Raw genomic sequence first — 112459 nt, 5'->3', positions numbered from 1 at the left:
CATCGCAGCGGGTGCGGCGACGCGCGGCGCGGGTGCGGCAACTGCCGGCGTCACGGCAGCCGGCGCGGCGGCCGATGGCGCAGCATCCTCTGGCCAACCATCCGCCAACGCCTGCACCGCCGAAACGAACGCATCGCCCTCGGCCTCCGCCGCCCCACTGCGCAATTTCCATTGCACGCCAACCCCCATCTCCTGCAGGAAGGCCGTGCTACGTGCCGAAGACTGACTCATACCTTGAACCGCATCACAATCGCGTCCTCGCGTTGCTGGTGGGCCGCCGGGTAATATCCCTTACGGCGGCCGATTTGTTTAAATCCATAGCGCTCATAAATCTGCAACGCCCGCGTATTCGATGGCCGCACCTCCAGCAACACCGACTCCATGCCCAGCCCGCGCGAACACGCCACCGCCTGGTTCAACAAAAACCGGCCCAGGCCCTGCCCCTGCTTCTCGGCCGACACCGCCACATTCAGCAAATGCGACTCATCCACCACGGCCATCAACAGGAAATAGCCCAGCAGATGACCATCGCGCTCGCGCAGCACCCACGCCTCGTAATTGCTGTTGAGCGAGTCGACAAAATTGGCCATGGTCCACGGATACGGATACACACTCTGCTCCAGCGCGAACACCTCGTCGAGGTCGGACGCCTGCATCGGCTCGTAATTGAGCCGCGCCAGATCCCAGACCGGCGCCGTCATGCGCCGCCTTCCTTCGCAGCGGCCATATCGCGGCGCTCGGCCTGCGTGTAGGCGACCTTGTTCCGCAGATACAGCGGTTGCGCCTCGGCCGCCGTCACCGTGTGACCGGCGGCGAACGCCACCGCCGCCAGCTGCGCGATCTGCGCGGCATGCGGCATCACCTCGGCAAAGCCGCCGGCCGGGAACGCCTCGGCATACGCGGACAAGCCATTGCCGCACATTACCGGCGAACCTTGCGGCTGGACGTCGGCCGGCGCCGACAACACCGGCGGCGATACCGCCACCAGCACGCCATTGTCAAAGCGATACTGCGCCCAGTAGACCTCGCCCATGCGCGCATCCAGCACCGCCAGCACCTCGGCGGCGCCATGCTGCTGATGGCAGGCCAGGGCCATCGCGTCCAGCGTCACCACCGGCACGGCCGGCAGCTTGCCGCCGAACGCCAGCCCCTGCGCCACGCCGCACGCAGTGCGCACGCCGGTAAACGAGCCGGGGCCGGAGCCGAAGGCGATCGCATCGCACTGCGGCAAGCTGATGCCGGCTTCGGCCAGCAACTCCTGAATCATCGGCAACACAGCCTGGGAATGGGTACGCACGCCGCTGGAGACGCGGCTCAGGACGTCATCGCCCCGCAGCAGTGCGACGGAAGCGGTTTCGGACGAGGTTTCAATGGCAAGAATAGTAAGCATGCCGTATTTTAACCCGCCGCGCTGGCAGGCGCGACCCCGCGCGGCCATGTAGAATACCGTTTTTGGGCCGAGCACGCCCTGATCCGACCACGCCAATGCCTAGCCTGACCCTGAATTCCGACAACCGCGAAGAAATCGCCGCCGCCCTGGCCGGCGACCGCTGGATCGTCGCCTGCCTGTGTGCCGCCTGGTGCGGCACCTGCGAATCCTACCGCGCCACGTTCGACGAACTGGCGGCGCGCCATCCGGACAAACTGTTGATCTGGATCGACATCGAAGACCAGGCCGACGTGGTCGGCGATCTGGACGTGGAAAACTTCCCTACCTTGCTGATCCAGCACCACGAACTGGTGGCCTTCTTCGGCACCATGCTGCCGGACGTCGGCGTGGCCCACCGTTTGGTGCAGTCGACCGCCGCCCAGAGCGACGAGGAATTGCAGGAGCTGATTATCAACAACAGCGAGCGCGCCGACTGGCAGCGCAACTGCAACCTGCGCACCCTGCTGCGCAACGTTTTATAAAAGTGTCAGCGGCAGGCTGCGAAGGCGTTTGCCGGTCAGCTTGAAGACGGCGTTGGCGACGGCCGGCGCAATCGGCGGCGTGGCCGGTTCACCCATGCCTTCGGGATGCGCGGTGCTTGGCAGGATGATGGTCTCCACTTCCGGCGCCTGGTTCAGGCGCACCACCGGGTAGTCGTGGAAGTTGCTCTGCTCAACCTTGCCGTCCTTGATGGTGGCGGCGCCAAACAGCGCCGCCGACAAGCCAAAGATCACACCCGATTCGGCCTGCTGCGCGACGATATTAGGATTGACCGCCAGCCCGCAATCGATGGCACAGACCACGCGATGAACGCGGATCTCCGTGCCTTCCACCGACACTTCCGCCACCTGCGCGACGATGGTGCCGAACGACTGGTGCAGCGCCACGCCATGCGCGCGGCCTTGCGGCGCCGTGCCGGCCTTGGCCACCGCCGCATTGAGCACCGCCAGGTGGCGCGGGTGCTGCGCCAGCAGGTCGCGACGGAACGTCACGCTGTCCTTGCCTGCCGCATGCGCCAGTTCGTCGATAAAGCTCTCTTTGAAGAAGGCGTTATGCGAATGGCCGACCGAACGCCAATACCCCAGCGGCACCGCACTATCCACGATCACATGACGAATGCGCTGGTTGGCGAAGTGGTACTGCATATCGAATTCGCCTTCGGCCGTGGTCTTGTCCGGGCCTCCTGCTGGCAGCCCCAGATTGCGCTTGAAGAACTGGTGGCCGATCGAGCCGCTGGCCGACTTGTTATCGTAGCCCAGCACATTGCCCGCCGCGTCCAGCGTGGCGCTGAAGCGCGCCAGCGCCGCCGGGCGATAGACGTCGTGGGTGGTGTCGTCCTCGCGCGACCAGATCATCTGCACCGGGTAGCCGTCCGCCTGCTTGGCGATAGCCACCGCCTGCGCCACCATGTCCACATCCAGCCGCCGGCCAAAGCCGCCGCCTAGCAAGGTCACTTCCAGCACCACGTTATCGGCCGAGACGCCTCCTACCTTGGCCGCCACCTCCACCGCAAAACCCGGCGACTGCGTCGGCGCCCACACACGCACCTTGCCGTCCTTGACCTGCGCGGTGCAGTTGACCGGCTCCATGGCTGCATGTGCCAGATATGGCGCGCGGTATTCCACGTTCAGCGTTTTGGCGACGCCGGCGGCCTTGCCTTCCACCGCATCCATGTCGCCGGCCTGGTAGTAGGCGTGGCCGTCTTCCTTGTCGAGGCGCGTGGCGAAGTCGGCGTAGATGGCGTCACTGGACAGCTTGGCCAGCGGACCGTCATTCCATTGGATCTCCAGCGCCAGCGCGGCCTGCTTGGCTTGCCAGTAGCTTTTGGCGATGACCGCTACGCCGGCGCCGGCGCCGGTCTTTTCCGTCAGCGAGGCGGAGTAATCGACCACCTTGACCACGCCCGGCATCTTCAACGCCGCCGCACTGTTCACGCTGGCGACCGTGCCGCCGATCACCGGCGACATGCGCACCGCCGCATACAGCATGCCGGCCGGCCGCGCATCGATGCCGAAGATGGCCGTGCCATTTACCTTGGAGGGCGTGTCGCGGCGCGGCTGCGGCTTGCCGATCAATTTGAATTCCTGCGGCGTCTTGAGGCGCACTTCGCCAGGCCTGGCGTTGACGGCTTTGGCGGCCAGCGCGCCATACGCCAGCTTGCGGCCATCCGCATGCAGCACGTGGCCGTCCTCGGTGCGGCAGTCCACTACGCTGACCGACCATTCGGTGGCGGCAGCGGCGACCAGCATGGCGCGCGCGGTGGCGCCGGCTTCGCGCATCGGCTCCCACGCGTCCTTGACGCTGGAGGAGCCGCCGGTGATGATCAATCCCAGTTCGCGCGCGACCTTGCCGACCACCCAGCTGACGGTGGACTTCAGGCGTCCCGTATCATCCGGATGGAATGGCAGTCCGTCCTTGAGCATGGCGATATTGCCGAAGATTTTATCGATGGGAGCCTGCACCAGGCGCACTGCGGACAGCGGCACATCCAGTTCCTCGGCCACCAGCATCGGCAGCGCGGTGTACACGCCCTGTCCCATTTCGCTGCGCGGCATGGCGACGGTCACGGTGCCGTCCTTGCCGATGCCCACCCAACCGTTCAAGGCCACGCTGTCGGCATCCAGCGGCAGTGGATGACTGCCATTCAGGCGCTGGCGTGGCGGCGTTAAGCCCCAGCCAACCACCAATGCGCCACCCACCGCCAGGCCGCCCAAGATAAAGCGGCGGCGCGATGGTTTTTTCGCTCCCTGCATAAACGTCTCCTGCTTGGTTTTTATTTTTTCCAGCGCACCAGCATATCATCCGCCAACACCGGGCGGCTGTAGAAGTAGCCCTGCGCCAGATTGCAGCCATGACGCAGCAGGAAGGCCGCCTGCTCTTCGGTCTCCACGCCTTCGGCGATCACCGACAGGTTCATGCTCTTGCCCAGCTGAATAATCGCAATGGCAATCGCTTCGTCATTCACGTCGGTCGAGATGTCCTTGATGAAGGAGCGGTCGATCTTCAGCGTTTGCACCGGCAGCTGCTTCAGGTAGGCCAGCGACGAGTAGCCGGTGCCGAAATCGTCAATCGCCAGCGCCACCCCGATCGAGTGCAGGTCGTTGATGAAGACCATGGCGTCGCCGGTGTTCATGATCACAGACTCGGTCACTTCCAGTTGCAGGCGTTGCGGCTCAAGACCCGTGTCGCGCAGGATGTCGGCCACCATGTTGACAATGGAGCCGCGCTCGAACTGCTTGGCCGACAGGTTGACCGCGATCTTGGGCACATGCAGGCCGGCGTCCTGCCAGCGCACCATCTGGCGACAGGCTTCGTGCAGCACCCACTTGCCCAGCTGGTTGATGAAGCCCGTATCCTCGGCCAGCGGAATGAAGCGGATCGGCGGGATCAGCCCCAACTCCGGATGGTTCCAGCGCACCAGCGCTTCCACCCCCACCAGGCGACCGGTGTCGATTTCCACCTGCGGCTGGTAATTGAGGAAGATTTCTTCCTTCTCGATCGAGCGGCGCAGGAAGGTCTCCAGGCGCAGGCGCTCGACGCCCTCTCCGGTCATCGACGGCGCGTAGAAGCTGAAGCCATTGCGGCCGCGCGCCTTGGCCTGGTACATGGCCACGTCGGCGTTACGGATCAGCATATTCAGGTCGGCCGCGTCGTCCGGGAACAGCGAAATGCCCACGCTGCAGGTGACGAACAATTCGTGGCCGGCCACCATGAACGGCTCCTCGAACATCTGCACCAGCTTCTCGGCCACCTGGCTGGCGCCGTACTGGTTCTCGATATTCTCCAGCAGCACGATGAATTCATCGCCGCCCAGACGCGCCAGCGTATCGCCTTCGCGCAGGCGGTCTTGCAGCGCCTTAGCCACTTGCTTCAGCAGCTCGTCGCCGATGTGGTGACCCAGTGTGTCATTGACGTTCTTGAAGCGATCCAGGTCGATGAACAGCAGCGCCAGTTGTTCGCCGTCGCGCGCGGCGCGCAGCAAGGCGTGCTGCAAGCGGTCGTGGAACAGCAGGCGGTTCGGCAGCGCCGTCAAGGGATCGTGGTGCGCCAGGTGGTCCAGCTTTTCCTGCGACTCCTTGGCCTTGGTGATGTCGCTGAATACGCCGACGTAATGGGTGGCGCGACCGCGCGTGTCGCGCACCGCGCTCACGGTCAGGAATTCGAGGTACATCTCGCCGTTCTTGCGCACGCTCCAAAGCTCGCCGCGCCAGAAGCCTTTGTCCATCTGCTCCTGCCACATATCTTCGTAGAACGACTGTTCGTGGCGGCCGGAGCGCGTCAGCGTGCGGTCGCGGCCCATCGCTTCGGCCTCGGTGTAGCCGGTGATCTGGGTGAAGGCCGGATTGACGGCGACAATGGTGCCCTCAGCATCCAGCACCACCACGCCGTCGGCAATGTGCTCGATGACTGTGGCGGACAGGCGCAGTTTTTCTTCCGCTTCCTTGCGCGCGGTGATGTCGGCATACACCCAGATGCTGCCTTCATTGGCGCGGTTCTGGTCCAGCGCACAGCCGCTGACCATGCACCAGAAGGTGCTGCCATCCTTGCGGCGGTACTGGCGTTCCTCGCTGAAGTAGTCACCTTGCGCCAGCGATGGATACTGGCGCGCGCCGGCAGATTCGTACTCGAACGCGGTCATGAAAACGATCGAGGTCGAGGCGCCGGTCATCGCGCCCGCTTCGTAGCCGAACAGTTCTTCGCAGCGGCGGTTGACCGAGACGATGGTCCGGTGGCGAACGAACATCACGCCGAACATCACGTTGTCCAGAATCGCGCTCTGCTCGGCCAGCAGCGCTTCGATGCGCATTTCATTATGCTTGCGCTGGCTGATGTCGGAGATGATGCCGTCTACCCATGGCGCATCGCGGTCGGCCTCGGAGGGCTGTGGCTGGCCGTTTTCCTGCACCCAGCGCACCGCGCCGGCGGCGTCTTGAATACGGTATTCGATTTCGTACGGCTGTCCGTCGCTAATCGCCTGAGCGATGACGCGGCGCTGTTTCTTGCGGTCTTCCGGCGCAATCAGATTGGTCCAGGAATGCGTAGTGCTGCGCATGAATTGCGCCGCCGAGTAGCCGGAGATGTCGGCGATGGCGTCGGAGACGAAGTCAATCGGGCCGTCCGGACGGAAGCGGAACACGGCGCCCGGCACCTGCGTGACGATGGTGCGGAAGCGTTCCTCGCGCTGGCCGATGTCCTCGAACAGGCGCTTGATCGCCACCCGCATCTGCTCCAGCTGCTGCGCCAGGCGGCCCAGTTCATCGCTGCCGGTGACGTCCAGCCGGGTTTCAAAGTCGCCGTGCGACAGGCGGTCGGAAAAGCGCATCAGCTTGCGCAACGGTTTGATCAGGCGCGCATTCAGGAACAGCACGATCAGCAGCAGCGAGACGGTCAGCTGCGCCGCCAGCACAAACACATAGGACAGCTGCTTCTCGCGCAACTCCTGCTGGCTGCGGGCATCATCCATTTCCACCATGATGCGGCCGATGCGCTCGCCGCGCACCAGGATCTCGCGATCGGCACGATAAACGTTACCACTGGCCACGCGCGGCGAGCGCACGTGCATGAATTGGGTATCGGCCTGGCCGACCACCTGCACTTGCAGCACCGAACGGTCGCGCATCACCGACTCGACCAGCGAGTGGGCCGATTCGGCATTCATATTCCACAGGGATTCCTGCATGCCCAGCGCCAGGATGTCGGCGTTGCGCTGCAACGATTCGTTCAGCGCAACGCGCGCCGACTGCTGCTCGTGCACGCCGATCAGCAGGTAGCTGCCGATAATCGCAGGGATGACCAGGCCGCCGAATACCACCAACAGCAGAGCGCCATAGATGGACAGGCCATACAGCGCACTGAGGCGGGCGCGAAGTCTTTGGTAAATCGTGCTAGTCATGCACCGGCACTGCGTATTGATTAATTTGCATCATCAGTCTAAGGTTGTTACTTAGTAGGAATTATGCACGGAATAGCTACGCAAATATGCAAAAAAAATGCCAGAACCGGCAAAAATCCCACAGGCGCGCTATGATCGCGGCTCTTTTCCCACACATAGGAATTCACCATGACCACGTTCTCGATGTACACCGCTTCCATTCCTGTGTTTAAGCAGATTCTGAACAGCCTGACCGCCATCCTTGACAAGGCTGAAGTGCACGCCGCAGACAAGAAGATCGATCCGAACGCGCTGCTGCAATATCGTTTGTTCCCGGACATGCTGCCGTTCACCCGCCAGATCCAGATCGCTTGCGATTTCGCCAAGGGTGCGGCCGCCCGCCTGGGTGGCCAGGAAGTGCCGTCGTATGAAGACAAGGAAGTAACGTTTGCCGACCTGAAAGCGCGCATCGCCAAAACGCTGGCGTATATCGACAGCGTGCCGCAGGCGCAGATCGAAGGCAGCGAAGACCGCGCCATCACCACCGGCAGCGGCGAGAAGACCAAGCATTTCGTGGGCCAGACCTATCTGTTCCACTACGCGCTGCCGCACTTCTACTTCCACGCCACCACCGCGTACGACATCCTGCGCCATAACGGCCTGGAAATTGGCAAAAAAGACTTTATCGGTTCGTATTAATCTACAGGCTCAGGTATTCCGGCGCGGGTAACCCTGCGCCAGGATGCGCTGCCAGACGATTTCTTTGGCCTCGGGTGTCATCGACACCCAATGCGCCACCTCGACCACCGAGCGGCCGCAGCCGCGGCAGATTTCGTCAAAGGTGGTCGAGCAGACTGCCACGCACGGCGTGTCCGGACGGACCGGCAGGTCGCTCATGGCTTTTCCATCAGCTTGTCCCAGCCGTCGTGACCGAGTTTTTCCAGCGTCTCGATATTCTTGTCGAAAATATCAGATGCTTCGGGGAAGGCTTCAACCGCACGGTCGATGCTGTCTTCGCGCAGCAGGTGCAGGGTCGGATACGGCGAGCGGTTGGTGTAGTTGCTGATGTCGTTGACGTCGGTGCCGTCGAACTGGTACTGCGGGTGGAAACTGGCCACTTGCAGGAAACCGTCGAGCCCCAGGTCTTCCAGCGCGGCGTCGGCCACGTCCAGGAATTCGTTGTAGTCGAAGAAATCGGTCAGTACGTTCGGATGGATCAGCAGCGTGGTGTCGATCTTTTCCGCATCGTTGTCGGCCAGATGCTGTAACTCTTCCATTAACTTTTCCAGCAGCTCTTCCGGCGTTTCCGCCTCGGTGACTACGTAACGCACTTGTTTTTTGACGTGCACGCTCTTGGCGAACGGGCACAGGTTCAGGCCAATGACGGCCTTTTCCAGCCACTGGACGGTATCGGCGATGACCACATCGCGGTCGATGGCGGGGCTGCTCATATTGCTATTCCTCAATCACTACACAAAAGCAGGATTGTACGCACTCTTCGCCACCGCGCCTATGTTCCTCATTTACTTCTGTCAATTTGCCGGCATCTGACGCTTATTTAACGGGAATTGTTGCATATAAGAATTTGTCACAAGGGTGACATATTCCTTGACTGATGGGAGGGACCTTCGTACACTCCACGTTTAATTCATAGTCCACGCGAAGTTTCTTCTCGCTAACTCACGGAAAACTATGCAAGCACGCATTCCCAAAACCGCAGTCCTGGCCACATTGGTGGCGCTACTCGCGCCCGCACTGTCCCACGCCTACGAGCACGCAACAGATCTGCCGACGGTCACCACCGCGCTGTCTCCCCTGCCGAAATTCCCCGTTCCCGATGTCGCTTCCCTGAAAACCAAGTCCGCCAAACTGGTGGACGAAGATGCTTTCCGCGAAAAAGATGTGTGGGGCCGGATTCGCAGCGGTTACGCGATTCCCGATGTCAGCAATGACCTGGTGGCCAAGCATGTTAACTGGTACGCCACCCGTCCCGACTACATCGCCCGCACCACTGCGCGCGCTTCGCTGTACCTGTTCCACGTCGTCTCCGAGCTGGAAAAGCGCGGCATGCCGACCGAACTGGCGCTGCTGCCATTTATCGAATCCGCCTTCAACCCGAACGCCCTGTCGAGCGCCAACGCGGCCGGCATGTGGCAGTTTGTGCCGGGCACCGGCCGCGACTTCAACCTGAAGCAAGACGCCTTCAAGGACGAACGCCGCGGCATCCTGGCTTCGACCGACGCCGCCCTGACCTATCTGCAACGCCTGTACGATATGTTTGGCGACTGGCAACTGGCCCTGGCCGCCTATAACTGGGGCGAAGGCTCGGTGCAGAAAGCCATCAAACGCAATCAAGCCGCCGGCAAGCCGACCGACTTTGAAAGCCTGGCCGACCTGATGCCGGCCGAGACCCGCAATTACGTGCCCAAACTGCAGGCGGTAAAGAACATCGTCGCCAACCCGCAGCAATACGGCCTGAACCTGCCGGTGATCGACAATTCGCCGTACTTCACGGCGGTCGACAAGACCAGCGATATCGACCTGACCGTGGCGGCCCACCTGGCCGAGCTGTCGGTGGACGAATTCAAGGCGCTCAATCCGCAGTTCAAACGCCCGGTCATCACCGGCGACGACCAGACCAAGATTTTGCTGCCGAAGGAAAACGCCGAGAAGTTCCACCTGAATCTGGCCCAATGGACCAAGGAACTGTCCACCTGGTCGACCCACAAGATCACCAGCGCGCGCGAATCGATCCGTACGTTGGCTTCGCGCTTCCACACCTCGCCGGAAGTCATCCGCCAGGCCAACAATATTCCGCAGAACTCGGTGCTGAAAGCCGGCTCCACCATTCTGGTGCCGAAGATTTCGGCGTCGGTGGGCGACATCGCCCCGGACGTGGCCGAAAGCGCCACCGTCTCGTATGAAGCGGAACGCGCCAGCGGCAAGACGGCCAAGGGCTACAAGCTGCCGAAAGCCGGCAAGTCCGACAAGTCGAGCCCTGTTTCGCTGGTGAAAGCCCGCGTCTCGCGCGACAGCAGCAGCAAAAAACACCGCAAAGCCAACTGATGGCCGCCGCCGGACCCCGCGTAGCCGGGGCCGGCGGCCGCGATTCAGAGGTTGCAGTCAAGGCTGACACGTCCTACAATCTTGCTCTTGCGTGTCGGGCAATACTTGCGCACCTCGCACACTAAAAAAACACAACCCCACTGACGTCGCCAGCCAGCTCCGAGAGCGAGCCCGGCACGCAGTTGCAATCGGAGTCCCTATGGCGTTCTTGCAAGGCAAAAAAATCCTCATCACTGGTTTGCTGTCGAACCGTTCCATCGCTTACGGTATCGCCAAGGCTTGCCATCGCGAAGGCGCCGAACTGGCGTTCACCTACGTCGGCGAACGTTTTAAAGACCGCATCACCGAATTCGCCGCTGAATTCGACAGCAAGCTGGTATTCGACTGCGACGTCGGCAGCGACGAGCAGATCGACGCGCTGTTCGCCGACCTGGGCAAGAGCTGGTCGCAGCTGGATGGCCTGGTGCACGCGATCGGCTTTGCGCCGCGCGAAGCCATCGCCGGCGAATTCCTGGACGGCCTGAGCCGCGAGAACTTCCGCATCGCCCACGACATCTCGGCCTACAGCTTCCCGGCCATGGCCAAGGCCGCGCTGCCGCTGCTGAAAAACGGTTCGTCGGTGCTGACCCTGTCGTACCTGGGTGCGGTCCGCGCCATTCCTTACTACAACACCATGGGCCTGGCCAAAGCCTCGCTGGAAGCGTCGGTACGCTACCTGGCGGAAAACCTGGGCAAGCTGGGCATCCGCTCGAACGGCATCTCGGCCGGTCCGATCAAGACCCTGGCTGCGTCGGGCATCAAGGACTTCGGCAAGCTACTGGGCTTTGCCTCGTCGCACGCGCCGCTGCGCCGCAACGTCACCATCGAAGAAGTCGGCAACACCGCCGCCTTCCTGCTGTCGGACCTGGCCTCCGGCATCACCGGTGAAATCACCTACGTCGACGGCGGCTTCTCGCACGTCATGGGCCTGAACGCAGAAGACTACCAATAAGCCTTCCTGCTTCGACCGCATCAGAACGCCCTGCTCGACAGGGCGTTTTTTATATCTGCCGCCATGACACCACGAATCCTGCTTACCGCCTGTCTGCTGCTGAGCGCCACCGCCCAGGCGCAAGACAACTGCCTGGAACAGAACTGGCAGGTCTTCATCGACGACGCGCCCATCCGCATGACTTTCGGCCCCTGGCTGGGCGCAGACAAGCAGCTGGCCGGCCGCTTCCTCCTCAATCAGCATCTGGACGACAACTTCCTGCTCCCCGATCCCGCTGGTGGGTGGCAGGCCGTCAATCCCGACGGCGTGGCGCTCGGCCACCTTAGCCTGGAGTGCGGCGACGACGAAACGCTCACCGGCACCTGGCGCACGGGCGATGGCCGCCTGACCTTCCCGCTGAAAGCCGAGCATTCGCTGGGCTATTACTCTCTCAACGCCAGTCTCATCAAGAATATCGCCAAAGGCCGGAAAGGCGGCCAGCCTTACGATCAGGTGGGCGTGGCAGTGATGCCCGAGGCGCGCAGCATCCGGCTGTATGGCAAGGCGCCGGCGATCGTCGCCATCAATGACGCGCAACACCAGGCCATGCTGAACTATGCGGAGATGGCGCTGAACTGCCGCGCCTACGCCTGGCTGCGCGACCGGACGCAGCAATTCGCCATTCCGCTGTACGAAGACCAGTTGCTACTGCTGACCAGTGACCTCGCCGTGATCGCGCGCCATCATCCGCACGCCTGTGAAGAAGACTATCGATTCGACGATGCGCGGACCGATATCCTGAATCTGCAAACGGGTGCGAAGGTGGAAATCCTCCGCTGGCTGTCCGATCCGGATGCCGTCATTGCCAGCCAATACGAAGTGCAAACCGAAAAGGCAAGCTATGCAGGCACGCTGTCGCAGCTGATCTGGCAAGCCTACCGTCATCCGAATCCTGACTGCGCTGCGCAAGTCACCTTCACACTGGAGCAAGGACTGATCTATCCGGCCGCGCAAGGCCTGACGTTCCTGCCGCGCGCGCGCAGCGGGGCCAAGGAGTGCATCGTACCGACGACCGTTCCCTATCGGCAGTTACAGCCGGTGCTGTCGGTTGCGGGCAAGCAGCAAGTGAAAGCGATATTGGCGGCACCGGCAGATTAAACCGCCAGACATTGCGGCAGTTTGGTGATGCGGCTACACTTGCATGTATGTCAACCGAGCCTTCCGATGAAACCCTGATGCTGCGCTACGCCGATGGCGACCTGGCCGCTTTCCGCGAGCTGTACCAGCGCCATCAGCGTGGGCTGTACCGCTTTGTCGCGTGGCGCTCACCGCGCCGGGATTGGGTGGATGAGGTGGCGCAGGAGGCGTGGATTGGTTTGCATCAGGCGCGCGGGCGGTATGTGCCGAGCGCCAGTTTTCGCACCTTCCTGTATCAGATCGCGCGCAACCGGCTGGTGGATTTGCAGCGCCAGTCGCCGCTGCTGTCCGCCGATGAAGCGCCGGAGCCGCAAGGCCCGGCGGCTGATGCGGAGCTGGAGTCGCAGCAGATGAATTCCGCGCTGCACCAGGCGATTCGGGCGCTGCCGGGCGAGCAAAAGGAGGCGCTGGTGTTGCAGCAGTTCAGTGGTTTGTCGCTGGAGGAGATTGCGACACTGACCGACGCGCCGATTGAAACCGTCAAGAGCAGGCTACGCTACGCCATGCGAAAATTACGCGAACAGCTGTCGGCCGGCATGGCCGCGCAGGAGGAGCAGGCATGAGCAACGGCGATCACAATCTGCAGGATGATGCTGAGCTGGACGAGTTTCTCGCCGGCCGCGACGACCTGTCGCGCCAGCTGGCAGCATTGGCGCAGCCGGAAGCGCCGAAGCAAGTGAATGACGCGATCATGGCGTCGATTGAAGCGCAACTGGCGCAGGAGCGCGCGGCGCAGACGGTGCAACAGGCGCAAGCCGCAGAGACTACACCAGCCACGCAGAATGCGCCGGCTGTACAAGCAGCCCAAGCCGGCAGCGTCACGCAGGTCGCGACGCGGCGGCCGGCGGCCAATATGGCGCGCTGGCGTGCGCCCGCAGCGCTGGCCGCCAGCTTGGTCGGCGTCTTACTGCTGACGCTGGAATGGCAGCGTGGCGACTATGCTCAACAGGCGCAAATGACAGCAGCGGCGCCAGAGCAGAAGCCAGTCGCCAGCACGCCGCAAGCGGCAGAGCCGCCTGCCCTGCCGTCCGCAGCGCCAGAACATGTCACCATCGCGGCCGCGTCGCCGAGCGGCTACATTGCGCCGTCACCGAGCGCTGCGCGACCGGCGCCGGCGCCATCCACACTGCGCGCTGAGTCGGCCGGCAAGTCGGCGCCATCATTGCTGGCCGATGCCGACAAAGTGCCAGAGCCGATTGCCATCACGCCACCCGCGGAACACTTCGTGCGCGCCCGCTCGGCCCCGATCGCCAATCTGGCAGCCGCCATTCCGCCGCCGGTGGCAAGCGCACCGATTTCGGCACCGCTGTCATATGCGGCACCACCTGCGCCACCGCCAGCACCCGCGCCTGCGACCTCGGCTACGACCGTCGTTGCGGCTGCGACGGCGCCGACCTTGGTCACTGTCACCGGCTCCGCGCGCAAGGCCATGTCGCCCGCCGATACTGCCCGCGCCGCCGAGTGGCTGCACGTCATCGACGAAATGCTGAAAGCCGACCTGCGCCAGGACGCGCGCGAAGAATGGCGCAAATTCAACCTGGCCTATCCCGACTATCCAGTGCCGGAACAGCTGGCCAAGCGAATCGACGCCATCAACTGATTACTTCACCTCAAACTCACCCACCAGCACCGTCTCCCCGCGTCCGCTCAACCGCACCGTCACCATCTGATCGCGTGCGCCGGCGCGGCCAAAGCCGCTGGTCAATTTCAGTTGCAAGGTCGTGGCACCGGCCACCACCTGCTGGCGGCTGCCGAAGAAGTTGGCCTCGACCTTGTACTTGCCCGGCATCGCATGCCGCAGCGAAAACTCCTCCGGCCCATAACCGCCAGTAAAGTCCACCGACAACCGTCCGCCCTGCTCCGTGAAGCGATGGCCGTAGTAGCAGCGTTCGCCAGTCGGATCGGTGACCCACAAATCCATATCGGAATTATCGGCATCCCAGCTCAGCACTACGCGCATATCCAGCGGCATGTTTTTTAACAGACGCGGATCGATGCGGCTGGTGTCCAGCTTCACCTTGCCGGGCGACGCGATAATCGCATTCATATCCGCCAGCGCAATCAGCTCGATTTCGGCAAAGCGGCCGTCCCACGGCCGTATCGCCACCTCGTACAACTGGTCAATCGCCTGCTGCAAATGGCCAGCAGCAGCGTAGGCCAGGCCCAGATCGCGGAACGATTGCGGCTCTTCTTCGGCCAGCTCGCGGATTTTCTCGAATACCGGAATCGCCAGCTCAGGCTGCCCGGCCTGCAACAAGCGATAGCCCAGAATGCGCAGCACCTGGCGGTTTTCCAGATCCATCTCCGCCAGATTGGACAGCACGCGCAACGCCAGATCGCGCTGACCACGCGCAAACAGCTGGTCCGCCACATCGATGTAGAACGCGCTGCTGTTCAGGTACGAGGGCCGCTCGTCCAGATAAATCGCATACAGCTGGTCTGGCCGCGCCGCCTTCATGCGGGCGATGTAACTCGAATTTGCATCCCAGCGCTTGAGGCTGACCGTGATCTCGCCGGATGGCTGCATAGGTTCAGCACCCGGCCGCATGTGCCGAGTAGTTGCACCGGCAATCACCACCGGACTCGGCGTGCGCTGGAACACGCCGGATGCATACGACAGCGGCTCCGGTGCCGGCGCAGGTGGAGCAGGAGGAGCAGGCGACGCTGGTGGCGGTGCAAGTGGTGCAGATAATGCAGACGGTGCCGGCGGCGGTGAGCGCATCGCCAGCTCATTGGTGGTCGCCTTGTCCGCACCGTTCGCCCTCCCCGTCACCTCAACCCGCGTCAACTTATTCTCACGGTACGCCGGGTATGGCATCGGCTTCGGATGATTGCCTTCCCACCACGCCAGCTTGTGCTGGAATTGCTGCACTACCCGCTCCAGCTGGTTAGTCCGGCGCAGCGTCAGCTCGCCGCCGCGCATCCGCTTCAGCGCGTCGAACGCTGCCTGTAATTCGGCCGGCGGCTGCACGTCGTAGCGCACATAATCCTCCAGCCGATCCAGGACCAGCAGCGAGGTCTCGCGTGTCGGCATGCTGAACTGGGTACCCAGCCGGCGAATCGCGGCACGATGCAATTCGTAATCCGCTTCCAGCTGATGCAGCTTGTAGCCCGCCCAGGTACGCGCCGCCAATGGATGCGACGGCGCACTCGCCGCTACCTCGACTAGCAGCGGCGTCGCCCTGTCCTGCTTCAACAACTCCAGCTTCAGCTCCGCCGTCGGCGCAATCAGCTTGCCGGACACGCGCAGCATGCCCAGCGGCGCATCGTCGTCGTGAATCAACACATCGGTCGCGCCGCGCGCGCTCACCAGCCGCACTTGCAGGCCGTCGGTCAATAACATCTCGGCGGCCGCGCCCGGACGATCGGCTTGCACCGTCAGCAGCTTGCCGCCGTTGCGCTCGGCCAGCGCCGACAAGCGCGCAGTATCAGCTGACACCGCCGAGTTCATCACATACAAGCGCTGGCGCGGCGACAACTGCGGGAATTGCTTGCCGCCATAATTCATCAAGCCGTCGCTGACCAGCAGGTACTCGTTGACCTCTGCCTGTGGCTGCCAATCGGCCAGCGCGCTAGCGCCGTCATATACCGTGTCTTGCAGCGCCTTGCGCAAGGTCTGCCAGTCGCCATTGACGATGCGGAATCGCTGCACCGCTTCAGGCCGGTCACGCAGCCGGGTCAGCCGCACCTCGCCATTGCCCACCGCTTTGAAATAGCGATCCAGCTCGACCAATTCGGCATCGTGCTGACGCTGCGCGCCGGAGCCGGAACTGTCCCACAGCAAGCCCACCACCTTGGGCAGCGCACGCGGCGTCCGCTGCGTGCTGGCCGGCATCTCGGCCAGGAAATACGTTTCGCCGCCAATCTGCTGCACATAGGTTTGCGGCGCTGCCGCCGACGGCACCAGCAGCTTGAGCACGCCGCTGGCCGAATATGTCGCGCGCGTCAGCTGAGCCTGGTAGCCATCGCCAATGCGCTCGAAGACGATGTCGCCGATGTTGCCGCTGGCTTGCGGCGGCGCCTCGCCGGCCACGGACACGTGCAACGCCACGCCCTGCTCCAGCTCGCCATACGCCAGTGGCAAGCGATAGGCCCAGTTCGCGCCTTCGCGGTCGAGCGTCTCGATGTATGTCAACTCCACCGTGCGCGTGCCCTGCGCAGGAATCGGAAACACCCGCAACTGGAAATTGTTGCCCTGGGTTTGCTCCAGCAAGGCCGGGTCAATGCGGGTGCGCTCCACCGCCTCCAGGATCTGCCGGCCACGCGCCTTCTCGACCGGCACCGCCGCCCGCATCTTGCCTTCCAGGTCCAGCGCGAAGGCGCTGATCCGCTGTCCCGGCAACAACGGGAACTGCAACTTGCCTTCCAGCGGACGCTGGTTCGGATTGAAGAACACCATGCGCAGCGTGGTCTGCGCCATGCTGCCGCTGAGCGCGGCGTCCACCTTCAGGCTTTGCAGCCGCACCGGCTGCTCGGCGCCCTGCACCACCATCAGCGGCGGCACCATCGGCGGCCGCGCGCGCAATGTCATTGGTGCACTAGCGCGTTGCTCCTGCGCCTGCGCCAGCCCCGCCACCACCAGCAAGCCGGCCACGATTATTTTGTTCCACATAACGATCCCCTTTGCGCCAGCTGATGCCGGCATTGCAGGGTGTATCGTGATGGCGGCTAAAACGGGGTTACGGGATTACAAATAGATACAAATCACGGTAAGCCGGCCAGGCTGCTGTAGAACTTGTCGCAATCGGCCATTGTCGGCGCGCCCTGCTGCGAAATGCCCAGCTTGCCGGTCTGCCACGACTGCAAGCTGCGCTTCTCTTCCTCGGCCAGCGGACGCATGGCCAGCGCGTCGGCACGACTGCTGCGGGTGAGCATCAGCACATCAGCCTGCTTCAGCCCGGCCTCGTTGGCGGAGCGCCAGCTTTGCACGGCGCCATCGTAGTTAGCCTTGTGCGCCGGGAACAGACGGCCGCAAGCGCTGCTGACGGCGGTGAGGAAATCGCGCCGGATGCCCAGCTTGACGCTGGCGCGTTCGGTATCGCTGAGCGGCTGCACCGGCTGGTCGGCCACCGGCTCCTGCTTCGGCCGCAGGAATGGCGGATCGGCGATCACCTGATCGACTTGCGTCAACAGCCCGGCGGCGCTGGCCGGACGTCCGCCAGTACCGCCCAGCGCTTTGCCGTTGCGGAACACATACTGCTCCGGCACCCCGTACACCCGCACCAGCGGGCCGAAGTCGGGTATTTCGCGCCATGGCTTCCACTGGACCCGTGCATAGACCAGCTTGGGCTCATGGGGCAAGGCGGCCGCCCGGTCGAAGGTGTCGTCGGCGCCCTTGCAATAGCCGCAGCTCAAATCGGGCGAGGTCATCTGCACCACCACATAGTCATGTTTGGCCACGAAGGCGGCGAGCTCCTGCGGTTTCAATTCCGTCACCGGCGCCGCCACGCAGATCTGCGCCAGCAGACAACCCATTCCAACAGTGCTCCACCGCATACGTCCCCCGTCGCTGATAAAAGCAATAAATTATCTTAAAGACAATGAACCGCGCGCACGATAGGAGCGCTTCCTTAGGCACGCTGTACAAACAAGGCAAAACAAGGCATAATAGCTGTCTAGCCTGCAATGCGCGTGCCGATAACAAAGCGACACCGATTGTTCAGCCAGTAGTAAGTTAAGCAGCATCGCAGCCTCAGCGCATCATTCCTGGTGCCCTTATAAAGCCCTCCCGCCTCTGGTGTCGTTACATGACACCGTCCCGGCGCAAAGCTTTTGTGCCGAAATTTCTTTCGATTCTGATTGAGTCATTTCGTTTTGGTAGGCGTTGCTATTTCGCGTTCCGCTATGACAGCGGGGACGCTTGGTTTTTACGAAAGAACAGCATGACATTTGAAGCACTTGGTCTCAACACGTCCATCATTAAAGCCCTGACCGACGCCGGCTACACCGCGCCGACTCCAGTTCAGCAGCAGGCCATCCCTGCCGCGATCGCAGGCAAGGACTTGTTAGTTTCCTCGCAAACTGGTTCCGGCAAGACTGCAGCCTTTATGCTGCCGTCGCTGCACCGTTTGTCCGAGATCGATCCGGCCACCGCCGGCAAGACTCCTAATCAAGAAATGCAAGCCGCCCGTGCCCGTGGCGAGCGTCCACGTTTCAAAGCTGCACAGCCAAAAATGCTGGTGTTGACCCCGACCCGCGAACTGGCCCTGCAGGTAACCACCAATACCGACAAATACAGCGTCAACCTGCGCCGCATTAAGGCCGTGTCGATCCTGGGCGGTATGCCTTACCCTAAGCAGATGCAACTGCTGGCCAAGAATCCTGAAATCCTGGTGGCCACCCCAGGCCGTCTGATCGACCACATGGAATCGGGCAAGATCGACTTCTCGCAACTGGAAATCCTGGTGCTGGACGAAGCCGACCGCATGCTGGACATGGGTTTCATCGACGACATCGAGAAAATCGTTGCCGCCACCCCGGCCAACCGTCAAACCATGCTGTTCTCGGCCACGCTGGACGGCGTGGTCGGCAACATGGCGCGCCGCATCACCAAGGATCCGCAAGTGATCCAGATCCTGAGCGCCGCCAACAAGCACGAAAACATTACCCAGCGCGTGCACTTCGTCGACGATCTGTCGCACAAGAATCGCCTGCTGGATCACCTGCTGCGCGACGAAACGCTGGATCAGGCTGTGGTGTTCACTGCCACCAAGCGTGACGCCGACACCATCGCCGACCGTCTGAACATCGCCGGTTTCTCGGCTGCCGCACTGCACGGCGACATGCACCAGGGCGCGCGTAACCGCACCCTGGACAGCCTGCGTCGCGGTTCGGTCAAGATCCTGATCGCCACCGACGTCGCGGCACGCGGTATCGACGTCCCATCGATCACCCACGTGTTCAACTACGATCTGCCGAAGTTCCCGGAAGATTACGTCCACCGCATCGGTCGTACCGGCCGCGCTGGCCGTAACGGTCACGCAATCTCGCTGGTCAACCACGCAGAAGGCATGAACGTCAAACGCATCGAACGCTTCACCAAGCAACTGATTCCGGTGAATGTGGTCGAAGGCTACGAGCCGAAGAAAACCGCTTCGGCGCCACGCTCGTCGGCACGTCCAGGCGGCTGGAAACCAGGCGACAACCGTGGCGGCGCCAAGCCAGGCCAGCGTTCGTTCAGCAAGCCAGGCAGCAGCGCCGGCGCGCCACGCCGCGAAGGCAGCGCTACCGGCGAAGGCTACAAGGGCGGCGGCTACAAAGGCAGCAACCCACGCAGCAACGACGGCCAACGCCGCACCTACGGCGACCGTTAATCCCGGTTAGCCGATAAAAAAAGGCCGCCAGAGCATTCTGGCGGCCTTTTTCATTGGGATATCAGCTTAGTGCGATGGCGCGCTGGCTTCCGAGGTCGACTTGATGTCGGTCGCGTTGTTGCGTTCGAAGATTTCCTTGACCAGTTTGACCTGGTCGGATTTATCCGTGTGCACCGAAATCAGCACATTGCCGTCACGGACTTTGCCGTCGTACAGCTTGGCTTCGTACTCCGGGATGCCCATGCCCACCAGGCCGCCGATCAGGCCGCCGGCTGCGCCGCCGACTGCCGCGCCGCCCAGGGCCGCCATGATCGGGCCGGCAGCGATGAATGGGCCGATGCCCGGAATCGCCAGCGTGCCGATGCCGGCCAGCCAGCCCAGCACCGCGCCGGTGCCCATGCCGGCGATGCCGCCGGTGGCCGCGCCTTCGGGCATCTTGGTGTTTTGTTCGTGGGCGAAATCGCGGGTGCCGGATTTATCCGGGAACAGCACCGAGATCTCGTTGGCTGAGAAGCCCGACTCTTTCAGGTTGTTGACGATGTTCTCGGCGTGGGCGTGGTCCTGGGCGATGCAATAGACAGCAGTACTCATAATGGTTTCTCCGAATTAGTTGGTTTTGATGTCGACTTTGTTGTCGACGCTGGTCACGCCGGCCACCGATTTGGCGAGCGACTCGACCTTGGATTTCTCTTCATCGCTTTTCACCGGGCCGCGCAGCGTGACGACGCCGTTTTCGACCAGGATCTTGATGTTGTGAGCGGACGTGGACAGCGACTTGTCTTTGACGATGGTCCGGCGCACCGAGGCCAGCAGGTCGCGGTCGGCCTTGGCGTTCGACTGCGTTTGCGGCGTTTGTGCGGGATCGCCTTTGTCGCGATTATTCATCTTCGTGTTATCCGCAGCAGGCGTGGCCTGGCCTTGCGGAGCGGTTTGGGCCAATGCCCAGCTAGAACCGAGCGCAGCCACCAGTGCTACGGCCAGCACTTTCTTCGACATCTGTTTCATATTCGCCTTTCGGGGTTGCTTTCGCGGACCACCATCATGGTGCGCGCGAAAGCCACCGTCTGTTATGGCGATAACGCAGATGCGATTCAGGCATTAAATAAAATGCTATGCTGTCGAAATGAAAACATCCCTCACTTCTCTCCTGCTCGCGCTGATTCTCGGCACCGCCCTGCATCAGACCGTCGCCGCCCAGAATATCAATCTGGAGCCCAAGTACGGCCTGGTGGCCAAAACCGAGCAGCAGCAAGCTGCCGATCAAAGTTTTCTCGATGAGGTCGACCGGCAGACCGGCGGCGACCGCGCCAAGGCGGCGGAGCAGGTAGCACTGCTCGGCTGGAGCTTGGTGCGCAAAAATGCGCCGCAAGACGCCATGCGGCGCTTCAACCAGGCATGGCTGTTGGATCACTCAAATGGACCGGCGTTATGGGGCATGGCGGTGCTGGAAAGCGCCAAGGGCAAGCGTCCCGAGGCGCTCAAGCTAATGGCCGAGGCCGAGCCTCAATTGCGGGGCAATGTGGATTTCGAGGTGGACTATGCCAAGGCCGTGTCGGTAGTCGGCCTGCAAACCAAGGACAAAGCACTGCTGGCCGACGCGGCCAAACGCTTCGACGCCATCTACCAGCAGCACCCTGATCACGCCGCCAATTTGCAAAACTGGGCCATTCTGCTGTACTACACGGGTGACTATCGCGGCGCCTGGAGCAAGATCCAGCTGGCTGAAAATGCGCCCGGCAGCATGCCGATGGACGCGAAATTCATCGCGGCACTGGAAGCCAAAATGGCCCGGCCGGGCGCGGACGCGATCAGCGGTAAGTAACTTCGCGGCCGTCGCTGTCGGTAAAATGGCCCAGCGCCACCAGGATGAAGTCGATAAACGCCCAAATGCCCAATCCGCCGAAGGTGAACAGTTGCAGCAAGCCGGTGCCGATCTTGCCGACATAAAAGCGATGCACGCCCAGGAAGCCGACGAAGAAGCACAGCAGCAGTGTGACGGCGAAGTCCTTGTCCGAGCGATTCGGGTTGTGTGCAGCGGCAGCAAACTGCGGTGCGCCGCATTGCGGGCACGTCGGCGCCGTTTCGTGAATCTCCTTGGCGCAGCCGCGGCAATAAACCATCCCCATGCAATATTCCTTTTTGGAAATTATAAAATTGACATATTAAAGCATGTGATGGTATTTTTTGCATCTTACAAATTGGAAAACAGATGAAACGGATTCTTGCCCTGCTTTGCGCAGCGCTGCTGCCCCTGCCGGTTCGAGCGCACCGGCGCGCCGCACCGATGGTGTCGATGACGGCAAGCCGGGGCCGCGCACGCTCATCGGCTTCCCGCTCCACGCCAGAATGGACGGCGACACACTGGTGCTGCACCCTTTTCTTCCTGAAGGCGTACCGGGCATGAAAGCAGAATTCGACATTAACTGCCGCCACGCGCAGGCTGACCAGACGCTGACCTGCACCTGGCCAGACAACAAATCCATTCTGCTGAAGCGACGCGGCGACACCGTACCGGCGGAAGTGATGCGCATGCTCGACCAGGTCGAGCCTAAAAACAAGCGCTAGGCGCGCCATCGGCCTGTCACATTCGCCCGCTATGATCGGCGCTTCAGCTATTTCTCCTCTGCCAGCATGTCGATCAACCGCCGTCAATTTCTCCGCTACGCCGCTGGTGCGGGCGGTGCCGCCACCCTGTTCCCCGACCTGATCCGTGACGCGCTGGCGGTGCCCGCCAACCATGTCACCGGCACGCTGGCGGACATTGAGCACGTGGTGATCTTCATGCAGGAAAACCGTTCCTTCGACCACTACTTCGGCACACTGTCCGGCGTACGCGGCTTTGACGATCCGCGCGCCATCAAACTGCCTGATGGCCGTCCGGTCTGGTACCAGCCGGATGCTGCCGGCGGCCATGTGCTGCCGTTCCACTTCGACGCCAAAAACACCAGCGCGCTCTCGCTCGGCACCGACCACACGTGGAAAGGCGCGCAAGCCAGCTGGCAAGGCTGGGACGCATGGGTCAAACGCAAAACGCCGCAATCGATGGGCTACTTCGACCGTGGCGACCTGCCCTTCTACTATGCGCTGGCCGACGCCTTCACCATCTGCGACGCCTACCACTGCTCGATCTTCGGCGCCACCGACCCGAACCGCATGTACGCGCTGACCGGCACCAGCCAGGGCTGGATCGGCACCATGGGCAAGCTGTACAACGTCAATGCGGCGGGCTACTTCAACGGCGATCCGGCGCTGGACAACATCACGCCGGAGGTCATCAACGGCGCACCCAACTGGCGCACTTATGCCGAGGTGCTGGAAGCCAATCAGGTCAGCTGGAAGGTGTATCAGGAATGGGATAACTACGGCGATAACTACCTAGCCTATTTCCGCAATTTCCGCGTCAACGCCGACGGCAGCCGTCTGGCGGAGGATGCGCCGCTGTACCAGAAAGGCCGCGCGCTGGCGCCGGGCTCAACCGCCACCAACGCCACCGGCACCACGGCCGACTGGCTGGTGAACAGCTTCGCCGATGACGTCCGCCACAACCGCCTGCCGCAGGTGTCGTGGATCTGCTCGCCGAACGATTACACCGAACACTCGCCCAACTCGCCCAACGCCGGCGAACAGATCACCGCGCGTCTGCTGGCGGCGCTGGTGGCCAATCCGGATGTCTGGTCCAAGACCGTGTTCCTGCTGATGTACGACGAGAACGACGGCTTCTTCGACCAAGTGCCGTCAAACCTGGCGCCGCTCAATCCGTCCATGGGCAAGACCACGCTGGCCGAGATCGGCGTCCACGAAACCTATCAGGGCGAACCGGTCGGCCTCGGACCGCGTGTGCCGATGCTGGTGATTTCGCCATGGAGCCGCGGTGGCCGCGTGTGCTCGCAGCTATTCGATCACACCTCGCAGCTACGCTTCCTGGAAGAGTGGCTGGTGGCCAAAGGCAAGCAGCGTTCAGCCGTGCAATGCGAGCACATCTCGCCATGGCGTCGCGCCGTATGCGGCGACCTGACCTCGGTCTTCGATTTCACCACGCCCAACCGCGACTGGCCGGCCAGCGTGCCGCCGACTGCGGCCTATGCGCGCGTCTCCGGCAAACCGTATCCGCAACCACCCGTCAACCAGACGTTGCCGAAGCAGGAGCCGCAGCCGGCCAGCGGTCCGCGTCGCGCCTGCGCGCTGCCGTACGAGTTGGCGGTGCACGGCCAGTCGACTGGTCCGCAGCAGTTTGCACTGAGTTTCGCCAACGATGGCGCCGCCGGTGCCGCCTTCATCGTCTACTCCAGCCTGCACGTGAACGGCCCGTGGTACTACACGGTCGAAGCGGGCAAAAAGATTGATAGCGAACCGTGGCATGTCGACGGCGCTTACGAATTGCGCGTGCATGGCGCCAACGGCTTCCTGCGCCAATTCCAGGGTATAGCCAGCGCCGGCCCGGAACTGCAAGCCCGCCACCAGCGCGCCGACGGCAGCATCAGCCTGCTGCTGTCCAACCAGCACGGCCGGCAAGCTTGCCACTTTCTCATCAACGACAACGCCTACGGCGCCGCGCCGGTCAGACACACCGTGGCCGCCGGCCAGACCGGCACCGTGATCTGCAAGCTGGACGCCAGCCACGGCTGGTACGACCTCAGCATCACCACGAACGCCGATCCGCACTGGTTGCGCCGCCTCGCCGGCCACGTCGAAACCGGTCAGGCCAGCCGCACCGATCCGGTTATTGGTTTACATCTTTCCGCGCCGGGACGGATTTAGGCAGCGAGGCTGCCAGCGCCAGCAACGCTGGTTTTTTCTTTTCCAGGATGACGTTAGCGTCCAGCCACAGCTCATAGCTACGCTGGTGCTCAACCCAGCTGATGATCGACATGGCCTTGCCATTCGGCGCTTGCAGGGTCACCAGGCGCGCGGGGAAACCATTGATGCGCTCAGGCTCGTCTTTCGGGTCCCGATACATCCGCAACCCGTCCGCCGAGAGATCGTCTTCAAACAAGGTCACGGTGTGCCCATCAGGCATCCGGAAGCTGCGATACAGCCGCGATTTCACCCCCGATACTTCCTCGGCGAGCGCGCCGATACTTGAAAAAGCGTTGAAGGGTGTGCCGGTCAAATCAACCGGTTGAAAATCCAACTTCGAAACCACCGCTGCCAGCGGGCGCAGGTCCGAACCGATGTCGAACCGTGCCAGGTTCGCCTCGCACACCGTTTCATAGCCAACCCGCCGCACTTCTGCCGCCTGGCGTGCTTCAAACGTGGCAAAGTCACTGGAGCCTGGCGGCGGCCCCAGACCACACGTGATATCGCCGGAGGCCTTGGCCGGTGATGGCGCGACATACCCGCACGCCACTGCCGCAACCAAGCCAAATACCAGTAGCCGAACTTTTTGCATTGTTGTATCCGTCTCTGAATTTAGAGGAAATGTTATCAATACTATCTTAATAAATTGTTTCCGCCAAAGATCATCCTGAGCATTACAATATTCCTGGCCTTGGACCGTCTTTCTGTCTATGACCGCACCACCAACAATAACCGAGCAAGATCAGGCCATCACCGCGACCGTGTTGCGCGAGCGTTCGCGCTTGTGGCACTTCATCCGCCGCCGCGTGGCCGACCAGACCGACGCCGACGATATCCTGCAAGACGTGTTCTACGAGTTTACCCAGGCTTACCACCTGCCGGAACCAATCGAACAGGTCAGCGCCTGGCTGTTCCGGGTGGCGCGCAACCGCATCATCGACCGCTTTCGCAAGAAAAAGGAAGTCGCCCTGGACGACCTGGGCAACGGCGACGAGGACGAGGACTGCCGCCTCGACCTGATGCTGCCCTCCCCTGACGGCGGCCCGGAAGCGGCCTACACCCGCGCCATGCTGCTGGAAGAACTGCAGCGCGCGCTGGAAGCCTTGCCCGTCAACCAGCGCGATGTGTTCATCGCCCACGAGCTGGACGGCATCAGTTTCAAGGAGATGGCGGCGGAGACCGGCGTCTCGATCAACACTTTATTGGCCCGCAAGCGCTACGCCGTGCTGTACCTGCGCCAGCGCCTGCAAGCCCTGTACGACGAATGAAAGGAGTACCACCAAATGCGTCACGAAAATATGAGCTACAAGAAATTCAAACTGATTAAAGGCCTGTGGATACTGGCCGGCGCCGCTGCGCTGGGCGCCATTGTCATGTGGTTGTGGAATTGCCTGATCCCGACCATCTTCCCCGGCGCCAATGCCGTCAACTATTGGCAGGCCTTGGGATTGCTGCTACTCTGCCGCATCCTGTTTGGCGGCTTTCGCGGCCATCACCGCGACTGGCATGAAAAGCGCGAACACTGGCAGCGCTGGCAAGCCATGACGCCGGAAGAACGCAGCCAGTTCTTCCAGCAGCGCGAACAGTTCTTCAAGCACCGCGCGCCGTTCTGCCGCCCATCCGAAAAGAAAGATAACGAATGAAGAAAACGCCTGCGCCGCCGTTCAGCGGCTACCAGAAAATCGTCGTGGCCATGCTGGCCTTCCTGCAATTCGCGGTGATCCTCGACTTCATGATCATGTCGCCGCTGGGCGCGCTGATCATGCCGGACCTGCACATCAGCCCGGCGCAATTTGGCCTGGTGGTGTCGGCCTACGCCTTCTCCGCCGGCCTGTCCGGCCTGCTGACGGCCGGTTTCGCCGACCGCTACGACCGCAAGAAACTGCTGCTGTTCTTCTATTCCGGCTTCATTATCGGCACCGTCTGGTGCGGCCTGGCGCCGACCTACGAGAGCCTGCTGGCGGCGCGCATCTTCACCGGCCTGTTCGGCGGCGTGATCGGCTCCATCGTGCTGGCCATTTCGACCGACCTGTTCCCGCCGCAAATGCGCGGTCGCGTCATGGGCCTGATCCAGACCGCGTTTGCCGCCAGCCAGGTGCTGGGCATCCCGGTCGGCATCTACCTGTCCAACCAGTGGAACTGGCATGTGCCGTTCATCGCCATGGCAGCGTTCGGGCTGGCCGGCGGTCTGGTGGTGGCGTGGAAAATGCAGCCGGTCAACGCCCACCTCGGCAAACCGCAGGAGCACAGCGCTTTCATGCACCTGTTCCACACGGTGACGGAAAAGCGCTACCTGCTGGCATTCGCCATCACCGCCCTGCTGACCACCGGCGGCTTCATGCTGATGCCGTTCAGCAGCGCCTATATTGTCAACAATATGGGCATCGATCTGCATCACCTGCCGACCGTGTACCTGATCACCGGCGTGTGCACCATCTTCATCGGCCCGATGATCGGCCGCGCCGCGGACGCCTTTGGCAAGTTCCGCGTGTTCCTGTTCGGCACCGGGTTGTCGATCGCCATGGTGCTGATCTACACCCATCTGGGCCGGGTGCCGCTGTGGATGCTGGTGGTGGTCAACACCATGATGTTCGTCGGTATCTTCTCGCGCATGATTCCGTTCCAGGCGCTGTCGTCAACGGTGCCGGTGCAGACCCAGCGCGGTTCGTACAACGCCATCAGCGCATCGATCCAGCAACTGGCCGGCGGCCTGGCGTCGGTGGTGTCCGGCCACATCGTCACCCAAGGGGCGGACGGCCGCTTGCAGCACTTCGACACGGTCGGTTACGTGGTGGTCGGCACGTCGCTGGTCGCCGGCGCCCTGCTGTGGCGACTGAACCGCAACCTGGCGGCGCCGGCCGCACCAGTCGCTCCCGCCGCTATTTGACAGGCGTTACGCCATACTTGTCGGCGCTCTGCCGCATGGCGTCGCTGTTGCGCAGTTGGACAAACGCCTGCCGCAAGCGCTGCACCGTGGCGACCGGCGTTCCCAGGCTGGCCGCCACATAGTAGCCACTGATCTCGGGCATCTGCATGCCGCGCTCCAGCAGCGCGCATGACACATTGGCCCGCTGGCACACGCCTTCGATCGACAACTCCGTCGCCACCATCAAGTCGACCCGTCCGGCGATCAGCTTTTGCAAGCTGAACACATCCTTGGCCGACAGGTCGGCCGTCAGACCCAGCTGGTGCAGCTGCTCCTCGACCACATCGCCGCGATTAGCGGCAATGCGATACGGTTTCAAATCGGCCAGTGCGTGAATCTGAATGTCCTGACGCGCCGCCAGTTTGTACAGGTAGACATTGCGTGGTGCAATCGCCGCGATCCACTGGAACTGGTTTTCCCGTTGCGGCGTACGGACGATGCTGTAAATCAGCACATTGGGACGCGCCGTGGCCATTTGCAACGCCCGCGCCCAGGGATAGATCTGGATGCTGTAGTCGATGCCCGCGCGCGCCAGCGCGGCACGCACGACTTCGGTCGAATAGCCGCTGACCTCGCCGCTTTCCACATAGCTGTACGGGGCAAATTCTTCGGTCACCACGGTCAACGGCGTCCCAGCGACGGCGCACGTCGCCACGCCACCGACGATCATCGTCGCCAGGCCGCGTAGCCATTTGTCCAAAATGTTAATAAAAACCATTTTTATTTCCACATGGAATCATTTTCTATTATAATATTTTCAGTAGGCAACTATCGTACCACCCACCAACCTTATCAGATTCAAAAGGGAGAAAGTGCATGAATTCCAGAAATATGGATGCCGCCTGTCTGCGCGCCCTGCGCCGCCGCGGTCACTCCGACGCCAGTATCGCTGCGATGACGCCGGAGGAGGCATTTTGTGAGTACTGCGCGTATCACGGAATCATGAACCTGGTGCCGGCCACGCTGCAAATGCTGGACAAGCTGCGCGGCAACCCGGCGACCCACTAAGCCGCCTCGCGCCACCAGCGTCAAGGGCCGAGTCCTGTCTCGCACAGGCCTCGGCCCTTTGTTTTGGCGCGTCAGCCGCGATAAGCCACTCTTATCGCGCAGATAATTATTTCTAATTGGAAAGCGCAATCTATTCTGCGTAGAATCCGCGCGATCCAACTGAGTAAGCATCGCATGCGCAATCGCAAGGTCTTCATGACGCCGGACAAGCTCACGGAACTGATGTTCAGCGAGCGGCAACGCGAACGCAATCGCATCGCCCGCATTCTGCATGACGACTTCCTCCAGCAGTGTCACATGATCGTGCTGGCCTTGCAAAGCCCTGCGGCCGATCTGCAGGCGATCGCCGAGAAAACCGGCGCGGCCATGAGCCTGGGCAGGGATTTGATTTATGAACTACGCCAGGCCAATACATCCGCGTCATTGAAAATGCGGATCGACGCCCTGGCGCTCGCGGTCTGCGAACCGGCCGGCCTGCGCTTTCAGTCGCGTCTATCGGCCGCGCTGTCGTCCCAGGCCAACGGCTTTGCCGACGAACTGTTCATGTGCCTCGCCGAAGCGATCCGCAACGCCGTGCGGCATGCCGGCGCCAGCCGCATTTCCATCACCGAAGAATGGCAGGCGGCGCAGGCCATTATCCGCGTCACCGACGACGGCTGCGGCATTCCGGCCAACGTGTTGCGCCAGCCACAGTTGCGTACACACTTCGGCCTGCACGGCATGCGCGAACGCGCCGCCGGCCTCGGCGCCCGCTTCAGCATCAGCAGCGACAGCGGTTCCGGCACCACCGTGGCGTTTCGCTTCGGCGCGCCGTGGTGGCGACCCCAAGCAGCCTCTGCGCCAGATTCATCGCGTAGAATGGGTAGCTACGCTCAGCGCAAAGGTTTAAAAAAATGAAGGCCTCAGAACTGAGAATGTATCAAAACTTTTTAATCCTGAGCCAGGAGCTGCACTTCGGCCGGGCGGCGGACCTGGCGTCGATTACGCAGCCGGCGCTGAGCCAGCAAATTGCGCGGCTGGAGGAAAACCTCGGCGTCAAACTGTTTATCCGCGACCAGCGCCAGCTGGCGCTGACGCCGGCGGGCATCGTCTTCCGCGACGGCATCGCCAAAATCATCAGCAATCTCGACCAGCTGGCGCAGCGCACCGCCGCCGCCGGTGGCGAGGAGAACATGGCGATTGCCATTGGCATCACCGAATACGCCAGCCTGCCGGTGCTGGCGGGGGCGATGAGCCAGCTTCAACATGCCTATCCCAGCGCGCGGCTGCAGCGCCAGGAGATCCTCAACCAGCAGCAAGGCACCGCCCTGATGCGCGCGCAAATCGATGTCGGGATTGGCGTGGTGCTGCGCGGCGCGGACGCCGCCCTGCCCCATTGCGCCGAGGTCAGCAGCCGCCTGGTGGCGGCATCGCCATGGGCCTTGCTGCTGCCCGAGACGCACCGCTGGGCCGGCATGCAGCAGCTCCCGCTCAGCAGCCTGGCGGAAGAAAACATCATCGTGTTCGCCCGCGAAGTCAATCCACCCGTGTACGACGGCCTGGTCGAGACATGCCGGGTGGCCGGCGTGACACCGAATTTCGTGTTCGCGGCCACGCAGTCGCTGTTCGGCATCCAGCTGGCCAAAGACGGCATGGGCCTGATGCTGGGCACCTCGTTTGTGCTGGGCGCGCCGCCGGCCGGCATGCGCGCGGTGCGGCTGGAGGGACTGCCGCCGCTGGCCATGATGCTGAACTGGCGCAGCGACGAATGCCGGCCGGTCGTCAAAGTGTTCCTGGAACTGCTGCTGGCGTCGGCCAGCCGCTACGACGAGCCGCAAGCCACAATGTAAAAAGCCGCCGTGGCGAACCAGGCGGCTTTTCTGACGCAGGCCGGTGCTTAGCGGTAGAACGCTTCGACCGTGCCTTTCAGCTTGATCAGCATCGGGTTGCCGAAACGGTCCAGCGACTTACCTGCTGGAACCTTGATCCAGCCTTCGCTGATGCAGTATTCATCGACATCCATGCGTTCTTTGCCGTTGAACCTGATGCCAACATCGTGTTCAAACACGGCGGCGACGTGGAATTTGCTGCGAGGATCAATCGACAGACGATCCGGCAGTGGAGGGAGTTGAGTAGTATCGTTCATCCCCATATTATATCAGCTGGTTTTGAAGATCAGCTGCGCCACGCGCTGCAATTTTGGATAGACCATCGGCACCGTCAGCATGGTGCTGCCGATCGCCATCAACAGCAGCGCGGTGAAGGTCTCGCTGGTGATGATCTGTTTGTCCAGCAGAATATTGACGAAAATGATCATAATCAGCGCTTTCGTTTGCAGCAGCCAGCCGATGATCGACGCCTCGCCCGGTCCCCACTTGAGGATCTTGCCGGCCAGGTGGATGCCAGCCAGCTTGCCCGACACCGACGCCACCAGCAGCACCAGCGCCACCAGGAACACCGCCGAGCCGCCCATCGCCCAGTTGGTGCGCAGGCCAGTACTGAGGAAGAACACCGGCATCACCGCCATCAGCACATTAGCGCGCAGGAAGTCCATCTTTTCCTGGTTAAACCACTCGGCATCCATCACCGCACCGGCCAGGAAGGCGCCGACCATGAAATGCAAACCGGCCCAGTCCGCCGCCAGCGCGCACACCGCCAGCCAGATGAACGAAATGTACCAGCGGTCGCGCTCCGGAATGCGCACCATCAGCATACGGAACAGTTTGGTTGCCACCGCGAACACTAGCAGGAAGCCAGCCTGGCGGCCGACCCGGTCCCAGTCCAGCAGGATCACCGCCAGCACGCCCCAGATGGCGATGTCGTCCAGACTGGCGTAGCGCAAAATCCGCTGGCCGATCGGCTGGCGCAGGATCTCCAGTTTTTCCATCAGCAGGATCAGGATCGGCAGCGCGGTCACGGCGCAGGCCATGCCGACGCCCAGCACGAACTGCCAGTCATGCGCCTTCGGCCCCATCCAGCCGGCGTAGCCGACCAGTCCCAGCGCGGCGACGCAGCCGAACAGCAGCGGCGTGCCCAGCGCCAGGCCGGCGGTAATGGTGCTTTCGCGGCGGTGCTCCCAGGCTTTTTTCAGATCCAGCTCGATGCCCGCGATCATCACGAAAATCATCACCGCCCACCAGGCGATGCCGTTGAGCGACTGCACCACTTGCGGATTGAACACGAAAGAATAGTACTCGGGAAAGGCGCGTCCCATCACGCCAGGCCCCAGCAGGATGCCGGCAATAATCTGCACCACCACCAGCGGCGCATAGTAGTCCGTGCCGCCCAGGCGCCAGATCAGATAAGGCACGCTGAAAATAATTGTCATCGCGATCAGGAAGATCTCGGTGGTACCCATGTGCATTGCTGTCCCCAGTTGGTGTAATTTTCTTACAGTTTAACGACTCCGGAATAAAAACTATACAATACTTGCTTACTCAAGTATTATTCAAGCATAACTCAACAAGGAAGCAACTATGGATACGCCAATCAGCCCCAGCCTGGAATTCACTTTGCGCCTGGCCCGCGCCCAAGCCACCCTGGTCCGCCGCCTCGACCAGGTGCTGGGCGGCTACCACGGCATCAGCTTCAGCGACTTCATGCTGCTGCATTATCTGAGCCGCGCACCCGGTGGCCGCCTGCGCCGCGTCGACCTGGCCGAGCGCCAGGGCCTGACCGCGTCCGGTGTCACCCGCACCCTGCTGCCGCTGGAGAAAATCGGCCTGGTCGAACGCCAGCAAGACCCGCGGGACGCCCGCGTGGCCTACGCCGCCATCACCGACACCGGCCGCGAACTGCTGAACAACGCCGTCACCGTGGTCGACCAGATCAGCAAAGACCTGCTGCGCAGCTGCCCGCCGTCGCAGTTTGGTGACTTGAGCAACGCGCTGGCCTTGATCGCCGGCATGAACGCCTCCAACTCATGAACGCGCTCAAGCAAAACACCAACTTCAAGTGGCTGATGCGCGGCGGCGTAATCTCCGCGCTGGGCGACCAGTTGACCATGATCGCCCTGCCCTGGCTGGTGCTCAAGCTGACCGGCGACACGCTGGCACTGGGACTGGTGATCGCGCTGATGAGCATTCCGCGCGCAGTCTTCATTCTGGTGGGCGGCGCACTGGTGGACCGTTACTCGCCCAAGCGCGTGCTGATGCTGACCAAGTACGTCAACGCCGTGCTGCTTGCGCTGCTGACGCTACTGGTGATGAATATCGCCTCGGCGCCGACCGTGGCGCTAAGTTCATCACTGTCGCTGACGGTCGCCATCTCGCCGCACCTGGCGCTGCAGCTGATTTACGCGCTGGCTTTGGGACTGGGTCTGGCGCAGGCGTTCGCCATGCCATCCGGGATGTCGATCCTGCCGCTGGCCATCCCCGCCGACCATCTGCAAGCCGCCAACGGGATGATGATGGGCATCCGCCAGGTCACCATGCTGATCGGCCCCTTGCTGGCGGCCGGCCTGCTGGCCTTTGCCGGCGATGGCAACGGCGGCGTAAGCAACGCGCGCGGCCTCTCGCTGGCATTCGGCTTCGACTGCCTGAGCTACCTGGTGTCAGCATGGACGCTGGCCAAGGTGACGCTGCAGCCAGCCGTCGCAACGTCGTCAACCGCCGATGCCAAGCCGCAGTCGGTCCTGCGCTCGGTCGGTGAAGGCTTGCGCATGGTGTGGGACGATGAGCCGATGCGCCTGTGCTTCATCTACTGGGGCACGGTGTCGCTGTTCATCGGCGGCGCGATGCAGGTGGCGCTGCCGGTGCTGGCCAGCCAGCTGCAGGGCGCCTCCGCCCTGGGCCTGATCATGGGCGCGCACGGCGCCGGCACGCTACTCGGCATGGGCGCCTCGGCCAAGCTTGGTGCGCGGCTGCGCTTCGCTAGCTTCGGCGCGATGATACTGACGGCCGACGCCATCGCCGGCGTGCTACTGGCGCCACTCGGCATGGTGCATGCGGTGTGGCAGGCGGCCTTGCTGATGCTGACCCTCGGCCTGCTGACCGGCTATATGCAGATCAAGGTCTTCACCTGGATCCAGCAACGCGTACCCCAGCAGATGATGGGCCGCGCCATGAGCATCTTCATGTTCATCTTTATGGGACTGGCGCCGCTGTCGGCCGCTGCCACCGGATGGATACTGACGCTGGTCTCGCTGTCGCAATTGTTCCTCGGCGGTGGCATCATACTGGTGCTGTTCGCGGCCGGCGCTTATTTGTTCACGCCGATCCGCAGCATCGCATCGACGACACCGTAAAGGACTTTGCATGGAAACCAAATGGCTGGAAGACTTCATCTCGCTGGTCGAGACCAATAACTTCAGCCGCTCGGCGGCGCTGCGCCACGTAACGCAGCCCGCCTTCTCCCGCCGCATCCAGTCGCTGGAAAACTGGTTGGGCACAGACCTGATCGACCGCACTTCCTACCCGACGCGTTTGACGCCGGCAGGCGTGGTGTTCTACGAGCAGGCGCTGGAGATGCTATCCAAGATCAACGGCGCGCGCGAGCTACTGCGCTCCAAGCGCGCCGCCGCGCAGACCAGCATCGATCTGGCGGTGCCGCACACGCTGTCGCTGACCTTCGTGCCGAAGTGGCTGACCGGTTTGGAGCAGGATTTCGCGCCGATCCGCAGCCGCCTGATGGCGCTCAACGTCCACGACGCGGTGCTGCAACTGGTGGAAGGCGGCTGCGATCTGCTGCTGTGCTATCACCATCCGCGCCAGCCGGTGCAGCTGGACCCCGGCCGCTACGACATGCTGGTGCTGGGCCGCGAATCGCTGCGCGCCTACGCCCGCTGCGACAAGAACAAGGTGCCGGAATTTACGCTGCCCGGCACCAAGCGCGCGCCGCTGCCCTTCCTCTCCTACACCAACAACGCTTATCTGGGACGCATGGTGGAGCTGATCCTCAACGACGCCAAGACGCCGCTGCACCTTGAGCCGCATTACGAAACCGACATGGCCGAAGGCCTGAAGATGATGGCGCTGGAAGGCCGCGGCGTCGCCTTCCTACCGGAATCCGCTGTCACGCGTGAGCTCAAACAAAAGCAGCTGGCGCGCGCCGACGGTGACACCTCGGACTGGGAAATCGAAATGGAAATCCGCCTGTACCGCGAACGCGCATCCGCGCAGCGGCGCGGCAAACCGATCGTCGACCGACTGTGGGAATTCCTCGAAATGCGGCAGAACGGCGGCCGCAAAAAACCCCGTACACCAGTATCCGAAAGATAACTATGCATCTTTTGCATAGCTAAATGCGCATACAGCATTGGCCGCCTCAAAAGCCCAGGCGTAGGATTCGTGCCACTTGAGCACCGCCACAAGCGGCGCTCAGCAAACGAATTCATTGGGAGCCTTGAGCATGACCTCTGTACCAGCACAACACGCACTGCCTTCGTACCTCAACGCCGAAGATCTCGGTCCATGGGGTGTCTATCTGCAGCAAATCGACCGCGTTACCCCGCACCTCGGTAGCCTGTCGCGTTGGGTCGAAACCCTCAAGCGCCCCAAGCGCATTCTGACCGTCGACGTGCCGATCGAGCGCGATGACGGCAGCATTGCGCACTACGAAGGCTATCGCGTGCAGCACAATATGTCGCGTGGTCCAGGCAAGGGCGGCGTGCGCTTCCACCAGGACGTGACCCTGTCCGAAGTGATGGCCCTGTCGGCGTGGATGACCGTGAAAAACGCGGCCGTCAACGTGCCATACGGCGGCGCCAAAGGCGGCATCCGTGTCGATCCTAAAACCCTGTCGCGTGGTGAACTGCAGCGCCTGACCCGCCGCTACACCAGCGAAATCAGCCTGATTATCGGCCCTAACAAAGACATCCCGGCGCCCGACGTCAACACCAACGAACAAGTGATGGCGTGGATGATGGACTCCTACGCCATGATCGAAGGCAACCTGTCGACCGGCGTCGTGACCGGCAAGCCAATCTCGCTGGGCGGCTCGCTGGGTCGCCGCGAAGCGACCGGCCGCGGCGTGTTCGTGGTGGGCCGTGAAGCCGCCGTCAAACGTGGCGTGGCGATTGCCGGCGCCCGTGTCGCCGTGCAGGGCTTCGGCAATGTCGGCGGTGTAGCCGCGACCATGTTTGCGGAAGCCGGCGCCAAAGTCATCGCCGTGCAGGATCACACCGCGACAGTGGTGCATCAAGGCGGCCTGGATATCGCCCGTCTGCACCACCACGTGGCCGAAACCGGCGGCGTCGCCGGCTTCCCTGGCGCCGAAGCGCAGCTGACGCGTGACGCTTTCTGGGACGTGGAATCGGACATCCTGATTCCAGCCGCACTGGAACAGCAGATTACTGCCGCTAACGCGCCGCGTATTCGCACCAAAATCATTCTGGAAGGCGCCAACGGCCCGACCACGCCGGAAGCGGACGACATCCTGACCGACAAAGATGTGCTGATCGTTCCAGACGTGCTGGCCAACGCCGGCGGCGTAACCGTGTCATACTTCGAATGGGTGCAGGATTTCTCCAGCTTCTTCTGGAGCGAAGATGAAATTAATGCACGCCTTACCCGCATCATGCAGGATGCATTCAATGCAGTATGGGCCGTTGCGCAGGACAAGAAAGTCACGCTGCGAACCGCCACCTTCATCCTCGCTTGCACCCGAGTGCTGCAAGCCCGTGAAGTTCGTGGCCTCTACCCATAAACACTGAATCCCCAGCAGTTTGCGCCTGTACCTGCCCTTAGGCTCGTACGGGCGTTTTTCGCTTTACAAGGACTACAAAACAATATGACCACGATAGAACAAAAGGCACTCGCCTATCACCGTGCCGGCAGCGCTGGCAAAATCGCCATCGAAATCACCAAAAGCGTCAGCACCCAGGAAGACCTGGCGCTGGCTTACTCGCCCGGCGTGGCCGCGCCATGCGTCGAGATCAAGCGCGATCCGACCAAGGCTTACGAATACACCGCCAAGGGCAATCTGGTCGGCGTCATCACCAACGGCAGCGCGGTGCTTGGCCTGGGTAACATCGGCGCACTGGCCGGCAAGCCGGTGATGGAAGGTAAAGTCGTGCTGTTCAAGAAGTTCGCCGGCATCGACGCCTTCGACATCGAAATCGACGAAAGCGATCCGGATAAGCTGGTGGACATCATCGCCGCCCTGCATCCGACCTTCGGCGGCATCAACCTGGAAGACATCAAGGCGCCTGAGTGCTTCTACATCGAGCGCAAGCTGCGTGAGCGCTTGTCGATTCCAGTCTTCCACGACGACCAGCATGGCACCGCCATCGTGGTTGGCGCCGGCATGCTGAACGCGATCGAAATGACCGGCCGCGATATCGCTACCGTGAAAATCGTCTGCTCCGGCGCTGGCGCCGCAGCCGTGGCCTGCCTGGAGCTGCTGGTGGACCTGGGTGCGCAACGCAAGAACATCTTCGTCTGCGACAGCAAAGGCGTGCTGACCACCGCGCGCAATCTGGACGGCGAAAAAGCCGCTTGGGCGCAGGACACCAGCGCCACCACGCTGTCGGACGTGATGCACGACGCCGACGTATTCCTCGGCGTATCCGGTCCTGGCGTGCTGTCGCAGGCCGACATCCAGAACATGAAGGCACATCCTATCGTCTTCACGCTGGCCAATCCGGAGCCGGAATTGCGTCCGGAACTGGTGCGCGAAGTGGCGCCGGATGCGATCATCGCCACCGGCCGTTCCGACTATCCGAACCAGATCAACAACGCGCTGTGCTTCCCTTACCTTTTCCGCGCCGCGCTGGATTCAGGCGCCACCACCATCAACCAGGAAATGAAGCGTGCCTGCGTTGTGGCGCTGGCCGACATGGCACGCAGCGATGCGCGCTTCAGCAAGGACTACATCGTTCCAGGCCTGCTGGACCCGCGCCTGCTGATCGGCGTCACGCCGAAGATCGCCACCGCCGCCTGGCGCAGCGGCGTCGCCCGCAAGCAGCTGGTTGAGCTGGAATATGCGGACGACCTGAAAGACCTGGCGGAATCGCTGCTGTAATCAGTTTTTGGGCGGGCGGATGCCAGTGTACTGCGCTGACACCAGCAGCCACTTACCGTCCTTGAGCTGCGCCACATAACCGGCGCGCATCGCAAAGGTGCGCGCCGTTTCGCCCGCGCCCATGGTGTAGGATAGCCGTGTGTAGATCACAGCGCTGTCGCCGAACACGCGCACCAACGGTTCATCGATTTTCAGTTGCGGGCTGGGACGCTTCTGCTCCGGCGCATAGAACGACAACATCTTCTCGCGCGGATCGACCTCGCCGACCGGCGAAATCTCCACATAATTTTCGGCGGTGATCGCCTTCAGCGTGGCCACATCGAAGCTGCCTTGCGCCTCCGCGTGACGCTTGACCAGCGCCGTCAACTCGTCGTCCACCGGCGCGGCAATCGCAGTACCGGAAGCCATTACCAGCAAACACTTCAAAACAAATCGAGACATCATGAGGTCATCCTTTTCTCAACGTTGAAATAATTACTGCGACGGCTGTAGTGCAATTACCGTCATGCCCACCAAAGCCAGCACCGCGCCGGCGATATCGAAGCGCGTCAGCGCCACGCCATCCACCAAGCGAAGCCACAGCAGCGCGACGCAAATATATGCGCCGCCATATGCCGCATAGGTGCGGCCAGCCGCCGTTGGATGCAGCGTCAGCAGCCATGCAAACAGCGCCAGCGACACCACGGCCGGCGCCAATAGCCACACCGATTTACCCTGCTTCAGCACCAGCCATGGCAGATAGCAGCCGACGATTTCCGCCAGTGCGGTGACGAAAAACAGCGATGCGATTTTAAGAAATTCCATTCACCGGGTTCCAGATAGTGCGTTGATCAGTCGGACCGCCGCCGCGACGCCGTTCTCTTGCGCCATCGCGCGCGCTACCAGCGGCGCCTTGGCCTGCATTGCCGGATTGATTGCGCGGATACGCCCCGCCAGCTGTTTTGCGGTCACACTGCGGCGGTGCAAAGGCTTGCCTGCGATGCCGATGCGGCGCAGCTCCTTACCCCAATGTTCCTGCTCGCTGATGTGTGCGACGACAACAGACGGCTTGCCCGCCAGCGTGACCGATTGCGTGGTGCCGGCGCCGCCGTGATGCACCACCGCAGCGCAGCGCGGGAAGATTAAATGGTGAGGTGAGGCCGAAACGTACAGTACCCGCTCGTCCGAATGGAAACCGCAGGCCGCAGCGTCATCACTTTGAATGATGGCACGGCGGCCTGCCAGTGTGGCGGCATCGGTGAAAAGCTTGAGGTGATCGGTCTGATTGGGAATATCGCGCGGCGTCCAGCTGCCGAAGGTCATGTAGACCGGCGCATCGCCAGCAGCGAGGAAGGCTTCGACCGCATCGGTCAGGCGCCCTTCGATCTGCATATTCGGCATGTCGAGGAAGCCGCACAACCGAATCGATGACGGCCAATCCGGCTGCCACTCGCATAGCTGCAGGCTAACCGCAACCAGCGTCAGAAGGTCCGACAGCCACACTTCATTAACGAAGTCCTTCGTCAATGGCATGTTCAAACGCGCCCGTAGGCGGTTGGGATAACGCCCCGCCGTTTTCTGCAAAGCCCAGCAACTCAACCACCACAGGAAGCTCTGCCCGAACGGCAGCCCGATCGGATGGCTGTGCGCACTCGGAATCGCCACATGCGACAGCAGCACGCTGACATACGGCTTGCCGGCCTGCTCGGCGGCGATCTGCAAGGGATACATGAAGTAGTGGCCGACCAGCAGGTCCGACTCCGCCGCCAATTCCAGCGCGGCGGCAAACATCGCTTCTTCCGCCGGCAGGAACGCAGCTTCCATCAGCATCGTCATCTGCTTCAGCGGATTGCGCATTCCGATGGCCGCCTCGCCGATGCGCGCCGCTTCCGACAGCGGAATCACCGGCGATGCAATCACTCGCAGCTTCACGCCGGACGGCGACACCATACCGGCATACGCACCGCTGTCAACGCAGGTGATCAGCAGCGTCACCTCATGGCCGGCCTGCTGCAAGCCTTCCGCCAGCGCCACGAATGGCCTGATATCGCCATGACTTCCCCACGTTTGCAAACCTATCTTCATGCACACCCCATAATTATTTATCAATTATGGAATGCGCAACTCCGACATGCAAGCGATTAATCAGGCGATGCGGCGTACGTCCTCTTCCAGTGATGGTACAGCCACCGGCGGCGACGCCTTGCGCGTACGGCCACGCAAGCCGCTCACACTGGCGGTGTGCGACTCCAGCTTGAACACATCCACCACATGCGCCAGGCTGGTGGCCTGGTCTTGCAGCTCCTGCGCGGCGGCCGATGCCTGCTCCACCAGCGCGGTATTCTGCTGCGTCATGCTATCCATCTCGCTGATGGCGTTGTTGACCTGCTCAATGCCGGCCGTCTGCTCCATGCTGGCGCCACTGATTTCGCCCATGATCTCTGTCACGCGCTTCACGCTGGTCACCACTTCGTGCATGGTCTCGGCGGCCTTGTGCACCTGCTCGGAACCGGCGCCCACCTTCACCACCGAATCATCGATCAGCGCTTTGATCTCCTTGGCTGCTGCGGCCGAGCGTTGCGCCAGATTGCGCACCTCGGTCGCCACCACCGCGAAGCCGCGGCCCTGCTCACCGGCGCGCGCCGCTTCCACCGCTGCATTCAGTGCCAGGATATTGGTCTGGAAAGCGATACCGTCGATGACCGAAATGATGTCCACGATCTTCTTCGACGAATCGTTAATCGACGCCATGGTCACGGTCACCTGCTCCATCACCTGGCCGCCCTGCTCCGAGACGTCGGACGCCGACACCGCCAGCGTATTGGCCTGCATGGCGTTGTGCGCATTCTGGCGCACGGTGCCGGTCAGTTCTTCCATCGCGGTGGCGACCTTCTCCAGCGATTCCGACTGATGCTCGGTACGCACCGACAGATCGCGATTGCCGCTGGCGATCTCGGAAGATGCCGTGGCAATCAGGTTAGTGCCCTGACGCACCTGGCCAACGATGGACGACAGGTTGTCGCGCATGGCTGCAATCGCGTGCAGCAAGCTGGTTTTATCATTGGCTTTGACCTGCACCGTCACCGACAGATCACCCTCGGCGATCCGGTTGGCGATGTCGGTCGCGTAGGTCGGCTCGCCGCCCAATTGTTTGAGCAGCAGCTGGGTATTCACCCACGCAATCAACACGCTCACCAGCAGCGACAACACGGCTTGCAGCACGATCCACAGGAAGGCGTCACTGGCATGCGCATCCACGCCGGCGCTGGCGGCGCGCGTCTCATCCTGTGACGCTTTCAGCACCGCCGCGATATCGGCCACGATCTGCTTGCGCAGCGGGCTGCATTCATTGGTCAGAAAGGCCGCAAAACCTTCCAGGTCGCCGGCCTCGCGCAGCTGGCGCGGACGCTTGAGCGCATCGGCCATCTTCAGCAGACCTTCGCGCACCTTGGCGAAATTGGCGTCGCCTTTATACGATGGCGTCATCTGCTCCAGGGCGGCCAGATAGACGGCTTTCTGCTCATCGACAACCGTCAGCTCTTTTGCTGCCGCTGCGGCATCGGCAAACACATACGCATTGCGCGCCGCGATGCCGGTTTGGTCCAGCGCTTCACGCGCCACGTACAGCGGTTCCAGCTTCTCGCTCATCACGCGCTGCTCGTCGTGGAACGCATTGGTAATCGACGACATGCGCACAATCGCAAACGTCGCCATGATCAGCATCAGCGCAGTCAGCGTGCCAAAGCTCAGTGCCAGCTGCGACCCTATTTTTAGTTTTTTAAACGCTTCCATCAACTTCCTATTTGTAAAGGACGAACGCAAAAAAACGGCGCGGTGGCGCCGTTAGGTGAGCAATTATCCATTAAAGTATGGATTTGTCTATGACAAATAGGTAATTCTGCTACATTTTCCTCACTTTAGAGAGGCGACTAAGGGATACGCTTAGTGTAGAAAGCCTTCAAACCGGCTTCATCACCGGCCAGTAGCAACGCGTGGTCGGCGAACAGCATCTGGCGGAACACGGGCGACGGTCCTAGCGCCGCGCCGCCGGGCAGGGTAAATCGCAGCATCAACGGCGCTTGCGCCGACAACGGCGCCGCGTTGACGGCATAATCGGCGAGCACCAGCACGTCGCCAACCGGGTCGCCGGCTTTGAAAGAGCCGACCACGCTGCCGGCGATGGCGACACCACCGCTGAAGGCATGCGCATCGATATCCGCCACGCGCACATTGCCGGCCCAGTTGGCGGACAGCGTCTCTAGCGTCAGGTCGGTGCGACCGGTGGGCAGCACCGGCGCGCCGCTGGTGTCGAGAGCCACACCCATTACACCGCCGGCAGCGGTGGTCGTGGCTTTGCCGTTCCACAGCACACCCATCTTGCCGGCGCCATTGAGCGCAAGCGGATATGGCTGCGCGCCGCCAGTGCCAAGGGAGCGTACGGTCGGTGCGCCGGCGCCGTTGGGCCACATGCCCAGCATCGCGCCGCCGCCTTCCATCCAGCCCGCCAGCACTGTGCCGCCGGCCGCCGCCACGCGCGGATGCAGGGATGAAGTGGACAGCGTGAACGGCGGCGTAAGCTGCTTGCCATTGAAATCGAACTTGCACAACTTGAGCAGATACTGCGTCTTGTCGGTGACCGGCAGCAGCGAGAAGGTGGTGGCCAGCCAGAAGCCGTTGCCGTCGGCCGCACCGCCGTTTTCGGCCGGCGCGTAATCGCCTGCGGGATAAAGGTCGCTGGCAGTGCCGATCAACCGCGCCTGTGCATCGAAGTGCAGTAGCCGCGTGCCGGCGCTGGCCTGCACCATGACGAAACCATCCGGCGATAGCATCATCTGCCACTCGCCGGTGTAGCCGGCGGCCAGCGTAAAACCGTAATCAATAGAGGACAGCAGCTTGCCCTGGCTATCCACCACGCTCAGTCGCGTGGCCGCATACACAGGCTTGCCGTTGACAGTGACGAAGGAATCGGAGCGCGAGCGCACCACAATATGGTCGCCCACCACCAGCGCATCGGCCATGGCCGGCAGCGCAGCAACGGTAATGGGATCGGAGACGGAGATGGAGGGAGAGGCCACCGAACTGCCCGCGGTGACGGTGCCGCTGGAGGAACCGCCACCACCACCGCAGGCGCTCAGCAACGCCACAACAAGAAGGAGAAAAACACGCATGCGGCCAGTATAAAAAGAAAAACAACTTCTCCCTACGCTGCCCGCATGGCCTGGCAAGCCAGTGTCATGCCCTGGCAGGCCAGGCGCGATGACCTTACTGACGAATGACCGCCCCGCCCTTCATCACGAACGACACCTTGGTCAGCTCCGTCGCATCGTCGGCCGCATTGCCCTTGACGGCGATGATGTCGGCGTACTTCCCGACGCTGATCGAACCCACGCGGTCCTTCCAGCCCAGCAGATCGGCGGCGTTGATGGTGGCGGCCTGGATCGCCTGCATCGACGTCATGCCGTATTTGACCATGTAGTAGAACTGCCTGGCATTGTCGCCGTGCGGGTAGACGCCGGCGTCGGTGCCAAAGGCCATCTTGGCGCCAGCCTGGAAAGCCTTGCGGAAGTTATCGCGCTGGATTTGGCCGACCTTCTTCTCTTTCTCGATCGACTCCGGCAGCATGCCGGCCTTGGCGCCTTCCTGCAGGATGAAGTCATCGTCGTAGATGTCCATCACCAGATAAGTGCCGTGCTCCTTGGCCAGCTTGATGCCGGCATCGTCAATCAGGCTGGCGTGTTCGATCGAATCGACGCCGGCGACGATCGCATCGTGGATCGCGCTGGCGCCGTGTGCATGCGCGGCCACCTTGCGGCCCAGCTTGTGCGCTTCGCTGACGATGGCCTGCATCTCTTCCAGCGTGTACTGCTGCGCGCCCGGCTCGTCGCCTTTCGACAGCACGCCGCCCGAGGCGCAGATCTTGATCACGTCGGCGCCGTACTTGGCCATCTCGCGCACCTTGGCGCGCGCCTCCCATGGGCCGTCCGCCACGCCACGGCCGGTGAAGTTGACGTCCGGCGGCAGCAGGTTCTCGTCGCAATGGCCGCCCTTGATGCCGATGGCGTAACCGGCAGTGCGCATGCGCGGTCCGATGAAATCGCCTTCGTTGATGGCGTCGCGCAGCGCTACATCGCCAAAGCCGCCGGCGCCGACGTTGCGCACCGTGGTAAAGCCGGCTTCCAGTGTCTTGCGCGCGGTGCGCACGCCATACAGCGCGGCGCGGGTGTCGGACACGCCCAGCGCGTTGTAGCCGCTCAGGTAAGGATCGGCCGTGAGGTGGGTGTGGGCGTCGATCAGGCCTGGCAGCACGGTCTGCGCCGACAGGTCGATCACCTTGGCGCCGGCCGGCGTCTGCGCCGAGGCGCTCGGGCCCACCGAGGTAATGCGCTCGCCGGTAACGATGATGGTCTGGTCCTTCAGCACCGTGCCGGTGACCACGTCGACCAGTTTGCCGGCGCGGATCACGGTCACTTCGTCAGCGGCGCTGACTTGTGCGGCGACGCCGAGGACGGTGGCGGAAATAAGGAGGTGCTTCAGTTTCATGGACGGCGCCTTTGGCTGGAAAATCAAAAAGCATAGCAGAGCATCGGCCAAATGAGAAACTATCCCGGCCAGGCGCAGGTGCGGAAACCTGCAAAGAGATCGTCGCGTTCCGGGGCATAGAAATTCCGGAATTTGGCCGAACCAAAACGCGACGGCGTGGCGAACGACGCGCCGCGCAGCACTTGATGCGTGTGGAACCAAGGCTCGGAATATTCCAGGTACCGGTCAGGCTGGAAGTCCGGATACGGCTCGAACGGCGACGCTGTCCATTCCCACAGCTGCCCCCAGCGAAACGCGGGATGGCCCGACAAGGCCGCATACTCCCATTCCGCCTCGGTCGGCAAGCGGCGACCGGCCCAGGCGCAATAAGCCTGCGCCTCGAACAGGCTGATGTGCCGCACCGGTTCCGCGCCGGACAGCGTGCACAGCCTGCCGAAGCGCATGGTGCGCCATTGCGCGCCGTCGCGCTGCCAGTATCGCGGCGCCGAACGCTCCTGCCGCATCAGCCAGGCGGCGCCGGCGTCGCTCCAGAACTGGCGCTGGTCGTAACCGCCATCGGTGACGAAATCTGCATACTGGGCGTTGCTGACCAGTGTGCTATCCATGCGAAACGGCGCCACATGGAACCGGTGCGCCTGGCGCTCGTTATCGAACACGAAGCCATCGCCCTCCTGGCTCCCAAGTTCGATGGTCCCGCCGGGAAAGCCGATTTCGGACGGCGCAAACATCGGTTGCGCTTCGGCTGCGGTGCGCACCGGCGCCGGCAGGCCCAGGGTCTGCAAGGTGTACAGGAAGGCTTCGCCGTGCATGTCCTCGTGCGCCAGCGCCAGGCGATAAGGATAGAGCGCTTGGTCGGTGTTCGGTTCGCGCGTCAGCTTGTCCAGCACCCGGTCCAGCACCTCGTGACAATAGGTCTTGACGCCGCCGGTGCTGGGCAAGTCCAGCGTCCAGCGGCTGCGGTGCGGCACGCGCGCCGAGTCGAACCAGTCGTCGCCCTTGGTCAGCAGGCAATTGCCGTTGGCATCGGCCGGATGACTGGACGCCGCTTCGCGCAGGATGAACCATTCGGCAAACCAGGCGATATGGCCCAATTCCCACAACGGTGGATTGATGATGCGCAGTTGCGGCACGCGCGCCGACGCGTCCATCCCGGCGACGGCAAAACAATCGAACAGCGACAGCGTATAATCCCGGGCATGCTGGAGAGCTTCGGCCAACTGCTGCGATGTGGCATTCCTGAATGTAGAGGTCATGCGCCGATTGTAATCACTTTCAAGCAAAACACCAGTGACCAAAACGCATATCTGGATCGTCAGCCCGGCCGCCGCCGACGCCAACAACGGCAACTGGCAGAGCGCCAGCCGCTGGGCGCGATACCTGCGCGCGCGCCACCGCGTGACGATATCGGGCGATTGGCCCGTCCGCACCACTGCACAACAAGCCGGCGCCGCCGCGCCGCCCGACCTGCTGATCGCGCTGCACGCTCGACGCACGGCGGCGTCGCTCGACGCCTGGCACCGCACCCATCCCGGCCGGCCGGCGATCCTGCTGCTGACCGGCACCGACCTGTATCGCGATATCCACAGCGACGCCAGCGCCCAGCGCTCTTTGCAGCAGGCCACTGCGCTGGTGGTGTTGCAGACGGACGGCGTCAACGCCCTGCCGCCGCCGCTGCGCGCCAAGACCAGCGTGATCTACCAGTCCGCCGCCACGCTGCGGCCCATGCGTTCTTCCGCTCGCCGGCATGCCGACATTTGCATGATCGGTCACCTGCGGCCTGAAAAAGATCCGCTCACCTTCATGCGCGCCGCCGCGCTGGTGCGCGCACCGTCGGCGCGCCTGGTCCATATCGGCGGCGCGCTGGACGCTGTGCTGGCGCAGGCCGCACAGGCGACCGCCGCCACCCAGCCGCGCTACCAGTGGCTGGGCGCCATGCCGCATGCCGCCACCCGCCAGCGCCTCAAGCGCAGCCGCGCCACGGCGCTGACCTCCACCATGGAAGGCGGCGCCAACGTCATCATCGAATCGGTTTGCGCCGGCGTGCCGGTGCTGGCCAGCGACATCGGTGGCAACCGCGGCATGCTGGGCGAGGACTACCAGGGCTACTTCCCGTGCGGCGACGCCGCCGCGCTGGCGCACCTGATTGACCGCGTGATAGAGGACGAACGCTTCCACGCCACACTGAGCGCGCAATGCGACGCCCGCGCGCCGCTGTTCGCGCCGGCCGTGGAGCAAGCGGCTTTGCTGGAGTTAGTGGATAATCTGCTGCATAGGACTTAACCAGGGAATTCACACCATGAGCAACGACGCAATCAAACTGACTTCTTTCTCCCACGGCGGCGGCTGCGGCTGCAAAATCGCGCCCGGCGTGCTGTCCGAGATCCTGAAGAACTCCAATGGCTTCCCGGTGCCGAAGGAACTGCTGGTCGGGATCGAAACGGCCGACGATGCGGCAGTCTACAAGCTCAATGAGGAGCAGGCGCTGATCGCCACCACCGACTTCTTCATGCCGATCGTCGACGACCCGTACGACTTTGGCCGCATCGCCGCCACCAACGCCATCTCCGACGTGTATGCGATGGGCGGCACGCCGATCATGGCGCTGGCACTGGTGGGCATGCCGATCAACAAACTGCCGGTGGAGACCATCGGCAAGATCATCAAGGGCGGCGAATCGATCTGCGCGGAAGCCGGCATTCCCATCGCCGGCGGCCACACCATCGATTCGGTCGAGCCGATCTACGGCCTGGTGGTCATGGGCCTGATCCATCCGTCGAAAGTGAAGCGCAATGCCGACGCCAAGGCCGGCGACGTGCTGGTGCTGGGCAAACCGCTGGGCGTCGGCGTGCTGTCGGCCGCGCTCAAAAAAGGCAAGCTGGATGACGAAGGTTACCAAGCCATGATCGCCAACACCACCAAACTGAATAAACCCGGCAAGGCCTTGTCCGAACTGGCCGGCGTGCACGCGATGACCGACGTCACCGGCTTCGGCCTGCTGGGCCACCTGCTGGAACTGGCGCGCGGCGCCAAGCTGGAAGCGCATCTGGACATGACCGCCATCCCGCTGCTGCCTGGCGTCGAGCAACTGGCGCAGGACGGCTACTTCACCGGCGCCTCGGGCCGCAACTGGGAAGCCTATGGCAAGGACGTCCAGCTTGCCGAAACCATCACGCCGGCGCAGCACTCGCTGCTGACCGACCCGCAAACCTCGGGCGGCCTGCTGGTGTCGTGCGACGCCGGCAGCGCGGAGGAAGTGCTGGCCCTGTTCCGCGACCAGGGGTTCGGCGAGGCCGCCGTCATCGGCCGCATGACCGCAGGCAAAGCGGGCGTGATCGTCAGCTGATTTATTGGGGACGCAGCCGCCAGGTGCTCCAGGCGATCAGCCAGAGCAAGGCGGCCTGGATCGGCAACCGCAGCCACAATGCCCACAGCGGCACCGGGAACAACTCGGGCCGCTGCAGCATGTAGATATGCGCCGGCGTTACCGCCAATGTGAGCAGGAACAGGCCGACGCCGGCCGCCCTGCGCGTGCGGCCGATCAGGATGCCGGCGGCGCCCAGCAGCTCAAACACGCCGCTGACCAGCACCGCTGCCACCGGCCACGGAATGTACGGCGGCACAATGCGCGCTTCCGTGTCGGTGGCGACGAAGTGCATGATGCCGCCGACAAAAAACCAGATGAAGACGAAGGCCAGACCGGCAATTTGTCCCTTGCGCATCTCATTAATCCGGGAAGTGCGTCGACCAAACCACCGAGAAGATCTTCCACTGGCCGCCGCGCTTGACCATCTGCCAGGTCTCGATGCCGTAGTTTTCCACCTTGCCGTCGCCGACAAATTCGTAATCGAACATCACCCAGGCCAGATCGGCGTCCTGGGTGATCTTGACGTTGTAGAAGCGCTCTTCGATCGGCAGCTTGGAGTTCTTCACGAACTGCGCAAAGCCGCTATAGCCGCCAGCGTTCACGCCGTCGAAATTGACATCGGTCTCCGCGCGCATCTTCGCCGCCTGCTTGTCGGACGCGGGTGACGTCCACAGGATATTCGAATGCAGCAGCAGCGACGACAGTGCCTTCACATCCTTGGCCTTGAGCGCGGCCTGGAACTGCTCGGTCACCGCAGTAATCGCCGCCACATCCTCCGGCGTCGTCACCGGCTTTGCCGGCGCGGCAAACGCGGCGCCGGCAAACAACATCCACACCACAGCAGAAATCCAGCGCATCGATATCCTCCTCTATGAAAAGAGCCTTGATGGTAGGGCCACATTGATAAAAAATCAAATCAAACAAATAAACATTCGCTTGACGGGCGCGGCGCGGATCGCTTACATTTAAGGAATGATCTCGCATCTGCACCTATCCGCTTTCCTGCTATCGCCTGCCAGCGCCCTATCGCTAGCAGCGCGTCTACTAGCACGCGTTTAATCCGCGTCTCAGTTGTACCCCGTGCCGGCCATAAGCCGCACCGTCTTCACAAAATCCAGGAAAGTTGTACCGATGCTCCCAGCCTTGTCGCTACTGCTAAAACTACCGATCGGTTGCCGCGCCTAGTATCCCGTGGCCGCGCCGCAGCCCTTCGCCACAGCGTTTAGCCAGTCCCCTATATTCCCGATCCAGGAGCATTACCATGATGTTGCAGAACCCAGCGAGCAAATACCGTCCTTTCCCAGCCGTCCAATTGTCCGACCGCAGCTGGCCGAACGCCGTGATCAGCAAACCGCCGATCTGGATGAGCACCGACCTGCGCGACGGTAACCAGGCGCTGATCGAGCCGATGAGCATCGAGAAAAAACTGCGCTTCTTCGACCTGCTGATCAAGATCGGCATCAAGGAAATTGAAGTGGGCTTTCCTTCGGCTTCGCAGACCGACTTCGATTTCGTGCGTAAGCTGATTGACGAGCACCGCATCCCGGACGACGTCACCATCATCGTGCTGACCCAGTCGCGCGAAGAGCTGATCCGCCGCACCGTGGACTCCTGCGTCGGCGCCAAACGCGCCATCGTCCACCTGTATAACTCGGTGGCGCCAGTGTTCCGCAAGGTGGTGTTCGGCATGTCGCGCGAAGAGATCACCAACATCGCCACCACCGGCGCCAAGTTGGTTAAGGAGCTGACCAAGCAGCATCCGCAAACCGACTGGGGCTACGAGTACACGCCGGAGTCGTTCTCCACGACGGAACTGGACTTCTCCAAGCATATCTGCGACGCCGTCAGCGCCATCTTCGAGCCGACCCCGAACAAAAAACTGATCATCAACCTGCCGTCCACCGTGGAATGCAGCACGCCGAATATCTACGCCGACCAGATCGAATGGATGTCGCGCAAGCTGGCGCGCCGCGATTCGCTGATTATCTCGGTCCACCCGCACAACGACCGCGGCACCGCCGTCGCTTCGGCGGAACTGGCGGTAATGGCCGGCGCCGACCGCGTCGAGGGCTGCCTGTTTGGTAACGGCGAACGCACCGGCAACGTCGACCTGGTGACGCTGGCGCTCAACCTGTACACGCAGGGCGTCAATCCCGGCCTGGACTTCTCCGACATCGACGAAGTGCGCAAAGTGGTTGAAGAATGCAACCAATTGCCGGTGCACCCGCGTCACCCCTATGTGGGCGACCTGGTATTCACCGCCTTCTCCGGTTCGCACCAGGACGCGATCAAGAAGGGCTTCGCCAAACAACAGGAAGGCGCGATCTGGGAAATCCCTTACCTGCCGATCGACCCGCAAGACCTGGGCCGCAGCTACGACGCCGTGATCCGCGTCAACAGCCAGTCCGGCAAAGGCGGCATGGCCTACTTGCTGGAACAGGACTTCGGCCTGGTGCTGCCGCGCCGCCTGCAGATTGAGTTCAGCCGCGCAGTGCAAGCCGTGGCCGACCAGACCGGCCTGGAAATCACCGCCGAAGGGATCTACAACATCTTCAGCAAAGAGTACTTCGAGCAGAACGCGCCGTACGCCTACCAGTCGCACAAAATGGTGGAAGACACCAGCAGCGACGAGCCGGTGCAGATCGATATCGCCATGCTGCACCGTGGCGCGCCACTGGCGCTGCAAGGCGGCGGCAATGGCCCGATCGACGCCTTCGTCGATGCGCTCGGCCTGGACATCAAACTGATGGACTACCACGAGCACTCGATCGGCTCCGGCGCCAACGCCAAGGCGGCGTGCTATGTCGAACTGCGCCTGGCCAATGGCCCGACCTTGTTTGGCGCGGCCACCGACAGCAACATCCTGACCGCCTCCTTCAAGGCGGTGCTGAGCGCCGTCAATCGCCAGCTGGTGCGTTCGGAAGAGGATCAGGCCAAAGGCGCCATCTCGGCCTAAGGCTAGGGCAATCCGTTGCGCGGAGGCGTCCCCTCCGTGCAACCTTTATCATCACCCTCCCCGCTATACTGCTTCCATGTCCACCATATGGAGCAGCCGAATGAATATCTCGAATCTGAAAATCGGCGCGCGCCTCGGCGTGGCCTTTGGCGCGGTCCTGGTATTGATGGCGATACTGATCGGGATCGGTCTGCAAAGGCTGAGCAGCATCGGTACCATCAACGACACCATCATCGACAATGACTGGGTCAAGGCCGAAGCAGCGGCCACCGTCAGCACCACCACCCGCGCCAACTCCGCCCTGACTCTGGAACTCTTCACCACCGACGACGCCACGCGTGTGGCCGCCATCAAGAGCGAGATGGACGCCAACAAGAAGACCATCACCGTCGCGCTGGAAACGCTCAACCGCCTGGTTGCGCGCGACGACGGCAAGGCGCTGCTGGCGCGCATCGGCGATGAACGCAAGGCGTACGTGGCCTCGTTCACGCAAGTGGGCAAGCTGCTGGCGGACGGCCAGCGCGATGCTGCCCTCAACCTCCTGCGTAGCAACATGCAGCCCAAACTGGGCAGGCTGCAGGACAGCATCCGCAAGCTGAACGACTTGCAGAAATCCGTGGTGGAAGAAAACGGCGCCGCCGTCAAGCACGACATCGCGATGGCGCGCCAGATGATGGCGTGGCTTGGACTGGTGGCGCTGGCGCTCGGACTGGCGTTTGCGTGGCGCGTCACGCGCTCCATCACCGATCCAATCGGCGAGGCGCTGCGGGTGGCGCGTGCGGTTGCCGCCGGCGACCTGACGCACAACATCAGCAGCACCCAGCGCGATGAAATGGGTCAGCTGCTGGAAGCGATGGCGCAGATGAGCGCCAACCTGTCGAACATCGTCGGTCGCGTGCGCAGCGGCACCGGTGCGATCAACACCGCATCGGCGGAAATCGCCAGCGGCAATATGGACCTGTCGTCGCGCACCGAGCAGCAAGCCAGCTCGCTGGAAGAAACGGCGGCCTCGATGGAGGAAATGACCAGCACCGTCAAGCAGAACGCCGCCAATGCGCAGCAGGCCAATCAGCTGGCCAAGAGCGCCACCGAAGTCGCGCAGCGCGGCGGCGCGGTGGTGGCGCAGGTGGTCGACACCATGAACGCCATCAACGACTCGTCGCGCAAGATCGTCGATATCACCAGCGTGATCGACGGCATCGCCTTCCAGACCAATATCCTGGCCTTGAACGCGGCAGTGGAAGCGGCGCGGGCCGGCGAACAAGGTCGCGGCTTCGCCGTGGTGGCGTCGGAAGTGCGCACGCTGGCGCAGCGATCGGCCAGCGCCGCCAAGGAAATCAAACAGCTGATCGACGACTCGGTGGACAAGGTAGCCGCCGGCGCGCAGCTGGTCGACCTGGCCGGTAACACCATGAGCGAAGTGCAGGACAGCGTGCGCAGGGTGACCGCGATTGTCGAGGAAATGACGCTGGCGAACCACGAACAAAGCAGCGGCATCGAGCAGATCAACATCGCCATCAGCCAGATGGACCAGGTGACCCAGCAGAATGCCGCCCTGGTCGAACAGGCGGCCGCCGCGGCCGCCGCCATGCAAGACCAAGCTAGCGAACTGAACCAAGTGGTCAGCAGCTTCCGCCTGTAGGACGCCCGCCTTGACGGAGTAGCTTGCTTATAGCATCATCTGCAACGTGGCACCATTACCTCAACAAAAGAATTAAGGAAGAGCATGCCCGCCGTACTCAGTCGCCTCCCTGCCCATCCTGCCGCGGCCCTGGCCGCCCAGGCCGATCGCGCGTGATCAGGCAACGCTAACATGGACATGCGCCCGAACCACCCCGTGCAACGGCTGCTGGTGATCTCCGAAAACTCGGAGCTGTCGCTGCATTTGCGCGCAGAGCTCGAAAAACACGATTTCGGCCAGCCGCTGGCGGTCGATTTCTGCTACACCGTGCGCAATCGCGCGCCGCAAGCGATGCTGGATATCGGTGCAGCGAGCATCGACATTAAGGACCCCGCCACCGTGGCGCGCGTGCTGCGCGATTACGACCTGGTATTCAGCCTGCACTGCAAGCAGATCTTTCCGCGGCAACTGGTGGAGCAAGTCTGCTGCATCAATTTTCACCCCGGCCTGAACCCGTACAACCGCGGCTGGTTCCCGCAAGCGTTCTCGCTACTGAACGGGTTGCCGATCGGCGCCACCATCCACGTGATGGACGCCGAAGTCGACCACGGCGGCATCATCGCCCAGCAGGCGGTGCAGATCGCGCCGGCCGACACCTCGCTGGAGGTCTACCGCAAAGTCATTGCGGCTGAAAAGCACCTGATTGCGCAGCACATCGCCAGCATCATCCGCGGCCGCTTCCACACCGTGCCGCCGCCGACCGACGGCAATTACAATAGCATCCAGGACTACCGGCAGCTGTGCGAACTGGATCTGGCTGCGGTGGGCACCTTGGGGCAACACCTGCAATTGCTGCGCGCCACCACGCATGGCAGCTTCCGCAACGCCTATTTCACCGCCGAGAACGGCAAACGCTATTACGTCAAGATCCAGATCGAGGAAGACGACGCCGTCACCTCCTGATCTGCCCACTCACTATAAGGACAGCGCCCTACGGCGCCGATATCCCCCATGAAATATTGCGTAGTCTGCCGGCAGAACGTGCAACAATTTTTGCCCTACCACCAGGGTTATGCTGCGTTGAGTCCGCTGCAAAAGGCAGTCCAGCTGGTCGGCTCGGATCTCGATAATTTCGGCTGCCCCCACTGCGGCAGCACCGACCGCGAGCGTCACCTGTTCATCTACCTGAGCCAGCCAGGCCTGCTGCAGCGCATTGCCGGCGGCAAGGTGCTGCATTTCGCGCCAGAGCGCTATCTGCGCCTGCTGGTACAGCAGCAGCAGCCGCAAGAGCACATACTTGCCGACATGTATCCGAACTCGGCGGAGATTCAGAAAATCGACATGCTGGACATCGGCTTCCCCGACAACCATTTCGACCTGGTGATCGCCAACCATGTCCTGGAGCATGTGCACGACTATCAGCAAGCGGTCCGCGAATTGACCCGCGTACTGAAGCCAGGCGGCCGGGCCATCCTGCAAACGCCGTACTCGTCCATTCTGCCCAGCACCATCGTGGAGGAATCGACGTCGTCGGTGGTGACGCGCGAGATGCTGTTCGGCCAGTCCGACCATGTGCGCCTGTACGGCACCGATATTTTCACCATCATCGCGTCCGCCGGCCTGAAATACATCGGCGGCAACCACCAGACGCTGGGCATCGAGGTTGATGCCGGCCAGCTCGGCATCAATCCGGCAGAACCCTTCTTCCTCTACGAAAAATGACAGCAACGCAAACCGTCTCGGTGGTGGTCATGGCGTACAACCACGCGAATTATCTCGGCAAGGCCCTGGCCGGCATCGAGGCCCAACAGCTGAACCGGCCGATCGAGATCGTGATCCACGACGATGCCTCGACCGATGGTTCTGAAGCCATCTACCGGCAATTTGCCGCCACCTCGCGCCATACGGTCAAGATCATCCGCCAGCCGCAAAACATCTATAGCCGCCAGATTTCCATGTGGCCGTACATCATGGCCGAATGCACCGGCGAGCTGCTGGCGATCTGCGAAGGCGACGATTTCTGGACCTCGCCAGACAAGCTGGCCTTGCAGTGCACCGCACTGGAGCTGCTGCCCCATGTCGACCTGTGCTTCCATCGCGCCACCCGGGTGCGCTGGAACGATGACCAGGTCACGGGCAATTATGCCGATCACGGCGATCAACCGCGGCTGATCGCGCCCGGCGAGGTGATCGAAGGCGACGGCGGCTTCATGCCGACCGCGGCGCTGCTGGTGCGGCGCAGCGTGATCGACACCATGCCTGCGTGGTTTTTCCAGCAGCCGCCGGTCATCGATTATTTTATCCAGGTGTGGGGCTCGATGCGCGGCGGCGCCCTGTATCTGCCCCTGCTGGGCGCCGCCTACCGTGAAGGCGACCCGACCGCCTGGAACCAGCGGGTCAAGGTCGATATGGCCACGGTCAACAAATTCGAGCTCGATTTCATCGAGTATCTGTTCTACCTGCGCGGCTCGCTGCCTGCGGATTTTGCGGCCAGCGTCGACAAGATCATCCGGAACCACTACCTCACGCTCTGCAATATCTGCTTTGCCCACCGGCGCATGGAAGATGTCGACAAGGTCGCCAGGCTGATCGAACGCTTCAGCTGAGTTTTCTCTTAATGCCCGATCAACAAGAGAATATGGCACAAGTCACAGTACTGATCCCCGCCCACAACGCTGCGGCAACATTGGCGCAAACGCTCGATAGCCTGACGCAGCAGCATTTCCGCGATTTTGCGGTGCTGGTGGCAAACGACGCTTCTACCGACCATCCCGCCGCCATCGCGCACAGCTATGCCGACCGCTTGCAGATCGACGTGCTGCCCCTGGAGCAGAATGTTGGCGTGGCGGGCGCTGAACGCCGGACTGGCACGTATAGACAGTCCCCAACAGCATCGCGCGCCACCTGGCCTAGCCCCGCCTCCGTCTGGCACTATCGCGCCAGGCGGATGCCGCTGAACTGCCAGCGCGCGCCGGCCGGGAAGAAGTTGCGGTAGCTGGCGCGCGCATGGCCTTCCGGCGTGGCGGACGACGAACCACGCAGCACGTACTGGTTCAGCATGAATTTGCCGTTGTATTCGCCCAGCGCACCTTCCGCTGCCGCAAAGCCGGGATACGCGGCATAGCTGCTGCTGGTCCACTGCCAGCAGTGGCCGAACATCTGCTGCAAGCCTGCGCCGGCACCGGCGCCGGACGGATGCAGCGAACCGGTTTCCAGCGGCGCCAGCGTGCCGGCATATTCCCACTCGAACTCGGTCGGCAAACGGGCGCCGGCCCAATGGGCGTAAGCGTCTGCTTCAAACAGCGAGATGTGCGTGACGGGCCGGTTCAGGTCCAGCGGCTGCGGGCCGTGCAGCGTGAATTCCTGCCAAGCGCCCTGCTCGTCCTGGAACCAGTAGATCGGCGCTTTCAGGTTTTGCGTGCGCGCCCAGTCCCAGCCCTCGGCCAGCCACAGCGCGGCATTGAAGTAGCCGCCGGCGTTGATGAAGTCGAGATATTCACCATTGGTCACCAGCCGCGAAGCCAGCGCGAACGGCGCCACGTATTGTTTATGGCGCGGCAGCTCGTTGTCGAAGCTGAAGCCCCCGCCGTTGTGACCAATCTCGGTCAGGCCGCCGTCGAAGGCAATCCAGGCCAGTGGCGCCACTGGTGCGGCAGCCGGCAACGGTATGTCCATGTAAGCAGGACGCAGCAGGCTTTGCGCCAGCAGGTGCTTGACGTCGGTAAGCATCAGCTCCTGGTGCTGCTGCTCGTGCTGCAGGCCGAGCGTCAGCAGCATGTCCAGTTCCGCGGACGGCGCGCTGTCGATCAGGCGGGCGATGCGTGCATCAACGTCGGCGCGGTAAGCGCGTACCTGCGCCATCGCGGGCCGCGTCAGCAGGCCACGCTGCGCGCGCGGATGCTTCTCGCCGATGCCGTTGTAATAGGAGTTGAACAGGATGCGAAACGCCGGATGGAACGGCGCAAAGTCGCGCTCCATGCGCTCCAGGATAAACGTCTCGAAGAACCAGGTGGTGTGCGCCAGATGCCATTTGATCGGGCTTGCATCGGGCATCGATTGCGCGCCGCAGTCTTCATCGGACAGCGGCTCCGCCAGCGCCAGGGTGTGCTTGCGCACCGCTGCATAGCGCGCGAGAAGTCGTTCCATGTCAGCTGGCCCGGGCATGAATCACCGCGAACCAGGTGTCGGTGTCGGTCCACATACGCGTAGTGGCAAAGCCGGCGCGCTCCAGCAGCGTGACGAAGGACTGGCGCGTGTATTTGTAGCTGTCTTCCGTGTGAATCCGTTCACCGCGCGCGAAATCGCGTTCGCCGCCGCGCCAGGTCACGGTCAGCGGGCAACGCGCTTCCAGGTGCATTTCGATCCGGCTCAACGCAGGATTGAAGAACGCCACATGCTTCCACTGGTCGATTTCAAAGTCCGCGCCGATCAGGTGATTCAGGTGGCGCAGCATGTTCAGGTTGAAGGCGCCGGTGACGCCCAAAGCGTCGTCGTAGGCGGCGTCCAGCACCGCATGGTCCTTGATCAGGTCCACGCCGATCAGCAGGCCACCGTCGGCGCCGGCATTGGCGCGCAGGCCGCGCAGGAAAGTCACCGCCTGCTCCGGCGAGAAATTGCCGATCGATGAACCGGGATAGAAGAACACCCGGCGCTCGGTGCGCACACTGTCCGGCAGTTCAAAGCCGCTGGAAAAATCCAGTCCCAGCGCCGTCATCTCGATCTGCGGAAAGCGCTGCTGCAACTGCGCCACCGCGCCAAGCAGGAAGTCGCGCGAGATATCGACCGGCACGTACTGCGCTGGCTTCAGCAGCGGGAACAGCGCTGCCGCCTTGGCGCAATTACCCGCACCCAGATCGATCAGCGATGCGCCATCGCCCACCGCTTGCGCCATGTCGGCGCCATAGGCGGCAAAGATGCTCGCTTCGGTACGGGTTGGATAATATTCGGGCAGTTCGCAAATCGCCTCGAACAGCTTGGAACCCAGGCTGTCGTACAGGAACTTGGGGGAAGTATGCGCATCGCGCGCCAGCAAGCCGGCGGTGATTTCTTCGATAACCGCGGCACTGCCGTGCGCGGGCCGCTGAGGCGCGGTGTTGCTGGCGAGAGGCGAAACAACACGGATCGCCGAGGAGCGGGATACTTGCATAAATGCCCTACCTATCTAATTGGGGTGGCAATCCCTTGGGGGGATTTTTGCTATGATAGCTGAATATCCATTTTGTAGCGCTGTACCAAAAGTTCCGTGCGACTTCTCACATAAAAGGGCAATACTGATGAAATTCTCCCTCAAATCCCTGCTGGCAACGAGCCTGATGCTGGCCGCTTCGTGGTCGCAAGCCCAATCGGCTGATCACGTGTTCCGCGTCTCCGCCATCCCGGACGAAGCGCCGACCGAGCTGCAACGCAAGTTCAAGCCACTGGGTGAATATCTGGAGAAGAAAATCGGCATGAAGGTCGAGTTCACCCCGGTGACCGACTACGCCGCCTCGGTGGAAGCCCTGATCAACAAAAAGGTCGACATGGTCTGGTTTGGTGGCTTTACCTTCGTGCAGGCCAATGAACGCAGCAAGGGCGCCATCACGCCGCTGGTGCAGCGCGCCGAAGATGAAAAATTCCGTTCGGTGTTCGTCACCACCAGCAAGAGCATCAACAGCCTGGCCGACCTGAAAGGTAAGACCCTGAGCTTCGGTTCCGAGTCCTCGACCTCCGGCCACCTGATGCCGCGCTACTACCTGCTGGCCGCCAAGATCAATCCGGACACCGATCTGAAACGCATCGCCTTCTCCGGCGCGCATGACGCCACCGTGGCTGCCGTTGCCGGCGGCAAGGTCGATGCTGGCGCGCTGAATATCTCGGTGTGGGAAAAGCTGATCGAAGCCAAAAAGGTCGATCCAAGCGTGGTGCGCGTGTTCTACACCACCCCAGGCTACTACGATTACAACTGGTCGGTGCGCACCGACATGAACGCCGATCTGAAGAAAAAGCTGACCGACGCCTTCCTGGCGCTGGATGCCAACAAGCCTGAAGATAAAGCGATCATGGACCTGCAACGCGCAACCAAGTTCATTCCGACCAAAGTAGACAACTACAAGAACATCGAAGCCGCAGCCAAGAACGCCGGCCTGCTGAAGTAAATGCCAACGTATCAACTGCAAGACCTGACCGTCCGCCATCTCGGCGGGCGTTCTGCCCCCGCGCTGCAAGCCATCAACCTGACCGTCGAACAGGGCGAGCAACTGGCCCTGATCGGCCCTTCCGGCGCCGGCAAGACTACCCTGCTGGCGACGCTGTCCCTGTCCCACAAGCCGTCCGAAGGCAGCTTCCATGCCTTCGGCGTCGAGCCGTGGACGCTGGGCGAAGCGTCGCGTCACCGCTTGCGCGCGCAGTTGTTCCTGGCGCCGCAAACGCCGCCGCTGCCGCCGCGCCAGCGCGTGGTGACGGCGGTGCTGGCCGCGCGCCTGCCGCAATGGAGCGTGTGGCGCGCGCTGGTATCGCTGTTCAAGCCTGCAGACCCGGAAGCCGCATGGCAGGCACTGTCGCGCTTCAATCTGGGCGATAAACTGTATGCGCGCGTCGACCGCCTGTCCGGCGGTGAGCGCCAGCGCTGCGGTCTGGCGCGCCTGCTGCTGTCGCCGGCCAAGTCGCTGCTGGTGGACGAGCCGCTGTCCGCGCTCGATCCCGCCCTGTCCGAACTGACCCTGACCACGCTGCGCGAAGAAGCCAGGGCGCGCAACGCCACGCTGATTTGCAGCCTGCACCAGGTGGACCTGGCGCTAGGCCACTTCCAGCGCATCGTCGCCCTGCGCGACGGCCGCATCGCCTTCGATCTGCCGCGCGACCAGGTCACCCCGCAGATGATCGCCACGCTGTATCAGGGCGAACAGCCGCCGGCCGCTGCGAAGACCGGCGACGATCACGACGCCGTGGCGGTCAAACTCGGCGTAGGCGCTTGCCTGTAATGGACGCCACGCTGAACCACGCGGCGGTGCACCGCGACCCCGCCCTGCGTCGCCGCATCTTCATGGTCGTCGCCGCGCTGGTGATCCTGTGGCCGACCATGGTGATCTCCGAATTCAAGCCGTGGATACTGTTTGACGAACAAAGTCTGAACGCCACCGGCCGCTTTTTGGCCGACTTCCTGGTACCGGCCCACGATGCCGAATTCCTGCAAATGCTGGTGCGCGAAACCTGGAACACCGTGGCCATCGCCACCGCCGGACTGACGCTCGCACTGCTGGGCGCCATTCCAGCCACGTTGATCATCAACGAGCAGCTGTCGATTTCCGCACTGGGCACGGGGCGCATGCGCCCTCTCGCCGTCTTCGTACGCCAGACAGTGCGCTGGCTGATGGTGGTCCTGCGCTCGGTGCCGGAACTGGTATGGGCGCTGCTGCTGGTGCGTATCATCGGCCTGGGCCCGACCGCCGGCGTGCTGGCGATCGCCCTCACCTACTGCGGCATGCTGGGAAAGGTATATGCCGAGATTCTCGAATCGTCCGACGCCCACGCCAGCGACACGCTGCTGGCCAATGGCAGCGGGCGATTGGCCGCGCTGCTGTATGGCGCGCTGCCGGAAGCCGCCTCGGAACTGATGTCCTATACCGTCTACCGCTGGGAATGCGCGATACGCGGCTCGGTGGTGATGGGCTTCGTCGGCGCCGGCGGTCTTGGCCAGCGCATGGATGAATCGCTGAAGGCCATGAACGGCGCGGAAGTCTCCGCCATGCTGCTGGTATTCATCGCGCTGGTGGCGCTGGCCGACCAGTTCTCCAAGGTGCTGCGCAGGAGGCTGGGATGAATCCAGACATGCCGAAACCGCCGGCGCGCGACTGGACCATGCGCATCCTGATGCTGTTGCTGCTGGCGTTGATCGTCGCCAGCTTCGCCACGCTGCCATTGAAGTGGCGCGAGTTTTTCACCGTGGACGCCATCAACAGCACGACGGAACTGCTGGCCGGCTTTGCGCCGCCGGAGACTTCCAGCGGCTTCCTCGCCAAGACCTTCTGGGCGGCGATTGAAACGCTGGCCATGTCCGGCCTGGGCACGCTGCTGGCCGTGATCTTCGGCCTCGCTTTCTCGCTGCCGGCATCGGGCCGCTTCGGCGCCGCGCCGCGTGCCGCCATGCGCGCGGTGCTGAACGTGCTGCGTTCGGTGCCGGAACTGGTGTGGGCTTCCATCATGCTGATCGCAGCCGGCCTTGGCCCGCTGGGCGGCACGCTGGCCCTCGGCGCGCACACCGCAGGCGTGCTGGGACGCCTGTTTGCCGACTCGCTGGAAAACGCCGCGCCGCTGCCGGAACAAAGCCTGCGCACCAACGGTGCCAACGCCACCGCGGCCTTCATGTACGCCACGCTGCCGCAAACGCTGCCGCAGATGATGTCCTATACGCTGTACCGCTGGGAGAACAATATCCGCGCCGCCGCGATTCTCGGCGTGGTCGGCGCCGGTGGCCTTGGCCAGATGCTGAAGTATCACCTGTCGCTGTTCCAGATGCCGCTGGCCGCCACCGTCATCCTCGCCATGCTGCTGCTGGTGGCGCTGGTCGATGCCATCAGCTTCGCCATGCGGCGCGCACTTACAAGGTAAACATGCTCGAACTTCGCCAGCTCTCCAAATCCTACAACGGCCGTCCGGTGCTGGACCAATTGTCATGGACTTTCAAGGCCGGCGAATTCGTCTCCATCATGGGCGATTCCGGCGTCGGCAAATCGACGCTGCTGAATCTCATCGCCGGCCTCGATACGCCCGATCCATCGGCCGCCTCGCCCATCATCGTCGACGGCATCCCGATGTCCGGCCTCGATGACGACGCCGCGACGAAGCTGCGGCGCGCGCGCATGGGTTTCATCTTTCAAGCCTTCCACGTACTGCCGCATCTGACCTTGTTGCAGAACGTCGCCTTGCCGCTGCTGCTGAATGGCCTGCCGACCGAACGCGCGGCGGAGATGCTTGAAGCGGTCGGCCTGGGCGGCCGCGAACAGGACTTCCCCCATCAAATCTCCGGCGGCCAAATGCAGCGCGTGGCGATCGCCCGCGCGCTGGTGCACCGCCCGGCCCTGGTGCTGGCCGACGAACCGACCGGCAATCTCGATCCGGAAACCGCCGACGCCATCCTCACGCTGTTGCAGCGCGAAATTAAAGCCACCGGCGCTTGCGCCATCATGGTTACACATTCGCAACTTGCTGCTAAAAAGACAGACAAAATCCTACTTTTATCCAGAAATGGACTAAAAGATACAACAAACGTCAACCCGTTTGAGCAATAACCAACATAATTTAATTGTTAAAGCCTGCACTTTTTTTTTATCCGTAGTATTATTGAAAATAACTTGCATGGTTATCAAGAATGTTGAGTCGCGTACCACATTCAGACCGTAACGAGTGTGGGCGCTAGCCTTGCCGGGAACGTACTTTTTTTAACGTTTTGAGCAAAGGAGGAGCAAGCCATGAACGTACGTCAAAAGAAGTTGGAGTTGATTGAAGCCATGAATCGCGCTCGGGCACTGGAACCATCCAGTTTTGTCCCGAACAAGCTTCTTGATACGCTGATTGAAAAGATGAACTTGAAGAACGATGCGGAGTTGTGTCGGGTGCTGGAGGTTCAACCACCGATCATCAGCAAGATCCGTCACCGGAAGTTAGCAGTTGGTGCCACGATCCTGCTGCGTATGCATGAAAAATCAGATATCAGCATTCGCGAGCTGAAAGATCTGTCGACCGCGTCTATGCATTGAACAAAAACACTGTTCTGCCATGCCAGGCGTCGGCATGCGGTATCCGGCGCCCCAAGCGCTGTAGCGATCAGCCCAAACCCCGCTGAACGCCGCTTTACCGAGTAGCTAGTTAGTATCAGTTAGCATTTCTCGTATTTCCAATTTCTCGCCTTACCTTCTGCGATCCATTCGATGGCCTGTTCGCGCCTGCGCGTGCGCGTGGCTTCGGTCTTCGCTTCGGTCAGCCAGTCGGCGTAGTCGCGCTGCTTGCTGGGGCTGAAGCCGTCGAAGTACGCGCGCGCCGCCGGCACCGCATCCAGCGCGGTTTGCAGGTCGTCCGGTATCTCCAGCGCACGTGGCGCCGCCGGCTTGGCACGGGCAGGCGCAGCCACGCCATCGTCATTCAACTTCATCGCCTGCTTGATGTAGGAAGCCAGCACTTTCTTGGATGGCAGATCCTTGAGCGATGTGATGCGGCCGAAGTGGCCCATGGCTTCGCGATTGACTTCATCGGCGGCCATCAGCAGTTCGGCCTTCCAGAAGTTCAGCGCGCAGTGCGCCTTGAACGCGGCCATGCTGCACATCATGCCCTTGTACATAAAGTGCGGGAAGCTCCACTTGATGGTCTCTTCCACTTCCGGACAAGCGGCATGCACCACCGCGCGCAGATGCGCCAGGATCGGCTGCGCAAAGTCGGCGGATTTGGCGATGTAGGCGTCAACGCGCGGATCGGTGGCAGGCATGATAGTCTCGTTAGAAGAATTGTGGATTTTTCGCCAGCAGATCCGCCTCGAATTTGTTGACCGCTTCAAAGTTGGGCAAGGCTGGCGACACGCGGCGGCCGGCATCCCAACTGCGCCAGGCCCGCGCACTATCGTACTGCATCAACAGCAGATCGCCCAGATCCTTGTAGGCTCCGCCCAACATCGGATTGGCTTGCAGCGCCTCGATGAACAGGCTTTTGGCCTCCTTGGCTTGCTTCAGGCGCAAGCGGTTATTCGCCTCGAACACCTTCAGCACATAGGCCTTGCGCGGTGCCTGCTGGCGCAAGGCCACCAGGGTTTTGACGCCATCCGCCATTTGCCCATCCTTGCCGGGATTGATGGCGGCGAACAGCAGCGATAGCGAGGACGACGTCGCAGCCGCCTGCTTCTGCTCGGTCGTCAGCGTTACCTGCCTGCCGGTGGACAGCATGCATTCCATCTTGCCCAGCATGGTATCGAGGATCTGGGCGTCGCTGAAGTCCTCGCTGGCGTCGCATGGATGTTCGGCGCGCAGCGCGTCCAGCTGCTGCGGCGTGGCGGCGGCGATGCGATCAAACAGCGCATCCACACCGTCCTTGCTGATCTCGCGCTGGTAGGATTTGAGATCGTAAGCCGGCGACTTAGTGTTTTGTACCTGCGTGAATACCAGCTTGATATCGCGGCCTTCGTTGAGGAACAAGGTCAGGTTTTCCGGAATCACGCCGCCCTTGGCCAAGCGCTCCAGCAGTTGTGGATGGCCGCCGCGCGCATAGCGCATGAAGCGCGTGAACTGCGCGGCGTCCGTGGCCGACACCTTGACGCCGGCGGTGCTCCATGCGGCCAGCTTGACGCCGTCCACATAGAACACGCGCTGCTCGCCCTCGGTCTTTTCCTCGGCCACGCCAGGCCCGGCGCTGAACACCGACAGCTCGTTCTCCTGCACCTGTTTGGTGGTCAGCACCGTATCGACCTTGATGGCGGCCACCGCGCCGCGCAAGACGTCGCGGTTATGCATCTCCACCACGCGGAAGCCAACCGTGTCGAATAGCGAATACTCGGCGTACTCCTTGGTCGCCGTGTTGATGGCGTAGCGGCGGCGCGCCGCAAAATCGTACACCAGCCGGCCCTTGGCGGTATCCACCGACAGATAGCTGTCCGCCAGCGTGACGTCCATTTGCGAAGTGCGATCCTGCTGGGTGGAGCTGACATGCAATGTGACAGCGGCCTGCACCTGCGGCGTCATGGCCAACACCATCAGCGCGGAGAAAATAAGACGCATAAAGCCTGCTTCCTTAAAAAATGGAGCGACCATGATAAATCAGACAAGCCACAGGCTTGTAACATTTCGTTGCAGCTTACACATACGTCATGTGGAACCGGCAAAAAAATGGCATATTCTAGAGACTATGCATATTCCGACCATCACCCGTCCGCTCGCGTTTCTGCCTCCGCTGCTCCTACTGCTGGCTGGCTGCGCGACCACCAGCACCGCGCCGCCGGCGCTCAAGGCGCCCGCCGATCCAGTGGCGCTGAGCGCCGCGCTCAATCGCATCAGCTGGGGCGTCAACACCAGCACTTACCGGCAGGCCGAGAAAATCGGCTACAGCGCCTGGCTGGAACGGCAGCTGCATCCTGGCGCCGCCGTGCTGCCGGCTGCCGCGCAGGCGCAGATCGACGCCATGACGATTTCGCAAAAGCCGCTGCCGCAACTGGTGCAGGAGCTGGAACAGCAGCGCCGCGACTACGACAAGGCCATGGTCGACGACGACGCCAAGAAAGCCGCGCAACGCGCCTACCAGCAGGAGATGAGCCGCCTGGCGAAAGAAGCCGCCACCCGCTCGCTGCTGCGCGATCTGTACTCACCCAATCAGTTGCAGGAGCAGATGACGTGGTTCTGGATGAACCACTTCAACGTCCATCAGGGCAAGAGCAATCTGCGGGTGCTGGTGGGCGATTACGAAGAACAGGCGATCCGTCCGCACGCGCTGGGCAAGTTCCGCGACCTGCTGGCCTCCACCCTGCACCACCCGGCCATGATCCGCTACCTGGATAACGAACAAAACGCCGCCAACCGCATCAACGAAAACTATGCGCGCGAAATCATGGAGCTGCACACGCTGGGCGTGGACGGCGGCTACACCCAGAACGACGTGCAGCAGCTGGCGCGTATCCTCACCGGCGTCGGCGTCAACCTGGGCGACAAGACGCCCGATGTCCGCCGCGACAAGCAAAGCCAGTACGTGCGAAAAGGCCTGTTCGAGTTCAATCCGAATCGTCACGACTACGGCGACAAGGTCTTCCTCGGCCAGACCGTCAAGGGCCGCGGCCTGGCCGAAGTGGACGAGGCGCTCGACCGCCTGAGCCGCAGCCCGGCCACCGCGCGTTACGTCAGCCGCAAGCTGGCGATTTACTTCGTCGCCGACGAACCGCCGCCGCAGCTGGTCGAACGCATGGCGGCACGCTTCCTGTCCAGCGACGGCGACATCGCCGCCGTGCTGCGCACCCTGTTCGACGCGCCGGAGTTCACGCAATCGCTGGGCAAGAAGTTCAAGGACCCGGTGCACTACGTGGTGTCGGCGGTGCGCCTGACCTATGACGACAAGATCATCCTCAACGCCGGTCCGATGCTAGGCTGGCTCAATCGCATGGCCGAACCGCTGTACGGCCGCCAGACGCCGGACGGCTACCCGCTGATGGCGCCCGGCTGGGATAGCCCGGGCCAGATGATCACCCGTTTCGAAATCGCCAAGGCCATCGGCAACGGCAATGCCGGACTGTTCAAGACCGAAGGCGCGCAGCCGCTGGAAAAGGTCGCCTTCCCGCAACTGGCCAATGCCCTGTATTACCAGTCGCTGCAAACGTCATTGGCGCCGGCCACCCGCCAGGCGCTGGAGCAAGCCGCCTCGCCGCAGGAGTGGAACACGCTGCTGCTGTCATCGCCGGAACTGATGCATCGCTAGGAGAAGCCCGATGAAACGCCGTACCCTGCTCAAAAGTTTGGCCGCCGCTTCGGCCACCTTATCCGCCTCGTCGATGGCCGGCCAGCTGTGGGCCGCGCCGGCCAGCAAGACGCGCCTGCTGTTCGTCTTCATGCGCGGCGGCTACGACGCCACCAGCCTGCTGGTGCCCGTCTCCAGCCAGTATTATTACCAGGTGCGGCCCAACATCGCGATTCCAAAAACCGCCACGCTGCCGATCGACGCCGACTGGGGCTTGCACCCGGTGCTGGCCGACTCCATTCACCCGCTGTTCAACGCCGGCCAGGTCGCCTTCGTGCCATTCGCCGGCACCGAGGACCTGTCGCGCAGCCACTTCGAAACGCAGGACAGCATAGAACTGGGCCAAGCGCTGGACCGCACACGCGACTACCGCTCCGGCTTCCTCAACCGGCTGGCGTCCACGCTCAACGCCGACCGCGCCAGCGCCATCTCTTTCACCGACCAGCTGCCGCTGATCATGCAGGGCGGCCTGCAAGTGCCCAACACCGCGCTGCGCAGCGTTGCCAAGCCGGCGGTTGATGCGCGCCAGGCCAAGATGATCGCCGCCATGTACGAGCACACCACACTGGCGCAGCAGGTCAACGAGGGCTTCGAGGTGCGCGACGATGTGATGAAAAAAATGAGCGGCGAAATGCTGGCCGCCAACCGCAACGCCGTCAGCACCAAGGGCTTTGAACTGGAAGCGCGCCGCATCGCCAAACTGATGAAGGACAAGTACAACATCGGCTTTGTCGACGTCGGCGGCTGGGACACCCACGTCGGCCAGGGCAACGCCACCGGCTACCTGGCCAGCCGGCTCGACGAACTGGGACGCGGCCTGGCCGGCTTCGCGCAGGAGATGGGGCCAGACTGGAAAGACACGGTGGTGGTGGTAGTCAGCGAATTCGGCCGCACCTTCCGCGAGAACGGCAACCGCGGCACCGACCATGGTCACGGCACCGTCTACTGGGTGATGGGCGGCAGCGTCAACGGCGGCAAGGTGCACGGCGAACAGGTGCGGCTGGAGCAGCCGACGCTGTTCCAGAACCGCGACTATCCGGTGCTGAACGAATACCGCGCCATGTTCGGCGGCCTGCTGTCGCGCATGTACGGCCTGAACGCCGGCCAGGTGGCCACCATCTTTGGCACCAAGGGCCGCGACCTCGGCCTGGTGTAGCTATGGCGTAGCGCCCTGCCGCAGCCAGCGGGTGGCGGCGTCCGCGTCCAGCGACGGCGAGTAGAGAAAGCCCTGGAACGCGGTGCAGCCGGCGCCTGCCAAAAAGGCCGACTGATCGATATTTTCCACGCCCTCGGCGATCACGTTCAGGCGCAGGTTCTGCGCCAGCTGGATCACCGTGCACACCACCGCGTTACCGTCGGGATTGCCCGGCACGTCGTGCAGAAAACTCTTGTCCAGCTTGATGGTATTGACCGGCAGCGCGCGCAGATAGCTGAGCGAGGAATAGCCTGTGCCAAAGTCATCCAGCGACAGCATGAAGCCGCGTTCGCGCAACTGTTCGATGACGCGGCTGCCGCTACGCTCCAGCTTGATGGCGTCGCGCTCGGTCAGCTCCAGTTCCACATCCCCGGCCGCTAGTCCGAACTCGACGAGGGCCGCGTCCAGCTGCGCCAGGTAGCTGTCGTCCAGCAGTTCCTTGGCGCAGGTGTTGACGCAGATGCGCAGGCCGGTCACGCCGGCGTCGTACCAGCGGCGCAGCTGCGCGCAGGCGACCCGCATTACGCCCTTGCCCAGTTCCGGCAGCAGGCCCAGTTCGCCGGCCAGGCCGATGACATAGTCGACCGGCTGCTGGCCGAAGAAATCGGGCAGCCGCAGCAGCGCTTCCATGGCTATGGTGTGGCCGTCGGTGGCCAGAATCGGCTGGTACTCCAGCCAGTAATCGCCGGTACGCAGCACCCGCCGCAACTCGTTGTGATCGGTATTCTTGCGGTGCGCCAGCTGGTCCAGTTCCTCGGTGTAGTAGTGGTAGCGGTTGCGGCCGGCATTTTTGGCGTGGTACAGCGCCAGGTCGGCTTTTTTCAGCAGGGTGTCCGGCGTGTCGGCATCGCTCGGGCAGACGGCGATGCCGATGCGGGCGCTGATCCTGACCTCGCAGTCGCCGATCTGGAACGGCCGCGCCAGGTGCTGCAGCAGCTTTTCGGCCAGCACGCCGCCGCTGGCCGGCGATGGCGGATGCAGGTGCAGCAGGCCGAACTCGTCGCCGCCCAGGCGGGCGATGTAGTCGCTCTCGCGGCTGGCGGTGCGGATGCGCTGCGCGGCCTGCCGCAACAGCTGATCGCCGGCCTGGTGGCCCAGCCCGTCGTTGACTTCCTTGAACTCGTCGAGGTCGATCATCAGCAACAGCAGCAGCTGGCCGTTGCGCTCCGCCTGCGACACCATCTCCGAACGCCGCGTATCGAAGGCGGCGCGGTTGGCCAGGCCGGTCAGCCCATCGATGGTGGCCAGGCGGCGGATCTCGTCCTGCGCCAGCTTGCGCTCGGTGATGTCGCGCAGGATCTTCAGGTAGCCGATCAACTGGCCCTGGTCGTCGCGGATCGCCGTCAGCACGCCGTCGGCCCAGAATACCGACTGGTCCTTGCGCAGGTGCCAGCGGTTGTCAGCGGCCCGTTCGCCGCGCGCCGCCAGCGTCATTTCCTGGAACGGCTCGCCGTCCGCCTGGTCGCCGGCGGTGTACAGCAGCGCGCTGCTCTGGCCGATGATCTCGGCTGGCGTGTAGCCAAACACCAGCTCGGCGCCAAGGTTCCAGCTGGTGACTTCACCCTGGGCATCGATGGTGAAGATGGCGAAATCGCGGACATTCAGGTAGATCTGCCGCAGCAGCAGGTCCGGCGCCAGGCCGGGGGCAATCACATGCGTCAACGGAGGAGTCATGGTGGTGGCAGCCCAGTGGGTTAAAACCGATTAGACTGCCGCCCGATTAACAGGTTCCGGGTGGAACCAGCCGCTGCTGCATGCGCGCCAGCGCCCGCATGAACAACGCCGGCTCGTCGGCCGCGCGCGCCAGCACCAGCGCCCCCTGAATGCCGCCGACCACGTCCTCGGCTAGCGCCAGTGCGCCGTCGGCGTCATGGCCGGCGCGCTGCAGGGCCGCCGCCAGCGCCTGCACCCACTCGGCAAAATAGGCCTGTACCTTGACGGCGTAACGGTCGCGCTCATGGCCGAGCGCGAACACGCCCACCAGGCAGACCTTGCGGCCGGACAGGAAATAGCGGCCGACCGCCGTGAACATATCGGCCACGCCCTGCTGGGCGTCGGCGGCGTGGCGCAGCGGCTGGAACACCTGGTCGCGGAACCAGGTGTCGATCTCGCTCAGCACCGCCTCCGCCATTTCCTCTTTGCCGCCGGGGAAGAAGTTATAGATGCTGCCCTTGCCCAGCCGGGTGCCCTCGGTAATCCGCGCCAGGCTGGCGCCTTCGAACCCGTAGGTGCGGAACACCTCGGCCAGCAGCGGCACCACATCGCCCCGCTCTCCCATCACTCTTGGCATGTTTAAAATCCAAAATCGCTCAGGCCTGGGTGGTCCGCCGGACGCGGGCCGTTGATATCCCAGTGGAATTTGCGGTCGGCAGCGGCAATCGGATGCTCGTTGATGCTGGCCAGGCGGCGCTGCATCAAGCCGTCTGCGGCAAATTCCCAGTTTTCGTTGCCATAGGCGCGATACCACTGACCCGAATCGTCATGGTATTCGTAGGCGAAGCGAACCGCAATACGGTTGCCGTCATGCGCCCACAATTCCTTGATCAGGCGGTATTCCAGTTCGCGCGTCCACTTGCGTTGCAGCAGGCCGACGATGGCGGCGCGGCCAGTGACGAATTCGCCGCGGTTGCGCCAGAAGCAGTCTTCCGTGTAGGCCAGCGAGACCTTTTCGGGATTGCGGGTATTCCAGCCGTCTTCGGCGGCGCGGACTTTCTGGGCGGCGGTTTCCAGCGTGAACGGTGGCAGTGGCGGACGAGTCATGGTGAGCACCTTCTGAATAAAGTTAAGTTGTACCAAACGGTACAATTACTTTATACCTCGCCCCGGCAAGATGCAAGCAGTTTTTTTACCGGAAGATATCGGCCGCCAGCTGGCGCCCGGCCGCGCTCAGCGCCACCGTGCCGGTGATGCCGCCATCGTCCAGCGCCATGCTGAGCAGCCCCGCCTCCTCCAGCATGGTCAGCTGGCGGCGCAGCACGCTCATCGGCCGCTGCACCTGTTTGCTCAGCTTGGCCAGCGAACAAGGTTTGTCCGGCCACTCGGCCTCGATGCGCCACAGCGCCTCCAGCACGCCGGCCAGCACAGTCATCACTTCGTCATCCATCGTGTTACGCTCTTTGGCTAAAATACAATATACTCGTATCAAATATTACCGGACTGCAACATGAACAAAAAGCCCGAAGGCCACATCACACCTTACACGCACCCGGCGGCCGGCTGGGGGGCCTTGAAACAGGTGGCGATCAACCTGGTGCGCGAACGCGTCGCCGGCGGCAATTACAAGACCCTGCTCAAGCAAAACCAGCCGGACGGTTTCGACTGCCCCGGCTGCGCCTGGCCGGACCGCGAACACGCGTCCACCTTTGAATTCTGCGAGAACGGCGTCAAGGCAGTGGCGGCGGAAGCCACCAGCAAGCGCGTCTACCCGGAGTTCTTCGCCCGCCACACGGTGACCGAACTGCTGCTGCAGTCGGATTATGAACTGGAACAGCATGGCCGCCTGACCGATCCCATGGTCTACGACGCCATCAGCGACAAATACAAGATTATCGGCTGGGACGACGCCTTCGCCTTGATGGCGCGCCACCTGAACGCCCTGCCCGACCCCAACCAGGCCACCTTCTACACCTCCGGCCGCACAGGTAACGAGGCGGCCTTTTTGTTCCAGCTGATGGTGCGCATGTACGGCACCAATAACTTCCCGGACTGCTCGAACATGTGCCACGAGCCGACCAGTCGCGGTTTGCCGGGCACGGTCGGCATCGGCAAGGGCACCGTCACGCTGGAAGACTTCGAGCATGCCGACACGCTGCTGATCTTCGGCCAGAATCCGGCCACCAACCACCCGCGCATGATGGGCGAACTGCGCGATTGCGCGCGGCGTGGCGCCACCATCGTCTCGATCAACCCGCTGCGCGAGCGCGGCCTGGAACGCTTCACCAGCCCGGCGCACGCGCTGGAAATGCTGACCGGCTCCAGCACCACCATCAGCACCGTCTTCATCCAGCCCAAGCTGGCCGGCGACTTCGCGCTGATCAAGGCCATCGCCAAGCGGCTGGTGGAACGCGACGACGAGGTGCTGGCAACCGGCGCAGCCAGCCTGCTGGACCGCGAATTCATCGCTCGCCACACCAGCGGCTACGAGGCCTTCGAGCAGGATCTGCGCGCCGAAAGCTGGGACTTGCTGCTGGCCGAATCGGGCGTGCCGCGCGCGCAGATCGAGCAGCTGACCGACATCTACATCAAGGGCAAAAACGTCATAAGCACCTGGGGCATGGGCCTGACCCAGCACAAGAACGCGCTGAAGGCGATTCAGATGCTGTCCAACCTGATGATGATGCGCGGGCAGATCGGCCGCCTCGGCGCCGGCCTGTGCCCCGTGCGCGGCCACTCCAATGTGCAGGGCGACCGCACCATGGGCATCGAGGAAAAGCCGACCAAGGCCTTCCTCGACCGCCTGCAAAAAGTCTTCAACTTCGAGCCGCCGCGCGAACACGGTCTCGATACTGTGGAGAGCATCCAGGCCATGCTGGATGGCGACGTCAAAGTCTTCATCGCCATGGGAGGCAATTTTGCCATGGCCACGCCGGACACGCCCCTTACTTTCGAGGCGTTGCGCAAGTGCGAGCTGACGGTGCACGTGGCCACCAAGCTGAATCGCAGCCATCTGGTGATGGGCAAGCAAGCGCTGATCCTGCCGACGCTGGGCCGCACCGAGGTCGACCTGCAGAACGGCGTGGCGCAAGGCGTGACGGTGGAAGACTCAATGAGCATGGTGCACATTTCGTATGGCATCAACAAGCCGGCGTCGGCCAATCTGCTGTCGGAAACCGCCATCGTCGCCCGCCTGGCGCACGCCACGCTGGGCAGCGACAAAGTCGACTGGCTGGGACTCGGCGCCGACTACGCCCGCATCCGCGAGTTGATCGAGCAGGTGTTCGACGACTTCCACGACTTCAATGCGCGCGTGGCGCACCAGGGCGGCTTCCACCTGCGGGTGGCATCGCGCGAACGCGAATGGCGCACCGCCAGCGGCCGCGCGCAGTTCGTCCCACATGCGGTGGACACCGACACGCCAATCCACCGCGCCCGCACGCTCCACGGCGAACGCTTGATGGTGCTGATGACGGCGCGTTCGCACGACCAGTACAACACCACCATTTACGGCATGGACGACCGCTATCGTGGCGTCTACGGCCTGCGCCGCGTGGTGTTCATCAACAAGGATGACCTGGCCATGCTGGGCCTGAAGAACGGCGAATACGTCGACATGGTCAGCGCATGGGACGACAACGTCACGCGCCGCGCCGAACGTTTCCTGCTGGTGGAATACGACATTCCGCGCGGCTGCCTCGGTGCCTACTTCCCTGAAACCAATGGCCTGGTGCCGCTGCACAGCACCGCCGACGGCGCTGGCACGCCGACCTCCAAATCGATCCCGGTGCTGCTGGAACGCTCGGCGCATGAGGGCTAGATGGCGCTTCGCCAAAACCTTCGCCTCCACGGTGGTGCTGTGGACTGCGATCAGCGCGCTGGGGGCGCTGCAAACCTATAGCGACAATCTGCGCGGCGGCTTGGGCAGCCATTACCCAACGCTGTTCGTCACCTGGTTCATCGAGTACGCGGTACCGCTGATCGTCTTAAGCACGGGACTAAGCCTGGCGCTGACGCGCTGGCCGACGCTGATCGGAGGGCCGCGCAACGTGGTGGTGCTGCTGGCGGGTCTGGTAATGGTGTTCCAGCCGGCGCAGTGGCTGTACATGGCGTGGCTGCGCGGCTACCTGCGGATCGCCAGCGTGGACGACCTGTGGCGACTGATGATGAAGATGCTGCTGGTCGGCTGGTTCTCGACCAGCGCTACCTTTGCCGCCATCCTGGCCATTCATTACTGGCGCCACGCGCGCGAACGTGAACTGGCCTTGCAGGAGCAGCGCATGCTGGCCTTGCGCGCGCAGCTGGAACCGCATTTCCTGTTCAACGCGCTGAACGCCATCGCCGCACTGGTGCGCGATGGCGACAAGAAGCTGGCCCTGGGCGGCATCAGCGGCTTAAGCGATCTGCTGCGCTATGCGCTGGCCGCCAGCGCCAGCAACACGTCCACCACCGTCGCCGCCGAACTGCAGTTCGTGCGCGATTACCTCGACCTGCAACGGCTGCGCTACGGCGACCGGCTGCGCGTGCACATCGAGGGCGACAGCGATCTGCTGCACGATATCGAATGCCCGCCGCTGCTCTTGCAACCGCTGGTGGAAAACGCGTTGCGCCACGACCTCGATTGCCGCGAGGGCCAAGCGATATCACGCTGAGCTTCACGCAAGATGGCGAGACGCTGTCGATCCGCGTCACCAATCCGGCCGGTGCCGGCGCCACGCCCAATCCGGGCACGGGACTGGGGTTGGCCAATGCGCGCGACCGGCTGCGATTGATGCATCCGGCGGCCTCGCTGCAAGCCGGCCTGCAAGGCGACCGCTTCGTCGCCGAAGTGCGGCTGCCGCTGACCATGTGACGAAACCCCGGATGTCTGGGATGGCCGCGCTGTTGGCGCAGGCCGCGCGCTTCTATACTCCCTGGCATGCACTCTTCTCACCTCCTACTCGTCATCGCTGCGCTGCCCATGGTGGCGCACGCGCAGCAGGACGACCCCGCGCCGCCAACCGTGACGGTGACCGCGCAAAAACAAGCGGTCATCAAAAAGATCGACAAGACGGTCTACGATGTAGCCAATCAACCGAAGGCCGCCAACGGCAGCGCGCAGGACGTGTTGCAGGCCACGCGGGAACTGTCGGTGTCCGCTGATGGCAAAATTTCGGTCAAGGGCAACCCGCAAGTGACGGTGCTGGTCAACGGCAAACCAACCGCCATCACCTCCGGCGCCGGCGAGGACCGGGCGCTGGCGTTGCAGACCATGAGCGGCGCGGACATCGCTAGCGTGGAAGTGATCACCAATCCGTCCGCCGCCTACAACGCCAATGGCGGCGCCATCGTCAACATCGTCTTGAAGCGGAACCGCAAGCCCGGCGCCCACACTCAGCTGCGCGGCAGCGCCAGCAACCAGGGCTTGTGGAATGCCGGCGTGGATGGCGACTTCACCCGCGGTGCTTTGAGCGTGCATGGCAGCGTGGCGTTGCGCCATGACGGCACGCAGAAAATCCGCGAGTCCGCCGTCGAGTGGAATCACCCGGTCAGCGGCGCAAGCGGCCAACGCGGGCAAACCCGGCAAGCATCGGCGGTGTTCGTCCACCGCGTGGTGGAAAGCGCAGCGCTGGCCGCCGATTACGCGTTGAGCAAGACGGATAATCTCAGCCTGTCGGCACAGCGCAACACGCGCCGTTCGCGCCCGCTGTTCGATGTGCTCAACGAGGGCGACGCCACCTATCACCGCATCTCCAATGGCCCGAACCAGCAGTCCGACAACAGCGCCAGCCTGAGTTACAGCCGCCAGGACAGCGGCACGGCGCTGAAAGCCATGCTTCAGCACAGCGACACCTTGGGCCTGATCGACAAATCGTATCGCGACGTCTTCATCGCACCAGCACTGGCGACCGACTACAGCCGCGCCACCACCCGCTCGGCGCGGCGTCTCACGCAGGCCACGCTGGACTGGAGCCGTGCGTCGGAACGCGGCCAATGGGGTGCTGGCGTAGACCTGCAAGACAAGGTGGACGACCTGTCTAACTACCAGGCCGCCATCGATCCCGCCACCGGTGCGGAAACGCCCGACCTGAATACCACCAACGCCTACAAGGTGAAAACCACGCTGGCCGCTGCCTATCTGACGGACCTGATTCGGCACGAAAAATGGGAAGCGCTGCTAGGTGCCCGCGCCGAAAGCATGGCGCTGCGCGTCGGCCCGGCCGCGCAAACGGAGCACTGGCGCGCCATCAACCCTAGCCTGCACCTGCGCTACGCCTACAGCGACAAGACCGACCTGACGTTCAGCTATCGCCGCAGCCTGCAAGCACCCAGCGCGCTCGATCTGAATCCCTACACCACCTACATCGACGCGCAGAATCTCAGTCGTGGCAACCCACACCTCCAGCCGCAGCGCCTGACGTCATGGGAGATCGGCGTCAATGCGGAAGCGTCGCAGCTAAGCAGCAGCCTGAGTGCCTTCTACCGCAGCAGCCAGGACACGGTGGTCGATGCCCGCAGCTTTGCCGACAACGTGCTGATCACGTCCCGCCAGAACGGCGGCCGCGCGCAATCCACCGGCATCACCGGATCGCTCGACTGGAAGCCGGACGGGCAACTGAAGCTAGGCGCGGACGGCGGCGTGTACTACGTGATGCTGGATACGCCGGATCTCGCAGCCATGGTGCGCAAGAACGACGTCTCTGGGTATGTGAATGTGCGGGCGGCCTACGCCGACCTGTCGCTCGATGCACACATGCAGTCGGCCGGCATTACGCCGCTAGGCCGCTACGGCGCGACCAGCAGCGTCAATCTGGTATGGAAGCATGCGATCGACAAAACGCTCAGCCTGACCGTCAACGCCAACGATATCTTCGACGGCAGCAAGCGCACTTACAGCACCGACGCCAGCACCTTCCGCCAGCGCGGCTTCGACCACTTCGTTGCGCGGCGCATGTATGTGGGATTCGTCAAAAAATACTAGGTGTATTCGACGCAGTTGTCCTGGCGGCAGAAGCTCACCAGCTTGATGCCCGCTTCAGCGGCGATGTCGATCGCCAGCGTGCTTGGTGCGGAGATGGTGGCCAGCATCGGGATATTCATGCGCGCCGCCTTGCGCACCAGTTCATAACTGGCGCGGCTGGACATGAACACGAAGCCGCGCCGCATGTCCACGCCGTCCAGCGCCAGATGGCCAATCAGCTTATCCAGCGCGTTGTGGCGGCCGACGTCTTCGCATACGCGCAGCACATTGCCCTGCGCATCGCACCACGCCGCCGCGTGCACGCCGCCGGTGGCCCGCATCAGTTCCTGATACTGGCCCAGTTGCGAGGCGGCGGTGGCAATCGCCGGTTGCAGCGCGCCCTCCGCATGCAGCGGCGCGGCGTCGATACGTTCAGGTTGCAGGTCCAGCAGTTCCAGGCTTTCGATGCCGCACACGCCGCAACCGCTGCGGCCCGCCATCGAGCGGCGCTGCTGCTTGAGCTGGACAAATTCCTGGCTGGCGATGGTGATGTCGATCTCGAAGCTGCGTGCATGCTCGTGCACTTCGATGTCGAAAATATCAGCGGCTTTGGCGACCAGTCCTTCGGTCAGGGCGAAGCCCATGGCGAACGGCTGGAGGTCACGCGGGGTGACCATCATGACGGCATGCGAGATGCCATTGAACACCAGCGCCACCGGGACTTCCTCGATGACGCTGTCGGTCGTGCGGGTAGCGTCGCTGCCGCGATGCCGCAGCACCGGACGCGCCTGAAAACCCGTTTTGTTCGACTCCAGATCCAACTTCATGACTGCCCCGAAAAAATAAGCACAACGGCTTATTTTACACGGGGCAGAAAAAGCGCGTCAGGCTGCCAAAGGTTGGGCGTCGGCTACGCCATAATGGCGGGCGTAGCGCGAATCCAGGTTCGCCAGAGGCATCAGCAGGAACAGGTCGGCGCTTTCGAAATCAGGATCCCAGGCCGGTTCGCCGCAAATCCACGCGCCCGAGCGCATATAGCCTTTCAACAGCGGCGGCACTTGCGGCTTTTGCGAAGCTTCCAGCTTGGAGAATGGGAATGGCAGATGCGGCGTGACGCGGTATTCGATCGGCGCCAGGCTCTTGGCCGTCAGTTGCTGGTACACGGCGACCGCATTGTGGCCGCCATCGGCCAGCGAGATGCTGGCGCAGCCGACCAGGAATTCGGCGTTTTCACGGCGCATGTACTCGGCCAGGCCGGACCACAGCAGCATGATCACGCTGCCGCCACGGTAATCCGGGTGGATGCAGGCGCGGCCCGCTTCCACGATGCGGCCGCGGATGTTGTTCAGGCGTCCCAGGTCAAACTCGCCCTCGGAGTACAGGCGGCCCAGTTTGCGGGCGCGGTTGGCGCTTAGCAGGCGATAGGTGCCAACCACCATCAGGGTATCGGCGTCGCGCACGATCAGGTGGTCGCAGTGTTCGTCGAATTCGTCGCTATCCAGGCCGTCGGCGCGCACCAAGGCGGTCAGGCCCATCGTTTCGATGAACACTTTGTAGCGCAGGCGCTGGACTTCACGCAGTTCCGGCGTGCTTGCCATACTGAGTAGCAGTTTACCGGACGATGCTCGAACGTCCGCTTGTATGATCGAGGTTTGCATGCTTCATCCCTTTTGTGTGGAAGACGAAGCAAGCGTAACCAGCGAATACTTCAGGAAAATGACAAGAAAATGTCATTTTCGTGACCTGTTGTTTTTTAATCAGGCCTTCTTTGGACGGCCGGTTTTCAGCTGCGGCAGGCCACCCAGCACGTTTTTCAGCGTGGCCAGGTCGATCTGCGAGATCAGCGCCACTCCGATGCGCAGCAGTTCACTCTTCTTGACTTCGAAACCGGCTTTCAGGGCGGCTTTTTTCACTTGGCCCAGCACTGCATATTCGGCTTCCGGCATGGTGAAGCTGTCGCGTACCAGCTTTTCCTTGTTGGCTTTGACTTTGGCTTCCGGCGCGGCGGCTGGTTTGGCAGCGGTCTTCGGAGCAGCTTTAGGGGCAGCGGCTTTCGTGGCAGCTGGCTTGGCGGCGGCTTTCGGCGCTGCGGCTTTTGGTGCGGCTTTCGGCGCAGCAGCTTTCGGCGCGGCGGCCTTTGGTGCAGCTGCTTTCGGCGCCGGCTTGGCGGCGACTTTCGGCGCTGGCTTCACAGCGGCTTTCGGTGCAGCTGGTTTGGCTGCCGGCTTGGCGGCTGGCTTGACTGCCGCTTTGGCCACAGGCTTGACGGCTGCTTTCGGCGCGACTGGCTTCACTGCTACAGGTTTGGTTACGGTGGTTTTGGTGGCTGGTTTGGTCGCCATATTCACTCCAGGTTATTCAACAATATAAACAGTATATATCATTTCAGATGCGCCGCCACACGCGCGAATAGCAAATCAGGATTCACTGGCTTGCGCAGGAAGTCTACCGCCCCCACGCTGCGACCGAGCGCTTCGTCTTCCTGCAAGCTCTTGGCGGTCAGGAACAAGACAGGAATTAATGCACCGGCCGGATTTGCTTTCAGCCGACGGCAGGTCTCGATGCCATCCATCTCCGGCATCATAATATCAAGCAGGATAAGGTCTACTTTGGAGGAAGCCACAATCTGCAGGGCGGTCGCACCGTTGGTGGCGACCTTGGTGGCGTACTTGTCCTTCAACAGATTGGACAGCAACATGAGATTGTCGGGCGTGTCGTCCACAATCAGCACCGTCGCACGATGAATGGAATTCATGTTGCCTCCCCATTGTTGATGGCGTCGACTAGCAACTTGCCAGCGGCCTCAAAGTCATACTGCGCCATATGATGGTCCAGCCGCGCCATCAACTGCGGCGACAGCACCGTTGCCAGCATCGAACGGCAGCGCGCAAAATAGTCCGCGCTATCGCCGCTAAACTCCGCCACCAGCGCAGAAAGCTCCTCCAGCGCCTTGCGCGCAGCCGCCGGACCATCTGCGGCATCTGGCAGCGGCGATGGCGGCAGCGGCGGCACCGCCTTCATCGGCATTCCCAGCCAGCGTGACAAAACGCGGTACAGGCGCTGCGGATCGATCGGTTTGCTGATGTAATCCTGCATGCCCTCTTCCAGGCAGCGCGCCTGCACGCTGGCCACCGCATGCGAGGTCACGGCGATGATCGGCAATTCGCTGAAGCGGGCATCGGCGCGCAGCAGGCGGGTGGCTTCGTGGCCGTCCATCAGCGGCATGCCGAGGTCCATCAGCACCAGATCGAAGGTGCGCGGATCGGCAGCCATCAGCCGGTCGACCGCCTCGCGGCCATCGGCCACCACCTCCACTGCCAGCCCTTGCAGCTCCAGCAGCTCGCGCGTGACATCCTGGTTGTCCGGGCTATCCTCGGCCAGCAGCACGCGCGCCTTGCGCTGTGGCGGCGCGCCCGGCGTGACGTCCCGGTTCACGCCGTGGTGCACGGCTGCCTGCACCGACAACGACGCCGCGTCGGACAGCGCAAACGGCAAATCAAACTGGAAGGTCGAGCCTTGATCGACCTCGCTGCGCACGTCGATATTCCCGCCCATCAGCCGCACCAGTTGCTGCGAAATCGACAGCCCAAGCCCGGTGCCACCGTACTGCCGCGTGGTCGAGCCATTGGCCTGACTGAAGGCGCGGAACAGCCGCGATTTCTGCTGCGGCGTCATGCCGATGCCGGTGTCGCGCACGCTAAAGCGCAGCACCACCTTGCCGTCGGCTTCCCCGCCCTGCAATTCGCAGCGCAGTTCCAGCCCGCCCTCCCGCGTGAACTTGGCGGCGTTGTTCACCAGGTTAATCAGCACCTGCCCGAGGCGCAGCGAATCTCCCACCAGATAGCGCGGCACGCCCGGCGCAACCACCATTTCATAGGTCAGTTGCTTGTCGGCCGCGCGCTGCGCCGTGACGCTGTGCACATTCGCCAGCACTTCTTCCAACGCGAACGGAATCGCCTCCACTTCCAGCCGCCCGGCCTCGATCTTGGAGAAGTCGAGGATGTCGTTGATGATGCCCAGTAGCGTCAGCGCCGCGCGGTGGATCTTGCTGACGTAGTCGTGCTGGCGCGGCGTCAGTTCGGTGCGCAGCGCCAGGTAGGCCATGCCGATCACGGCGCTCATCGGCGTGCGGATCTCGTGGCTCATATTGGCCAGGAATTCGGACTTGGCGATATTCGCCGCTTCCGCCATCACGTTGGCCGTCACCAGTTTTTGTTCGCGCTCGCGCCGTTCGCTGATGTCGCGGATGAAGGCGCAGAATTCATAGCTGTTGCGCTCCTCCGTCTTGACCTGCGTGATCGCCAGCTCGATCGGGAATTCCTCGCCGCTGCGGCGCAAAGCGTACACCTCGATGCGGGTGTTCATTACACCGCTGCTGGTGCCGCGCATATAGCGCTGCATGCCGCGCCGGTGCTCATAGCGGAAGCGCGGCGGCATGATGGTCTTGTCCAGTTCCAGGCCCAGCGCCTCGTCGCGCGACCAGCCGAAGATGATCTCCGCCTGCCGGTTCCAGCCGACGATGCGGCCTTCCAGGTCCATCCGCACCACTGCGTCCAGTGCGGTGTCGACGATGGTCTGCAACTTGGCCTGACTGTCGCGCGCCTGCTGCATGCTGTGCGACAGTTCGGCCGTGCGGGCGCCGATGCGCTGTTCCAGCTCCGCGTTGAAGTCGCGCAGTTCGCGCTCGGCGTCGCGCAGCCGCGTCAGCGTATCGCGGAAGCGCAGCACGGCGTCCGACAGGCGGCCCACCTGGTCCTCGCGGTCGATGCCGGACAGCTTGATGTCGGTCTCGCCGCGCGTCAGCTTTTCCAGGCCGGTGCGGATGTCGGCGAACGGCCGCGCCGCGCGCCGGCCGACGATGAAGATCGACAGCACGATCGCCACCGCCAGCAGCAGGTTGGCCGCCACCGTGTTAAACATCTGCCGCTGCAAGTCGCTGTCCATCTGCTGGCGCGAGTACACCAGTTCAATCGCGCCGACCGGATAGCTGTGCCGCAGGTCGCTGAAGCGGATGTCGCGATGCACGCGGATCGAGGCCACCGGCTCCTTCAGCGGCGAGACATAGCTGGCCAGTTCCGCGCCGCCCGGCGCCAGCACGCGCAGCACCAGCACTTCCGGCGTCGCGCCGGAGGCGTCCACCACGCTGTTGACGGCGGCGCTGTTGATGTCGAACAGCGGCCGCGCCAGCGCCTGCGACAGCACCGCCGCCAGCCGCTCGGCGCGTTCGTGCAGATTCTGTTCGGCCTCGCTGCGCAAGGCTTGCATCACATAGGTGGTGTAGATGGCGGTGGACAGCGCCACCGCGACGAAGATGCCGAAGCCGAGGCGCAGCAGGATATTGCGCCGCCACGCCAGCCGCAGCTGCGTCAGCGGACCGCCGCCGTCGACCAGCGGGCGCTTAATGATGCACTCCCTGATGCACGCCTTCCGCCGCCTGCTTTTTGTAGGCGGCGCTGTTGCGGGCGTCCTCGATCGCGCTCCAGATGCGCGCCGCCAGTTGCGGCCGGGTCGCCACCAGCGCGTGCGACAGGATCAGGAAGTACGGCTTTTCGATGATGGGAATCGGCAGCTGTTCCAGCTGCGCGCCCAGCGGACCTTGCATCAGGTTGGCGGCGTCGCTGCCGCCCATGGCCGCTGCCGCCAGCCGGCCGGCGATCAGTTTGCGCGCCAGTTCGTCGGCGCGCTGGCTGCCCTCGTCCACTTCCAGGTTCTGTGCGCGCAGCACTTCACCCACCGAGTAGCCTAGCTGGAAGCCGATGGCGCCATCCAGGTTGCTGAAATGCTTGCCATCCCACCCTACCTTGCTGCCTTTGCGGCGCAGCAGCACGTAGGTATCGGTGTGCATCCGCTTGCTGGCGTCGGGCTGGGCGCCGCCGGGATATTCGCCCAGTTCGCGCCGGTCCTGCTTGTAGCTGACGGCGAAGGCGCCATCGACGGTGTTGGCCTTCAGCTGCGCCAGGCAGCGTTTCCACGGGATGCTCTGGAAGTCGAACTGGATGTCGAGCCGCTGGCCGACGATTTTCAGCAGCGCGAAATTGAGGCCGTCGCCCTTTTCGGTGCGCCACGGCCGCACGTCCTGCGACTCATAGCAGAGCGTGACGGTGTCGCCGGCCGTCGCCCAGGACGACAAGACCAGCAGCATGCAAGCGCAATACCGTCGGATCCTGTCGTGCATGGGGCCTCCATTTTTAGCCAGTGGTGCGGATCAGGAAGTCTACACCCACTTCATCCCACTGTTCCTGTTCCTTCTCCAGCCAATAGGACAGCGTGGGGTGCTCGGCCACCCACTCGCGCCGGATTTCCAGCTCGATGCGGCTTTTAAAACGCAACTTGATCTGGGTGAAGTCGAGGTCTATGCGCGAGTGCATGAACAGCACCGCCAGCCGGAACGCGACGATGGCCTTGGCGAAGTCGATCTCGGTGAGCGCCTCGCCCACCTTGCGCAGATTGCCCTTGTGGGACACGATCAAACAGCTCATGGTGCGCTGTTCGCGCGCGGTAAAGCCGGGTAAGTCGGCGTTTTCGACGATGTAGGCGGCGTGCTTGTGGTAGCCGGTGTGCGACACCACCATGCCCATTTCGTGCAGCAGCGCGCTCCAGTACAGCAGGCGGCCGTATTGGTCCGAGGCCGGCTTGGTCTGGGCGTACAGCGCCAGCGAGTCGACCGCCACCCGGTTGGCGCGGCGTTCGTCGACGTGGAAGCGCTGGACGCAGGCCTGCACCGATTGTTCGCGGCGGTCACGCTTGGTCGAGCGCAGGTGCAGGTCCCACATCACGCCCATGCGCAGGCCGGCCTCGATCGGCACCACCACCGGGATATCCAGTTCGCGCACCAGGCCAATCAGGATCGCCAGCCCGCCGATGATGGTCGAGGCGCGGTCCGCCTTCAGGCCCGGCATGTCGATCTTGCCGACGTGGCCGAATGCGATGAAGCGCTGTTTCAGCGCTTCCAGCGACTGGGCGTTGACTTCGCGTCCCAGGCCGTTCTTGACGATGATGTCGGCGATGGTGCGCGCGGTGCCGGATGAGCCGTAGCACTGCTTCCAGAATTGCGGGTGGTACGGCGGCGCGGCGTCCTCGAAATGGCTGCGCGCCGACAGGATGGCCGCCTCGAACGACGGCCCGTCGACGCGGCCGCCGATGAAGAACGACAGGCTTTGCTTGACGGTGCCGACGCTGAACGATTCGACCCGTTCGATTTCCGGCCCGCGGCCGAGTATCAATTCGGTGGAGCCGCCGCCGATGTCGATCACCAGTCGGCGTTCGCCGGGCAGCGCCACCGCGTGCGCCACACCCATGTAGATCAGGCGCCCCTCTTCCTCGCCGGAGATAATTTCAATCGGATAGCCGATCGCCAGTTCGGCCTCCGGCAGGAAGGCGGCGGCGTTGCGCGCCACCCGCATCGCCGATGTGGCCACTACCCGCACCGCATCGAGCTTGTAGGCCGCCAGCACGGTGCGGAAGTTTTTCAGGCAGTTGAGGGCCGCCTGCATGGCGGCCGGCGTCAGGTTGCCCTTGTCGTCCAGCCCTGCGGCCAGGCGGATCGGCTCACGCACGCTTTTGAGTACGCGGATGGCCTCCCCATCGTGCTTGCCGATGTGGAGGCGAAAACTATTGGAACCCAGGTCTACGGCAGCGTACATATATAGGAATCAAAATAAACGATTTATACCATTATAAGCACGATAGGCCTAGTTTGTGACACCTTGATGACGCCGCGTTACAGAATCGCGGCCGGCGCTTCGGCCACGCGGTTGCGGCCTGCCTGTTTGGCTGCCTGCAGCGCCTCGTCGGCGCGCTTGAACAGGCTCACGGTGCTGTCTTCGGCGCGGATGGTGGTCACGCCCAGGCTGGCCGTCATGTTGATGATGGCTTTTTCGGCCTTGACCGGCAGGGCGGCGACGGCCTGGCGGATGCGCTCCGCCACCATGCCGGCGTCTTCCGCCGAGGTGCGCGGCAGCAGGATGGCGAATTCGGCGCCGCCCAGGCGGCCCATCTGGTCGGAATCGCGCAGCTGCTTCTTGCAGACGTCGACCATGGCTTTTAAGACCATGTCGCCGGCCGAGTGGCCGTAGCTGTCGTTGACGCGCTTGAACTGGTCCAGGTTGAGGATAATCAGCGCGGTCGGCATGCCGGGACGGCGCGCCAGCGCGATCCACGGCGTCAGCGCGGTGTAGAAGCCGCGCCGGTTCGGCACATCGGTCAGCGCGTCGACCACTTCCAGCCGCGCCAGTTCGCCATGTTCGTGCTCGCGCACCAGCAGCAGATAGCCGAAGGCGTTGCCCAGCATCATCAGATACAGCGCGACGATGCCAGCCGACTGCACCGCCACCGGATTCAAACCCTCGAGCGCCATGGCCGGCAGCGACAGCAGGCCGCGCGCCAGCACGGCGGCGCTCAGCACCAGCATCAGCGCCACCAGATAGCGCCGCAGCACGGTGCCGCTGCGCCAGCCGCGTCCCAGCGCGGCGGCGCCGGCCAGGAAGAAGAACGCCGTCACCGCCGAGCCGATGGCGATGCGGCCGCCGGCCGGCAGCTGCAATAGCCAGGCCGCGACGTAGACGCCGACGCCGGCGCCCAGCGCCGGCACCAGGTAGTTGCGCCACACGCGGCGGCCGGCCTGCTCCCATAGCGCGGAAGCGTCCAGCGCGAAGCCGGCAAATAAAATGGCGTTGGCCAGCGGGATGGTCAGGAAATCGGGCAGCTCGCCGCGGCAATACAACAGGAACCAGGCCAGCGCCTGGCATTGCTTGGCCCACATCCAGGTGGCGTGGATGCGCGCGGTCTGGCCGCTGCGGCGCGCGCCGGCCTCAAAAAAGAACAGCGCTGCGCACAGGCTCAGATTGCCCAGTGCCAGCGCCAATACCAGGGTTTTGATATCCATGACCGCAGCCGCTCAGTCCCGGGGCCTCAGACCTCGTGTTCGACGTTGGTGCTGCCGTCGCCCATTTTGCTGGACCAGGCCTGGGTGAAGAAGGCTTTTTCGTCTTCGGTCGGGCTGTCGTGCCAGAACACGATCAGCGTGCCTTTGTGGTCGTGCAGCTGGCTGACTTTTTCAATAAAGGTCTGCTTGCCGGCCAGGTCGGCCAGCGCCGCCACGTAGCCGTAGACGCGGCACAGGCGCTCCAGGCGGTCCGGCTCGGTGAAGCTGTTGGTGGCGGTAAGCGTAGGGTGGTCTAAAAACATCGTATCTCTCTCCAAGTCGGCCGCCGAGGGGCTGGCCCGTGCTAACGCCATGCTACTATGATTCCCCACGTAAATCCACATCCCCAAACAACTTGACCCCGCCCGCCCGCCGCCCGCCGCCGCAAGTGCTCACCGTTGGCAACACGCGCCGGCTGGAATTCACGCCCGGCATGGTGCAAAGCGAGATGCGCCTGTCGCGCCCGGACCAGCTGGTGCTCAGCTATAACCGCGCCATGATGTGCTTTGTGCTGTTCCAGCCGCAGCCGCAGCACATCGTCATGGTCGGGCTGGGCGGCGGCTCGCTGGCCAAGTTCTGCTACCGCTATCTGCCGCAGGCGCGCATCACGGTGCTGGAGCTCGATCCGGCGGTGATCGCGCTGCGCGACCAGTTCGCCATTCCGCCCGACGACGCCCGCTTCCGCGTGGTGCAGGCCGATGCGGTCGCGTACATGCCGGCGCTGGCGCGCAGCGCCGATGTGCTGCTGGTCGACGGTTTCGACGCCGACGGCCTGCCGCCGGCGCTCGGCAGCGCCAGCTTTTACGCCGACAGCCAGCGCGCGCTGCGCCCGGGCGGCGTGCTGGTGGCCAATCTGTTCAGCTACGATCCCAACTATCTGCCGATGCTGAAGCGGCTGCGGCGGGCGTTTCGCGGCCGCATCTGCGGCTTCACCGGCATCGCCGGCAATAACCGCATCGTGTTCGCCGTCAAGGGCGGCGCGTCGGCAGCGGACTCGCCGGCGCTGGCCATGCAGCGCCGGGTGGCGCGCCACGGCGGGCTGCGGCTGCCGCCGCTGAACTGGCTGCTGGCGCACTGGGTGGTGCTGCGGCTGCGACTGCGGCAGCGGCGCGCCGAACGCACCGGCGGCGTGGTTATTTGACACATGAGTCTGTCCGCAAAGTATGTTTTGTGACACACTAGCTAGCAATCCTGCGGTCCCCATCCCCGCCCGCGCCGAGCCATTCTGCCTTCAGGAAAGCGCGCCATGCCGTCGTCTTCCCGCAAGTCCGCCCGGATCTCGCTGGCGGCCATCCTGACCCTGCTCACCGGCTGCGCCGTGACCGGCCTGCTGTTCGTGGCCGTCAGCGCGCTCGAATACAGCAAGATGGAACTGGGCTACCAGCAGCGCGGCCACATGCGGGCGGCGGCGATCCGCCGTGGCATGGACGATACGCTGGAGCTGGTCACCATCCTCAACGGCCTGTTCAAGTCGGTCGGCCTGGTCGACCGCGAGCAGTTCGCCAGTTTTACGCGGCCGCTGCTGGAACGTTATCCGTTCGTGCAAGCTTTCAATTTCCACCGTGTGCTGGACGATGCCGAGGCGGCCCGCTACCAGGCCGCGATGCAGGCGCGTTTCCCCGGCTACCAGCTGCACGACGCCAACCACCAGCCGCTGGCGCCGCGCGCGCAGCACGTGATCGTCGATTACCTGGAGCCGCTGGAGGGCAATGAGGCCGCCTTCGGGCTCGACGTGGCGTCGCTGCCGGTGATGGCGCGCGCCATCGGCGAGGCGGTCGACAGCGGCCAGGCGCGCACCACGCCGCTGCTGCGGCTGGCGCAGGAACGCGCGCAACAGCAGGGCTTTGTGCTGATGATGCCGGTCTACCGCGCCGGCGCCGAGCTGGGCACGGTGGCGCAGCGGCGCGCGGCCTGGGTCGGCAACACCAGCGCGGTGATCCGCTCGGCCGATCTGGTGCAAAAGATCCTGCTGGCGGCCGACCTGCTGGATGACAGCGAACTGATGCTGCAAGTGTATATCGGCGACGATATCCGCCCCGCCAACCTGGTCTACGCACGCGGCCAGGCCAGCGACGAGGCGCCGGCGCCGCGCTCGCTGCAGCGCTGGCTGGCCTTCGATTACCGCGAGCCGTATGTGCGCACCTTCAGCGCGGCCGGCAAGTCGTGGCATGTGCAGGTGACGCCGCTGCCGCGGCCGTTCCTGCCGCACCACATCGGTTCGCTGTCGACGCTGCTCGGCGGGCTGCTGTTCTCGCTGCTGACGGCGGCCTTCGTCAATTCGCTGGCGCGGCGCTCGACCCGGGTGCAGCGGCTGGTGGACGAGCGCACCCACGCGCTCAAGCTAAGCAACGCGCAGCTGGCCGATGACGTCGCCGCCCGCAAGCGCACCGAGGAGGCCTTGCAGGAAAGCGAGCACCGCTTCCGCCGCCTGCTGGCGCTGTCGTCGGACTGGTACTGGGAGCAGGACGAACAGTTCCGCTTCACCAATATCACCGGCGGCTTCTTCGACAAGGGCAAGCAGGACCCGCAGCTGTTTCTCGGCAAGACCCGCTGGGACGCCCATCCGGCGCAGTGGGATCACCGCCAGGGCCGCGAACACAAGGCCTTGCTGGCGGCGCATCTGCCGTTCGCCAACCTGGAATATTCGGTGGTCGGGATGGACGGCCAGACCCACTGGTTCAACACCAGCGGCGAGCCGGTGTTTGACCGCGCCGGCCAGTTCCGCGGCTATCGCGGCACCGGCACCGAGATCACCGAACGCAAGCTGGCCGAGCAGCGCATTCACCACATCGCCCACCACGACGTGCTGACCGGCCTGCCCAACCGGGTGCTGTTGCAGGACCGGCTGCACCAGGCGGTGGCGTCCGCCAACCGCAGCGGCAAGCCGTTGTGGGTCATGCTGATCGACCTCGACCGCTTCAAGTTCGTCAACGACAGCATGGGCCACAAGGCCGGCGACCAGCTGCTGAAGACGGTCGCCCTCCGCTTGCAGGACAGCGTGCGCAGCAGCGACACGGTGGCGCGGCTGTCGGGCGACGAGTTCGTGGCGATTTTGACCGAGTATCCGGAGCAGGCGCTGTCGGTCGATGTGGCGCAGCGCATCATGCGCGCGGTGACGCAGCCGGTGATGTTGGAGGGCAAGGAGTTCTTCGTCACCTGTTCGATCGGCGTGGCGGTGTACGGTGCCGACGGCACCTCGGCCCAGCGCCTGATCGAGCATGCCGACATCGCCATGTACCGCGCCAAGAAGCTGGGCCGCAACAATACCCAGTTCTACGAGCCGACCATGAACGAGGAGGCGCGCGAGCGCCTGCGCATCGAGAGTGCGCTGCGCAGCGCGCTGGAGCGGCAGGAATTCGTGCTGCACTATCAGCCGCAGGTGGATGTGCAGAGCGGCCGGGTGGTCGGCATGGAGGCGCTGCTGCGCTGGCAGCATCCGGAGCTGGGCATGGTGGCGCCGCACCGCTTCATCGGCCTGGCCGAGGAGACCGGCCTGATTGTGCCGATCGGCGCGTGGGTGCTGCGCACCGCCTGCGCCCAGGCCAGGCTGTGGCTGGATGCGGGCCACGGGCCGTTGCGCATCGCCGTCAACCTGTCGCCGCGCCAGTTCAGCGAGCCGCAGCTGGTGGCGTCGATCGCCGCGGTGCTGCGCGAGACGGGGCTGCCGCCGGCCTGCCTCGACATCGAGCTGACCGAGGGCCTGTTCATGCACGATGTGACGCAGGCGGTGGGCTTGCTGCACAAGCTCAAGCTGCTGGGGGTGGCGCTGTCGATCGACGATTTCGGCACCGGCTATTCGAGTTTTTCCTATCTGCGCCATTTCCCCATCGATGTGCTGAAGATCGACCGCTCGTTCATCAGCGACATCCACGAGGGCGACGAGGCGGCGATTGTGGTGTCGATCATCGCGCTGGCGCACAACCTCAAGCTGCGCGTGATCGCCGAGGGCGTGGAGACCGCCACCCAGCTCGACTACCTGCGCCGCCACGGCTGCGACGAGATCCAGGGTTATTACTTCAGCCCGGCATTGCCGGTGGCGGATTTTGAGGTGCTGTTGAGCCAGGGACGAAGCCTGCATCCGGCGCTGGCTTAGCTTTCGGCTTGCGCTGGCGCGGCTTGGGCGCCAGCATGGTGCCGCTGCACTGTGCGGCGCCGCAACGGCAGGCGAAGGCGCGCTTGATGGCCGGCGTGTGGCGGCCTTCGTAGATCAGCGGGTACGAGTAGCTGAGCTCCTCGTCCTGCAGGATGGCGTGCAGCGCGTAGATGAAGATGGTGCCGTCTTCTTCCTCGATGGCTTCGCAGTTGGGCTCGCAGGAATGGTTGATGAAGCGGGCGTCGTTGCCGGCGTCGCCGCCGTCGATGACGTTGCCGTTGGCCAGGCTGAAGAAGAAAGTGTGGTTGTGCGGCCCGCCTTGCGCGGCGGCGCGCGCCTGCGCTTCGTCCCAGCTGATTTCGCGGCCGGCGTATTCGATCACGCGTTCGCCAGGGAGGATGTCGCGGGTGGCGAACACGCCGTTGCCGTGGACCGGGGAGCGCTCGACGCGGCAGGCAGGTTGCGGGGCTGAAGCGGGCTGGAGACTGGCGTCGGTCATGGTGGTCACGGTGAGCAGGAATCGTTCGATTAAACCACAGCGACTGGCAGGTTTCAATTGGAATCAAGCCGGCGGCAATCGCTGATACGCTACGCTGCATGAAAACGACTTTGCCCACCCTCTTCCTGCCCGCCCTCTTCCTGCTTGCTCTGGCCGGCGCCGCCCAAGCCGGCAGTCCCACCATTCCCGCCGTGGTGCAGGCGCAGCTGGCGTCGTGCGATGCGCGGATCGTGCAGCGCGCCGCCGACGGTATCCTGCGTTCGCCGCAGACGCTGCGGGAGCCGTCGCTGCTGATCGCGGCCGCCATCGATCAGCGCTATGCCGGCAACGCCGACGAGGCGGCCTTCTTATATCTGGCGATGCGCTTGCGCATGGCGCGCCAGTTGCAGTTCGAGCGCGACTGGCGGCCGGAGCTGATGGCGCTGACCGAGCAGCTCAATGCGCCGCTGATCATGCCGCTGGTCGAGGCCGATCCGGCGCGCGCGCGCGCGGTGGTGCAGCGGGTGCTGGCGTGGGACGCCGCCACGCCCGATCCGTATCGGGAGCGGGCGCTGGCGGCCGGCGGTGCAGTGGCTGAGCAGGTGGCGCGGGCCGATGCCGAGCTGGCCGGCTGGCCGGCGCAGTTGGAAGCTCAGCCGGGGCGGGTCAACCAGGCGCGCGCGGCGCTGGCCCAGGCCGAGGCGCGGGTGGCGGATGTGCACCAGGCGCGCTGCAATCCGGCCGCGCCGGATTCGGTGCACCTGGCGGCGGCGCGCCAGACCATCGAGCAGCTGGCCGAGCGCACCGTCAAAAGCGCGCCGGTGGTGATGAAGCGTGCAGGCGGGCCGATCAAGTCGGCCAAATCCTACAGTTCGCGCGGCGTGTGGTTGCCGGTACGCATGACGTACACCGTGGTGCCGGTCAAGGGCACGCCGTTTTATGCGGAGGTGGATGTGGTCAGCACCATTACGCCGGACCGCAAGCTGGGCCGGGTGAAGACCACCCTGGCTTGTATTACCGAGCACGCCACGGCCGACCGGCCGTCCAGCTTGCGCGATGTCTGCAGCGACGACCCGGCCGCGCGCCGGCGCTAACCCGAAAGGTCGGGGTCTGACCCCGGACGGGGTCAGACCCTTTCGCACTTTCGCAGTGCGGGGTGCACGGTTGCCGCCGCCGCTAATTGTCCGACGGCGGCTTGAACAGGTCTTCGAGGTCGGCGCGGGTGGTGGGTTTGCGCACCACGCCGCGCCGCCCGGTATATTCTTCCTCGATATTGTCGCGGTAGTAGCTCCACGCCGCGCCCGAGGTCGACAGCTTGCGCCACACTTCATTGCCGACACCGCTATAGTCCATGGCGCTGCCGTCGTCAAATTCCACCCGCAACATTTTGTCGCGGGCGTCATACCCGATAGCCCGCAATTTACCCGCGTTGATGCGCTTCATTTCCATGCCGGCCTCCTTGGTTTAGCTGCTGCCGCGCTGGATCAGCTCGAATCCGGTGTCGTTCAGGCGGGCTACCGCCTTGCCGTCCACCCGGTCCAGGATCGCTTGCGCTGCCATACGTCCGATATTAGCCCCATCGACGCGTACAGTCGATAGCGGCGGATAGGTGCGGGCGGCAAAATTGAGGTCGCCGAAGCCGACCACCGCCAATTGCTGCGGCACGGCCAGGCCGCGCGCGATGGCTTCGGTCAGCACGCCGTGCGCCAGCGTGTCGGAACTGCACACCACGGCGTCCATGTCGGGACAGCGCGCCAGCAGCGCGGCCAGACCATCGCGCCCCAACGCGAAGGTCGACGGCAGCGGCATGAGCTGCAGCGCCGCCACTTCGACCCCGTGCTTGGCCAGTCCGGCCTGCAGGCCCTGGTTGCGGCGCGCGGCGCGCGGGTCTTGCACCGCCAGGATGGCGATGCGGCGGTAGCCTTGCGCCAGCAGGTGCTGGGCGATCGCGTGCCCGACCTCTTCGTGCGAGAAGCCGACCATCATGTCGACCGGCGACGGCGTCAAATCCCACGTTTCCACCACCGGCACGCGCGCAGCCTGCAGCCGGCGCCGCGTGCTGTCCGTGTGCAGCGAACCGGTCAGGATGACGCCGTCGGGCCGGCGGCTGAGGATGGTCTCGACCAGCAGTTCCTCGCGCCACGCTTCGTAGCTCGACAGGCCCAGCATGACCTGGTAGCCGGCGGCGGTCAGGTGGTCGCTGGCGGCCTGCGCCATGTCGGCGAAGATCGGCGTCGAGATGGTCGGCAGCACCAGGGACACCAGCCGGCTGCGCGCCGACGCCAGCGCGCCGGCCTGCATGTTTTTGACGTAGCCGGTCTGCGCCACGGCGGCCTGCACCTTGGCGACGGTATTGGGCCGCACCAGGTGCGGTTGGTTGAGCGCGCGCGAGACGGTGATCGGCGACACGCCGGCCACCCGCGCCACATCGACCAGCGTGGCGCCGCTGACGGCGACTTCGCCTTCCGGGGTGCGCAGGCTGCGCAGTGCAGTGTTGTCCATGGCGATGATGATATTCGATGATGTGCCATTGTAGCATTACATATCATTTTCAATCATTTTAATTTTCGGTTTCGCTTGAAAACGCTGCTGTTCAGAGCTACCATGATAATGACAGCGCAATCATTTATGGAGACATCATGACCCAACAACCTTCCGACACGCCCCGCATTGTTGCCATGCGCGTCATTCCCGTGGCCGGCCACGACAGCATGCTGCTGAACCTGAGCGGCGCCCACGGCCCGTATTTCACGCGCAACATCGTCATCCTCACCGACAGCCTGGGCAACACCGGCGCCGGCGAGGTGCCGGGCGGCGAGAAGATCCGCCAGACGCTGGAAGACGCCCGTCCGCTGGTGCTGAACCAGCCGATCGGCAGCTATAACGCCATCCTGAACGCGGCGCGCGCCGCCTTTGCCGACCGCGACGCCGGCGGCCGCGGCCTGCAAACCTTCGACCTGCGCATTGCCGTGCACGCCGTCACCGCGCTGGAAGCCGCGCTGCTTGATCTGCTGGGCCAGTTCCTGAATGTGCCGGTGGCGGCCCTGCTGGGCGAGGGCCAGCAGCGCACCGAAGTGGAAATGCTGGGCTACCTGTTCTACATTGGCGACCGCCAGGCCACTGACCTGCCCTATGCCGCCACGCCGGCCGACGCGCCCGACAATTGGACCCGGCTGCGCAACGAGGCGGCGCTGACGCCGGAGGCGGTGGTGCGACTGGCCGAGGCGGCGTATGAGCGCTATGGTTTCAACGACTTCAAGCTCAAAGGCGGCGTGTTCGCCGGCGAGGCGGAAATCGAGGCCGTCACTGCCATCCACGAACGTTTCCCGCAGGCGCGCGTGACGCTCGATCCGAACGGCGGCTGGCTGCTGAAGGATGCGATCCGCCTGTGCCGCGACCAGGGCGATGTGCTGGCCTACGCCGAAGACCCGTGCGGCGCCGAGAACGGTTACTCGGGGCGCGAGGTGATGGCCGAGTTCCGCCGCGCTACCGGCCTGCTGACCGCGACCAATATGGTGGCCACCGACTGGCGCGAGATGCGTCACGCGATCCAGCTGCAATCGGTCGACATTCCGCTGGCCGACCCGCACTTCTGGACCATGCAGGGCTCGGTGCGGGTGGCGCAGATGTGCCACGAATGGGGCCTGACCTGGGGCTCGCATTCGAACAACCACTTCGATATTTCGCTGGCCATGTTCACCCACGTGGCGGCCGCCGCGCCGGGCAACATCACCGCCATCGACACCCACTGGATCTGGCAGGACGGCCAGCACCTGACCAAGAATCCACTGCAGATCGAGGGCGGCATGGTGCAGGTGCCGCAACGCGGCGGCCTGGGCGTGGAGCTGGACATGGAGGCGATCGAGCAGGCGCACCACCTGTACAACAACATGGGCCTGGGCGCGCGCGACGATGCGGTGGCGATGCAGTTCCTGATCCCCGGCTGGAAGTTCAATAACAAGATGCCTTGCATGGTTCGCTGATAACAACAATAACAACCGCTAGCACCACAAGGAGACAACATGACTACCATCGCCAGCACCACCGGCGGCGTTGCGGCCGCCCCTACCATCCTCGACACCGCCGTCAGCAAGGTCAAGTGGCGCATCCTGCCGCTGTTCGTGGTGATGTTCATCGCCAACTATATTGACCGCGTCAACATCGGCTTTGTCCGTTCGCATCTGGAGAAAGACCTCGGCATCGGCGCGGCCGCGTTCGGCTTTGGCGCGGGCGTGTTCTTCCTCGCCTATGCGCTGTTCGAGGTGCCGTCCAACATCCTGCAACAGCGCTTCGGCGCCAAGGCCTGGCTGACCCGCATCATGGGCACCTGGGGCATCGTCGCCACCGGCATGGCGTTTGTGCAGGGCGAGACCTCGTTCTATGTGATGCGCTTTTTGCTGGGCGTGGCCGAGGCCGGCTTCTTCCCGGGCGTGGTCTACTACTTCACGCAATGGCTGCCCAACAAGGAGCGCGGCAAGGCAATGGCGATCTTCCTCAGCGGCTCGGCGCTGGCGTCGGTGCTGTCCGGTCCGCTGTCGGGCGCGCTGCTGTCGATTGACGGCGGCGGCTTCCACGGCTGGCAGTGGATGTTCATCATCGAAGGCCTGGCGTCGGTGGCGCTGTGCGCCGTGGTGTGGTTCTTCCTCGATTCGCGCCCCGAGGACGCGCAGTGGCTGACCAATGAGGAGCGCAGCGCGCTGGCCACCGTCATCGCCGCCGAGAAGAAGGAGCGCGATGCCAAAAAGCCGCAGCACGCCAGCATGTTCACGCTGCTCAAGGACGCGCGCATCGCGCTGTTCTGCTTCATCTACTTCGCGATCCAGCTGACCATTTATGGCGCGACGTTCTGGCTGCCGAGCATCATCAAGAAGATGGGCCACTTCTCGGAATTCCAGATCGGCTTGTTCAACTCGATTCCGTGGATTATCTCGATCGCCGCCATGTATATGTTTGCCACGCTGGCGCAGCGCTGGCGCAATCAGCAGGCGTGGGTGGCGGTGGCGTTGATCGTGGCGGCGTGCGGCATGTTCGCCTCCACCACTGTCGGGCCGGTGTTCGCGTTCGTGGCGATCTGCTTCGCCGGCATCGGCTTCAAGGCGGCATCGTCGCTGTTCTGGCCGATTCCGCAGGGTTATCTGGACAGCCGTATCGCGGCGGCGGTGATCGCGCTGATCAACTCGCTGGGCAATCTGGGTGGCTTTGTGGCGCCGGCTACGTTCGGTTATCTGGAGCAGAAGACCGGCTCGATCCAGGGCGGCTTGTATGCGCTGTCGGCCGCCTCGGTGATCGCCGCCGGCCTGGTGTTCCTCACGCGCCGCAACAAGTAAGAATGACGCCGCCGCTTGTGGCTATGCGGTGGCTATGCGGCTATGCGTCGGCCAGACGCCGACAGTCGGCGGCACGCCGCCAGCGCGTGCCACCCGGCAGCCGCAGCCAGACGGTCTGCCAGGCGTTGCGGCTGCCGCAGCCTTGAAGGTTGGCTAGCCGCGACGGCGTGGTCGGCTTGCCCTCGCTGATGATTTGTTCGTCTTCAACGATGGCGTAGGTGGAGCGGCCGCAGTAGATGGTGCGCAGCTCTGTGCCGTTGGGCAGGAATAGCTGCTTCCATTGGTAACCTCGGCTTGCGGCCGGGCCGCCGCTGGGGCCTGTTACGAGCGCAGGAGCGGGCGTCGGCACGGCGGGCGGGGATGCCGTCATCATTGGCGCCGGCGGCGGCTCGGCTGGCAGGTGCATATTGCCTATCGGGGGGTCTGGGCGGTCTGGGTGTGGATGTGGGTGGTCCATTTTCTCCTCCTCTAAAACGTCTATTTGCTCTAGAACGCTCTATTTCGCTCTATTTCGTCTAAAATCTCGCTCTGTTTTAGAGCGAAATCTAGCGAAATAGTTCAAATTAGAGCGTTCTAGACGTTTTAGAGGTTTTAGAGGTCGAGAAAATATAGGTAGGGGTAGTACCCTCAAATTGCCTTGGCGACGAGGGTGATGAGGAGCGCTGACGGCACCAGCAGCAGTTGCGCCAGCAAGGTGCCGGACAAGCGGCTGCCGACCAGCCACACGACGGCGCGCCGGAACTGCGTCTAGCTGACCTTCCCTTCGATGACGTCATCCGTCATGCCCGACATATGCGGATCGATGAACACCGCCATCATCACCGTGGCGCCGCCGTTGATGATTGAAGACAAAGTACTGGATGTCACGCGCACCGACGGATCCAGCACGCCAGCGTACAGCGCGGCGAACACGCCGACCGTCCACAGCGCGGTGGCGGCCACATTCAACAGCGTGACCGACAGCGACACGCTGTGCGCATCGCGCAAGCCAGCGAGATTGCCTGCGCGCGGCAAACTGACATTGTCCTTCACATACGACAGCCCGCCTTTGAAGAAACCATGCAAAATCAGCTTCGGCACCGAGCGATGGATCTGGAAGTGCATCACAGCCCGGCAAAACACGCGCTGAAAGGTCGGAATCAAAAGTGCCCCGACAATCGTGGCGAGCGAGGCCGACACCAGCAGCCAGCGAAAATCGCTCAGCAGCTCAGGGCCGGACAGCGGCATGCCGATGCTGGACTCCACCCGCTTCGCCAAAAACGGACCGAGGAAAGAATTGGAGGTGCGCGACACCAGCACCAGAATGCTGAACAGCGCCAGCGACACCGCAACGCGGCGCGTGCGAATCCCGGCGATACGCACCGAATACGCCAGCGTGCCAATCAGATGGATCACGAACGTCAGGAAACAGATAAACAGCAGTTGGCGATCCATCACCAGCGTCATTTCTTGCGGTTGCCGTGCACCATCTGGCGCGACTGCTTGCGCAGCAGCGCCTGTTCCCAGCGCTGCTTCTGCTCTTCCGTCTCCGGCACCAGCGCCGGCACCTGCACCGGCTTGCGATGCTCGTCCACCGCCACCATGGTGAAATAGCAGCTGTTAGCGTGGCGCACCAGCCGCTTCTGGATATTTTCCGTCACCACCCGGATGCCGACTTCCATCGACGTGTTGCCGGTGTAGTTGATCGACGCCAGGAAGGTCACCAGTTCGCCGACATGGATCGGCTGCAGGAACATCACCTGATCGACCGACAGCGTCACCACGTAGGCGCCGGAATAGCGGCTGGCGCAGGCATACGCCACGCTATCCAGATACTTGAGAATCGTGCCGCCATGGACGTTGCCTGAGAAATTGGCCATATCGGGCGTCATCAGCACGGTCATGCTCAGTTCGTGCTCCACCCAGTTCATCGGTTTTTCCATTGCATCACTCCTGTTGTCATTGACTCCATGCTAGCCGTTAAACTTGTCATTCGCAAATAGTTGTCGAAAAGTTGTATGCTTTGCGCTTCTCTTGAAAAGGAACGCTCATGAAATGGAAAGTTTTGGCCGCCAGCCTGGCCATGGCGATCGGCGCCATCGGTGCCATCGGCACGACGGTCACCGCGCACGCCGCCGTCAGCGCCGACCAGGTGCAGACCTTCACGCTGGCCAACGGCATGAAGTTCATCGTGCTCGAATCGCACGGCATCCCCAACGCCAATATGTACACGTTCTGGAAAGTCGGCTCGCGCAACGAGGCGCCCGGCATCACCGGCCTGTCGCACTTCTTTGAACACATGATGTTCAACGGCTCGAAGAACTTCGGTCCGAAAATGTTCGACCGCACCATGGAAGCCAAGGGCGGCTCCAACAACGCCTACACCAGCACCGACCTGACGGTGTACCAGGACTGGTTCCCGGCCACCTCGCTGGAAACCATCTTCACGCTGGAAAGCGACCGCATCGCCCACCTGAGCATCGATCCGAAAATGGTCGCCAGCGAGCGCGGCGTGGTGCTGTCCGAGCGCAGCACCGGGCTGGAGAACTCCAACATGCGGCTGCTGCGCGAAGAGGTCAACAGCGTGGCCTTCATGGCGCACCCGTATTCATGGTCGGTGATCGGCAACGAGTCCGACATCAAGGCCTGGACCCAGCAAGACCTGGAAACCTATTTCCGCGCGTATTACGCGCCGAACAACGCAGTGTCGGTGATCGTCGGCGACGTCAAGGCCGACGAGGTGAAGAAGCTGGCCACCAAATACTTCGGCGCCATTCCGAAGCGCGCGCTGCCGCCGGCGGTGCGCACCGTCGAGCCGCCGCAGACCGGCGAACGGCGCGTGTTCGTCACCAAGGAATCGGCCACCTCGGCCAACCTGACCATCGCCTACAAGATCCCGCAGGCCGGCAATCCCGACTACTACGCGCTGGAAGTGCTGCAAAGCCTGCTGGCCGACGGCAAGACTTCGCGTCTGTATAAAGCGCTGGTGGAGCAGCAACTGGCGACGCAGGTCAGCGCCAACAGCCTGGACGGCTTCGATCCGGGCCTGCTGTACCTGTCCGCCGTGGCCGCCGCCAAGGTGGAACCGGCAACGCTGGAAAAAGCCCTGCTGGCCGAAGTCGACAAACTGGTCAAGGACGGCGTGACGGCCGAGGAACTGCAAAAGGTCAAGAACCAGAAGCTGGTCAACCTGTACCGCGAGCAGGAAACCATCAACGGCAAGGCGCAGCAGCTGGGCAATTACGAAGTCTTCTTCGGCGACTACAAGAAGATGTTCGACGCCCCCGCCGCCTACGAAAAACTGACGCCGGCCGACATCCAGGCCGTCGCCGCCAAATACCTGAAGAAATCGCAGCGCACCGTCGGCGTGCTGGCTGCGAAGGAGGATTGATACGATGAATAGCCCACTGACTGCCGGCGCCAAGCGCGCCGCCCGCGCCGCCATCGCCGCCGCCATGGCCGCCGCATTGTCGGCCAGCGTGCTGTCCGCCACGCCGGTGCAGGCCGCCGCCGCCGAATTTCGCCTGCCGGAGTTCGACACCGTCACCCTGCCGAACGGCCTGACCGTGTACCTGATGGAACGCCACGACGTGCCGCTGATTGCGGTGCGCGCCGTGATCAAGGCCGGCGCCGTCAACGACGGCGCGCAGCCCGGCCTGTCCAATCTGACCGGCGACGCCCTGCTGCTCGGCACCGCCGCCCACAACAAGGCCAGCATCGACCAGGCGTTTGATTATCGCGGCGCGCGCCTGGCCGGCGGCGCCGGCACCGAGGCCAGCACCGTGCAAGCCAACTTCGCCAAGGCCGACACGGCCGCGCTGCTGCCGCTGTTCGCAGAAATCGTCCAGCAGCCGAACTTCGACGACGCCGAACTGGCCAAGCTGCGCGCGCGCAAGGTCAACGGCATCAAGCAGGCCAAGGAAGCGCCGCGCAACGTGGTGCAGACCTACTACCGCGCCATGCTGTTCGGCGACCGCCCGTACGGCATCCCGGCCAGCGGCACCATCAGCAGCATGGCCGCGCTCAAGCAGGGCGACGTGCGCGGCTACTACCAGCGCTACTACCGTCCCGACAACGCCGCCATCATCGTGGTGGGCGACTTCCAGAAAACGGCGATGCGGCAGCAGATCGAATCCTTGTTCGGCGCGTGGCAAGCCAGCGGCCCGGCGCCGGCCGCGCAGGACAACGGCAAGGTGCAGGCCAGCAAGGCCCGCGTACTGCTGGTGAACAAGCCGGACGCGATCGAAACCACCTTCCTGATCGGCGGCGCCGGCATCGCCCGCAACGATCCGGACTACGTGCAGCTGCAAGTGGTCAACACGGTGCTGGGCGGCCGCTTCACCTCGTGGCTGAACGATGAATTGCGCGTCAACTCCGGCCTGACGTATGGCGCCAACAGCCAGTTCGCCACGCTGGCGCAGACCGGCACCTTCGCCATCAGCAGCTTTACCGCGCTGCCGAAAACCGAGGCGGCACTGGCGCTGGCGCACAAGACCTACCAGCGCCTGTGGGACAAGGGCATCGACGCCGCCACGCTGGCATCGGCCAAGGCGTATGTGAAAGGCCAGTTCCCGCCGCGCTACGAAACCAGCGAGCAGCTGGCCAGCCTGCTGGGCGATATGTACGCCAACCGGGTGGACCGGGCGCAGATCGACAACTTCACGCGCGACGTCGACAGCCTGACGCCGGAGAAGGCCAAGGCGCTGGTCGACAAGCACTTCCCGCGCAAGCAGCTGCAAACGGTGTTGGTCGGCAAGGCCGAGGCGATCCGCGCGATCGCCAAGACCTATGGCGAGGTCAGCGAGATCGAGATCAGCGCGGACGGCTTCCGCTAAGCAGTTGTTCGATGTCGCCGGCGACGCCGGGGCAGGCGTCCAGCACCTGCTCCAGCGGCGCCCAGACGGCGTCGTCTTCCTTGAGGGCGAGTTCGGCTTGAAAGCTCAGCGCCGCCAGGCGGTCGGCGCCGACCGTGCCGGCCAGGCCTTTGAGCGTGTGCAGGGCCGGCAAGGCGGCGTTGCAGTTTTCATCGTCACGCGCGGCTTGCAGCTGCGCCGCCAGCTTTTCGGCCTCGGCGATGAAGCTGCGCAGCGCGATCAGATAGACCGACTCCAATCCCCCCAGCCGCTTCAGCGCGGCAGCGCTGTTCAAGCCGGCGTCGGGCAGCGGCCCGGATACGACGGCGCCATCGCCACCACCCCGTAGCGCAGTTGCGGCGCCATCGGGCGCAGAGGCAACGGCGGCGGCGCGTGACGCATTGGCAGCGCCGGCGGCGTGCGGCGCATTGACAGCGGCGGTAGTGCGCGGCGCATTCGCTGCAGCGTCGGCATGCCACGCGACAGCGGCCGGCGCACCGGCCAGCGCCACGCCGCCACGGCGCGCGTGCTTCAGGATCACTTCAATCAACTGCTCCAGATCGAACGGCTTGCCGATGTGATCGACCATGCCCGCCTCCAGCGCGGCGATGCGGTCGGAAGCCATGGCGTTGGCGGTCATCGCCACGATCGGCGGCGTGTTCACGCCCAGCCGCGCCTGGATTGCGTGGGTGGTCTGGTAGCCATCCATCTCCGGCATCTGGATATCCATCAAAATCAAATCCGGCAACGCTCCCTGCCGCCCGACGACGGCCAGCGCCATCGCCCCGGAATTGGCCACCTCGACCTGCGCGCCATCATTGCTGAGCAACTCGCTGGCGACCTGCTGGTTGGCCGGATTATCGTCCACCAGCAGCAGCCGCAGGCCGGCCAGGCGCCGCCGCGCCGGCACCGCCACCGCCGCCAGCAAGGCCGGCTTGCGGTGCTCCAGCCGCGCATCCGCCACCGCATCGAACAGCATCGACGCCGTCACCGGCTTGACCACAAACCCGTCCAGCACCGGCGACAATTCCTGCTGGCGCTGCGCCAGCAGCTCGCGGTCGTGCGCCGTCACCATCACGATCAGCGGCGTCTTGCCCTGCGGCGCCAGCTGGCGGATGCGGCGGCTGGTTTCCCAGCCATCCATGGTCGGCATGCGCCAGTCGATGAACACCACGTCATACGCCTTGCGCCGCGCGGCCTGGCCGGCAATCGCCTCCAGCGCCTCGTAGCCGTCGGCCGCCACCTCCACGCGCCAGCCGAACGAGGCCGCCATCTCGCGCAACACCGTGCGCGCCACCGGATTATCGTCCACCACCAGACAGGACAGGCCACGCATCAAGGCATCCTGCAACGGCGCCGGCGCGCTGTCCGGCTGGACCGCCGAAATGCCGAACTCCACCGCGAAATCGAACACACTGCCCTGCCCCACCTCGCTGACCACGCGCAAGGTGCCGCCCATCAGCCGCACCAGCCGCTGGCTAATGGCCAGTCCCAGCCCGGTGCCGCCAAAGCGGCGCGCCGTCGACGCCTCGGCCTGCGAAAAGCCGTCGAAGATGCGCTCGCATTGATCGGGCGCGATGCCGATGCCGGTGTCGCGGATCGCAAACGCGATCGACAGCGTGTGCTCGCTCTGCGACACCAGCTGGGCCGACACCACCACCTCGCCACGCTCGGTGAACTTGATGGCGTTGCCGGCCAGATTCAGCAGAATCTGCTGCAAGCGCAGCGCATCGCCCACCACCATCGGCGGCAGCGCCGGATCGATGCGGAACAGCACCTCGATGGTCTTGTCGCCAACGTTGGCCGACAAAATCACCGCCAGATCGCGCCACAGCTTGTCGAGCCGGAACGGATGGGGATCGAGCCCCAGCTTGCCGGCTTCGACCTTGGAGAAATCCAGCACATCGTTGAGCAGGCCCAGCAACGCGCTGGCGGCCGCATGCGCCTTGTCGACATAATCCTGCTGGCGCCCGCTCATCGCCGTCTGCCGCAGCAATTGCAGCATGCCCAGCACCGCATTCATCGGCGAACGGATCTCGTGGCTCATATTGGCGACGAAGTCCGACTTGGCGCGGCCGGCCTTGTCGGCCGCCTCCTTGGCCTGCAACAGATCGTCGTGGGCGGCGCGCAGCTCGGTGCTGTCGGTGCTGCTGCCGACCCAGCTGACGATGGCGCCGTCGGCGTCGCGCTGCGGCAGCGCATGGTTGTCGAAGATGCGCCAGACGCCGTCGTGGCGACGCAGCCGGCAGTCACAGCGGAACTGGTCGCCATCGGCCAGCGCCCGTTGCCAAGCCGCCGTCAGGGTCGGCAAATCATCCGGGTGGATCACCCGCGACCAGTCGCCGCCGGCCATCAGCTGCTCCGCCGGCAGGCCGCTGAAACTTTCCCAGTGGTGGCTCATGAAATCGATGCGCAGGGCCGGCGTGGCGGTCCACACCATTTGCGGCAAGCCCTCGGTCAGCGAGCGCCAGCGCGACTCCGACGCCGTCAGCCGCGCCAGCGATTGTTGCAGGGCCTGGTCCGACTCGCCCAGCGCCGTCAGCGCCTTGAACTGCTCGCGCAGGCCGAACTGCACGCCGCGCACCAGCACCAGCGCCAGCCCCAGCAGCACCGCCAGGAACAGCGAGGCGTTGCGGATCTCCTTGTACCACGGCGCCAGGAAATCCTCGCTGGCCAGCCCCACCACCACGTACACCGGATAGGCGCCGATCTTTTCGATGCTGAGCGTGCGCTCGCGCTGGTCGCGCGGGCTGACCACCGTATAGCTGGCGCGCTGCCGCTTGCCGTCGAGGATGGCCTGGGTCAGCGGGTTGACCTTGACCAGACTGCCGAACTGCATGTCCGGCACGTCCGGGTAGCGGTGCAGCACGCGCCTGCGGTCGTCCAGCAGCACGATCGAGCCATTGGCGCCGATGTTCAGCGCCGCAAACGCCTCGTCGATGCGGCTATTGTTCATCAGCACATAGGCGGTGCCGCCGAAGTCGCCGTTGGCCAGGGTAAGCGGATAGACCAGCGGCAGCACCCACTCGCCGGTGATGCGCGACTGCACCGGCACGCCGAACACCATCTCGTGCGCGGTCGCCAGGCGCGCATAGAATTCGCGCACGCTGAGGTCTTGCGGATGCTGCAGATCGATTTGCTCGCCATACACCACCAGCCCGGCGGCATTGGCGCCGCGCACCGCCTGCGCGTGCGGGAGGCGCTCCTTCAGGCTGCGCAGGTAGGCGCTGAACTGGGCGTCGTCGAAACGGCCCTGCTGGTGCAGGGTGCGGAACTCCAGGTCGGCGCGGCGCAGGGCCAGGTCGGCCTCCTGGAAGTGGGAGTGCAGATAATTTTCCAGCGACACCGCCAGATTGTGCGAGGTTTCCTCGGCCGCCGCGTAATAGCGCTTGCGGCTCTGGTTCAGTACATGCACCACGAACAGGCTCACAATCAGCAACACCACCACCACAGCAGTGACCAGCACGCGGAAAAGCTTGCGGAACTTGTGCAGCGTGTTGGTGGTCATATCAAATCTGCATTCACTATTGCTGTGTAAGCCATACTTTACAGCAAAAAAAAACGCTCCGTGGAGCGTTTTGATCAGAAGCCTTGGCTGGTGATGTCGGCCAGCGATTCGCGGCCCTTGTCGCTGATCTCGAAACCGCCTTCCGGACGCGCCAGCACGTGCGATTTTTTACCGAGGAACATCGCCACATCGGCGTCCAGCGTCACGCCCGGCTGGGCCGAGACCGCGCGCAGACCCAGCACGCAACGGTGCAGGAAGATGGTCTGTTCGCCCTTGTCGGTCAGCGAAATGCGGCCGTTATGGGCGATGCTGATCAGTTTGAGGCCGGACAGGCGCTTGGTGTTGCGGCCGATGCAGGCGCTGACGCGCTCACCCTTGATGCCGCGTTTGATTTCGTACAGGGCGTCATATTCGTCCTGCGTGAATTTTTCATTCTTCATTGCCATTTTTTCCATAAGAGACTGCTGCGGCCCTCATGGTACGCGCACGGCGGCACGGCGGCAAGCCGCAGGCGGCGCCGGCGCCGGCAACCAGACTGCAATGCAGGTTTATTGCAGCGCGCGGATGGCCAGCCACACCAGGCCGATGCTGGTGAAGGCGGCAATGCAAATCAGGGCTTGTACACGCTTCGCGCTCAAGGCGACACTGCGGCGGCCGAGGTAGATTTTGTTGTGTAATGAATTGCCCATGATTGCTCTCCGTGAACTGAACCTGACGATATGACTAAATTATAGAAACTCTTTCATGACCCCAATGTGACGATGAACACAAATATTAAAATATGTGTCCGTGTAGCAACGACTGTCACAGATTCTCACGGCATTGCAGAGCGTGGAACCAGAATACCGTCCGTTCCACGCAACGGACGGTGCGCTGGCGCACGTATGGGCGGCGAAACGTCAGGTTTTGATCGGCGGCTTGGGTGGCGTCGGTTCTTCGATCGGCGCCTGCTGCGGCACCGGCGTGTTGTCGGGCGGCGGGTCTTTTTCCGGCGGTGGCGGCGGCACTTCGGGATCGGGGGTGGTATGGGCGTCAAGCATGCTGCGTCCTCCTGCACTGTGAACATGACTTCATTGTTGGGGAGGCGCAGCCAGAAACAAGGCGGCAATGCGCGCCGGCGTGCGCCAGCGCACACCGGCCGCCAGCCGCTCACTTGATGCGGAAAATCACATCCACCGTCTGCGACCAGCTCAGCAGGTCGTACGACAGGAAATCCTTGTCCGGCGACTGGGCGGCGGCCGAGCGCGTATCGCGGCGGAAATACGTATCGCCCGGCATCAGGCCGATCGACCCGGTCAGATTGCGCAGCTGGCCCGAGGTGATGGCCGTGACCGCGCCCGCCTTCTTGCCGAAGCCGGCCGCGATGGCGTCGGCGCGGCGCCGCGCATCCCTGACGGCGGCGGCGGTCAGTTCCTGCTCCGTCTGCTCACGGTCCTTGCGGCCGAAGGTGGTGGCCATGTGGTCGATATTCGGCATGTCCAGCAGGCCCTGCATGATGGCGCGCCACTTGCCGAGGTCGTTGACGGCGATATGCACCGAGCTGCGAATGTCATACGCCTGCGCGCCGGGCGCTTCGCCCGGTTCCGGCTTGCGCATCTCCTTGCGCATATTGTGGATCTCGGTGACGGCCTCGGGGTCGGCGCTGGCCAGCAAGGCGCGCACCTGCTCGGCCCGCGTGGCCACCAGCGCCACCGCCAGCGCCGGATCGGCGTCGTAGGCGCTGATGTCGAAATCGATCTCGCCCAGATCGGGCACAATCCGCTGCATCGCCTCACCGCTGGTGTGGATGAACGGATAATCCGGCAGATTGGAGGCGTGTACCGCCAGCGGCAACAAGGCAACAGCCAAAGCGAGCTTCTTGAACATGGTGTGATTCCGGAATGGTGGAAACCCTAGTATTCAGGAAGTATACATCTTTGTCTACTTGTAAAATTGGAAATCGCTCCCATTTGCGGTTTCAACAACACAACAGAGGGGAAATCATGCTGGCTCCAAAAGCGCCGCGTTCGGTATACGACCACCGGCCGGTGGCGGTGCAAGTCGTCAAACAGGAAAAAACCGGCGCGCTCGACAAGCACGTGCTGATCGTCGACCCTCCCGCCAAGAAACCGGCGCCACCCAAGGCCAAGTAGGTACAATGGCGGCTTGCCAATTTCACCGACTGCCGCCATGAGCCCGACCGCCCCCCTCACCGATGACGAATACGACCAACTCGACGACCTGCTGGCCGCCGTCGGCCCGCGGGCGCTGGACGTGGCCGGGCTGGAAGGCCTGCTGACGGCGCTGGTGGCCGGTCCGGTCGACGCGCCGGCGGCGGCCTGGTTGCCGCTAGTCTGGGGCGCTGGCGATAGCGCCGGCCGTGACGACGCGGTGGCGCTGATCGAACGTCACCACGCCTACATGCAAACCTGGCTGGAGAAAGATCCGGCCAGCTTCGAGCCGATCTACGAATGCGGCGGTAGCTGGACCGCCGAAGCCTGGTGCGCCGGCTTCCTGGCCGGCGTGCAGCTGAACCACGATGCCTGGGCGCCGCTGCGCGCCAGCCAGCCGGCCTTGCTGGCGCCGTTCCAGCCGCCGGTGAAAGCCGCCAAAGTGACGCCGGCCGTGGTGCAGATCAACGCCTTCTTCCACGCGCCGCAACCGAAAGTGGCCAAGGCCGGCCGCAACGATCCCTGCCCGTGCGGCAGCGGCCAGAAGTTCAAGAAATGCTGCGGCGCCTGAGCGTTATTTGCTGCTGATGATTTCTTTGAGCAGCACGAAGGTCTCGTGGTGGATGGCCGATTCGTTGGCCTTGAATTCCTGGTCGGCCTTGATGTAAGCCGGCTTTTTCAGCTCGGCCTGTTCGGCTGGCGTTGGCTTGGGCGCGCTTGGATACATCTGGGCGCTGCTGTTATAGGTATCGTGCAGCACTTTCTTACCGTAGCTGGACTGGTAGAACCTGGTCATCTCCAGCGCGGTGTCTTTGCTGAGGAGCTTGGCCACCGGCGTCGCCAGTCGCGTGTAGACAAATTCCGGCTGCAGGTTGATGACCTTGTCCATCACCTGCTTACGCTGCTCCGGCGACGCATACTTGCTCATGCCGGCCGTCATGCGCATCATTTTCTCGGCCTGCATCGAGGCCAGCAGGTCGTGCGCGGCCTTGACGTCGTCGGGGGTGGGATTAGGCGTAGCGGCGTGGGCGGCGCCGGCCAGCATGGTGGATATCAACAATGCGATAAGGGATTTCAAATTGGCTCCTTAATAATTTTTCGCATTGTAGCCTGAAAATAAAAAAGCCTCCTTGCGGAGGCTTTTTTACTGAATATTGGCGGAGAGGGTGGGATTCGAACCCACGGTAGGGTCGCCCCTACGCTTGATTTCGAGTCAAGTACATTCGACCACTCTGCCACCTCTCCTGGTGACGCATTTTTACTACTTTTTCTCACATCCAAACAAATGGCGGAGAGGGTGGGATTCGAACCCACGGTAGGGTCGCCCCTACGCTTGATTTCGAGTCAAGTACATTCGACCACTCTGCCACCTCTCCGTTTTTCCCACCTGCTGCTGCGAGAAGGCAAGATTATAGCAGGTGGTTGAGAAAATGGAAGGACTAAATTTATGCTTTTAAATGGGTCAGTCCACCCATGTACGGACGCAGCACGGCCGGGATTTCCACCGAGCCGTCAGCCTGCTGATAATTCTCCAGCACGGCGACCAGCGTGCGGCCCACGGCCAGGCCGGAACCGTTCAGCGTGTGCAGCAATTCCGGCTTGCCCTGGGCGTTGCGGAAACGCGCCTGCATGCGGCGCGCCTGGAACGCTTCGCAGTTCGACAGCGACGAAATCTCGCGGTAAGTATTCTGCGCCGGCAGCCACACTTCCAGGTCGTAGGTCTTGGTGGCGCCGAAGCCCATGTCGCCGGTGCACAGCGACATCACGCGGTACGGCAGGCCCAGGCGTTGCAGAATGGTTTCGGCGTGGCCGACCATGTCTTCCAGCGCCGCGTACGAATGGTCCGGATGCACCACCTGCACCATCTCGACCTTGTCGAACTGGTGCTGGCGGATCATGCCGCGGGTGTCGCGGCCGTAGCTGCCCGCTTCCGAGCGGAAGCATGGGGTGTGGGCGGTCATCTTCAGCGGCAGTGCTTCGGCCGCCAGGATCTCGTCGCGCACGATGTTGGTCAGCGACACTTCCGAGGTCGGGATCAGGTAGAAGGTCTCGCCCTCGCCTTCCGCGCCGCCTTTTTTCACCGAGAACAAATCGGCTTCAAACTTCGGCAGCTGGCCGGTGCCGCGCAGCGAATCGGCGTTGACCATGTACGGGGTGTAGCACTCGGTGTAACCGTGCTCGTCGGTGTGGGTGTTCAGCATGAACTGCGCCAGCGCGCGGTGCAGACGGGCGATGCCGCCTTTCATCACCGAGAAGCGCGAACCGGTCAGCTTGGTCGCGGTGTCGAAGTCCAGGCCCAGCGGCGCGCCGATGTCGACGTGGTCCTTGATCTCGAAATCGAAGCTGCGCGGCGTGCCAACCTTGCGCGCTTCCACGTTGCCGCTTTCATCCGTGCCGACCGGCACCGATTCGTGCGGCAGGTTCGGGATGGTTTGCAGGAAGTCGCCCAGCGTGGCCTGCAACTCGGACAGTTTTGCTTCATTGGCTTTCAGCTCGTCACCGAGGCCGGCGACTTCCGCCATCAGCGCCGAGGTGTCCTCGCCCTTGCCCTTCATCATGCCGATCAGCTTGGACTGCGAATTACGCTTGCCCTGCAGCTCTTCGGTGCGCAACTGGATCGCTTTGCGTTCCGCCTCGAGCGCGTTGAACGCGTCCACATCGAGCTGGAACTTGCGGGTCGCCAGGCGCGCGGCGACGGTAGCTATATCTTTACGGAGCAGTTGGATATCAATCATGGGAGCAAAGGCGTTTATAACGAAAACAACCATTGTACCAAGACGACGCCACTTGCTTGCGAGTTTTGCGCAGCCCGCCGGCTGCCGCCATTACAGCGCGGCTTTTTCGGCGGCGGTCAGGCGTTTGGCGGTGACAGTCACGGTTGGCATGGTGGCGGCTTTGTCGAGCACGACCACTTTGGCGACCGGAGCGGCGACCACGGCATCGTATTCGTCGGCGGCGGTGGCGAAGGTGGTGGCGCCGGCGATCACGGTAGCGGCGACGAAGATGATTTCCATGTTTTTAGCGATGTTCATGATGTGCTCCTTGGGGTGGTGGGTCAGTAAGTGCTGCGGTATGGTTGTACTGTACCTAAAGGCGTTATGGCCCGCCACGGGGATGCGATGAAGCGCAAAAAACAGCGTCTGAAATGCAAAAAGACGGCGCCGGCAGTGCGCCGCCTGCACCTCGCGCGCCGCCGCCGAGCCGCTGTAGGATTTCTCCTACGCAACTAATCGTGCGCCACAAGATGGGTGAAATTTGTACTATGTATTCAACAGTACATTCAATGAGGAGAAGAAATGAAGACCAATATCCTGACTCTTGCAGCAGCCAGCGCCGTCCTGCTGATCGCCACCGGTTGCTCGACCATGGGCGGCGGCGGCAAGGACGAACCAGCACCACCGGCCAATCCCAATTTCGCCGGCGAGATGAACAAGTTCAACGCCCAGTTCCCGAACGACAAAGCCACCAAGTACGAAGAAATCTCGCTGAACTATAACAATGCGCAGAAACTCGACGAGCGCGGCAACTGCCACGACATTTCCAAGCATCCGGTGGTGATCATCCTGACGCTGGACGCCTCGGGCAAAGTGACGCGCAGCACCACGGACGTCGAAGGCAAGAAAGCCGACTGCTTCCGCCAGGCCTACGCCTCGGCGCAGCTGCCGCCGCCGCCATTCGCGCCGTACCAGAAACCAATCCGCCTGCGTTAAGCCGAGCGCCGCCTGCTCAGGCGGCGTCCTCTTCCTGGTTTTCCTCGTCAACGGCTGGTTTTTCCAGCCAGCTGGTGACGACGTCATTGAAACGTTCCGGCTGGCGTATCATCGGCCAGTGATCGGTTTCCATCGCCACCACCTTGCAGCCTTCGCGCGCCGCCATGGTCTCGGTCCATTGCGGCGAATGGAACATGAACGGCTTGCGGGTGCCGTAGATGAACAGCATCGGCACTTTCGGCACAAACGGCACGAGCGAACTGTACGATCCGGCCGCACCGGCGGTCAGGATGTAATACGGGTAATCCATGCCGACGCTGATGTGCTCGCGCGGCGACGGCGCCCCCAGTACGCGCGCCATGGTGCGCGTCATCACCGTGCCGACCGGACCGCCGATGGCCCAGGCCAGCGCCAGCGTGCTTTGATAGCCGCTGACCATCAGCTTCTGGCCGACCGAACGCGAACGGATGGTGGCCTTCGATTGCGCGTCGCCGATATCGACGCCGATAATGGCCGACACCAGCGCCTTGTTGCGCATGTAGAACTCATAGCCAAACACGCAGCCCCAGTCGTGCAGCATCAGGATGACTTTTTCCTTGTTGTTGACGCTGTTCACAATGTGCAGCAGCACGCGCATCATCGCGTCCAGCGAATACGAGCGGCGCGGCCTGGTGATGTCGAAGCCCGGCAGCGTGAAGCGCACGCAGCGGTAGCGGTGGCGCAACTCGGCCACCTGCGCGTCCCAGACGCGGTAGGTATCGGGCCAGCCGTGGATCATCACGATGGTCTCGGCACCCTCGCCTTCAATATAAATGTCGACATCGTCGACCACCTTCTGCTGCATGCTATTCCTCTAATGCCCGAACCCTTGAATGTTATATCTTAACAACATTTCCCGCGCTCCGCATAGCAACTAGTAGCATACGATATCGAACTCGTTTTCTCCTGCATGCACACCCTTTTTCCCGGTAACGACGCACGCTCTAACGTTGTCAGGCAGGCGCATCCCCAAGGAAATTTCGCCCAATGCGCCATAATCGCAACGTAGCCACTTTCCCTCCGGATAAGTACCTTCGAGCGAATATTTTTGCGTCCACGACGTCTTGCCCCTCTTGCCATCCTCGCCCCGCAAAATGCCAAGACGGGCAGGCGGACCATCAGCGGCGGCGGCGCCGTGAAGATAGAGTGGCGAGCCGACAAAGCTCGTCCAGCCAGGCTGAGATTGAACCCGTACCGCAGCGGCGGGAAGTTCTTGAGGGCACTGATAATGGACGGGAGCGGCAAAAACTTGTGCTGCCGATACGTGCCAACCGGCTGCCGTCGCAATGAGAAATTTCTTCATGCCTTATTCAATCACGAAAAATGCATCGGCGTTGTCTGAAGGATTGATGAGTTGCCCCGCGCATCCCGCCCCTGGCGCCGAACGAAACGCTTGCCGATCTTCGGCTTGCCAGGCCATTGATCGAGGATATAAATTCCGTCCGACACCTGCCCCATATAAAACGCAGAATGATTGCCGTGGGCCTTGCCGGGCCACTTACCATCAACAAAATTGGCAATCGCTGTCCCCTGCGGCAAAGCGCGATTTCCCATTACGCTGGCACCTTGCCTCCAGCCACCAGTCCAGCCGGCTTTCGTATATGCCTTAATTAGCGTGACGCACTCTGCATTTCCAACCTTGTCCCTGCCTTCGAGCGACCGCACTTCCTTGTAAACGAACGACATATTCAACCTCGCATAGTAGATGAAAGTCTTGATCATCTACTCGCTGATGTTGCCGAACTTTGACAGGGGTCCAACATACGGATTGATGCAGCACAAGCCACCGAGCCGGCATAGGTAATCACCGCAAGGAGGAAGTTGGAGCTGGGTGTCCGAGCTCCGAGGCAACTGCATGGCACGTTGAGGTGGGCCGGCCCCAATGCAATTTTTCCTTAGCTTTTCCCGGCGTCCTTATCCAACTGTCGCAGGAACGCCAGCTTGTCGGCGACCTTGGCTTCCAGCCCGCGCGGCACCGGTTGATACCAGCCGGGCTCGCGCATGTCGTCGGGGAAGTAGGTTTCGCCGGCGGCGTAGGCGTGCGGCTCGTCGTGGGCGTAGCGGTAGTCGTGGCCGTAGCCCAGTTCCTTCATCAGCTTGGTCGGGGCGTTGCGCAGGTGCACCGGCACTTCGCGCGACTTGTCCTTGCGCACAAACGCCATGGCTTCGTTAAAGGCGTTGTAGCCAGCGTTGCTCTTGGCGGCGATGGCCAGATAGATCACCGCCTGCCCCAGCGCCAGTTCGCCTTCCGGCGAGCCGAGCCGCTCGAACGTGGTGGCGGCATCGTTGGCGATTTGCATCGCGCGCGGATCGGCCAGGCCGATGTCTTCCCACGCCATGCGGACGATGCGGCGCGACAGGTAGCGCGCATCGGCGCCGCCATCCAGCATGCGGCACAGCCAGTACAGCGCGGCGTCCGGATTCGAGCCGCGCACCGATTTGTGCAGGGCCGAGATCTGGTCGTAGAAATTGTCGCCGCCCTTGTCGAAGCGGCGCGCGTTCAAGGTCAGCGCGTTCTGGATGAACTCGGCGGTAATTTTGTTGGTCTTGGCGGCGTTGGCGGCGGTGCCAGTTACTTCCAGCAGATTGAGCAGGCGGCGGCCGTCGCCGTCGGCATAGCCGATCAGCGTGTCGATCGCCGCGTCCTCGAACTCCAGCTGGGTCAGCACCTTGTCGCGGGCGCGGTCGACCATCTGCCGCAGTTCGGCTTCGTCAAACGACTTCAGCACGTAGACCTGCGCGCGCGACAGCAAGGCCGAGTTGACCTCGAACGAAGGATTCTCCGTGGTGGCGCCGATCAGCGTCACCAGTCCGGATTCGGCATACGGCAGCAACGCGTCCTGCTGAGATTTATTGAAACGGTGGATTTCGTCGACAAACAGGATGGTGTGCTTGCCCATGTCCAGTTTGTGCTGCGCCTGCTCCATCGCGGCGCGGATATCCTTGACCCCCGAGAACACCGCCGACAAGGCGATGAATTCGCAGTCGTAGGCCTTGGCGGTCAGGCGCGCCAGCGTGGTCTTGCCGGTGCCCGGCGGCCCCCACAAAATCATCGAATGCGGCTGCCCCGAGTCGAACGCCAGACGCAGCGGCTTGCCCGGCCCCAGCAGGTGGCGCTGGCCGATGACCTCATCGAGCGTCTTGGGCCGCAGCGCTTCGGCCAGCGGCTGCCGTGGTTCGGTGGAAAATAAATCTGCCATGGTCTGAAATGGAAAAACGCCGCAGCGTCGCAGCTGCGGCGTTGGAATGCGATCGCTGAGGCTTAATTATTGAATACGTCGGCGCCCTTGGGCATGACGAATTTAAAACTGGTGGCACTCAGCGCAGGATTTTTTTCGATCTTGCTGAACTTCAGCACCGAGGTCTGGCCGAAGGAATCCTTCAGCTCCATCGCGGCCGGCAAGCCGTCCTTGAGGCCGATGGTGATTTGCTCGAAGCTGGTGTCCTTGGCTTTCGGCACGGCTTTCAGCCATTCCAGGCCGTCGCGGGTGCCACCCTCCGACAGCGTGAAGTTCTTTTCCAGGTCATTGCTGCCGAACAGGATGGCGGCCGGCGACGAGCCCAGCGCATCGCCCAGTTTCTTGGTGGTGACCTGGTTCAGATCCTTGTCGTAGATGAACATCTGGTCGCCATCGGCCTGCAACACCTGCTCGTACGGTTTCGAGTAAGTCCAGATGAACTTGCCGGGACGGGCAAACACAAACGTGCCGCTGGAATTCTTGTTGGCCTTCGGCGTGTCGCCGTTGGTGCCCTTTACCTGGGTCTGAACGAATTCGCCCTTGGCCGCCTTGGTCGACGAGACGAAGGACTTGAACTGTTCCAGCGCGCTGGCGCTGGCCACACTGGCCGCGCCGGCAAGCACCAGGCCGGCAGTCAGCACGGCCATCGATTTAAAACGCTTCATACGGTTTATCCTTTTTATTCTGCACTGGCAACCGGCACCAGAATCTCGCGGTTGCCGTTCGATTGCATCGGTGAGACGACGCCACTATTTTCCATTTGTTCCAGCAAGCGCGCCGCGCGGTTGTAGCCGATGCGCAAATGCCGCTGCACCAGCGAGATCGACGCCCGGCGATTCTTCAATACCACCTGTACCGCCTGATCGTACATCGGATCGGCCTCGCCGCCGCCTTCGCCCGGCGCCGCGCCATCGGCGCCGCCGCCCTCGCCTTCCAGCG

The 112459-nt window shown here is 63.2% G+C and carries 113 protein-coding genes, 2 tRNA genes and 1 pseudogene (2 of these 116 running past the window's edge); 52 read left to right on the top strand and 64 right to left on the bottom strand.

The annotated features are described in order from the left end of the window. The 3 genes in view from HH213_RS21800 to tsaB are tightly spaced (each overlapping or abutting the next) and all read right to left on the bottom strand, a layout consistent with a single transcriptional unit that may run on beyond the window. Window positions 1-231 carry the 5' portion of a uracil-DNA glycosylase gene (locus HH213_RS21800; RefSeq protein ID WP_229263102.1) on the bottom strand. The gene continues 1002 nt to the left of window position 1, outside the view, so only the first 231 of its 1233 coding nucleotides appear in the window; it begins with the start codon at window positions 229-231; the stop codon falls past the left edge of the window. Further along, entirely contained in the window at window positions 228-701 is a 474-nt protein-coding gene (rimI, locus tag HH213_RS21795; protein WP_169113624.1) for a ribosomal protein S18-alanine N-acetyltransferase, read from the bottom strand. The genes HH213_RS21800 and rimI overlap by 4 nt, the downstream gene beginning before the upstream one ends. Then, window positions 698-1390, bottom strand: coding sequence for a tRNA (adenosine(37)-N6)-threonylcarbamoyltransferase complex dimerization subunit type 1 TsaB (gene tsaB, locus HH213_RS21790; RefSeq protein WP_169113623.1), 693 nt, complete (start codon window positions 1388-1390; stop codon window positions 698-700). The genes rimI and tsaB overlap by 4 nt, the downstream gene beginning before the upstream one ends. Before the next feature lie 95 nt (window positions 1391-1485). Between tsaB and HH213_RS21785 the strand changes: the two genes are divergently transcribed. Beyond that, entirely contained in the window at window positions 1486-1911 is a 426-nt protein-coding gene (locus tag HH213_RS21785) for a thioredoxin family protein (RefSeq protein ID WP_169113622.1), read from the top strand. On the opposite strand, the gene HH213_RS21780 is transcribed toward HH213_RS21785, so the two are convergent. Continuing rightward, a complete protein-coding gene (locus tag HH213_RS21780) occupies window positions 1906-4182 on the bottom strand; it encodes a xanthine dehydrogenase family protein molybdopterin-binding subunit (protein WP_169113621.1) in 2277 nt (758 codons plus the stop codon). The two genes, HH213_RS21785 and HH213_RS21780, sit on opposite strands and share 6 nt — an antisense overlap. A gap of 20 nt (window positions 4183-4202) precedes the next feature. Then, window positions 4203-7322, bottom strand: coding sequence for a bifunctional diguanylate cyclase/phosphodiesterase (locus HH213_RS21775; protein ID WP_169113620.1), 3120 nt, complete (start codon window positions 7320-7322; stop codon window positions 4203-4205). 168 nt (window positions 7323-7490) lie between these two features. Here HH213_RS21775 and HH213_RS21770 point away from each other — a divergent pair, with 168 nt between their 5' ends. Next, window positions 7491-8000, top strand: a complete 510-nt coding sequence (locus tag HH213_RS21770) for a DUF1993 domain-containing protein (RefSeq protein ID WP_110848441.1) — start codon at window positions 7491-7493, stop codon at window positions 7998-8000. 9 nt (window positions 8001-8009) lie between these two features. On the opposite strand, the gene HH213_RS21765 is transcribed toward HH213_RS21770, so the two are convergent. Next, window positions 8010-8198: a DUF1289 domain-containing protein gene (locus HH213_RS21765; protein ID WP_110848442.1), complete on the bottom strand. Its 189-nt coding sequence runs from the start codon at window positions 8196-8198 to the stop codon at window positions 8010-8012. After that, window positions 8195-8752, bottom strand: coding sequence for a DUF1415 domain-containing protein (locus HH213_RS21760; protein WP_169113619.1), 558 nt, complete (start codon window positions 8750-8752; stop codon window positions 8195-8197). Before HH213_RS21760 ends, HH213_RS21765 begins: the two co-directional genes overlap by 4 nt. A 241-nt stretch (window positions 8753-8993) precedes the next feature. On the opposite strand from HH213_RS21760, the gene HH213_RS21755 reads away from it, so the two are divergent. The 5 genes from HH213_RS21755 (at window position 8994) to HH213_RS21735 (ending at window position 14134) form a co-directional block, all read left to right on the top strand. Next, window positions 8994-10367, top strand: a complete 1374-nt coding sequence (locus HH213_RS21755; RefSeq protein ID WP_169113618.1) for a transglycosylase SLT domain-containing protein — start codon at window positions 8994-8996, stop codon at window positions 10365-10367. Window positions 10368-10566: 199 nt separating this feature from the next. After that, the gene (fabI, locus tag HH213_RS21750) at window positions 10567-11358 is read left to right on the top strand and encodes an enoyl-ACP reductase FabI (RefSeq protein WP_110848445.1); all 792 of its coding nucleotides are present in this window, start codon (window positions 10567-10569) and stop codon (window positions 11356-11358) included. Window positions 11359-11421: 63 nt separating this feature from the next. Continuing rightward, window positions 11422-12495, top strand: coding sequence for a hypothetical protein (locus tag HH213_RS21745; RefSeq protein ID WP_169113617.1), 1074 nt, complete (start codon window positions 11422-11424; stop codon window positions 12493-12495). 47 nt (window positions 12496-12542) lie between these two features. Beyond that, window positions 12543-13097, top strand: coding sequence for a sigma-70 family RNA polymerase sigma factor (locus HH213_RS21740; protein ID WP_169113616.1), 555 nt, complete (start codon window positions 12543-12545; stop codon window positions 13095-13097). Next, entirely contained in the window at window positions 13094-14134 is a 1041-nt protein-coding gene (locus HH213_RS21735) for a hypothetical protein (protein WP_169113615.1), read from the top strand. Before HH213_RS21740 ends, HH213_RS21735 begins: the two co-directional genes overlap by 4 nt. On the opposite strand, the gene HH213_RS21730 is transcribed toward HH213_RS21735, so the two are convergent. Together HH213_RS21730 and HH213_RS21725 are read right to left on the bottom strand one after the other, a co-directional pair. Further along, window positions 14135-17146: a DUF2135 domain-containing protein gene (locus tag HH213_RS21730; RefSeq protein ID WP_229263101.1), complete on the bottom strand. Its 3012-nt coding sequence runs from the start codon at window positions 17144-17146 to the stop codon at window positions 14135-14137. Between the two features lie 92 nt (window positions 17147-17238). Further along, entirely contained in the window at window positions 17239-18009 is a 771-nt protein-coding gene (locus HH213_RS21725; RefSeq protein ID WP_169113614.1) for a hypothetical protein, read from the bottom strand. A 407-nt stretch (window positions 18010-18416) separates the two neighbouring features. On the opposite strand from HH213_RS21725, the gene HH213_RS21720 reads away from it, so the two are divergent. Next, entirely contained in the window at window positions 18417-19847 is a 1431-nt protein-coding gene (locus HH213_RS21720) for a DEAD/DEAH box helicase (RefSeq protein ID WP_110848450.1), read from the top strand. A gap of 66 nt (window positions 19848-19913) precedes the next feature. Here HH213_RS21720 and HH213_RS21715 read toward each other — a convergent pair whose 3' ends face one another. Together HH213_RS21715 and HH213_RS21710 are read right to left on the bottom strand one after the other, a co-directional pair. Continuing rightward, window positions 19914-20438: a hypothetical protein gene (locus HH213_RS21715; protein WP_110848451.1), complete on the bottom strand. Its 525-nt coding sequence runs from the start codon at window positions 20436-20438 to the stop codon at window positions 19914-19916. Window positions 20439-20453: 15 nt separating this feature from the next. Then, window positions 20454-20852 carry a BON domain-containing protein gene (locus HH213_RS21710; RefSeq protein ID WP_229263100.1) on the bottom strand — a complete coding sequence of 133 codons (399 nt, stop codon included), beginning with the start codon at window positions 20850-20852 and terminating at the stop codon, window positions 20454-20456. A gap of 118 nt (window positions 20853-20970) precedes the next feature. Here HH213_RS21710 and HH213_RS21705 point away from each other — a divergent pair, with 118 nt between their 5' ends. Beyond that, window positions 20971-21669 carry a tetratricopeptide repeat protein gene (locus tag HH213_RS21705; protein WP_169113613.1) on the top strand — a complete coding sequence of 233 codons (699 nt, stop codon included), beginning with the start codon at window positions 20971-20973 and terminating at the stop codon, window positions 21667-21669. On the opposite strand, the gene HH213_RS21700 is transcribed toward HH213_RS21705, so the two are convergent. Next, on the bottom strand, window positions 21656-21973 hold the full coding sequence (locus HH213_RS21700) for a TM2 domain-containing protein (RefSeq protein ID WP_110848453.1): 318 nt from the start codon (window positions 21971-21973) through the stop codon (window positions 21656-21658). The genes HH213_RS21705 and HH213_RS21700 overlap by 14 nt on opposite strands. 106 nt (window positions 21974-22079) lie before the next feature. On the opposite strand from HH213_RS21700, the gene HH213_RS21695 reads away from it, so the two are divergent. Both HH213_RS21695 and HH213_RS21690 read left to right on the top strand, forming a co-directional pair. Then, window positions 22080-22412: a hypothetical protein gene (locus HH213_RS21695; protein WP_110848454.1), complete on the top strand. Its 333-nt coding sequence runs from the start codon at window positions 22080-22082 to the stop codon at window positions 22410-22412. Window positions 22413-22478: 66 nt separating this feature from the next. After that, window positions 22479-24605: a phosphocholine-specific phospholipase C gene (locus HH213_RS21690; RefSeq protein WP_169113612.1), complete on the top strand. Its 2127-nt coding sequence runs from the start codon at window positions 22479-22481 to the stop codon at window positions 24603-24605. Here the strand turns inward: HH213_RS21690 and HH213_RS21685 are convergent. Then, window positions 24568-25236: a hypothetical protein gene (locus HH213_RS21685; protein WP_169113611.1), complete on the bottom strand. Its 669-nt coding sequence runs from the start codon at window positions 25234-25236 to the stop codon at window positions 24568-24570. The two genes, HH213_RS21690 and HH213_RS21685, sit on opposite strands and share 38 nt — an antisense overlap. Window positions 25237-25354: 118 nt before the next feature. Here HH213_RS21685 and HH213_RS21680 point away from each other — a divergent pair, with 118 nt between their 5' ends. From HH213_RS21680 to HH213_RS21670, 3 genes are read left to right on the top strand one after another with little or no spacing between them, the layout of a single operon-like run. Beyond that, the gene (locus HH213_RS21680) at window positions 25355-25912 is read left to right on the top strand and encodes an RNA polymerase sigma factor (RefSeq protein ID WP_169113610.1); all 558 of its coding nucleotides are present in this window, start codon (window positions 25355-25357) and stop codon (window positions 25910-25912) included. A 15-nt stretch (window positions 25913-25927) separates the two neighbouring features. After that, complete coding sequence (locus HH213_RS21675) at window positions 25928-26287, top strand: hypothetical protein (protein ID WP_371875680.1); 360 nt, start codon at window positions 25928-25930, stop codon at window positions 26285-26287. Further along, window positions 26284-27531: an MFS transporter gene (locus HH213_RS21670; RefSeq protein WP_110848459.1), complete on the top strand. Its 1248-nt coding sequence runs from the start codon at window positions 26284-26286 to the stop codon at window positions 27529-27531. Before HH213_RS21675 ends, HH213_RS21670 begins: the two co-directional genes overlap by 4 nt. On the opposite strand, the gene HH213_RS21665 is transcribed toward HH213_RS21670, so the two are convergent. Then, window positions 27524-28288 carry a substrate-binding periplasmic protein gene (locus HH213_RS21665; RefSeq protein ID WP_169113609.1) on the bottom strand — a complete coding sequence of 255 codons (765 nt, stop codon included), beginning with the start codon at window positions 28286-28288 and terminating at the stop codon, window positions 27524-27526. The genes HH213_RS21670 and HH213_RS21665 overlap by 8 nt on opposite strands. Window positions 28289-28386: 98 nt before the next feature. Between HH213_RS21665 and HH213_RS21660 the strand changes: the two genes are divergently transcribed. The 3 genes from HH213_RS21660 to HH213_RS21650 all read left to right on the top strand — a co-directional run bounded on the left by HH213_RS21660 (window position 28387) and on the right by HH213_RS21650 (window position 30407). Continuing rightward, complete coding sequence (locus HH213_RS21660; protein ID WP_169109992.1) at window positions 28387-28578, top strand: hypothetical protein; 192 nt, start codon at window positions 28387-28389, stop codon at window positions 28576-28578. A 174-nt stretch (window positions 28579-28752) separates the two neighbouring features. Further along, on the top strand, window positions 28753-29475 hold the full coding sequence (locus HH213_RS21655; protein ID WP_169113608.1) for a sensor histidine kinase: 723 nt from the start codon (window positions 28753-28755) through the stop codon (window positions 29473-29475). Window positions 29476-29492: 17 nt separating this feature from the next. Then, a complete protein-coding gene (locus tag HH213_RS21650) occupies window positions 29493-30407 on the top strand; it encodes a LysR family transcriptional regulator (RefSeq protein WP_169113607.1) in 915 nt (304 codons plus the stop codon). 47 nt (window positions 30408-30454) lie between these two features. On the opposite strand, the gene HH213_RS21645 is transcribed toward HH213_RS21650, so the two are convergent. Together HH213_RS21645 and HH213_RS21640 are read right to left on the bottom strand one after the other, a co-directional pair. Further along, complete coding sequence (locus tag HH213_RS21645; protein ID WP_169113606.1) at window positions 30455-30703, bottom strand: DUF3297 family protein; 249 nt, start codon at window positions 30701-30703, stop codon at window positions 30455-30457. A gap of 12 nt (window positions 30704-30715) precedes the next feature. Continuing rightward, entirely contained in the window at window positions 30716-31921 is a 1206-nt protein-coding gene (locus HH213_RS21640) for a cation:proton antiporter (protein ID WP_169113605.1), read from the bottom strand. A gap of 112 nt (window positions 31922-32033) precedes the next feature. On the opposite strand from HH213_RS21640, the gene HH213_RS21635 reads away from it, so the two are divergent. From HH213_RS21635 to HH213_RS21615, 5 genes are all read left to right on the top strand, one after another. Further along, on the top strand, window positions 32034-32483 hold the full coding sequence (locus HH213_RS21635) for a MarR family winged helix-turn-helix transcriptional regulator (protein ID WP_174864423.1): 450 nt from the start codon (window positions 32034-32036) through the stop codon (window positions 32481-32483). Continuing rightward, the gene (locus tag HH213_RS21630) at window positions 32480-33802 is read left to right on the top strand and encodes an MFS transporter (protein ID WP_169113604.1); all 1323 of its coding nucleotides are present in this window, start codon (window positions 32480-32482) and stop codon (window positions 33800-33802) included. Before HH213_RS21635 ends, HH213_RS21630 begins: the two co-directional genes overlap by 4 nt. A 10-nt stretch (window positions 33803-33812) precedes the next feature. Further along, a complete protein-coding gene (locus tag HH213_RS21625; protein ID WP_169113603.1) occupies window positions 33813-34775 on the top strand; it encodes a LysR substrate-binding domain-containing protein in 963 nt (320 codons plus the stop codon). Between the two features lie 130 nt (window positions 34776-34905). Continuing rightward, the gene (locus HH213_RS21620; protein WP_110848467.1) at window positions 34906-36201 is read left to right on the top strand and encodes a Glu/Leu/Phe/Val family dehydrogenase; all 1296 of its coding nucleotides are present in this window, start codon (window positions 34906-34908) and stop codon (window positions 36199-36201) included. A gap of 84 nt (window positions 36202-36285) precedes the next feature. After that, on the top strand, window positions 36286-37518 hold the full coding sequence (locus HH213_RS21615; RefSeq protein ID WP_169113602.1) for a malic enzyme-like NAD(P)-binding protein: 1233 nt from the start codon (window positions 36286-36288) through the stop codon (window positions 37516-37518). On the opposite strand, the gene HH213_RS21610 is transcribed toward HH213_RS21615, so the two are convergent. From HH213_RS21610 to senA, 7 genes are all read right to left on the bottom strand, one after another. Next, the gene (locus HH213_RS21610) at window positions 37519-37926 is read right to left on the bottom strand and encodes a nuclear transport factor 2 family protein (RefSeq protein ID WP_169113601.1); all 408 of its coding nucleotides are present in this window, start codon (window positions 37924-37926) and stop codon (window positions 37519-37521) included. A 66-nt stretch (window positions 37927-37992) separates the two neighbouring features. Further along, window positions 37993-38322, bottom strand: coding sequence for a YnfA family protein (locus tag HH213_RS21605; RefSeq protein ID WP_169113600.1), 330 nt, complete (start codon window positions 38320-38322; stop codon window positions 37993-37995). Further along, entirely contained in the window at window positions 38323-39582 is a 1260-nt protein-coding gene (locus HH213_RS21600) for a glycosyltransferase (protein ID WP_169113599.1), read from the bottom strand. 60 nt (window positions 39583-39642) lie between these two features. Then, on the bottom strand, window positions 39643-41289 hold the full coding sequence (locus HH213_RS21595) for a methyl-accepting chemotaxis protein (RefSeq protein ID WP_169113598.1): 1647 nt from the start codon (window positions 41287-41289) through the stop codon (window positions 39643-39645). A gap of 137 nt (window positions 41290-41426) precedes the next feature. Continuing rightward, entirely contained in the window at window positions 41427-42665 is a 1239-nt protein-coding gene (locus tag HH213_RS21590; protein WP_169113597.1) for a hypothetical protein, read from the bottom strand. Between the two features lie 94 nt (window positions 42666-42759). After that, complete coding sequence (locus tag HH213_RS21585; protein ID WP_169113596.1) at window positions 42760-44037, bottom strand: Xaa-Pro dipeptidase; 1278 nt, start codon at window positions 44035-44037, stop codon at window positions 42760-42762. A gap of 59 nt (window positions 44038-44096) precedes the next feature. Next, entirely contained in the window at window positions 44097-45290 is a 1194-nt protein-coding gene (gene senA / locus HH213_RS21580; protein ID WP_229263099.1) for a selenoneine synthase SenA, read from the bottom strand. Between the two features lie 34 nt (window positions 45291-45324). Here senA and senB point away from each other — a divergent pair, with 34 nt between their 5' ends. Then, window positions 45325-46317 carry a selenoneine biosynthesis selenosugar synthase SenB gene (gene senB, locus HH213_RS21575; RefSeq protein WP_169113595.1) on the top strand — a complete coding sequence of 331 codons (993 nt, stop codon included), beginning with the start codon at window positions 45325-45327 and terminating at the stop codon, window positions 46315-46317. Window positions 46318-46333: 16 nt separating this feature from the next. Further along, entirely contained in the window at window positions 46334-47380 is a 1047-nt protein-coding gene (gene selD, locus HH213_RS21570) for a selenide, water dikinase SelD (protein WP_169113594.1), read from the top strand. 1 nt (window position 47381) lies between these two features. On the opposite strand, the gene HH213_RS21565 is transcribed toward selD, so the two are convergent. Together HH213_RS21565 and HH213_RS21560 are read right to left on the bottom strand one after the other, a co-directional pair. Then, the gene (locus HH213_RS21565; RefSeq protein WP_169113593.1) at window positions 47382-47756 is read right to left on the bottom strand and encodes a DoxX family protein; all 375 of its coding nucleotides are present in this window, start codon (window positions 47754-47756) and stop codon (window positions 47382-47384) included. A 4-nt stretch (window positions 47757-47760) separates the two neighbouring features. After that, entirely contained in the window at window positions 47761-48258 is a 498-nt protein-coding gene (locus HH213_RS21560; protein WP_169113592.1) for a nuclear transport factor 2 family protein, read from the bottom strand. Between the two features lie 404 nt (window positions 48259-48662). Between HH213_RS21560 and leuA the strand changes: the two genes are divergently transcribed. The 6 genes from leuA to HH213_RS21530 all read left to right on the top strand — a co-directional run bounded on the left by leuA (window position 48663) and on the right by HH213_RS21530 (window position 54973). Then, a complete protein-coding gene (gene leuA / locus HH213_RS21555; protein WP_110848480.1) occupies window positions 48663-50357 on the top strand; it encodes a 2-isopropylmalate synthase in 1695 nt (564 codons plus the stop codon). Window positions 50358-50457: 100 nt separating this feature from the next. Continuing rightward, complete coding sequence (locus tag HH213_RS21550; RefSeq protein WP_169113591.1) at window positions 50458-51999, top strand: methyl-accepting chemotaxis protein; 1542 nt, start codon at window positions 50458-50460, stop codon at window positions 51997-51999. Window positions 52000-52170: 171 nt separating this feature from the next. Then, window positions 52171-52941: a dTDP-4-amino-4,6-dideoxyglucose formyltransferase gene (locus HH213_RS21545; RefSeq protein WP_169113590.1), complete on the top strand. Its 771-nt coding sequence runs from the start codon at window positions 52171-52173 to the stop codon at window positions 52939-52941. Window positions 52942-53019: 78 nt separating this feature from the next. After that, on the top strand, window positions 53020-53700 hold the full coding sequence (locus tag HH213_RS21540; RefSeq protein ID WP_169113589.1) for a class I SAM-dependent methyltransferase: 681 nt from the start codon (window positions 53020-53022) through the stop codon (window positions 53698-53700). Then, window positions 53697-54584 (top strand): glycosyltransferase family 2 protein, encoded by an 888-nt coding sequence (locus HH213_RS21535; protein WP_169113588.1) that lies wholly within the window; start codon window positions 53697-53699, stop codon window positions 54582-54584. The genes HH213_RS21540 and HH213_RS21535 overlap by 4 nt, the downstream gene beginning before the upstream one ends. Before the next feature lie 32 nt (window positions 54585-54616). Continuing rightward, window positions 54617-54973: a glycosyltransferase family 2 protein gene (locus HH213_RS21530; RefSeq protein ID WP_169113587.1), complete on the top strand. Its 357-nt coding sequence runs from the start codon at window positions 54617-54619 to the stop codon at window positions 54971-54973. Here the strand turns inward: HH213_RS21530 and egtB are convergent. Beyond that, window positions 54910-56124 carry an ergothioneine biosynthesis protein EgtB gene (gene egtB, locus HH213_RS21525; protein ID WP_169113586.1) on the bottom strand — a complete coding sequence of 405 codons (1215 nt, stop codon included), beginning with the start codon at window positions 56122-56124 and terminating at the stop codon, window positions 54910-54912. The genes HH213_RS21530 and egtB overlap by 64 nt on opposite strands. 1 nt (window position 56125) lies before the next feature. Beyond that, window positions 56126-57124 carry an L-histidine N(alpha)-methyltransferase gene (gene egtD, locus HH213_RS21520; RefSeq protein ID WP_169113585.1) on the bottom strand — a complete coding sequence of 333 codons (999 nt, stop codon included), beginning with the start codon at window positions 57122-57124 and terminating at the stop codon, window positions 56126-56128. A gap of 127 nt (window positions 57125-57251) precedes the next feature. Here egtD and HH213_RS21515 point away from each other — a divergent pair, with 127 nt between their 5' ends. The 6 genes from HH213_RS21515 (at window position 57252) to HH213_RS21490 (ending at window position 61712) form a co-directional block, all read left to right on the top strand. Then, window positions 57252-58112, top strand: coding sequence for a putative selenate ABC transporter substrate-binding protein (locus tag HH213_RS21515; RefSeq protein ID WP_110848488.1), 861 nt, complete (start codon window positions 57252-57254; stop codon window positions 58110-58112). Then, window positions 58113-58937: a phosphonate ABC transporter ATP-binding protein gene (locus HH213_RS21510; RefSeq protein WP_169113584.1), complete on the top strand. Its 825-nt coding sequence runs from the start codon at window positions 58113-58115 to the stop codon at window positions 58935-58937. Continuing rightward, on the top strand, window positions 58937-59776 hold the full coding sequence (locus HH213_RS21505; protein ID WP_110848490.1) for a PhnE/PtxC family ABC transporter permease: 840 nt from the start codon (window positions 58937-58939) through the stop codon (window positions 59774-59776). Before HH213_RS21510 ends, HH213_RS21505 begins: the two co-directional genes overlap by 1 nt. Next, entirely contained in the window at window positions 59773-60564 is a 792-nt protein-coding gene (phnE, locus tag HH213_RS21500; RefSeq protein ID WP_169113583.1) for a phosphonate ABC transporter, permease protein PhnE, read from the top strand. Before HH213_RS21505 ends, phnE begins: the two co-directional genes overlap by 4 nt. Before the next feature lie 2 nt (window positions 60565-60566). Beyond that, window positions 60567-61244: an ABC transporter ATP-binding protein gene (locus HH213_RS21495; RefSeq protein WP_169113582.1), complete on the top strand. Its 678-nt coding sequence runs from the start codon at window positions 60567-60569 to the stop codon at window positions 61242-61244. 180 nt (window positions 61245-61424) lie between these two features. Next, on the top strand, window positions 61425-61712 hold the full coding sequence (locus HH213_RS21490; RefSeq protein WP_008447145.1) for a hypothetical protein: 288 nt from the start codon (window positions 61425-61427) through the stop codon (window positions 61710-61712). Between the two features lie 119 nt (window positions 61713-61831). Here the strand turns inward: HH213_RS21490 and HH213_RS21485 are convergent, their stop codons facing one another. Together HH213_RS21485 and HH213_RS21480 are read right to left on the bottom strand one after the other, a co-directional pair. Then, window positions 61832-62434 carry a YdeI/OmpD-associated family protein gene (locus tag HH213_RS21485; RefSeq protein ID WP_110848493.1) on the bottom strand — a complete coding sequence of 201 codons (603 nt, stop codon included), beginning with the start codon at window positions 62432-62434 and terminating at the stop codon, window positions 61832-61834. A 10-nt stretch (window positions 62435-62444) separates the two neighbouring features. Next, a complete protein-coding gene (locus HH213_RS21480; RefSeq protein ID WP_169113581.1) occupies window positions 62445-63713 on the bottom strand; it encodes a hypothetical protein in 1269 nt (422 codons plus the stop codon). Window positions 63714-63840: 127 nt separating this feature from the next. Here HH213_RS21480 and HH213_RS21475 point away from each other — a divergent pair, with 127 nt between their 5' ends. Further along, window positions 63841-65394 carry a DUF1800 domain-containing protein gene (locus HH213_RS21475; protein ID WP_169113580.1) on the top strand — a complete coding sequence of 518 codons (1554 nt, stop codon included), beginning with the start codon at window positions 63841-63843 and terminating at the stop codon, window positions 65392-65394. A gap of 10 nt (window positions 65395-65404) precedes the next feature. After that, the gene (locus HH213_RS21470) at window positions 65405-66589 is read left to right on the top strand and encodes a DUF1501 domain-containing protein (RefSeq protein ID WP_169113579.1); all 1185 of its coding nucleotides are present in this window, start codon (window positions 65405-65407) and stop codon (window positions 66587-66589) included. Here the strand turns inward: HH213_RS21470 and HH213_RS21465 are convergent, their stop codons facing one another. The 4 genes from HH213_RS21465 to HH213_RS21450 form a co-directional block, all read right to left on the bottom strand. Further along, window positions 66590-68302, bottom strand: coding sequence for a putative bifunctional diguanylate cyclase/phosphodiesterase (locus HH213_RS21465; RefSeq protein ID WP_169113578.1), 1713 nt, complete (start codon window positions 68300-68302; stop codon window positions 66590-66592). Between the two features lie 46 nt (window positions 68303-68348). After that, a complete protein-coding gene (locus HH213_RS21460) occupies window positions 68349-68918 on the bottom strand; it encodes a TetR/AcrR family transcriptional regulator (RefSeq protein ID WP_169113577.1) in 570 nt (189 codons plus the stop codon). 2 nt (window positions 68919-68920) lie between these two features. Further along, window positions 68921-69388 carry a nuclear transport factor 2 family protein gene (locus HH213_RS21455; protein ID WP_110848499.1) on the bottom strand — a complete coding sequence of 156 codons (468 nt, stop codon included), beginning with the start codon at window positions 69386-69388 and terminating at the stop codon, window positions 68921-68923. An 85-nt stretch (window positions 69389-69473) separates the two neighbouring features. Continuing rightward, entirely contained in the window at window positions 69474-69731 is a 258-nt protein-coding gene (locus tag HH213_RS21450; RefSeq protein WP_110848500.1) for a helix-turn-helix domain-containing protein, read from the bottom strand. A gap of 60 nt (window positions 69732-69791) precedes the next feature. Between HH213_RS21450 and HH213_RS21445 the strand changes: the two genes are divergently transcribed. The 4 genes from HH213_RS21445 to HH213_RS21435 all read left to right on the top strand — a co-directional run bounded on the left by HH213_RS21445 (window position 69792) and on the right by HH213_RS21435 (window position 75242). Further along, window positions 69792-72101, top strand: a complete 2310-nt coding sequence (locus HH213_RS21445; protein WP_169113576.1) for an FdhF/YdeP family oxidoreductase — start codon at window positions 69792-69794, stop codon at window positions 72099-72101. Beyond that, window positions 72091-72933 carry a sensor histidine kinase gene (locus tag HH213_RS21440; RefSeq protein WP_229263098.1) on the top strand — a complete coding sequence of 281 codons (843 nt, stop codon included), beginning with the start codon at window positions 72091-72093 and terminating at the stop codon, window positions 72931-72933. Before HH213_RS21445 ends, HH213_RS21440 begins: the two co-directional genes overlap by 11 nt. Next, complete coding sequence (locus HH213_RS30240) at window positions 72903-73133, top strand: hypothetical protein (RefSeq protein WP_229263097.1); 231 nt, start codon at window positions 72903-72905, stop codon at window positions 73131-73133. Before HH213_RS21440 ends, HH213_RS30240 begins: the two co-directional genes overlap by 31 nt. Window positions 73134-73199: 66 nt before the next feature. Then, complete coding sequence (locus tag HH213_RS21435; protein WP_169113575.1) at window positions 73200-75242, top strand: TonB-dependent receptor; 2043 nt, start codon at window positions 73200-73202, stop codon at window positions 75240-75242. On the opposite strand, the gene fdhD is transcribed toward HH213_RS21435, so the two are convergent. The 9 genes from fdhD to HH213_RS21390 all read right to left on the bottom strand — a co-directional run bounded on the left by fdhD (window position 75239) and on the right by HH213_RS21390 (window position 84407). Continuing rightward, window positions 75239-76048, bottom strand: coding sequence for a formate dehydrogenase accessory sulfurtransferase FdhD (gene fdhD, locus HH213_RS21430; protein WP_110848504.1), 810 nt, complete (start codon window positions 76046-76048; stop codon window positions 75239-75241). The genes HH213_RS21435 and fdhD overlap by 4 nt on opposite strands. A gap of 57 nt (window positions 76049-76105) precedes the next feature. Continuing rightward, complete coding sequence (locus tag HH213_RS21425; protein WP_169113574.1) at window positions 76106-76879, bottom strand: GNAT family N-acetyltransferase; 774 nt, start codon at window positions 76877-76879, stop codon at window positions 76106-76108. Window positions 76880-76978: 99 nt separating this feature from the next. Beyond that, entirely contained in the window at window positions 76979-77563 is a 585-nt protein-coding gene (locus tag HH213_RS21420; RefSeq protein ID WP_174864422.1) for a hypothetical protein, read from the bottom strand. 38 nt (window positions 77564-77601) lie between these two features. Further along, entirely contained in the window at window positions 77602-77976 is a 375-nt protein-coding gene (locus HH213_RS21415; RefSeq protein WP_169113573.1) for a response regulator, read from the bottom strand. Then, the gene (locus HH213_RS21410) at window positions 77973-80522 is read right to left on the bottom strand and encodes an ATP-binding protein (protein ID WP_169113572.1); all 2550 of its coding nucleotides are present in this window, start codon (window positions 80520-80522) and stop codon (window positions 77973-77975) included. Before HH213_RS21410 ends, HH213_RS21415 begins: the two co-directional genes overlap by 4 nt. A 97-nt stretch (window positions 80523-80619) precedes the next feature. Continuing rightward, window positions 80620-81363, bottom strand: coding sequence for a substrate-binding periplasmic protein (locus tag HH213_RS21405; protein ID WP_229263096.1), 744 nt, complete (start codon window positions 81361-81363; stop codon window positions 80620-80622). 46 nt (window positions 81364-81409) lie between these two features. Further along, window positions 81410-82864 carry a Ppx/GppA phosphatase family protein gene (locus HH213_RS21400; RefSeq protein WP_169113571.1) on the bottom strand — a complete coding sequence of 485 codons (1455 nt, stop codon included), beginning with the start codon at window positions 82862-82864 and terminating at the stop codon, window positions 81410-81412. Between the two features lie 77 nt (window positions 82865-82941). Continuing rightward, complete coding sequence (locus HH213_RS21395) at window positions 82942-84105, bottom strand: GGDEF domain-containing protein (RefSeq protein ID WP_169113570.1); 1164 nt, start codon at window positions 84103-84105, stop codon at window positions 82942-82944. A gap of 26 nt (window positions 84106-84131) precedes the next feature. Continuing rightward, a complete protein-coding gene (locus tag HH213_RS21390) occupies window positions 84132-84407 on the bottom strand; it encodes a hypothetical protein (RefSeq protein WP_110848512.1) in 276 nt (91 codons plus the stop codon). 92 nt (window positions 84408-84499) lie between these two features. On the opposite strand from HH213_RS21390, the gene HH213_RS21385 reads away from it, so the two are divergent. Both HH213_RS21385 and HH213_RS21380 read left to right on the top strand, forming a co-directional pair. After that, window positions 84500-85285 carry a spermine/spermidine synthase domain-containing protein gene (locus HH213_RS21385; protein WP_229263095.1) on the top strand — a complete coding sequence of 262 codons (786 nt, stop codon included), beginning with the start codon at window positions 84500-84502 and terminating at the stop codon, window positions 85283-85285. Between the two features lie 105 nt (window positions 85286-85390). After that, window positions 85391-88237 (top strand): bifunctional diguanylate cyclase/phosphodiesterase, encoded by a 2847-nt coding sequence (locus tag HH213_RS21380; RefSeq protein WP_169113569.1) that lies wholly within the window; start codon window positions 85391-85393, stop codon window positions 88235-88237. Here the strand turns inward: HH213_RS21380 and HH213_RS21375 are convergent. Next, entirely contained in the window at window positions 88161-88736 is a 576-nt protein-coding gene (locus HH213_RS21375; RefSeq protein ID WP_169113568.1) for an SET domain-containing protein, read from the bottom strand. The two genes, HH213_RS21380 and HH213_RS21375, sit on opposite strands and share 77 nt — an antisense overlap. A 98-nt stretch (window positions 88737-88834) precedes the next feature. Here HH213_RS21375 and HH213_RS21370 point away from each other — a divergent pair, with 98 nt between their 5' ends. Beyond that, window positions 88835-89809 (top strand): hypothetical protein, encoded by a 975-nt coding sequence (locus HH213_RS21370; RefSeq protein ID WP_169113567.1) that lies wholly within the window; start codon window positions 88835-88837, stop codon window positions 89807-89809. Between the two features lie 82 nt (window positions 89810-89891). Here the strand turns inward: HH213_RS21370 and HH213_RS21365 are convergent, their stop codons facing one another. Both HH213_RS21365 and HH213_RS21360 read right to left on the bottom strand, forming a co-directional pair. Then, window positions 89892-90164, bottom strand: coding sequence for a KTSC domain-containing protein (locus tag HH213_RS21365; protein ID WP_169113566.1), 273 nt, complete (start codon window positions 90162-90164; stop codon window positions 89892-89894). 15 nt (window positions 90165-90179) lie between these two features. Beyond that, the gene (locus tag HH213_RS21360) at window positions 90180-91217 is read right to left on the bottom strand and encodes a LacI family DNA-binding transcriptional regulator (RefSeq protein ID WP_169113565.1); all 1038 of its coding nucleotides are present in this window, start codon (window positions 91215-91217) and stop codon (window positions 90180-90182) included. 137 nt (window positions 91218-91354) lie between these two features. Between HH213_RS21360 and gudD the strand changes: the two genes are divergently transcribed. Together gudD and HH213_RS21350 are read left to right on the top strand one after the other, a co-directional pair. Continuing rightward, a complete protein-coding gene (gudD, locus tag HH213_RS21355; protein WP_169113564.1) occupies window positions 91355-92698 on the top strand; it encodes a glucarate dehydratase in 1344 nt (447 codons plus the stop codon). Between the two features lie 39 nt (window positions 92699-92737). Next, entirely contained in the window at window positions 92738-94042 is a 1305-nt protein-coding gene (locus tag HH213_RS21350) for an MFS transporter (protein ID WP_169113563.1), read from the top strand. 40 nt (window positions 94043-94082) lie between these two features. On the opposite strand, the gene HH213_RS21345 is transcribed toward HH213_RS21350, so the two are convergent. The 3 genes and pseudogenes from HH213_RS21345 to HH213_RS21335 form a co-directional block, all read right to left on the bottom strand. Further along, window positions 94083-94448, bottom strand: a complete 366-nt coding sequence (locus HH213_RS21345; protein WP_169113562.1) for a hypothetical protein — start codon at window positions 94446-94448, stop codon at window positions 94083-94085. 221 nt (window positions 94449-94669) lie between these two features. Then, a pseudogene (locus tag HH213_RS21340) lies at window positions 94670-95476 on the bottom strand (lipid II flippase Amj family protein). An 8-nt stretch (window positions 95477-95484) separates the two neighbouring features. Then, window positions 95485-95964 (bottom strand): acyl-CoA thioesterase, encoded by a 480-nt coding sequence (locus tag HH213_RS21335; protein WP_229263094.1) that lies wholly within the window; start codon window positions 95962-95964, stop codon window positions 95485-95487. A gap of 107 nt (window positions 95965-96071) precedes the next feature. Between HH213_RS21335 and HH213_RS21330 the strand changes: the two genes are divergently transcribed. Together HH213_RS21330 and HH213_RS21325 are read left to right on the top strand one after the other, a co-directional pair. After that, window positions 96072-97412 carry a M16 family metallopeptidase gene (locus HH213_RS21330; RefSeq protein ID WP_169113561.1) on the top strand — a complete coding sequence of 447 codons (1341 nt, stop codon included), beginning with the start codon at window positions 96072-96074 and terminating at the stop codon, window positions 97410-97412. A 4-nt stretch (window positions 97413-97416) separates the two neighbouring features. Beyond that, a complete protein-coding gene (locus tag HH213_RS21325; protein ID WP_229263093.1) occupies window positions 97417-98856 on the top strand; it encodes a M16 family metallopeptidase in 1440 nt (479 codons plus the stop codon). Here the strand turns inward: HH213_RS21325 and HH213_RS21320 are convergent. From HH213_RS21320 to HH213_RS21300, 5 genes are all read right to left on the bottom strand, one after another. Continuing rightward, on the bottom strand, window positions 98834-102382 hold the full coding sequence (locus tag HH213_RS21320; RefSeq protein ID WP_169113560.1) for a response regulator: 3549 nt from the start codon (window positions 102380-102382) through the stop codon (window positions 98834-98836). The two genes, HH213_RS21325 and HH213_RS21320, sit on opposite strands and share 23 nt — an antisense overlap. 74 nt (window positions 102383-102456) lie before the next feature. Next, window positions 102457-102822 (bottom strand): hypothetical protein, encoded by a 366-nt coding sequence (locus HH213_RS21315; protein ID WP_169113559.1) that lies wholly within the window; start codon window positions 102820-102822, stop codon window positions 102457-102459. 108 nt (window positions 102823-102930) lie between these two features. After that, window positions 102931-103071 (bottom strand): hypothetical protein, encoded by a 141-nt coding sequence (locus HH213_RS21310; RefSeq protein ID WP_169113558.1) that lies wholly within the window; start codon window positions 103069-103071, stop codon window positions 102931-102933. Window positions 103072-103281: 210 nt separating this feature from the next. Further along, complete coding sequence (locus tag HH213_RS21305; RefSeq protein ID WP_169113557.1) at window positions 103282-103422, bottom strand: hypothetical protein; 141 nt, start codon at window positions 103420-103422, stop codon at window positions 103282-103284. Window positions 103423-103531: 109 nt separating this feature from the next. After that, window positions 103532-104248, bottom strand: coding sequence for an SIMPL domain-containing protein (locus tag HH213_RS21300; RefSeq protein WP_110848523.1), 717 nt, complete (start codon window positions 104246-104248; stop codon window positions 103532-103534). Between the two features lie 116 nt (window positions 104249-104364). On the opposite strand from HH213_RS21300, the gene HH213_RS21295 reads away from it, so the two are divergent. Next, window positions 104365-104514 carry a hypothetical protein gene (locus HH213_RS21295; protein WP_169113556.1) on the top strand — a complete coding sequence of 50 codons (150 nt, stop codon included), beginning with the start codon at window positions 104365-104367 and terminating at the stop codon, window positions 104512-104514. Between the two features lie 37 nt (window positions 104515-104551). Further along, the gene (locus HH213_RS21290; RefSeq protein ID WP_169113555.1) at window positions 104552-105103 is read left to right on the top strand and encodes a UPF0149 family protein; all 552 of its coding nucleotides are present in this window, start codon (window positions 104552-104554) and stop codon (window positions 105101-105103) included. A gap of 3 nt (window positions 105104-105106) precedes the next feature. On the opposite strand, the gene HH213_RS21285 is transcribed toward HH213_RS21290, so the two are convergent. The 5 genes from HH213_RS21285 to HH213_RS21265 form a co-directional block, all read right to left on the bottom strand. Then, the gene (locus HH213_RS21285; RefSeq protein WP_169113554.1) at window positions 105107-105610 is read right to left on the bottom strand and encodes a DUF2059 domain-containing protein; all 504 of its coding nucleotides are present in this window, start codon (window positions 105608-105610) and stop codon (window positions 105107-105109) included. 77 nt (window positions 105611-105687) lie between these two features. Continuing rightward, window positions 105688-105777: transfer RNA gene (locus tag HH213_RS21280), tRNA-Ser, on the bottom strand. Window positions 105778-105818: 41 nt separating this feature from the next. Continuing rightward, window positions 105819-105908, bottom strand: a tRNA-Ser gene (locus HH213_RS21275). 69 nt (window positions 105909-105977) lie between these two features. Further along, window positions 105978-107267 carry a serine--tRNA ligase gene (gene serS, locus HH213_RS21270; RefSeq protein ID WP_169113553.1) on the bottom strand — a complete coding sequence of 430 codons (1290 nt, stop codon included), beginning with the start codon at window positions 107265-107267 and terminating at the stop codon, window positions 105978-105980. 90 nt (window positions 107268-107357) lie between these two features. After that, entirely contained in the window at window positions 107358-107564 is a 207-nt protein-coding gene (locus tag HH213_RS21265; protein ID WP_161051622.1) for a hypothetical protein, read from the bottom strand. A 264-nt stretch (window positions 107565-107828) separates the two neighbouring features. Between HH213_RS21265 and HH213_RS21260 the strand changes: the two genes are divergently transcribed. Next, the gene (locus HH213_RS21260; RefSeq protein WP_161055400.1) at window positions 107829-108242 is read left to right on the top strand and encodes a hypothetical protein; all 414 of its coding nucleotides are present in this window, start codon (window positions 107829-107831) and stop codon (window positions 108240-108242) included. Between the two features lie 16 nt (window positions 108243-108258). Here the strand turns inward: HH213_RS21260 and HH213_RS21255 are convergent, their stop codons facing one another. From HH213_RS21255 to HH213_RS21230, 6 genes are all read right to left on the bottom strand, one after another. Further along, window positions 108259-109086, bottom strand: coding sequence for an alpha/beta fold hydrolase (locus HH213_RS21255; protein WP_169113552.1), 828 nt, complete (start codon window positions 109084-109086; stop codon window positions 108259-108261). A 69-nt stretch (window positions 109087-109155) separates the two neighbouring features. Then, complete coding sequence (locus tag HH213_RS21250; RefSeq protein ID WP_169113551.1) at window positions 109156-109584, bottom strand: STY0301 family protein; 429 nt, start codon at window positions 109582-109584, stop codon at window positions 109156-109158. A gap of 11 nt (window positions 109585-109595) precedes the next feature. Further along, complete coding sequence (locus HH213_RS21245) at window positions 109596-110003, bottom strand: BPSL0067 family protein (RefSeq protein WP_169113550.1); 408 nt, start codon at window positions 110001-110003, stop codon at window positions 109596-109598. Between the two features lie 173 nt (window positions 110004-110176). Continuing rightward, complete coding sequence (locus HH213_RS21240; RefSeq protein ID WP_169113549.1) at window positions 110177-111481, bottom strand: replication-associated recombination protein A; 1305 nt, start codon at window positions 111479-111481, stop codon at window positions 110177-110179. A gap of 62 nt (window positions 111482-111543) precedes the next feature. Next, window positions 111544-112185, bottom strand: coding sequence for an outer membrane lipoprotein chaperone LolA (lolA, locus tag HH213_RS21235; protein ID WP_110848532.1), 642 nt, complete (start codon window positions 112183-112185; stop codon window positions 111544-111546). A gap of 14 nt (window positions 112186-112199) precedes the next feature. Continuing rightward, window positions 112200-112459: the 3' end of a DNA translocase FtsK gene (locus tag HH213_RS21230; RefSeq protein WP_110848533.1), read on the bottom strand. 2152 nt of this gene lie beyond the right edge of the window; the window shows 260 of its 2412 coding nt (coding positions 2153-2412); its start codon lies beyond the right edge, outside the window — the gene reads right to left on this strand; its stop codon occupies window positions 112200-112202.

It is taken from the genome of Duganella dendranthematis (assembly GCF_012849375.1).
In the GTDB taxonomy this organism is placed as follows: Bacteria; Pseudomonadota; Gammaproteobacteria; order Burkholderiales; family Burkholderiaceae_D; genus Rugamonas; species Rugamonas dendranthematis.
This window is presented reverse-complemented; position numbering and strand designations above follow the sequence as displayed.

Coding starts and splice junctions, on each gene's coding strand:
- rimI (WP_169113624.1), bottom strand. CDS start 701: ATGACGGCGCCGGTCTGGGATCTGGCGCGGCTCAATTACGAGCCGATG.
- HH213_RS21380 (WP_169113569.1), top strand. CDS start 85,391: ATGCCGTCGTCTTCCCGCAAGTCCGCCCGGATCTCGCTGGCGGCCATC.
- HH213_RS21445 (WP_169113576.1), top strand. CDS start 69,792: ATGAACAAAAAGCCCGAAGGCCACATCACACCTTACACGCACCCGGCG.
- HH213_RS21655 (WP_169113608.1), top strand. CDS start 28,753: ATGCGCAATCGCAAGGTCTTCATGACGCCGGACAAGCTCACGGAACTG.
- HH213_RS21765 (WP_110848442.1), bottom strand. CDS start 8,198: ATGAGCGACCTGCCGGTCCGTCCGGACACGCCGTGCGTGGCAGTCTGC.
- HH213_RS21370 (WP_169113567.1), top strand. CDS start 88,835: ATGAAAACGACTTTGCCCACCCTCTTCCTGCCCGCCCTCTTCCTGCTT.
- HH213_RS21450 (WP_110848500.1), bottom strand. CDS start 69,731: ATGGATGACGAAGTGATGACTGTGCTGGCCGGCGTGCTGGAGGCGCTG.
- senA (WP_229263099.1), bottom strand. CDS start 45,290: ATGACCTCTACATTCAGGAATGCCACATCGCAGCAGTTGGCCGAAGCT.
- HH213_RS21395 (WP_169113570.1), bottom strand. CDS start 84,105: ATGGATATCAAAACCCTGGTATTGGCGCTGGCACTGGGCAATCTGAGC.
- HH213_RS21320 (WP_169113560.1), bottom strand. CDS start 102,382: ATGACCACCAACACGCTGCACAAGTTCCGCAAGCTTTTCCGCGTGCTG.
- HH213_RS21735 (WP_169113615.1), top strand. CDS start 13,094: ATGAGCAACGGCGATCACAATCTGCAGGATGATGCTGAGCTGGACGAG.
- tsaB (WP_169113623.1), bottom strand. CDS start 1,390: ATGCTTACTATTCTTGCCATTGAAACCTCGTCCGAAACCGCTTCCGTC.
- HH213_RS21545 (WP_169113590.1), top strand. CDS start 52,171: ATGGACATGCGCCCGAACCACCCCGTGCAACGGCTGCTGGTGATCTCC.
- HH213_RS21720 (WP_110848450.1), top strand. CDS start 18,417: ATGACATTTGAAGCACTTGGTCTCAACACGTCCATCATTAAAGCCCTG.
- HH213_RS21265 (WP_161051622.1), bottom strand. CDS start 107,564: ATGAACATCGCTAAAAACATGGAAATCATCTTCGTCGCCGCTACCGTG.
- HH213_RS21565 (WP_169113593.1), bottom strand. CDS start 47,756: ATGCGCAAGGGACAAATTGCCGGTCTGGCCTTCGTCTTCATCTGGTTT.
- HH213_RS21245 (WP_169113550.1), bottom strand. CDS start 110,003: ATGATCAAGACTTTCATCTACTATGCGAGGTTGAATATGTCGTTCGTT.
- HH213_RS21660 (WP_169109992.1), top strand. CDS start 28,387: ATGAATTCCAGAAATATGGATGCCGCCTGTCTGCGCGCCCTGCGCCGC.
- HH213_RS21300 (WP_110848523.1), bottom strand. CDS start 104,248: ATGTTCAAGAAGCTCGCTTTGGCTGTTGCCTTGTTGCCGCTGGCGGTA.
- HH213_RS21365 (WP_169113566.1), bottom strand. CDS start 90,164: ATGGAAATGAAGCGCATCAACGCGGGTAAATTGCGGGCTATCGGGTAT.
- leuA (WP_110848480.1), top strand. CDS start 48,663: ATGATGTTGCAGAACCCAGCGAGCAAATACCGTCCTTTCCCAGCCGTC.
- serS (WP_169113553.1), bottom strand. CDS start 107,267: ATGATTGATATCCAACTGCTCCGTAAAGATATAGCTACCGTCGCCGCG.
- HH213_RS21350 (WP_169113563.1), top strand. CDS start 92,738: ATGACTACCATCGCCAGCACCACCGGCGGCGTTGCGGCCGCCCCTACC.
- HH213_RS21455 (WP_110848499.1), bottom strand. CDS start 69,388: ATGACTCGTCCGCCACTGCCACCGTTCACGCTGGAAACCGCCGCCCAG.
- HH213_RS21780 (WP_169113621.1), bottom strand. CDS start 4,182: ATGCAGGGAGCGAAAAAACCATCGCGCCGCCGCTTTATCTTGGGCGGC.
- egtD (WP_169113585.1), bottom strand. CDS start 57,124: ATGCAAGTATCCCGCTCCTCGGCGATCCGTGTTGTTTCGCCTCTCGCC.
- HH213_RS21360 (WP_169113565.1), bottom strand. CDS start 91,217: ATGGACAACACTGCACTGCGCAGCCTGCGCACCCCGGAAGGCGAAGTC.
- HH213_RS21625 (WP_169113603.1), top strand. CDS start 33,813: ATGGAAACCAAATGGCTGGAAGACTTCATCTCGCTGGTCGAGACCAAT.
- HH213_RS21640 (WP_169113605.1), bottom strand. CDS start 31,921: ATGCACATGGGTACCACCGAGATCTTCCTGATCGCGATGACAATTATT.
- HH213_RS21775 (WP_169113620.1), bottom strand. CDS start 7,322: ATGACTAGCACGATTTACCAAAGACTTCGCGCCCGCCTCAGTGCGCTG.
- HH213_RS21710 (WP_229263100.1), bottom strand. CDS start 20,852: ATGAAACAGATGTCGAAGAAAGTGCTGGCCGTAGCACTGGTGGCTGCG.
- phnE (WP_169113583.1), top strand. CDS start 59,773: ATGAATCCAGACATGCCGAAACCGCCGGCGCGCGACTGGACCATGCGC.
- HH213_RS21495 (WP_169113582.1), top strand. CDS start 60,567: ATGCTCGAACTTCGCCAGCTCTCCAAATCCTACAACGGCCGTCCGGTG.
- HH213_RS21480 (WP_169113581.1), bottom strand. CDS start 63,713: ATGCGTCTTATTTTCTCCGCGCTGATGGTGTTGGCCATGACGCCGCAG.
- HH213_RS21620 (WP_110848467.1), top strand. CDS start 34,906: ATGACCTCTGTACCAGCACAACACGCACTGCCTTCGTACCTCAACGCC.
- HH213_RS21770 (WP_110848441.1), top strand. CDS start 7,491: ATGACCACGTTCTCGATGTACACCGCTTCCATTCCTGTGTTTAAGCAG.
- HH213_RS21485 (WP_110848493.1), bottom strand. CDS start 62,434: ATGCCTGCCACCGATCCGCGCGTTGACGCCTACATCGCCAAATCCGCC.
- fdhD (WP_110848504.1), bottom strand. CDS start 76,048: ATGAAGTTGGATCTGGAGTCGAACAAAACGGGTTTTCAGGCGCGTCCG.
- HH213_RS21375 (WP_169113568.1), bottom strand. CDS start 88,736: ATGACCGACGCCAGTCTCCAGCCCGCTTCAGCCCCGCAACCTGCCTGC.
- HH213_RS21315 (WP_169113559.1), bottom strand. CDS start 102,822: ATGAAGAATGAAAAATTCACGCAGGACGAATATGACGCCCTGTACGAA.
- HH213_RS21730 (WP_229263101.1), bottom strand. CDS start 17,146: ATGTGGAACAAAATAATCGTGGCCGGCTTGCTGGTGGTGGCGGGGCTG.
- HH213_RS21530 (WP_169113587.1), top strand. CDS start 54,617: ATGGCACAAGTCACAGTACTGATCCCCGCCCACAACGCTGCGGCAACA.
- HH213_RS21600 (WP_169113599.1), bottom strand. CDS start 39,582: ATGAAGATAGGTTTGCAAACGTGGGGAAGTCATGGCGATATCAGGCCA.
- HH213_RS21440 (WP_229263098.1), top strand. CDS start 72,091: ATGAGGGCTAGATGGCGCTTCGCCAAAACCTTCGCCTCCACGGTGGTG.
- HH213_RS21785 (WP_169113622.1), top strand. CDS start 1,486: ATGCCTAGCCTGACCCTGAATTCCGACAACCGCGAAGAAATCGCCGCC.
- fabI (WP_110848445.1), top strand. CDS start 10,567: ATGGCGTTCTTGCAAGGCAAAAAAATCCTCATCACTGGTTTGCTGTCG.
- HH213_RS21680 (WP_169113610.1), top strand. CDS start 25,355: ATGACCGCACCACCAACAATAACCGAGCAAGATCAGGCCATCACCGCG.
- HH213_RS21420 (WP_174864422.1), bottom strand. CDS start 77,563: ATGGCGACCAAACCAGCCACCAAAACCACCGTAACCAAACCTGTAGCA.
- HH213_RS21240 (WP_169113549.1), bottom strand. CDS start 111,481: ATGGCAGATTTATTTTCCACCGAACCACGGCAGCCGCTGGCCGAAGCG.
- HH213_RS21585 (WP_169113596.1), bottom strand. CDS start 44,037: ATGAAACTGAAGCACCTCCTTATTTCCGCCACCGTCCTCGGCGTCGCC.
- HH213_RS21630 (WP_169113604.1), top strand. CDS start 32,480: ATGAACGCGCTCAAGCAAAACACCAACTTCAAGTGGCTGATGCGCGGC.
- HH213_RS21685 (WP_169113611.1), bottom strand. CDS start 25,236: ATGCAAAAAGTTCGGCTACTGGTATTTGGCTTGGTTGCGGCAGTGGCG.
- HH213_RS21510 (WP_169113584.1), top strand. CDS start 58,113: ATGCCAACGTATCAACTGCAAGACCTGACCGTCCGCCATCTCGGCGGG.
- HH213_RS21330 (WP_169113561.1), top strand. CDS start 96,072: ATGAAATGGAAAGTTTTGGCCGCCAGCCTGGCCATGGCGATCGGCGCC.
- HH213_RS21725 (WP_169113614.1), bottom strand. CDS start 18,009: ATGGGTTGTCTGCTGGCGCAGATCTGCGTGGCGGCGCCGGTGACGGAA.
- HH213_RS21415 (WP_169113573.1), bottom strand. CDS start 77,976: ATGAATTCCATTCATCGTGCGACGGTGCTGATTGTGGACGACACGCCC.
- HH213_RS21705 (WP_169113613.1), top strand. CDS start 20,971: ATGAAAACATCCCTCACTTCTCTCCTGCTCGCGCTGATTCTCGGCACC.
- HH213_RS21745 (WP_169113617.1), top strand. CDS start 11,422: ATGACACCACGAATCCTGCTTACCGCCTGTCTGCTGCTGAGCGCCACC.
- HH213_RS21610 (WP_169113601.1), bottom strand. CDS start 37,926: ATGGCTTCCGGTACTGCGATTGCCGCGCCGGTGGACGACGAGTTGACG.
- selD (WP_169113594.1), top strand. CDS start 46,334: ATGAGCAACGACGCAATCAAACTGACTTCTTTCTCCCACGGCGGCGGC.
- HH213_RS21760 (WP_169113619.1), bottom strand. CDS start 8,752: ATGAGCAGCCCCGCCATCGACCGCGATGTGGTCATCGCCGATACCGTC.
- HH213_RS21605 (WP_169113600.1), bottom strand. CDS start 38,322: ATGGAATTTCTTAAAATCGCATCGCTGTTTTTCGTCACCGCACTGGCG.
- lolA (WP_110848532.1), bottom strand. CDS start 112,185: ATGAAGCGTTTTAAATCGATGGCCGTGCTGACTGCCGGCCTGGTGCTT.
- HH213_RS21515 (WP_110848488.1), top strand. CDS start 57,252: ATGAAATTCTCCCTCAAATCCCTGCTGGCAACGAGCCTGATGCTGGCC.
- gudD (WP_169113564.1), top strand. CDS start 91,355: ATGACCCAACAACCTTCCGACACGCCCCGCATTGTTGCCATGCGCGTC.
- HH213_RS21490 (WP_008447145.1), top strand. CDS start 61,425: ATGAACGTACGTCAAAAGAAGTTGGAGTTGATTGAAGCCATGAATCGC.
- HH213_RS21345 (WP_169113562.1), bottom strand. CDS start 94,448: ATGCACCTGCCAGCCGAGCCGCCGCCGGCGCCAATGATGACGGCATCC.
- HH213_RS21290 (WP_169113555.1), top strand. CDS start 104,552: ATGAGCCCGACCGCCCCCCTCACCGATGACGAATACGACCAACTCGAC.
- HH213_RS21435 (WP_169113575.1), top strand. CDS start 73,200: ATGCACTCTTCTCACCTCCTACTCGTCATCGCTGCGCTGCCCATGGTG.
- HH213_RS21615 (WP_169113602.1), top strand. CDS start 36,286: ATGACCACGATAGAACAAAAGGCACTCGCCTATCACCGTGCCGGCAGC.
- HH213_RS21595 (WP_169113598.1), bottom strand. CDS start 41,289: ATGGAAGCGTTTAAAAAACTAAAAATAGGGTCGCAGCTGGCACTGAGC.
- HH213_RS21535 (WP_169113588.1), top strand. CDS start 53,697: ATGACAGCAACGCAAACCGTCTCGGTGGTGGTCATGGCGTACAACCAC.
- HH213_RS21675 (WP_371875680.1), top strand. CDS start 25,928: ATGCGTCACGAAAATATGAGCTACAAGAAATTCAAACTGATTAAAGGC.
- HH213_RS21505 (WP_110848490.1), top strand. CDS start 58,937: ATGGACGCCACGCTGAACCACGCGGCGGTGCACCGCGACCCCGCCCTG.
- HH213_RS21715 (WP_110848451.1), bottom strand. CDS start 20,438: ATGAGTACTGCTGTCTATTGCATCGCCCAGGACCACGCCCACGCCGAG.
- HH213_RS21670 (WP_110848459.1), top strand. CDS start 26,284: ATGAAGAAAACGCCTGCGCCGCCGTTCAGCGGCTACCAGAAAATCGTC.
- HH213_RS21470 (WP_169113579.1), top strand. CDS start 65,405: ATGAAACGCCGTACCCTGCTCAAAAGTTTGGCCGCCGCTTCGGCCACC.
- HH213_RS21475 (WP_169113580.1), top strand. CDS start 63,841: ATGCATATTCCGACCATCACCCGTCCGCTCGCGTTTCTGCCTCCGCTG.
- HH213_RS21250 (WP_169113551.1), bottom strand. CDS start 109,584: ATGAAGAAATTTCTCATTGCGACGGCAGCCGGTTGGCACGTATCGGCA.
- HH213_RS21325 (WP_229263093.1), top strand. CDS start 97,417: ATGAATAGCCCACTGACTGCCGGCGCCAAGCGCGCCGCCCGCGCCGCC.
- HH213_RS21260 (WP_161055400.1), top strand. CDS start 107,829: ATGAAGACCAATATCCTGACTCTTGCAGCAGCCAGCGCCGTCCTGCTG.
- HH213_RS21335 (WP_229263094.1), bottom strand. CDS start 95,964: ATGGAAAAACCGATGAACTGGGTGGAGCACGAACTGAGCATGACCGTG.
- HH213_RS21550 (WP_169113591.1), top strand. CDS start 50,458: ATGAATATCTCGAATCTGAAAATCGGCGCGCGCCTCGGCGTGGCCTTT.
- HH213_RS21645 (WP_169113606.1), bottom strand. CDS start 30,703: ATGAACGATACTACTCAACTCCCTCCACTGCCGGATCGTCTGTCGATT.
- HH213_RS21255 (WP_169113552.1), bottom strand. CDS start 109,086: ATGCAGCAGAAGGTGGTCGACGATGTCGACATTTATATTGAAGGCGAG.
- HH213_RS21295 (WP_169113556.1), top strand. CDS start 104,365: ATGCTGGCTCCAAAAGCGCCGCGTTCGGTATACGACCACCGGCCGGTG.
- HH213_RS21310 (WP_169113558.1), bottom strand. CDS start 103,071: ATGGGCAATTCATTACACAACAAAATCTACCTCGGCCGCCGCAGTGTC.
- HH213_RS21305 (WP_169113557.1), bottom strand. CDS start 103,422: ATGCTTGACGCCCATACCACCCCCGATCCCGAAGTGCCGCCGCCACCG.
- HH213_RS21400 (WP_169113571.1), bottom strand. CDS start 82,864: ATGTACGCTGCCGTAGACCTGGGTTCCAATAGTTTTCGCCTCCACATC.
- egtB (WP_169113586.1), bottom strand. CDS start 56,124: ATGGAACGACTTCTCGCGCGCTATGCAGCGGTGCGCAAGCACACCCTG.
- HH213_RS21650 (WP_169113607.1), top strand. CDS start 29,493: ATGTATCAAAACTTTTTAATCCTGAGCCAGGAGCTGCACTTCGGCCGG.
- HH213_RS21700 (WP_110848453.1), bottom strand. CDS start 21,973: ATGGGGATGGTTTATTGCCGCGGCTGCGCCAAGGAGATTCACGAAACG.
- HH213_RS21405 (WP_229263096.1), bottom strand. CDS start 81,363: ATGCTGCTGGTCTTGTCGTCCTGGGCGACGGCCGGCGACACCGTCACG.
- HH213_RS21740 (WP_169113616.1), top strand. CDS start 12,543: ATGTCAACCGAGCCTTCCGATGAAACCCTGATGCTGCGCTACGCCGAT.
- HH213_RS21635 (WP_174864423.1), top strand. CDS start 32,034: ATGGATACGCCAATCAGCCCCAGCCTGGAATTCACTTTGCGCCTGGCC.
- HH213_RS21465 (WP_169113578.1), bottom strand. CDS start 68,302: ATGACTCCTCCGTTGACGCATGTGATTGCCCCCGGCCTGGCGCCGGAC.
- HH213_RS21690 (WP_169113612.1), top strand. CDS start 22,479: ATGTCGATCAACCGCCGTCAATTTCTCCGCTACGCCGCTGGTGCGGGC.
- HH213_RS21560 (WP_169113592.1), bottom strand. CDS start 48,258: ATGCGCTGGATTTCTGCTGTGGTGTGGATGTTGTTTGCCGGCGCCGCG.
- HH213_RS21590 (WP_169113597.1), bottom strand. CDS start 42,665: ATGCGTGTTTTTCTCCTTCTTGTTGTGGCGTTGCTGAGCGCCTGCGGT.
- HH213_RS21460 (WP_169113577.1), bottom strand. CDS start 68,918: ATGCCAAGAGTGATGGGAGAGCGGGGCGATGTGGTGCCGCTGCTGGCC.
- HH213_RS21390 (WP_110848512.1), bottom strand. CDS start 84,407: ATGTTTTTAGACCACCCTACGCTTACCGCCACCAACAGCTTCACCGAG.
- HH213_RS21425 (WP_169113574.1), bottom strand. CDS start 76,879: ATGCAAACCTCGATCATACAAGCGGACGTTCGAGCATCGTCCGGTAAA.
- HH213_RS21755 (WP_169113618.1), top strand. CDS start 8,994: ATGCAAGCACGCATTCCCAAAACCGCAGTCCTGGCCACATTGGTGGCG.
- HH213_RS21665 (WP_169113609.1), bottom strand. CDS start 28,288: ATGGTTTTTATTAACATTTTGGACAAATGGCTACGCGGCCTGGCGACG.